Genomic DNA, 115343 nt, shown 5'->3' with positions numbered 1-115343 from the left:
TTTGCATTGGTATTAGCAAATTTTCCGAGCAAGTTTATAAATCAATATGTTAAATGGACAAGTCAATTAGGCTATCCAAATGATCAAATTCAAATGATGGATTTTAATTTTTATTTAGAAAAAATGAAACAAGATAAAAAAAATAAAGGACAACACGTTCATTTTGTATTATTAAAGAAAAATGACAAGGACCAAAAAAATATTTTATTGATTGAATCGATAGAAGAAGAAGCTTTATATAACACATTTAATGCGTTTAAAGCAATAGTAGGTGAATCAAATGAAAAATAACCAATGTTTAGGACCATTAATCGGTACAATATCAGTGCCAGGTGATAAATCAATTACGCATAGAGCAGTAATGATGACAAGTTTAGCAACTGGACAAGCTAAAATCACAAAACCTTTATTAGGTGAAGATTGCATGCGTACAATAGAAATATTCAAACAATTAGGTGTTCAAATTGAAATTGATACCAATGGTGATGTTCAAGTTGATTCAAAAGGTTACCAAAATTTTATTGAACCACATCAAACGCTCTATACAGGTAATTCTGGAACTACTACGAGATTACTTGCTGGTTTACTGAGTGGATTGCCAATGTTAACAGTATTAAGTGGGGATGCATCTATTGGAAAACGACCAATGGATAGAGTGATTACACCACTTAAACAAATGAATGCAAATATTATTGGATCGAATGGAAACAAAAATACACCACTTATCATGCAACCTAGTCAAATTTCTGGAACAGACTATCAAATGACGGTTGCAAGTGCTCAAGTAAAATCTGCTTTGATGTTTGCAGGTCTTTTCGCAAATGATGAAGTAAAAATTACAGAATTGGAACAAACGAGAAATCATACAGAAATAATGTTTAAACAATTTGGTATTCCTGTAGATGTCGATGGTTTGACAATTTCGATGCCAAAATCAAGTGTTAACTTGATTCAACAAACTAATATTGATGTTCCAGGTGACATTTCATCTGCAGCTTTCTTTATTGTTGCAGCATTAATCACGCCAGGCAGTGATATTACCATTAAAAATGTAGGTATCAATTTAACGCGTGCAGGTATTATCGAAGTTTGTCAAAAAATGAATGCGAATATTGAACTTTTGAATATTCAAGATGAACATGAAAAAATTGCAGACATTCGCGTGAGATACACAGAAAATATGAAAGCTACAACAATTGAAGGCGCTTTGATACCTAAGCTAATTGATGAAATTCCTATATTGGCATTGTTATTAGCTTATGCAAAAGGGACAAGTGTGATTAAAGATGCAGAGGAACTTAAAGTAAAGGAAACGAATCGCATTGATGCGACCGTTGATACTTTAAATTTATTAGGCTATCATATGGAGAAAACAGATGACGGGATGATTATTTATGGGTTGGAAAAACAAATAAAGCATGCCAATACATTTGATACATATCATGATCACAGAATTGGCATGATGTTATATGTAGCAAGCTTGTTTGAAACAGATATGAATATTGAAAATGACGAAGTGATAGATATTTCTTATCCAAATTTCATTGAAGATTTCAAATCATTAATACAAGGAGAGATTTAATGGATATTTATCAATTAATAGATAACATTCACTTACAAAAGTTAGAACAATTAGATGAACGCGTGAAAGACACTTTATTTACAGACGATCATGAAGGATTATTTCAATTAGGAGAAACTTTATTTCAATTTGGACTTGTAGATAATGCGTTAAAAGTTTTTGAAAGATTATTTGAACTTTATCCTGAAGATGCAGATGTATTTGCTTATTACATTGAAGCTTTAGTAGATAATAACGAAATAGACCAAGCATTAACAATTTTACATCAAATGCCTAAGTCAGTATCACGATTAATGTTAGAAGCGGATATTTATCAACAACAAGGAATGATGGAAGTTGCGATTGATAAAGTGATTGAGGCAAGACATTTATCTCAGGATGATCCCATTTTAACGTATGCTCTAAGTGAACTTTATTATTTTGATGGGGATTATTTAAAAGCAGCAAAGCATTATGAAATGTTATTAAATGATGGTATTGATGAGATTAATAATGTTCACATTAAATTAAGACTAGCAGACAGCATGTTACAAGCTGGTGATTATGATGATGCTAATGAACTGTACCAAACGATTGATGAAAAATTATTTTCAAGTGATGATTATTTCAAAAAAGCAATCAGTTACCAAAAAACAGATCAAGTCAAAAGTGCCATTGAGATTTTACAACAATTAAATGAAAAAGATCCTGATTATATGCAAGCATACCTATTACTAGTAAACTTGCTAGAATCAGAAAGACGATATGAAGATGCAATTTTAATTGGACAAAAAGGTATTTTATTAAATGAATTTTATAAGGAATTATTAGTGGATACAGGTCGTATTATGATTAAAATGCATCAAGAAAAAGGTGCGGAATATTTAATTCAAGCATTAACGATTGATCCATCATATGTTGAAGCAAGTCTTTTATTAACAGATTATTACATTCAAGAAGAAGATTATGATGCGATGATACAATTGTTCGGTGTTATCGATGAAGATGATATGGATCCAACAATCATGTGGAAATTGGCTTATAGCTATCAACAGCTTGAAAGAGACAAAGAAGCAAAACATTTATACCATGAAGCGTTCCAACAATTAAATGAGAACTTAGATTTCTTAAAAGACTATTATCTTTATACAAGAGAAATCGGGGAACATCAGTTAAATGAAATACTTTATGCAAAAATTAAATCAATTGATTCTACTTATTTAGAAGAGTTTGAAGATGAAAGCTATTAATCAATTACATTTACAGTTTTTAAATCAAATATTGTATGATTATAAAATTGAAAATGAATATTGTGTATGGTTACTTAATTATTTAAAAGATTGTAATAGGCCCACTTTTTTTAATGAAATACAAGAAGAAGGCATGGTTATATATGTTAGAAATCAATTTCAACTAAGACTTATTGATGGTGATTCGATCATTTATAATCAACAAGAAATATTTAATCAAGTCATTCATTCAAAATTACCTGTGATTTTAATATTTGAAAATTTTTTAAAAAATCATCGCAAACTCTTATTGATAAATTTTATTTCAATTTTGGAAAATGCTATTCATCAGCCTAATGAAGATATGTTAGAACAAATAACAAGTTTTCCATTAGAAGATATCCAGAAGCAAATATTATATCTAGAAGAATTTAATATATTAAAAAATGAATTACACATTAAAATTGATGCATCTTTAGATCATCATCAATACGATCTATTTATGTATTATTCAAAATTATCGAACAAACTGTTGGAGGTTCAAAATGATATTTAATCACGAAGATATTAAAACACTTCATTTAGAAAAAGATTATATTGATACTGCAATTGTGCCTGTGATTGAAGTGGATTATACGAACAATTATTTAAAAATTGCTGATGAATTAGAAATGTTACAAGTGGTGTTAATGAATTTAGAAGCGCAGTTTAAAGGACGCTTATTACTATTACCTACAATTCAACAATTGAAAGGGCAAACACCTGTTCATGAAGTGATTGAAACACAATTACGTTCATTTGGATTTAAAACGATATTATTTGTTGGACCAAATCATACCATATCAGAAAATATTCATTTTCAAAAAATCAATATTATGCCTTTATCAAGCATGGATGATAGTATGAAGCAAGAATTTGTTCAAGAAAATGTCAAACTTTTAATGAAAAGTATTATTTTTGAGTGGAATCGTTAAAAAAAGGACAATAAATTGTCACATGTTATTGACCAAGTAGTTTTATTAAGCTAAAATTGATATGTCCTAGTATATTTTAGTAAAAAAGAACGTTAGAGGGGGGAAAATTAAATGAGCCAACGTGTCACACGACGCCAATTTTTAAACTATTCCTTAATGGGAGTTGGGTCATTTATGGCAGCTGGTATGGTCATGCCTTTAGGTCGCTTTGCATTAGATCCAGTGTTCAAATCAGGTTCTGCTGGTAGTATGATTGCAACAAGCGTAAAAGTTTCAGAAATTAAAGAAGAACCAACAAAGGTTGACTTTAAATTCGAACAAAAAGATGCATGGTATACAAGTGAAGTAACTGCGTTTGCTTGGGTTTACAAAGAGGGTAACAAAATTATTGCGTTATCACCAACTTGTAAACACTTAGGTTGTACAGTAACATGGAACGGTGATAAATCAAATCCAAACCAATTCTTCTGTCCATGTCATAATGGTCGTTACGAAAAGAATGGTAAAAATGTTCCTGGTACACCACCATTAGCACCGTTAGATCAATTTGAAACTGGTGAAAAAGGTGGGGTTCTTACTATCGGTAAGAAACATCCAAATGAATTAGCAAAATAGGAGGGTAAATAATGATCAGTAAAATTTATGATTGGGTCGATGACAGACTTGACATTACACCAATTTGGCGTGATATCGCAGATCATGAAGTGCCTGAGCATGTTAACCCTGCTTATCACTTTTCTGCTTTCGTCTATTGTTTTGGTGGATTAACATTTTTTATAACAGTCATCCAAGTTTTATCAGGAATGTTCTTAACAATGTATTATGTTCCAGACATTATCAATGCTTGGAAATCAGTTTATTACTTACAACATGATGTCGCTGCGGGTGTAATTGTACGTGGTATGCATCACTGGGGTGCCAGTCTTGTTGTTGTAATGATGTTCTTACATACATTACGTGTATTCTTTACAGGAAGCTACAAACAACCACGTGAGTTAAACTGGTTAGTTGGTGTATTAATTTTCTTCGTAATGTTAGGTTTAAGTTTCACAGGTTACTTATTACCTTGGGATATGAAAGCATTATTTGCAACTAAAGTAGGTTTACAAATTGCAGAGTCAGTGCCATTCATTGGACCATGGGTTAAAACTTTATTAGCCGGCGATCCAGAAATCGTTGGTGCACAAACATTGACGCGATTCTTCGCTATTCATGTGTTCTTCTTACCAGCATGTTTATTCGCGTTATTAGCAGCACACTTTATCATGATTCGAAAACAAGGTATTTCGGGTCCATTATAAACACGAATAAACAAAGGAGGTTATTTGAATGCATCGCGGTAAAGGGATGAAATTTGTTGGTGATTCTCGTATTAAATCGTACGATAAACCAAAGTTAAATAGAGATTACTCTGAATTCCCAGGTAAAACTGAAAGTTTTTGGCCAGATTTCTTATTAAAAGAATGGATGACAGGTGCTGTATTCTTAGTTGCATACTTATGTTTAACAGTAGCACATCCATCTCCATTAGAACGTGTGGCTGATCCATCAGATACTGGTTATACACCATTACCAGACTGGTATTTCTTATTTTTATACCAAATCTTAAAATACACTTATGCATCAGGTCCATTTAATACATTTGGTGCAATTATTATGCCAGGTATTGCTTTTGGTGCATTAATGTTAGCACCATGGTTAGACCGTGGTCCTGAGCGTAAATGGAGCAAACGTCCATTTGCAAGTGGTTTTATGTTATTAACAGTTGCTATTTTATTCTATACAACTTGGGAATCTTCTCATTATCATGATTGGAAGACTCAAGCTGCTCAAGGTAAAATTTCTTTCACAAACTTAGATAAAAAAGATCCAACTTATGAAAAAATAATCAAAGCTAACTGTACAAGTTGTCACGGTGGTGAATTAACAGGTGGGGCTGGTCCTAACCTAGTTAAATCTCAATTACCAGCAGCTGCAGTGGAGGGATTTGTTACTAAAGGATCTGGTGCAATGCCAGGATTTAAAGATTCTTTAACAAAAGAACAAATTAAAGAAGTTGGTAAATTCATCGAAGGTTTAGAAGAAACTGACGAGAATGGCAAACCAATTAAAAAATAATTTTAAAGAATCATCTTAGGATGATTCTTTTTTTATAGAGGTGCCAAATGATCGAACAATATTATTTATGGTTACAAAGTAAGTGGTTTGTTATCTCAATTATCATTGCCAATATATTAGGTACAATATACGGCTATTATTGGTATATGCCACAATTAGAAAATACTAAGTGGTTCTTTATTCCTTTTGTACCGGATAGTCCAACGGCAACGCTATTCTTAGTTATCGCATTGATTTTGACCTTATTTAAAAAGCATAACGGTTATTTCGAAGCTTTAGCATTTGTAACACTCATTAAATATGGTATTTGGGCAGTAATTATGAATATCTTTACTTTTGTTGTGTTACACGAAGTGACGTTTATTGGTATGATGTTAATTTGCTCACATAGTATTATGGCCATTCAAGCATTCTTTTTTTATCCACTTTTTAAAATTAAAGTACGTCATATTGTTATTACTGCTATTTGGGTCTTCCATAATGATGTGATCGATTATGTATACATGCAATATCCAATTTACAGTATGTTGAGTGAATATATTCAACATATTGGTTATTTTTCATTTTGGCTAAGTATCAGTTGTTTGCTTTGTTTATTATACTTAAATAATAGAGATAAAATATTTGATTAATTTTGACTAATTGAATAAAATAGTGGAGTATACTAATTAAAGGAGTGTTGAAATGGGTGCATATATTCTTTATTTTATTTTAATCATGATCGTTCCAATGTATTTCCAGCATAAAGTTAAAACAACATATAATAAATACAGTAAAGTACGATCAACGAGTGGAAAAACGGGTGCACAAGTAGCTGAAGAAATTTTAGCAGCGAATAATATTACTGATGTTCAAGTTTTAGAAGGAGAAGGCTTCTTATCAGATCATTATGATCCAAGTAAGAAAGTAGTTGTTTTATCGCCAGCCAATTATCGCCAGCCAAGTGTTGCCGCTACAGCAATTGCTGCACATGAAGTTGGTCATGCAATTCAACATGCAACAGGTTATCATTTCTTAAATGTACGTTCTAGCTTATTTCCATTAGCTAATTTAGGTACAACTTTAAGTTATTTACTAATTATGATTGGTGCTGTATTAACTGGTATTTCCCAACAAGGTGGAGGCATCGGTGCCATGGCCATTTGGGCTGGTGTTATTTTAATGAGTTTTTCAGTACTATTTTCTATTGTGACTTTACCTGTAGAATTTGATGCAAGTAAACGAGCAATGAGACAAATTGAAAAATTGAATATTGTAAATAAAGAAGAATACAAACATGCAAAACGTGTATTAGGTGCTGCAGCAATGACATACGTTGCTGCGACAGCTGTTGCAGTTGCTGAATTTATTAGATTCTTTATGATGGCAAGAAATAATGATTAAAAAAAAGAAGCTTATGCTTCTTTTTTTATTTTTCTATTGGATTTTTTTGTTCATCTAATGTAAATCCTTCACCTAGCACATCATGTACATCCAATAAAGAAACAAATGCGTGAGGATCTATAGCATTAATGATTTGTTTTAATCTTGTTATTTCATTTCGAGGTACAACACAATATACCATTGGTTTATCTTGATTAGAATAATGACCTTTTGCAGAAATTATCGTTACACCACGCTCTAGTGTATTGTTAATTTCGTTTGAAATTTTATGATACTCTTCAGAAATGATAAGTGCACCACGCGCTGAGTACCCCGAGTCTTGAATCATATCGATGACGCGAGCACCGATAAATACACAGACTAATGTGTACATAGTAATTTTATAATCACCGATAGTTAAATAAGTAGCTAAAATAACACAGCAATCAAATAAAAACATGGTTCTTCCCATTTGAATATCAAAGTACTTTTTACAAAGGCGTGCGATAATATCAACGCCACCCGTTGTACCACCATATCTAAATATAATTCCTAAACCGCCACCAATGAATACACCACCATAAAGGCTAGCTAAAAATAAATCATCTTTTAAATCGAAATGGAGTGGAAATTTTTCGCATATGAATAAAAACAATGAAACACTTAATGTTCCCACCATTGTATATATAAACGAATGTTTACCTAATAATTTATATCCCACAAAAAAGAGTGGTATATTAAAGATTAAGTTCAATAATGCCGGACTATACTTGAATAAATGATATAATATTAATGCAATACCGGTGAATCCACCTTCAGTAAGTTCATTGGCCATATTAAAATTGACAATACCAAAACTAAAAATAAATGAGCCAATTAATATAAATAGAATGTTGATGAATTTAATTTTTATTTTCACAATATTCCCCCTTATTAATATGTTTATAAATATTATACATAAGATTAATTTAATAGAGTAGGTGTTAATTTGAAAACGTTATCAGGTATACAAAAAGAAGTAGACGATTATATACAACAGTTTAAAGTGGGCTATTTTAGTCCAATGGAAAATATGGTGAGACTTTCAGAAGAAGTTGGGGAATTAGCTAGGGAAATAAACCATGTATATGGCCCGAAACAAAAGAAACTGTCAGAGAAAAAAGGGGATATCGGTATGGAAATTGCCGATAACTTGTTTGTTTTAGTCTGTTTAGCAAATGAAATGGACATTGACTTAGAAGAACAGTTTGAATTAATGATGCATAAATTTAATACACGTGATAAAAATCGATTTGAACGTGTAGATGGAAAGTGATGGAGATTGAAATGAAAATAGGTATTACGTGTTATCCAACAATGGGCGGTTCAGGCATTATTGCAACAGAACTTGGCATTAATATGGCTGAAAAAGGGCATGAAGTTCATTTTATAACTTCAAACACACCTTTTAGAATACAAATGAGTCATCCAAATATTACAATACATCAAGTGGATGTAAACCAATACTCAGTATTTCAATATCCACCATATGATATTACACTTGCAACGAAAATAGCCGAAGTAATCAATAGTTATGATTTAGATATATTACATATGCACTATGCAGTTCCACATGCGATTTGTGGCATTTTAGCAAAACAAATATCAAGAAGTGATGTAAAAATTGTTACAACACTACACGGTACAGATATTACCGTATTGGGATATGATTCAACATTAAAAGAAGCGATAAAGTTTGGAATTGAAGATAGTGATGTTGTTACGAGTGTAAGTGATAGTCTTAAAGAACAGACTTACCAAATTATTGAGCCTTATAAAGAAATTGTTACGGTTTATAATTTTATTAACGAAAAAGATTTTAAAGTAGGTAAAAATTTAGAATTAAGAAGACAATATGGCATTGAAGATGATGAGAAAGTATTAATGCATGTTTCTAATTTTAGAAAAGTAAAACGAATTGAAGATGTAATAAAAACATTTCAACTTGTTCGTCAAGTAATCAAAAGTAAATTGGTATTGGTTGGCGATGGTCCAGAATTGAATGAGATGCGTTGTTTAGCAAAAAAATTAGGCGTTGAAAAAGATGTCTTATTTTTAGGTAAACGATCAAAAATTCAAACGTATTACCAAATGGCGGATTTGTTTTTATTAATGAGTGAGAAAGAAAGCTTTGGTTTAGTGTTACTTGAGGCAATGTATTCAGGAGTGCCTTGTATTGGAACTACTGCTGGAGGCATGAAAGAAGTCATTAAACATCAAGAAACTGGGTATATCGTTGAAATAGGAGATTATACGTCAGCAAGCCAATTTGCGATTCAAATTCTAACAGATGAACAATTATATAAAAAAATGCAAGCAGCGATGTTAATGGACATTAAACAACGATTTAATTCTAATCAAATTTCAAAGCAATATGAAAATATATATTTAGAATTAATAAGATAATATAGGTGTTTTATGAATATAAATATTAACAATTTAAATACATATGAAAAACAACTTTTCAATAAAGCAAATGAAGTAATTGCTCGATTGAATGATCATCAATTTCAAGGCTATATTGTAGGTGGTTCAGTTAGAAACATTTTATTAGGATTACCTATCAATGATATTGATATTACAACAGATGCTCTACCAGAAGATATGTTAAAAATATTTGAACATACAATTCCTGTTGGTATTGAACATGGTACGATTATGATCATTAATGAATTCCCATTTGAAGTGACGACATTCAGAACCGAACTTGGGTATTCAGATCACAGAAGACCTGATAAAGTTGCATTCGTTAAGGATTTGGTTGAAGACTTGAAACGTAGGGATTTTACTGTGAATGCCATGGCATTGAAAGGTTCTACTGTCATTGATTATTTTGATGGCATTGATGACATTCAAAATAAACTCATTAAAGCGGTAGGTAATCCATATGAAAGATTCCAGGAAGATGCACTAAGAATGCTTAGAGCATTAAGGTTTATGAGTCAATTGGATTTTGAAATAGAAAGATCCACGTTACATGCAATTCAATCCAATATCGAAACAATTCAACATGTATCTATTGAACGTATTATCGTTGAATTAAAAAAACTATGTCAAGGGACAAACTTTGAAAAAGCAATTTCATTATTTTTCGAACTTGGTATGAATTTATATATTCCTTTTTTTAAGGAGATTGAAAAAAGTGCATTTTGCAAATCAAATGATTTTTTAATATGGATTGCCAAACTATGTATCAACCAACCACAATTAATGAATCATTTAAATGCATTAAAAATTTCTAATAAAGAAAAGAAAACGATTAAATCAATGATTGAAATTAATGGTTTGATGCACTCTAATACAGATAAGCGATTAATATTATTTCAATACGGTATTGATTTAGTGATGCAATATATGCAACATTTTATGGCTAATTTTGAACAAAATATTGAAAGTATACAAAATTTGTATGAGCAATTACCAATTAAAAATAATAAAGCGTTAGCAGTGAATGGCCATGATATTATTGAAACTTTAAATATGAAAAGTGGCCCTTGGCTTAAAACAGTCATACATCAATTGACCCAGAAAGTTGTAACGGGTGAGTTAAAAAATGATAAAAATGAACTATTAAAGTGGGTAAAAGAACATGTCAAAATATAAATACGATATCATACATTTGTTGGTAAAAAATCAATCACAATTCATATCAGGACAAAAAATAGCCTCATTGTTAAATATTTCGAGAACTTCAGTTTGGAAATCCATTGAACAATTAAAAGAAGAAGGATTTATGATTACTTCTGTATCAAATAAAGGCCATCAATTAAAGTCGTGGCCAAAAAATTGGGACAAACATCTTATAAAATTAGTATTATCATCACAACATTATTTTAAACATTTTGAGGTTCGGGATGAGGTGGATTCTACACAGAAGTTAGCCCAATCATTACTCCATCAATTAGACGAACCTTTTATCGTAATCAGTGAACATCAATCAAAAGGAAGAGGAAGATTTAATCGCAATTGGGAATCAAAAGTGAATGAAGGTATTTGGATGAGTTTAGTATTTAAAGACCAAATTCCTTTTGAGAAAATTCAAACATTTAACTTATTTATATCACTTGCCATCGCAAAAACCATTCAAAAATTTGTAGATGCAGATGCTGTGAAAATCAAATGGCCAAACGATATTTATATACAAGATAAAAAAGTATGCGGGTTTTTAACAGAGATTAATGGCAATATTGATGAGGTTTCCGGTATTATATGTGGTATAGGGATTAACGTAAATCAAACAACATTTAATGATGAAATTAAAGATAAAGCAACGAGTATCCATTTAGCTGCTGATAATATCATAGATCGATATCAATTATTAGAAATGTTAATAAACAACATTCTAAAATATTATCAATTATTTTTATCTGTGCCTTTTAGCGATATTAAATCAGAATATCAATTGTATTCAAATGTTTGGCAACGTACACTTAAATATACACAAGGAAATAAAATCATCCATGGGAAAGCGATTAATATTGAAGACGACGGTCAACTTGTTGTGATAGATGAAAAAGGCCAGTTACATAAAATGATTAGTGCTGATATAGAAATGTAGGTGTATATATGTCTTTAAAATATGCTGTTGTAGATATCGAAACAACGGGTAATAATATTGAAACAGATGAAATGATTCAAATCGGCATCGCGATTGTTCAAAACCAGAGTATTATTCAGCAATACGATTCATTCATCCATACGCGATTAGAAATTCCGCACTTTATAAAGACATTGACACAAATTGACCAAAGTGATGTGCTAAATGCACCTCACTTTTATGATGTAAAGGAAACTATTTATCATTTGTTAGATAACTGTGTTTTTGTTGCACATAATGTAGAATTTGATTTAAAGTTTTTACAAAAATATTTTGCGGATGAAGGGATAAAGTTTGAACCAAAATATACAATTGATACGGTGGATCTATCAAAAATGTTATTTCCAACTTTTAGAAGTTATCAATTAAAGCAAATCACTTTAGCTTTAAATATTCAATTGGAAAATGCGCATCGAGCAATTGATGATGCAGTAGCGACAGCTGAACTATTAATTGCGAGTATTCAAAAATTGAAAAGCATGCCAATAGATACTTTAAAGCAAATTTATCACATTACAAAACAAATGCGCTATGATATTGATGAATTGGTATTTGAAACCATTATGAACTATGCATATCATCCACAAAATGTGATAAAAAGAGGGCAATTTTATGTTTTTGATCCTTCAAATGAGTCATTTAACTTTAAATGGCATGATTCATTTGAAGCATTCTATGAAATGATCATTCATTCATGCAACTACGAATATAGAACTAATCAATATAAATTGTCTGAAATGTTTTTAAATCAAATGTTATCAGGACAAGAGATGGCAGTTGAAGCGGATTTAGGATCAGGCAAAACATTAAGTTATGTCATTGCGGCACTTTATTTTATCACTTTAAAAAAAGAAAGTGTCTTAATTTCAACATCTACGATATTATTACAAAACCAATTGTTGAACCAAGAGATAAAGAAAATTAACGAAGCATTAAATATTAACTTGCCTGTTCAACTAATAAAAAGTAAACACCATTACCTTTCAATAGAGTTTATTCAATTTCTAATGGAACAAGATAGAGATAATCATGACAGTATGATTTTAAAAGTACAATTACTTGTATTTATATTAGAAAGTGATGGCGATATTGAAAAATTGAATTTAAATGGTGGTAGAAAAATTTATTTTGAGTTGATGCAAGTATTATTTGATCAAACGAATGTGCATTATTTGATGCCAAAACAAAAACATCCGTGTATCGGTATAACAAACCATGCACATATTGCGAGTATACATCACGAAAAACTTTTTAACCCTTTTAAACATTTAATTGTTGATGAAGCACATCAATTGCTTAACTATTTTTTAAATCAAACCATTACGGATTTATCATATGAACGTGTGAAATATTATTTATCACAAATTCAAAAAACAATTGAGTATGAAATGACATCAAGTAAAAAACAATCTTTAAATATGATACAAAAATTACAAAAAGCAACGGTTGAATTTAAACAAGCAAATGATTTATTTGAGGCGGTTGTTTTAAGATTTCTTAACTTGAATAAGGAAAGGATTTCATTAGAAAATGATCAAGAAATCATATCAGAACTTGTAGAAATTTATATGATTTTTGATCAATATCAATCATTGCCATTGAATACAACAATAAATAAATTATCTTCTTTTTTAGTAGATGCGTTTAATCCATTGATTCATTGTTTAATGCATGATCAAAATGTATTTGTTGAGATAAAAGATTTCAATAAATCTAAATTTACATTTTCATTTCAACAACATGATATTAATACATTAATTGATACGCAATTGAATCATTTCCAATCGAAAACCTTTCTTTCTGGAACATTGAAATCACTTGAATCGTTATATAAGTCTTTAAATATAATTAATGGTGAAGTGCTTCAATACCAGCAGCCACTTAATATTAAAGCACCATGTTTTATACCGTTAGATATTGAAACATATCAATATACGAATAGGCAATCTTATTTTGAAAGTATCATCAATTATATTGTTTACTTTTTACAAACCAAAAATGCAAAGACATTGATTCTCGTGAATAGTTTTGAGCAAGTCGAAATCATGAAAACTTATTTACAAGATGCGCTTGAAAATGTGGTGATATTATCACAAACAAAAAATACGCAAACTTCAAAATTAAATCAACAGTTTAATGATCTAGAGGAATGTGTATTAATTGGCACACAATCATTTTATGAGGGTATTGATTTTCAATTTTCAGGATTTAAATGCGTAATGATCATTACACTTCCATTTATGCATAAAGAAGATTATCGACTACAATTGCTTAAGCATCAATTAGACCATCCATTTTTTGAATATACGTTGCCAATGGCAGTGAATACATTTGAACAGGCGACAGGTAGATTAATTCGAAATAAAAATGATCAAGGTTTACTTATGTGTTTTGATCATCGGTTATTAAATGCGAATTACAAAAACTTTTTTATAGAAAAGTTGAATAAATTTGAAATTATTACGGGTGATATGAATCAGTTTGAAAAATTGTTACAAAATCTATCGTGAATTTCATAATTTACTTAAAAAAGTCCTTAAAAATTGGTAAACTAAATATATCTTGATGATTAGGAGTTGGCACTATGAAATTATCTAAACGCGTTCAAAAATTAACACCTTCATCTACTTTAGCAATTACTGCAAAAGCAAATGAACTAAAAGCAGAAGGAAAGCCTGTTATTGGTTTAGCGGCAGGGGAACCTGATTTTAATACCCCTCAAAATATTATCGATAAAGCATTCGAAGCTGTTCAAAACGGAAAAACTAAATATACACCGGCTGGTGGATTAAAAGAATTGAAAACGGCTATTCAACAAAAATTAAAGCAAGATAATCAATTGGACTATGAATTAAATGAAATCATGGTTGCAAGTGGTGCGAAGCATGCTTTATATAACTTATTCCAAAGTATTTTAGATGATGGAGATGAAGTCATCATTCCTATTCCATATTGGGTGAGTTATCCGGAGCAAGTCATTTTAGCAGGTGGAGAACCTGTTTATGTTTATACTGATGAAGCAACGGATTATAAAGTAACACCAGATGCTTTAGACAAAGTTAAAACAGAAAAAACAAAAGCTATGGTATTAAATTCACCTTCAAATCCTAGTGGTATGGTTTATACAAAAGAAGAACTTGCGGCTATTGCTGAGTGGGCAGTTCAAAATCAAATCATCGTTGTTTCAGATGAAATATATGAAACATTAACATATGAAGGCGAACATATTTCAATTGCGAGCTTAAATCCAGAAATTAAAGCTTTAACAATTGTTATCAATGGTGTATCAAAAAGCCATTCAATGACAGGTTGGAGAATTGGTTACGCTGCTGGAGATAAAGCAGTCATTAAAGCGATGACAGATTTAGCAAGTCATTCAACAAGTAATCCAACAACACCATCACAATGGGCAAGTATCGAAGCTTACAATGGTGACAAAACATTCTTAAACGAAATGAAAGCAACATTTAAATCAAGATTAGACACAGTATATCCAAAATTATTAGAAATCAAAGGGTTATCTTGTATTAAACCGCGTGGTGCCTTTTACTTATATCCAAATGTAATAGAAACTGCAAAATTATGTGGTTATGAAACTGTAGATGAATTTGTTGCAGGTTTACTTGAAGAGAGCTTAGTAGCTGTTGTACCAGGCTCAAGTTTTGGTAGTCCAGAAAATATTCGTTTATCATACGCAACGGATTTAGATTCAATGTTAACTGCAATTGATAGAATTAAAACATTTGTAGAAAAGAAAATAGGAGAAAAATAATGACGAAAATTACAATTAATCAATCAAGCCAATACGTTGGTCAAGAAGTAACGATTGGTGCATGGATTTTAAATAAACGTTCTAGTGGTAAGATTGCATTCTTACAATTAAGAGATGGAACAGGTTTTATGCAAGCTGTTGTTGTAAAAGAATCTGTGGGTGAAGATTTATTTAAAACAGCAAAAGGTATCACTCAAGAAACATCATTATACATTACTGGTATCATCAAAGAAGATGAGCGCAGTGATTTTGGATATGAGTTGGAGGTTTCTGGCATTGAAATCATTCATGAAGCAGTCGATTATCCAATTACACCAAAAGCTCATGGTACTGACTTTTTAATGGATCATAGACATTTATGGTTACGTTCAAAGCGTCAACATGCAGTAATGAAAATTAGAAACGAAATTATTCGTGCAACATATGAATTCTTTAATCAAGAAGGATTTACTAAAATTGATCCACCTATCTTAACAGGTTCAGCACCTGAAGGTACAAGTGAATTATTCCATACAAAATACTTTGATGAAGATGCCTTTTTATCTCAATCAGGCCAATTATATATGGAAGCTGCAGCAATGGCTCACGGTAAAGTATTTTCATTTGGACCAACGTTCCGTGCTGAGAAATCTAAAACAAGACGTCATTTAATTGAGTTTTGGATGATTGAACCTGAGATGGCATTTTATGAACATGAAGATAGCTTAAAAGTACAAGAAGCATATGTTGCTTACATCGTTCAATCTGTACTTAAAAATTGCAAATTAGATTTAAAATTGTTAGGTCGCGATACAGAAAAATTAGAAAAAGTTAAAGCACCATTCCCACGTATTTCATATACAGATGCAATTAAATTCCTTAAAGAACAAGGCTTTGATGACATTGAATGGGGCGATGATTTCGGAGCACCACATGAAACAGCGATTGCAAATCATTTTGATTTACCTGTATTTATCGTTAATTATCCAACATCAATTAAGCCATTCTACATGCAACCAAATCCTGAAGAAGAAGGTACTGTTAAATGTGCAGATTTAATTGCACCTGAAGGTTACGGTGAAATTATTGGTGGTTCAGAACGTATTAATGATTTAGCATTACTTGAACAAAGAATTAAAGAACATGGATTAGATCCTGCAGCATACAGCTACTATACGGACTTACGTAAATATGGAAGTGTACCACATTCAGGTTTCGGATTAGGTTTAGAACGAACTGTAGCATGGATTTCAGGTGTTGAACATGTACGTGAAACAAGTCCATTCCCACGTTTATTAAACAGATTATATCCATAAATTATTGAGGTCGAGACATAGTCTTGACCTTTTTATTTCAGGAGGTCATATGTCAATTTTTGAACCGAATATACAAATACCCAACATTTTATTAGAACAATATGCAAATATTGGATTGAATGAGCAAGATTTAGTGGTTATCATTAAACTCATTCAACATCAAATACATTCAAGAGAAATGCCCACTTTTGAGACTATAAGTACAGGTTCAACTTTAAACACAAATCAAGTCTCAAATATTATTTTGAAACTAATTCAAAAAGAATTTATAAAAATTGATATCATCAAAAACAGCGATCACATTATTGAAACCTATACACTTGAACCATTAGAAGCAGCATTGATTAATCAAAGTAAGCAATCTAAAATAGACCATATGCAAACAAAAGATCAGCTATTTTCAATGTTATTTGAAAAATTTGAGGCAGCATTCGCACGACCTTTAACTCCAATAGAGCTTGAAACCATTTCTTTTTGGTTTGATAATGAGCACTATTCATCAGATTTAATTATTGCTGCATTAAACGAAGCAATCACACACGGAAAAACAAGTATTAAATATATCGATAAAATATTGCTCAATTGGAAAAAACAAAATGTGGTTAGTGTTGAGGATTCAAAGGCAATAAGCGAACAATATAAAGTCACTAAAAAAGTCTCAAAAAAAGTAACATCAATGCCATTTTTTGATTGGATAAATGAGGAGCATCCATATGATTAGTAATAAGAAGTTAATAGAAATGTTAGATGTTATAGACTCAATGTTTCCTGATGCAGAGTGTGAATTGGTGCATGAAAATCCATTCGAGTTAACAATTGCTGTATTATTATCTGCACAATGTACAGATGTACTTGTGAACAAAGTCAGCAAAACGTTATTTCAAAAATACAAATCGCCTGAAGATTATTTAAATGTAAGTTTAGAGACTTTAATGGAAGATATTAAATCAATAGGATTATACCGAAATAAAGCAAAAAATATACAAGCCCTTTGCCGTATTTTAATTGATCAATATGATGGACAAGTTCCTGAAAATCATGCTGCATTAGTCAAATTACCAGGTGTTGGTCAAAAAACAGCGAATGTCGTTGTATCAGTAGCCTTTGGTATCCCAGCCCTTGCTGTAGATACTCATGTAGAAAGGGTATCAAAGCGATTAGGTATTTGTAGGTGGAAAGATAATGTAAAAGAAGTAGAGGCAACGCTTTGTCGAAAAATTCCTAAAGAGCGTTGGAATAAAACACATCATCAATTAATTTTCTTTGGACGTTATCATTGCGTTGCTAGAAATCCTAAATGTCAAAGTTGTCCGTTATTAAAAGATTGTCGAGAAGGACAAAAGCGTACGAAGAAGGTGAAATAATGTTTAAAGAAACATGGGATCAGCTTGAAGCTGAAATCGATATATATAGTGCTAATAGAACTTTAGATTGTGATGCTTCAAAGTCATTATTAGATGCATATTATGATTCCATCATCATGGCAATTAATGAACTAAATTTTGATGAACACAGTATGGAACTTAAAGCTAAAGAATCATATCATCGTTTACCATTGAACTTTTTTGAAAGAATTCATTACATTGAATCAAGAAAGTATCATTTTATGGGCTACCAACAAATGAAGACAATGAATAGAGAATTGATTAAGTTATTGGCTGTAAAAAATATTAAAAATCAACAGAAAAAATAAATATTATCACTTAAATAAATGTATAAAAAAACGAGCTTATCATCAATTGTTAAGCTCGTTTTTATTGTCCACTTGCAGCCTTTAAATCTGCTGCCGCTTTACCACTTGTAGCTTTTTCATTTGGTACCTGTGTCGTTTGAGGTGGTTGTGTAGATTCTTGAGTTGAAGGGGTAGTTTCCGTTGATTTAACTTCCGTTGTTTTAACTTCCGTTGTTGGCTTTTCTTCCGTTGTTTTAATTTCTTTTTTAGGATTTTTAACTACATTTGCAGCACGTGTATTGTTATTACGTGCTGCTTCAGTAGTATTTCGTGGTGTTTGAGATGGAATGACTTTTGTTTGGGGAATAATTCTGTCATTTGAGTATCCTTTAACTTCAATTTCATTTCCAACTTCATTCACTGAATCAGGTTTAGTAAAGTCACTACCATCTATAGGGTTGATTTGTTGCATCATTGCTTTAAATAAAGTTTGTGGTAATGCTTGTTCAACGTGACCTACGAATGAATTTGCACCGAATTCAGCGATTTCATCAAATCCCATCCAAACAGACATTGCATATTTAGGTGTGTAACCTGTAATCCATACGTCTTTTGCTGCATCTGATGGTAAGTTATATTTTGTATAATAATCATCAGCATATGTACCAGTACCTGTTTTCGCTGCCATGTTTAAACCTGGAATGTTGATATTAGATGCAGTACCACCAGGAGCAAATACATCTTTCATCATATCTGTAATCATATATGCTGTATAATCTTCCATCGCTTTATGTGAGTCATAATCAAATTCAATTGTTTCGTCATCTTGTGTAACAACTTTGCGAATTGCGTGTGCTTGGTTATATGTCCCACCATTACCAAACGCACTAAATGCTGCTGCCATTTGAGTAGGTGAGAAGTCACTTGCACCACCACCTAATGCTTCAGCAGGTCCAAGATCCTTTGATTTATAATTCAAGTCAAGTGCTTTTGCAAAGTTATATGATGAATGAGTTGTTACTTGATTTGTTTCTTGGAAAGTTTTTAAAGCTGGGATATTGTAACTCATACGTAATGCATCGCGAATCGTTAAATTTCCGTGCCCTAAAGTATCATAATTTTTAAATGTATGACCATTAATTGTGTATGCTGCTTCGTCTTGTACTCTATGAGCAGTAGACCATTTTTCATTTTCTATAGCTGGACCGTAACTTAATATCGGTTTAATTGTTGATCCAACAGGGTGAGGATCAGTCGCTAAGTTTCGATCTAATACATCTCTAAAGTTACGACCACCACTAATTGCAACTAAACCACTTGTTTTTGTATCTAAGATTGTAGCTGCTGCTTGATGGTGTTTATTTTTATAAACTGGTAAATTATCAACTGTATTTTGAAGATTTTGTTGAACATTCATGTCCATATTTGTATAAATCTTTAATCCGCTTGTTAAAATTTCATTTAATGTTTTACCTTTAAATTCTTTGTTGTCTTTTAATTCTTGCTTAATAACGTTTACATAGGATGCATATCTTTCGTCATTATCATTTTCAACTTTTTGTCGTTCTGCAACAGTTCTTTCAACTAGGTTTGTTTCAAGCTTTTCATTTTGTGCTTTTTCCATTTCAGCTTTTGAAATACGTTTATGTCTATACATTAAGTATAATACAGTATCTTTACGTTTTTCTGCCGCTTCAGGATGGTCATAAATGTTATAGCCATTTGGAATTTGAGGTAAACCTGCTAAATAGGCTGTTTCAGCTAAAGTTAATTGATTTAAATTCTTATTAAAATAATAATTGGCCGCTGTTTTGACACCATAAATACCATCAGAATAATAGATTTTATTTAAGTACATTTCAAAAATATCATTTTTTGAATACTCTTGTTCTAAACGGTAAGCTAAGTAGGCTTCTTGAGCTTTACGTTCTAAAGACTTTTTATCAGTTAAAAATGAACGTTTAATTACTTGTTGTGTTAATGTAGATGCACCTTGTGCTCCAAAACCACCAGTAACATTCTTAAGTACGGCACCTGATAAACGTTTGAAGTCAAGTGCACCGTGTTCATAAAATCGATTATCTTCAGTAGCAAGTACTGCATTTCTCATTTGATCAGGAATATCTGCAAACTTTACAGATTCTCGCTTTTGACCTTGATACAAAACAGTTACCAATTCATTATTTTTATCATATATTTTAGTTGGTAATTGGTCACGTAAACTACTTTCATTAAAAGCAGGAGCTCTCATTGCATAAAAGATAAATAAACCTAACAATAAAACAATGCCTAATGTAAAAGCAATGAGTAAGCCACCAAGAATTTGGATGATTGTACGTTTCCTATTTCTTTTTCCTTTTGTTTTTTTAGGTAAAATTGACATTTGTTATCCTCTTTTCTAAAAGTGTTCAATAAATTGATTTAATGTTTGTAAATAATCAATTCTCGGTTGATAGTTTTGTTTAACTAAGAAACCATCTCTTTTTATTGCTTGATATGGAATAGATTTTTTCTCATCGTTAATATATCTCTCCCAATAATGCATAAATGTTTGAATTGGAATCATATAAATTTCATTTAAACTTTGAAAATTTAACAATAAAAATGCAATGCCACCATGTTGTTTGATTTGCTGCATATGTTTCACTTGATGTTCATGTATATTAATAAGTGGAAAACTGGTTTTATTTTGCGTTACTTTTGCTTCAAAGTCAATATATTTTCCTTTATAAACCCCATTATAATCCGTGGTAGAAGCTTTTTGGAAATAGGCTTCCTTGATGACGGCTTTACTTCTTTTTGGATAATCAACATGAACTATTTGAATTGGTGTTGGTTTCTTGTGTATGACTGCAATTTGATGATTTAAATAATACTTATTGGTTAAGTCGATTTCTGTTTCAAATCGCATGCCACGCTTTCCATATTCAATTTTACTATGCTTTATTTCTGATGTCCCTCGGTCTACTGACTGAGATTTCTTTTTGTTTGGATAGTTAACCATTTAATCATTCCTATTTGAGTTCAAAGCTTATAAATTATACAATAAGTTTATCACAATCAATAGGGAGTTACACGAATGTTACAAGAATGTATAAAAGATTTAATTGAAGACTTACAAAAGATCAATGATTCTTTTATTAAGGCTAAAGAGGGGAATCAATTTGACTTTTATTTAATCATTAACCCATTTACTAAAAAAGTAGATCAACATATTGAATCATTATTAATTTTTCAAAAAGAAATCATTGCACTTCCTTTGATGAATCCAATGAAGTTGCATTTACTAATTGCACACTTAAAAGAATTGTCTGTGGAATGTTTTTATGAAAAAACAAGTAAAAAATTATTTTTAGATAAATTCAAAGCAGTTCAGCATGATTTAAAATATTTAGAAAGAAGTTTCTAAAAATGAAAAGCATTTATATTTCTGGTTATAAGCCATATGAGTTGAATATCTTTAAGCAAGATCAAAAGGAAGTAAAATATATTATTATTTACCTTCAAGAAAAAATTAAACAGTATATAGAAGAGGGATTAGAATGGGTCATCATATCTGGTCAATTAGGAATTGAATTATGGGCTGCAGAAGCAACGATTAGGTTAAAAAAACAATATGACATTAATCTCGCAATCATTGAACCGTTTTTAAATTATAATCAACGATGGAATGAAAATAACCAATTATATTATCAAAAAATTAAATCTAGAGCTGATTTTGTAAGTGTTTGTTTTAAGGATGAATATAAAGGACCATACATGTTTAAAGAGGCAACTAAATTTATATTAAATAATACAGAAGGTACGCTTTTAATATATGATGAAGATCATGTTGCTTCACCTCAATACTTAAAACGGGACATCATTGCATTTCAAGAAAAAAATCAATATAATATGGATATTACGACGCTTTATGATTTATCTGAATTTGTAACAGAATATTTACGAGAAAGTTAAGAGGTGCAGAAATGTCGGATGTGAGTTTAAAATTATCTGCTAAAGATATTTATGAAAAAGAATTTGAAAGAACATTAATTCGTGGATTTAAACCTGAAGATGTAGATAGTTTTTTAGATGAAATTATTGCTGACTATCAAAAGATGTCAGATATGAATAATGAATTATTGAAATTAACAGATGAAAATGCAAAGTTAAAGCGTGAGATTGAATCTTTAAGATTGCGTGTAGCAACTGGTGGTCATCATCAATCACAATCTAATCAAACAAACAACTTGGATTTATTAAAACGTATTTCAAATCTTGAAAAAGCTGTTTTTGGAAAGTAATGGCTTACGGTTAAAAACCGTGTTATAATAATACAATGTGAAAAAGATATCTCGGATAATCGCTATAGCAATATAGAGGAAAGTCCATGCTCACACAGCCTGAGATGGCTGTAGTGTTCGTGCTTGGTGAAACAATAAGCCAAGGCATTAATTTGACGGCAATGAAATCACCTAAGTCTTTGATATGGTGAGAATAGTTTGAAAGTGCCACAGTGACGTAGCTTTATTAGAAATAATAAAGGTGGAACGCGGTAAACCCCTCGAGTGAGCAATCCAAATTTGGTAGGAGCACTTTTCTAACGGAAATGAACGTATAGAAGAGGTATTTAATACAGACAGATGATTATCGCCGGCGTACGAGAGTAACTAGACTCGCTTGCAGTACTATGGTACAGAACATGGCTTATAGAGATATCTTTCTAGGTAGGCTCTCCTTTTGGAGAGTCTTTTTATTTGATGAATACAACTATAAATTCGTGTTAAAATAAAAATAAATAAATAAAACACAATAAAATTATTATGTAAACTTGGAGGAAATATGTATACAATTTTAGCCACAACACCAATGGGTCTAGAATCAATCGTTGCAAAAGAAGTACAAGCATTAGGGTATGAAACGACTTCTGAAAATGGTCGCGTTATTTATTCAGGAGATGCAACTGCTATTGTAAAAAGTAATTTATGGTTGCGAAGTGCAGACAGAATAAAATTAATTATTGGACGATTTAAAGCAACAACATTTGATCAATTATTTGAATTAACTAAGGCATTACCTTGGGAAGATTATATAGATGATAATGGACAGTTTCCTGTATCGGGAAAAAGTGTAAAGTCAACACTTTATAGTGTTCCTGACTGTCAGGCCATTGTAAAAAAAGCAATCGTTGAACGTTTGAAAAAAGCGTATAATAAAGCTGGTTGGTTAACAGAAGATGGTGCTTTATTTAAAGTTGAAGTTTCAATATTAAAAGATGAAGTATTATTAACGATTGATACTTCTGGAAGTGGCCTTCATAAACGTGGTTATCGTTTAGCACAAGGTGCTGCACCAATGAAAGAGACGCTTGCAGCAGCACTTGTTCAGTTAACCAATTGGAAAGGTGAAACACCTTTCATTGATCCATTTTGCGGATCAGGGACTATTGCAATTGAAGCAGCTATGATTGCACAAAATATTGCACCAGGATTTAATCGTGATTTTGCTAGTGAAGATTGGTCAATTATTCCTGAAGGGCTATATGATCAAGAGAGAGATTATGCTGAGTCAGTAGCTGATTATGATAAAGATATTAAAATTTTCGCGAGTGACATTGATTCAGAAATGATTGAAATTGCACGAAACAATGCTACTGAAGTTGGTTTTGGTGATGTTATTCAATTTAAACAAATGGATGTTCATCAATTACAATTAACAACAGAAAAGGGTATTATCGTTGGTAATCCACCATACGGTGAACGTATAGGTGAAAGAGATGAAGTTGAGTCAATGTATCGTTATTTAGGACAATTACTGAATGAAAATCCGAAATGGTCAATGTACATCATGACAAGTTATAAAACTTTTGAACAACTGATCAATAAAAAAGCAACGAAACGAAGAAAATTATATAATGGTTATATTGAATGTACTTACTTCCAATATTGGGGAGAAAAATAATATAACGATTACCTATGTTTATTAGTTAATTAAAAAGGAGAGAGACAGTTTTGTCTCTCTCCTTTTGTATTACCAAACTTTACCCTCTCCAAAGCCTTTCGCACCTGGAGGTGGATCAATGAACATTTGACCTACTGGAATAGTGTAAGCAATTAAAATTAATGCAATAGTTACAACAATTAAGAACTTCCAGTTTTCAACAAATTTATATGTTGGTTGATTTTGATCCATTGCTTCAGCAACTGGATATTCTTCAAAGCCTTTAGGGGCAAAGAAGCAAAGTTGAATAAATACGATTACTACTAGTATGATTGATACGAATAAAATTGTACCACCAATTGCTTGAATGACTTGGTAAGGAATCCATTCAGCAGCTACTTTAGAACCACCGTATTCAGAATAAGTAGAACGACGTGGTGCACCAAATAATCCGATGAAGTGCATTGCACCAGACATGATAGACATACCTAATGCCCACATATAACCTTGAATTAAAGCTAATTTATTAATTGATTTTGTCATTACACGGCCAGTACAATGAGGAATTAACCAATACATTGTACCAAAGAATGTTAAAATTACAGCCGTTGCTACTGTTAAGTGGAAGTGACCTGTGATCCAAATTGTGTTATGTACAACTTGGTCCATTTGTGCAGATGCGTTTACTAAACCACCAGCACCACCAGGAATAAATGCAGCCATACCAATGAATGGTAATACAAAGCGTGCATCACCCCAAGGTAGGTTTTTAAACCATCCAAGGATACCTTTAGCACCTTGCTTACGTCCATAAGCTTCAAACGTAGCAAATAAACTAAATGCTGTCATTAATGATGGAATAACAACCATAAATGTTAATACAACTTGAACATATTTCCATAATACATCAATACCTGGTTCAACCAATTGGTGGTGAATTCCGACTGGAATTGAAAAGAATAAGAATAACATAAAACTCATACGTGCTAAATTATCACTAAATGCTGTTGCACCAATAATTTTTGGAACAATTGCGTACCATGCCATATATGCAGGTAGTAACCAGAAGTAAACTAATGCATGTCCGAAATACCAGAACAATGTACGGCTCAATGAAACATCAATACGTTCAACTAATCCTAATGACCAAGGAATCATTTGGAATAAAACTGTAGAAGCAACACCAAGTGAACAAACGATCCACATTACATTGTTAATTGTAACCATGTATGATAATAATGGTGTTTTTTGGCCTTTATGCTCACGACGCCATTGCGCATAACGCATGATTTGACCTGCAGCAGAAATCCATGAACCTACTACAACTAATGCCATACCTACATAGAAAATTACATGTGCTTGTAATGGGGCATAGAATGTATAAAGGACAGTTGCTTTATTTAATAAAACCATTGTTGCTGCCATTGCAGTACCAATGAGCATTACCCAAAAACCAATCCAAACTAATTTTCGTTGTAAAGCTGTTAAAGGACCACATGTTCTTGCAACAGCTGAAGTTTGGAAGCCCATAATAAAGAATGTTGTTAATACTAAAGCAAGTATAATACCATGTACTGTTAAAATTTGATAATAACCAATACCTGCTGGTAATTTAAGTGTGCCTGAACGTACTAATGTTTGTAAAAGCCCAGCTAAACCACCTAAGATTAAACAAACAATCGCAACATACATATGTGCCATTACTAGTTTTGCATCTTTTCTGTCTAAAACAACTTTGTCTTTTTCAAGAAGTGGTTGATGATTTCTAAAAGATAAACGTTCATCTGTCGTTTGAATTGAATTCATTATTTATCTACCACCTTAATAATTGATTTCATGTCTGCATGTCCTGTACCACAATATTCATTACATAATAATAAATATTCACCCTTTTTATCAAAGGTCTTTACGAAATTACTAATATGTCCAGGCTCAATCATCATGTTTACGTTTGTGTGTGCAATTTCAAAACCGTGGTTAACGTCTTTTGAAGTTGCAATAATTTTAACTTTTGATCCTTTTGGAATTTTTACTTCTCCAGGATTGTAGTTAAATGCTGATACTACGAATACTAACTCATAATCCCAATCTTTACCTTCTACTTTATGTAAGCCAGGTTTATTGAATGGCTCTTTCTTATCTACCATTTCTGGATCGATAAATTCACGACCACTTGCTGCAGGTGCATGCCCATTATGAATTGCTGAAACAAAAATAATAACTAAGAATAAAACAAGTGAGGCCATCCCTAAACTAAGCCAAATCTTCTCATACTTATGCAACTTAATTCCTCCTATACGCGTTCTAAAAATAATATAAAGATTGCAAACCAAGTAACTACAAATACGCCACCTAAAAATAATACCGACGCCATAGTTCCACGTAGATCAAGTTCATTGTGATCATGATGTGTATCTACTTTAGAATTTACATTATTCTCATTCATCATTGACACCCTTTCTTATTAGCTTTTCTTTCTTTATAATAATAGAGTAAGCGTTTTAATAATGTGATAAATGTCACACTTTTTAAGTTTAAGTTAAAAATTTCACAAATAAAATGTCATAGAGGTAATTATGGAAAAATTAGAAAAAATCAAACAATTATACCAATTAAAAAAAGAGGTAGAAAAATCTGATCATTTTGTCCTTCAAAATCAAATTAATGAAGTAATCAAAAAAGTATATGACGACCAATATGTCATTAGTTTTGTAGGGCATTTTTCATCGGGTAAATCGTCGTTAATTAACCACTTATTCAATGAGCAAATATTACCAAGTTCACCAGTTCCAACTACAAGTAATACGGCACAAATTGTTTCCAATGAAAATTCATTTATAAGAGTGAATTTAGAAAATCAAACATATACGATTGTAGAAAGTTATGAGGAAATAAAACGTTTAAATACGTTAAACCATTCTATTGAAGCTATTGAGATTCATCGATCAACACCTTTTCCAATAAATACTATCATTCAAGATACACCAGGTGTTGATGCTACTTTTAAAAACCATGAACATAGTACATTAAAGTATTTATTAATTAGTGATGTTGTATTTTACACTGTTGAATATAATCATATCCATTCAGAAAAGAATTTTGAACAATTAAAGCTGCTAAATGAAATGGGTGTAAAAGTATATTTGATTGTTAACCAAATCGATAAACACAATGAAAATGAATTGTCATTTGATCATTTTCATAATGAAATCATTCAAAACTTGAATCGCTATCAAATTGACATTGAAGGACTGTATTATAGTACGATATATTCATCTATCCATAATCAATTTGAGCAAATCAAATCATTAATTCATGATTTAGCTAACAATAGAACAGGGTATAACGTTTATTTTGATCGCATTACAAATTATATCGAAGCGCGTCATATTGACTTTTTAAATGATCGATTAAATAAAATATTAAGTGCTTTAGATATAGAAGCGTCGCAGTTTGAAGCAACTTATAATACACATAAAAATAATCAAAAAATCTTCAATGAGCAATCTATTTTAGCTGATGAAAACAATGAACAATTATTAAATGATGAAGTCAAACAAACTTTAAAAAATGCCTATTTAATGCCTTTTGAATTAAGAGAAAAAATTCATAAAATGCTTGAATCTTTTACACCCCAATTTAAAGTGCATGGTCTATTTAATAAGGCACAAAAGAAAAAGCAAATTCAAGATGAACTATGTTTAAGTGTTTTATCACATTTGAACACTTTAGTTGATAAAGAGGTTAATTTTCAACTTAGTCAGTATTTTAAAAAATTCGAAAAGTATTTAAATAATGTTCCTGAAATTATTGACTATAAGGCTAATCAACAAGATTTGGTTGATGTAATGGTAGAGCAAACAACAATAACTAAAGATTATGTATTGGTGTATTCAGATAAATTAAAACAGCACATTGAACATCTAATTAGAAATTATATGAGAATATATATTCAAAAGTTCATAAAAATGATAAATATGTCGAAAATAAATAATCAATGTGACAATGGGGATGAAGATTTATTTACAGATTATCTTAATTTAAAACAATTACATCATTCAATTTCGACGCATAATTTTGAGCATTATTATATTCATGTGGATGAATCAATCGATAAATTAATTGGCCGAAAAGAAGTAACATTAACAATAGAAGAACCAACAAAAAAATCTTATGAAAAGAAAACTAAAGAGACGGAATCTCAAATGGATTATTCTTTAGCACACATTAAAGAAAGCATCACGTTATTTGACAAAATACCTTATTTTCAAAGTATGGTGCAATCGTTAAAAAATGATATTTCTAGAATAGAAAATAATATCACTAAAATTGTCGTGTTTGGAGCATTTAGTGCAGGGAAGTCTGCATTAATCAACGCATTGTTAAAAGAGCGTTTATTAACATCTTCACCAAATCCAACGACAGCCGCAATTACTGAAATCCATTTCGGAAATCAACACTATGTAACATTTAAGACTCAAGACGAGATATTATTCGATTTGAATCAAATGGCTAACGCTTCAGAAACATCGATTGAAACATGGCTTAATTTACATTTAAAAATGAAAGATAAGTTGGATTCAGCCCATAAAAATTATATTGAAGCCATTGAAAAACATTATAATAAATACAAACAACATTTAATATTAGGAGATCGTATTGAAATTACACAAGATGAGATTCATAAATATAGTGCTGATGATGCACATGCAGCATTTGTACATAAAATTGAAATTGGATCTCTCAATCCATTCATAAAAAACACAATCATTATTGATTCACCTGGCACGGGAAGTACCAATAGCCGCCATACTAAAGAAACGACGGAAATCATTGCTGACAGTGACTTATTAATTTATGTTTCATACTATAATCATGTATTCACTGAAAAAGATAAAGCATTCTTAAGTTATTTAAACCAAGTAGAAATCATCAATGAAAATAGTCAATCTTTTTATATTATTAATGCCGTCGATTTAAGAAAAGATGAGTCAGAGTTACAGTTGGTTGTAAATTATCTTGAAAGTGAACTATTAAAATTACAAATTAACGATGACATCTATCCTGTATCTAGTAAATTGGCTTTAGAACAAGAAGAACCTTATTTCGAAAGATTTAAAAATGCTGTCGATCACTTTGTTAATGAATTAAGTCAAAAACAAAAAATAGAACAGTTATATTTAAAAAATGGTCGAATGATACAACAAGCAAATGATATGGTTTCCCATTTCAGTGAATTTAAATTACAATTAGATGCTAGAAATCAACAGTATCAACAATGGCGAGAAAATGGTTTATTCCATTCATCGTTAAAAGTAAATGTATTAAATACGTTGTTAAAATATTTTAATGAACAACTTGTGTATCTACATGACAAGATGAAAATTCAATTGTTTGATGTGATTAAAGCTGAAGTTAATACTTCACAAAAAGTGGAAGAAATAAAACCACAATTTATTTCAGCTGTTAAAGAAAAACTTAGCGAAGATTTAATTTTAATGATACCTCGATTGAATAAGTATTTTGTGAATTTAGTAAATGAATCAAATGTAATATTAAATAAAGAATTAATACAAAACGAATTGTTTACAGATATAGAATTCAATCACCACATTATTAACAATTCATTAGTAAATTTAGATTCAATGTTAAAAGAATTAAATAATATGAAATTACCAAAAATTACTTCTAAAATGTTGTTAAGTGATAAGCATCATCAAATATTAATTGATCAAATTCATACGGAAGCATTAAGCTCAATAGATCAAAGTATAGAAGTGTTTAAAAACGAACTCACTGACATAATTAATAATGAAATTAATATCATAGATGTATTCATTAAAAATTGTGAACAAGACATATATAGTGAAATGCAACAAATGGAACAAAATAAAGTTGATGCGTCTGTGATTTCTCAGATTCAAACTATATTAAATCAATTGTAATGGAGTGTCCTTCATGAAAATATGGATAGGTGAAGAAGAAGCATTTGAAAGCATAAAAAATCAACAAGCCATTTTATTTGATGTACGTAGCGTAATGGATAATAAGGAAGCAACATTGAATGGTTTCAAAGAAATCATTCAAGATAGTGTGCCAATCCTAGATTATAAATATTTGTATGGAACCATTCATTCTAATCATACAAACCCAGTTGTTTCAGGTAGACACCCTTTACCTGATTTAAATCAATTGTATGCGAAACTAATACACCATACTATGAATAGTCACGGAGAAACAAAAGATATTATCATTATTGACCACCAAAATGGCTTCAATGCATCGCGATTAGTCTTTCTGTGTAAATTATTAAATTTGAACAGTCAAATAATTGATGGTGGCTATGAAAATATAACTTTATTTAATAAAGTACCTTATGAATTAGATGATAAAGAAACATTTAAAATTAAAGATTTAGACGATAAAAATAAAAATTTTAATCAAAAGTATATTGCATTTTTTGATGAAATCAAATCGATAATTGAAAATAAAAAAGATAACAAAATATTAATTGATGCTAGAGCATATCAGAGATATATTGGTGAAATTGAACCAATTGATTCAATTAAAGGGCACATTCCTACAGCGATAAATATCCCTTATAACACTTTATTTATTAATGGGTATATTAAAGATAAAACATCACTCCGAAACATTTTTAAAAATGTTTTAACGAAAGAATGTATTGTTTATTGTGGTTCAGGTATGAGCGCCACACCATTATTTTGTGCATTGCTATCACTTGATGAAAAAGTTAAAGTTTATGCTGGTAGCTATTCTGAATGGATTGAAAAAAATAATAATGTAGAAGTAGGAGATTTTAATGAATAATATATTAATTATCGATGGTATGGCTTTATTATTCCGTCATTTCTTTGCAACAAGTTTGCACAAAAATTATATGAAAAATAGTAAAGGCATTCCGACGAACGGCGTACAAGGATTTGTAAAACACGTCATTAGTGCAATTCATGACACGGACGCACATCATGTAATCGTTTGTTGGGATATGGGCAGTAAAACATTTAGAAACGAAATTGATGCAAATTACAAAGCACATAGACCTGCACCTCAAGAAGAGTTGATACCACAGTTTGAAATGGTACAGCAAGTTTCTAATGCATTAGGATTTTTAAATATTGGTGTGCATCAATACGAAGCGGATGACGTTATAGGAACTTTAGCAAAATCACTTGAAAACAAGTATCAAATTAAAGTCATTTCAGGCGATAGAGATTTATTACAAATTTTAGATGAACATATTGAAGTATGGTTAACGAAAAAAGGCTTTAATATTTACAATAAATATAATTTATCAAGATTTATTGATGAATATCAACTGCAACCAAAACAATTAATTGATGTTAAAGCATTTATGGGAGATACTGCTGATGGATATAGTGGCGTAAAAGGAATAGGTGAAAAAACTGCAATAAAGCTAATACAATCCTATGGTTCTGTTAATGCTGTTATTGATGCAATTAACACATTACCAAAAGGGCAACAAACAAAAATTAATGAAAATATTGATCAACTTCGTTTAGCATTGAGATTAGCTGAAATACACACTGAAGTCCCTTTAAATATTGATGAGATAAAACAAAATATGCCTTATACAGTAGATTTCAATCATATGAAGCAAATTGCAAATCAATTTGAATTAAAAGTCGTATCTAATTTTATTAATCAATTTAATTAAAAAAGAACGACTCAAGTTCAATCTTTTATTTAAAATTTACCTCACTCTCAGTCATATGTTATTATATGACTGAGAGTGAGGTGTTTTTTTATGGATTTATTAAACGAATATACTAGAATATATGAAATAAAAGGTATCATGAGTCAACAAAATATTAAACATCAAAAACAATTATTATCTCATGCATTGTTGCACTGGGTTAATGATATGTTGCCTTTAAAACGTTGGCAAATCGCGCCTACTAATTTTTTAAATCTATATGATCAAATTTTGCAACATCCAAATTTTTTCGAACCAAAACAAACGATATTACAAGAAACAAACATCAAATTAAACACTACAATAGTTTATGCTTTTATACACTTTAAAGAAGAGATTGAATTTTTAGATATAAATACAAAAGATTTTATACCTATTTTTGAACAAATCAATGTAATATGTAGTTCTGATTTGCCTCAAAATAAGTTAAAAGTAACAACTATCGAATATAATGCACTTGAGCAGCTCCAATATGAAATTCAAATTGGCGAAAAAAACAAATTGTTCCTTATTATCAAAGCTTTTATTCAATTTATTAAAGATAATATACGCCATCCAGCAGTATCCATTTATAGTAGTATGATGCTTTATGCTTCACTTTTAAAACATGATTTTAATGTTTTACTATTTGAATCCATCATTTATCAATTACCTTCAAAAATAAAAATGCTGAGAAACGAACAGATAGACGAATACGTATTTGAACAATACATTATCCAAAATTTACTAGAAGCTTATGAAAAATTTTATAACTTTATACAACAAGAAAAGGAACTAACGCCTAATGAAAAAGTGTTAAATACATTAGCAGTTCATTACGAGCCACTTAGTAGAATTGATTTGCAAATGCAAATTCCTTCTATTAGTCAAAAGACGATAGAGCGCTCGTTAGTTAGTCTTCAAAAGATGCAATTAATAGAAAAAGTAGGCAAAGGTAAAGCGACAAAATACAAATTAATTTGATAAACTATGCAATAATTTAATTTAAAATACATTTTATTCAGTTAAAGCGATGAAAAATCAGAATATTTGTGCTACTATAATACTAATTTTTAATTAGGAAGTGAATGTATGCCAAACGTAAATCAAAGAATTCAAAATATCGAGGTACCAGGTACGAGACAATTTGCAAATAAGGTTGCACTTTACAATGATTGTATTGACTTAACTTTAGGTCAACCAGATTTTGATACACCACAACCAATAAAACAAGCTGCCATTCATGCCATTGAACAAAAAACAATGAAATATTCGCACAATATGGGATTAATTGAATTAAGACAGGCTATTAGTAATTATTATATCGATCGTTACAATGCAACTTTTAATCCAAACAGCGAAATAACTGTCACTATTGGTGGAAGTGAAGGGATAGATGCTATTTTAAGAGCCATATTAGATGAAGGTGATGAAGTAATTATCCCAGCACCAACTTATCTTGGCTATGAACCCATTGTCGAACTATTAGGTGGTAAAGTAAAATTTATTGATACAACAGGTACAGATTATATTTTAACGAAAGAAGCTTTATTAAACGCAGTATCAAATAAAACGAAAGCTATCATTTTAAATTATCCAACAAATCCTACAGGTGCAACTTATACTAAAGCACAATTGGATGATTTGGTAGATGGTTTGAAACAATTAGATATCTTTATAGTATCTGATGAAATTTATGCGGAAAATACACTAGAATGTGAACACTATTCATTGGTGATATATCCTGAAATAAGAGATAGAGTACTTGTAGTGAATGGATTGAGTAAATCTCATGGTATGACTGGTTGGCGTATTGGATATGTCGTTGGTGATTATCGCATTATTGAAGAAGTAACAACGGTGCACTTATATAATACAATTTGTGCCGCATTACCAAGTCAATATGCGGCGATTGAAGCACTTACAAATCAAATTGATTTACCTAAAATAATGAATAAATCGTATATTGAAAGTAGAAATTATGTTTATCAAAGATTGTTAAATATGGGATTAGATGTTGTCAAACCTAAAGGTGCATTTTATATTTTCCCATCAATAAAGAAATACTCAAATGATTCATTTCAATTTGCAAATGATTTAATTGAAAGTGTCCAACTAGCAGTTGTACCTGGCCTTGCTTTTGGAGAATTTGGTGAAGGACATATACGTTTGTCATTTGCTTGTAGCATGGAAACATTGGTGGAAGCTTGTAATCGATTAGAACAATTTATTAATAAATTAGAAGCGAAAAAATAAAAATAGAGGGGAAACCCTTTATTTTTTTTAAAATTTTTTTGATATAATTGATGTAAACGCTATCAAAATGGAGGTAAAAATTGTGGTTCAAATTATTAAAGGAATGGACGTTATTCAACCAATCAAACAAGTAATCATTCAATCCATTGAAAATGGCATTAAACCTTGTTTAGGGATAATAAGGATTGGGAATCGTTCAAGTGAAATTTCATATGAGAAATCAGTAATAAAACAATTACAACCTTTAGGAATTGTAGTTGAATCTATTGTATTGCCTGAAGATGTAACGCAGGAAATGTTCGATCAGACATTTGACGATGTTAATCAAAACAGCAGTATCAATGGTATTTTGTTATTAAAGCCTTTACCGCAACATTTATCAATTGACTATGTCGAAAAAAATATAGATCCATTAAAAGATGTAGATTGTATTGGCAATGTAAACATGTCTAAATTATATAAGGATGGTAAGAAAGGGTTCTTACCATGTACAGCTGAAGCAGTTCTTGAAATTCTTGAACATATAAACTTTGATTTAGTTGGTAAAAAAGTAGCATTAGTTGGATTTGGAATGGTGATTGGCCGTCCAGCTGCTCACTTATTGGTTGAACGTGGTGCTACTGTGACGATTTGTCATAAAGACACAAAGGATTTAGTTAAAGAATGTATCGATGCTGATTTAATTATTGTGGCTACAGGTGTTATTGGTCTTATTTCAAGTCAACATGTAAAACCTGGTGCTGTGATTGTTGATGTAGGTATTAATGTTGATGAAAATGGAAAATTATGTGGAGACGTTTGTTATGATGCTGTGCAATCAGTGGCAGGATACATTACACCCGTGCCAGGTGGTGTGGGGACGGTGACAACTTACACTTTAGCAAAACATACATTAAATGCATGTATAATGCAAAAATAAAAAGGCCAATGGCCTTTTTTTATTTTAAATATTTTCTTGCAATATGATCCGCATGCTTGTTTTCGTTTCTTGGAATCCAATTGACTAAACACAAATCAAAATAATCTATTTTGGATTGATAAGCTTCTAGATAAGGAAGAAACGCTTTATTTTTTACGTATAACTTATCAATAGAGTCTGCAACTATTTTAGAATCCGTAAATATTAATGCTTGTTTAAATTGATTGGCAATTAATAAATCCATTGCGATAATTAAACTTTGCCATTCAGCGATGTGATTATCAATTGCACCTAAATGTTGTCCATATTCTATGGGTTGATTTGATGTATCTGATTTAATGACAATACCACAAGCACTGTTTAATGGCGATTGTTTTGTAGAAGCATCTATGTAAACTTTAACCATTTTGTCTTTTGTAAATGTCCTTGATCATATATCCGAAAGGCACATTTAATAATGTAGATAAGAATTTAAAACAGTACGTTGTGATAAAAATTTGAAATAATACTTGATTTGGCATCAAACCATAAAATGCAATTAATGTGAATAAAGAAGTATCCACAATTGAACTGATCATCGTACTTCCATAAGAACGAATATAAAATGTACGATCAGTATGGAAATATTTTTTAATCAAATTAAACAAAAATACATCAACATATTGTCCAATGATGTATGCAATAATAGACCCAAAAACAATTCTCGGTACAATACCAAATAAAGTCGCTAAACTTTTTTGTGCAATGTCACTTTCCGCTGGTGTAAAATGCAACGAAATAGACACAAGTAACGTCATAATAATTGCAGAGCTAAATCCTAACCAAACGGCTTTTTTCGCTTCTTTACGGCCATAAATTTCATTGATTAAATCTGTTGCCAGATAAATACTTGCAAATAATACATTTCCTAAAGTAGCTGTAATGCCAAATAATACGACCGTTTTTGTAACTTGAATATTTGCAATTATCGTACCAATGGCAACCCAAACCAGTAAACCTTCTTTACCAAAACTTTTATACATGATGACTAATAAAATATATGTCACTAAAAATGCAACAACAGCCATTAATTCATTATTCATATTGACCTCCTTTTAAAATACTTATTTATTATAACTGGAAAGTGCAATATTGCAACCCTTATAAAACAACATGCTAACACTTGCAAATTGTATTTGTTATAATGCATTTTGAGGTGATTTTTTGAATATTGAACAAAAGCATGCACTCAAGCAAATTGATTTGATTTCAATGAAATATTGTGACCATTGTGCACTCAAAGCATATCATCTAAAATTAAAAAATAAACATTATGCACATCATTATTGTATTAAAAAGTGTTCAATTGGCATTGAGATAAAACAATTAGGTACTGCATTACAATAGGAGGTTATATATGAAGATTATTAATATTTCACCAACACCTAGTCCAAATACAATGAAATTTACATTGAGTGAATCCAAGGTTGATAATAAAAGTGTAACATTTAAAGAGATTAAAGATGATCAGCCAGATTTTATTAATGCATTGTTAGGCATAGATGAAGTCAGTTCAATCTTTTATGCTTTAAATTTTATATCTATTGATAAACAGCCAAAATCAGATTGGGAAAAGCTTATTCCTAAAATTAAAGCATGCTTTGAAAATGATGTCACTGAATCAAAATCGATGAAACAAAAGCCTTTAGATCATCACGTCGAAGTATTGTTTTTCAAAAATATTCCGTATCAAATTAAAGTAACTTATGGTGATGAGGAAACAAGGAAGCAATTAGATGTACGTTTTATTGATGCAATGATGCAAGCACAAAAAGATACAGACAATGTTATCTATTTACGAAAATGGCATGACTTTGGCGTAAGGTATGGTAGTGTTGATGATATTATTGCTACTATAAAAGAAGAATTAGATGCTTTATATCCAAATGATATATTACATGCAAAAGTACAAGAAGCACTAAGTTCTGATAACATTATTGAACAAAAACAATTAAAAAGGGTATCAATAGATACATTTAATAATGAACAAGATTGGAAAACAAGATATAGAATTTTAGATCACTATCCAAAACCAACAATTGAAGACTTACCATTTATTATAAATGCTTTAAATGATGAAAAGCCTCAAATCAGAAGATTAGCAGTTGTATTTTTAGGTATGTTAGAAGATAAGGTGGCTTTAGAAGGACTTCATCAGGCAATGCAAGATTCTAATATCCAAATTAGAAGAACAGCAGGAGACACACTTAGTGATTTAGGTTTCAAAGAAAGCCTAGAAGTGATGCATAACGCACTAGATGATAAAAGTGCAATAGTAAGGTGGCGTGCAGCAATGTTTATCTATGATGAAGGTAATGAGACAAGTTTACCTTATTTAGAAAAACATCTTAATGATGAGGCTTTCGATGTAAAATTACAAGTGCAACAAGCTTATGAACGTATTAAAAATGGTGAAGCGGCTGTTGGCTCAGTTTGGAAACAAATAGCGAATAGAAATCAATAATCTTTATATAATAAAAAATCAAATACGAAAATAACAATAATAAAAATTTTATCATAACTAAGGAGTAATTATAATGAATGCTTATGAAGAATATATGAAACAATTAGCAAACGGTATGAGAAGTGAATTGACTGAGCACGGATTTCAATCACTAGAAAATGCAGAGAGTGTCAAAACTTATTTTAATAATATTAATGAAAATGAAACAACATTTGTTGTCATTAATTCGGTATGTGGTTGTGCAGCAGGACTTGCAAGACCAGCTGCAGTAACTGTTGCAACGCAGAATCCTAAAAAACCAAATCATTTAGTAACAGTATTTGCTGGACAAGATAAAGAAGCAACTGAAACAATGCGTGAATTCATCGCACAAGCACCTTCTAGTCCATCAATGGCATTATTTAAAGGGCAAAGTCTAGTACATTTCATTCCGAGAGAACATATTGAAGGGAGACCTGTTGAAGAAATTTGTATGGACATCAAAGAAGCATTTGATGATCATTGTGAATAAATTGAGAATCACATCATCTGTAGTTATAGATGATGTGATTTTGCATCATATGAAATGGGTTGAAAATGACCTTTTAAATTATCCGAATTTAGACATCAAATGGATTAAAAGAAAGAAACAGACGATTAAACAATTATTCCAAAATGACAATACACCTTTAATTGTTATAGAACATACAGGTCCAAAGCTTTATTTTTCACCTATTGACAAAATTTTTTATCATGAGAATACTTCAAGAGTTAAGCTTAAAAACATTGCGAATCACCATCAATTACCACCATTGATTTCATGTATTAATAAAAACAAAGATGATGCCTTTGAATTTGTGGATTGTACAACCGGGTTAGGAAATGATTTAACATTAGTAGCTAAATATTATACGCAGTCATCAATAATAGCCTTTGAGAAAGATATATATACGCATTTGATAGTAAAGTGGGGTATTTATTTTTACGATAAAGTTTTATATGACAGAATTAAATTTATCTATGGTAGTATTCAAGATGTTGATAAAAACGTTTTTGAAGCTGATGTAATTTATTTAGATCCTTTTTATGAAGAAACTGTTGATGTATCCAATATTAATGTATTAGTTAATCATGTTAGAAACGAAGGTTATAAAGAGGACAACGATACTTTAATGTCATATTTAATCCAATTCATGCGTCATAAATTAATATTAAGAGGGCATTATCAATCGGATTTATTTATAAAGTATCCTTTTGAAAGATTGATTCAAAAAAGATCGAAAACACATTACGGTGTTATCAATAAAAAAAAGGATGCATAAGCATCCTTTATTCAGTAATACACATTGAAATCATGTAACAACATAATAAAAATAAACCAGAAACAACCATCATTTCAGTACCCATTCTATTCACCCCTATTTACAGATAACATTTACACTTATTCAATTGTTAGTGAGAGTTATTCTTTAAAAATTCAGTATATAACTGTATTATAAAGTAAAGTACATAAAAACGGAAGAGGTGTCGTGATGAATTCTTGTGATAAAGCATATTTCGATTTATGTCATCGCATATTAGAAACCGGAAAAAATAAAGACGATAGAACGAACACTGGTACTTTATCGGTATTTGGTCATCAAATGCGTTTTAATTTACAAGAAGGTTTTCCGCTATTAACAACAAAAAAAGTATCTTTCAAATTGGTTGCCACTGAATTAATTTGGTTTATTAGAGGAGATACTAATATTAGATATTTACTACAATATAACAATAACATTTGGAATGAATGGGCATTCAAGAAGTGGATTGAAAGTGATGAATATCAAGGTCCTGATATGACAGACTTTGGACACCGTTCATTAAAAGATGAAAAGTTCAATTTACTATATCAAGAAGAATTAGCACAATTTAAACATCGTATCTTAAATGATGATGCATTTATGAAAAAATATGGCGATTTAGGAAATGTTTATGGAAAACAATGGAGAAATTTTGAAACTAAAGATGGTGCGACAGATCAACTGTTTGAAGTGATTGAAAACATTAAAAAGAATCCTGAAAGTAGAAGACATATTGTTTCAGCATGGAACCCTGGTGAAATAGATACAATGGCTCTGCCACCATGTCATACAATGTTTCAATTTTATGTTCAAGATGGTAAATTGTCATGCCAATTGTATCAAAGGTCTGCTGATGTATTCTTAGGAGTTCCATTTAATATCGCAAGCTATAGTTTATTAACGCATCTTGTTGCAAAAGAATGTGGGTTAGAAGTTGGTGATTTTGTGCACACCATTGGCGATGCCCATATTTATTCAAACCATATTGATGCTGTGAATGAACAATTGCAAAGAAGCAGCTTTGATTTACCTCAAATTAAAATTAATTCAGATAAATCTTTATTTGATTTGAACTATGAAGATTTAGAAATCATTAATTATCAATCGCATCCTGCGATTAAAGCACCCATTGCAGTATAAAGGAGACCATTATGTTATCAATTATTACTTGTCATGATAAAAATTTAGTGATTGGTTATGAAAATAAGATGCCATGGCATTTACCAAATGATTTAAAGCGTGTAAAAGCTTTAACAACAGGTAATACAATTGTCATGGGTCGAAAAACATATGAATCACTTGGCAAAGCCTTACCAAACAGAAGAAATGTTGTGCTGACAAGAGATAAAAATTATCAATTGCCAGATGCTGATGTCATTCATTCATTAGATGAGATTAAGGAATTAGACGGCCATGTATTTATTTTTGGTGGCCAAAATTTATACGAACAAACAATGGATATGGTTGATGATATGTATGTGACAATCATCGATCAAGTACACCAAGGTGATGCCTTTTTTCCACATTATACTTTTGAACAATTTGAAGTACTCTCTATTGAAGAGGGACTATTAGACGAAAAAAATACAATACCGCATCAATTTTTACATTTAGCGAGGAAAAAAGATGTTTAGATTAGCGAGAACAGTGAGTTATATCGTTGGTTATGCTGCCTTTGTAACACCAAAAATCAAATCCGTTGAAAATCAGCTAAATCAAATAGAAAATGTTTATGACAGAGATACATTTGGGTTTAAAATGCCTAGAAAATGGGCAAAAGGAATATTAAGACGTGCTGGTGTTAAAGTGATCGTCGAAGGTTCTTTAAAAGACAATCACGATGGTGTATTAATCGTTTCTAATCATGAAGGCAACTTTGATATTCCTGTAATGATACACGCGCTTGAAAAGCCATTCGGATTCGTCTCAAAAAAAGAAGTTGAAAAAATTCCTTTTTTATCAAGATGGATGAATTTAATGAATTGTATCTATCTTGATAGAACCGATAGACGTTCATCAATTCAAATGATTAAAGATGGTGTAAGTGCATTAAAAGAAGGACACAGCATATTGATTTTCCCTGAAGGCACTCGAAGTAAGGGAAAAGGCATGAATGAATTTAAAGCGGGAAGTTTTAAACTTGCCAAAAGTGCCAATGTTCCAATTATACCTGTTTCTATTAAAGGAACGAGTGATATTATGGAAAAATATAATAGTAAAAAGATGGTACCTGGAACAGTATTCGTAACAATCCATCCTCCTATTAATCCAACGATTTTCCAAGATCATTCATTACAAGAAGTTGCAAACAAAGTACATGATATCATTGAAAATGACTTATAAAAAAAGAGGTTTTAAAAATGAACAAAATTAAACTTGTAGTCGATTCAACACATGATTTGAATCCAGCATTTATACAAGAACATGAAATTATTCAAGTTCCATTAAATATTATAATTGATGGAAAGACATATCTCGATCAAGAAGAAATTTCTTCTTCAGAGTATTTAGACCAATTAAAAGTATTAAATGACATTCCAAAAACATCTCAACCACCTACAGGTAAGTTTGTTGAAATATATGAAAAATATATTAACGAAGGTTATGATATTTTAAGTATTCATATGACACATCGCTTAAGTGGTACTGTCAATAGTGCAGAAACTGCTAGTAAAATGGTAGAAGGTAATGTTCAAGTCGTAGATAGTGGTTTTATTTCACAAGCATATGGCATGATAATTCAAGAAGTAGCAGAAGCCATTGATGCGGGTAAATCGATGGATGAATTATTAACGTTAATTGATCATTTGAAAAAAAGAACTAAATTATTTTTAGTAATTTCTCAATTAGATCACTTAACAAAAGGTGGACGTATTTCAAGAGGCAAAGGTTTCTTAGGTGGTCTAATGAACTTAAAGCCAGTTGCAGAAGTAATAGATGGCGAAATTCATGTTTTACAGAATGCGAGAACTTATAATGCTGTAGTAAAACTTCTGAAAAAAGAAGTTGCATCAATGCATTCACATTATAAACAATTAAAAATTGGTATTTCTGTTGCAGATGCTGATGAACTTAAAGAAAAATTACAAGCACAACTTGCTGAATTTACTCAACATGAAATTACAATCAATGTAACAACGCCAATAGTATCAACACATACCGGTCCTGGTGCAATTGGTCTATCAATATTAGGTTATGATGCGTAAAATCATTTATTCGCCAATTTGGCTAATTTTATTTCTGCTGTTGCTTTTAGTTAATGGGGTTACTTTATTTATGTTAACGCAGTTGATTTCAAGTGAACCCTCGATGAAAGAACATGAACAAACTACAGCGATAAATCATTCTTCATCTAACTATATATTGTTAGATGAAGAAACTGTATCTAAATACTTAATTTCAGATGATCCAAATACGAAATTGTCATTTGAAGACCATCATATAATCATTCAATCAAAAACAAAAGTTTATGGTTTAAATGTAAAGACACAAATTGATACAGTTCCTTCAGTATCACAAAATGGGAACTTAATATTAAAAGTTAAAGATATTTCAATTGGACAACTTCCCATATCTCAAAAGCAACAATTGAAACTCGTTAAAAAGGTTGGCAATTTACCAAAAGACGTTAGTGTTGATATTGACAATGAACAATTTATATATCAATTAGATGCTTTAAAGTTTGGGAAAAATCAGTTGAAGTTAAAAACGATTAATTCAAAAAATCAATGGGTATTTAAGCTCATGTTGAAGGAGTAAATCATGCAAATTACTTTAGCAGGTGGATGTTTTTGGTGTTTAGTTAAACCTTTCCATAAGATTCAGGGTGTTCTATCAGTAGTGAGTGGCTATAGTGGTGGTCATGTTGAAAACCCTACTTATGAACAAGTTTGTACAAATACAACGGGTCATAGAGAAGCAGTACAAATTGAGTATGATCCAAATATTGTTTCATTAGAAACGATTATTAAACATTATTTTAAAACATTCGATCCGACAGATCGTTATGGACAATTTTTTGACCGTGGAGAATCATACCAACCTGCAATTTTCTATAATGATGATAATGAACTTCAATTAATTGAAAGCATTATCAACGAAATTGATGCACAATACATTTTTGATAAACCAATAGATATTGATATTCTACCTTATCAAAACTTTTATCCAGCTGAAAGTCATCACCAAGATTATTATTTAAAAAATCCTACACACTATGAAGGATATTACCGTGGATCTGGAAGAAAATCCTTTATTGAAGCACACTGGGGGAAGTCGAATGATTAAAAAAAGAATAGAAGATTTAACGGATTTAGAATATTATGTTATTAAAGAACAAGGAACTGAACCTCCTTTTCAAAATGAATATGATAACCACTTTGAAAAAGGAATATATGTTGATAAATTAAGTGGTAAACCTTTATTCACTTCACAAGACAAATTTCAATCTCATTGTGGATGGCCAAGTTTTTCTAAAGCCATTAACAATGATGAAATTATTGAACTCGTAGATAAAAGTCATGGCATGTTGCGCACAGAAGTGAGGTCATCAGAGAGTGATGCACATCTTGGACATGTGTTTAATGATGGACCAAGCGAATTAGGCGGCTTACGATATTGTATAAATTCTGCAAGTATTGTATTCATTCCTTATGAAAAGTTAGAAGAATTAGGGTATAGTGAATTTATAAAGTTATTTTAAAATAATTGGAGGAATTGACATGTTTAAAAAATTATTTGGTAAATCAGAAGAAGCACCTAAAACAATTGAAGTAAAAGCACCTATTTCTGGTAAATATGTAGCAATAGAAAACATTCCTGATCCAGTTTTTGCTCAAAAAATGATGGGTGAAGGATTTGGAATTGAACCAATTGAAGGTACTGTAGTATCACCAATTAAAGGTGAAATCGTAAATGTATTCCCAACAAAACATGCTATTGGTATTAAAGCTGATAATGGATTAGAAGTGCTAATTCATGTCGGTTTAGAAACAGTTGCTATGAATGGTGAAGGATTCGAAACTAAAGTAGCAGTGGGAGATAAAGTTGAAGTTGGAGAAGCTTTATTAAACTTTGATATTGCTTTAATTCAAGAAAAAGCGTCATCAATTATTTCACCTGTAATTATCACAAACTCAGATGTTATTTCAAACTTTGAAATTAACAATGTAACAGATGTTGTTAAAGGTGAAACTACTGTTCTTAAAATTGAAGTAAAATAATAATGAAAACTTTATCTTTTTATCAATATACTCAAACGTTGCGAGGACAAAAAAATGAAGAAGGCGTCTTTGCTGAAGCAGTATATCAAGATTTAATGTTTCCAAAGAGTGCAACTTCATTTCATGAACTCAGTGATTATATAGAAAATTATGGTCCAAGTGAACTTTCATTATCGCTTTTTGATACGCTTTATGAACGTTATACTGAGTGGTTGAAGTTTTGATTGATGAGGTTAAATTAAAGCGTTAATAAGTAAAAGAGCATGAAACAATTTATTGTTTCATGCTCTTTTTTTGTCGAATTCTTATAAATACTACCGATATTCTTTTCATTCCTTATCATTATTGATAAAATGACATAAGATAATTTAGGATGTGAAACTATGGAAAATAATTCAAACATGAATGAAACAGCAACAAAAAATAATGATAAAAATAAAGGTAGTAGAACTATCGAACTCTCACCATTTAAGTTTATTATGACATTGCTCAGTTGTATTATTCTTACAGCAGCAGTAACAAGTTTAGCCATATTATTTGGCAATGAAAAAGTTATTGATCAGAACGGACCAAAACGATCAGAGTTTTTAAAGTTTTATACGGTTTATGATACATTAACAAAAGATTATTATAAAAAAGTAGATAAAGAAAAACTTGTTGATGCTGCCATTAAAGGAATGGTTTCTGGTTTAGATGACCCATATAGTGAGTATATGACAAAAGCTGAACAGGAAAGTTTTACAGGAGAAATGAGTGGTGAATTTTCAGGAATAGGTGCCGAAATGGGCGAAGAAGATGGCAAAATCATTATCTCAAGTCCCATAAAAGCATCTCCAGCTGAAAAAGCTGGCGTTAAATCAAAAGATGAACTGATTAAAATAGATGGTAAAGATATTAGTGGTATGTCTACATCTAAAGTTGTTTCTAAAATTCGTGGAAAAAAAGGGACAACCGTAACACTTACGCTTAAAAGAGGGGATAATGCACCATTTGATATTAAAATAGTGCGTGATACGATTCATATAGATAGTGTAGAATCAAAAATGGAAAAAAATCATGTTGCAGTGATCACAATTAATAAATTCCAAGAAGGAACTGCAAAAGAATTTCATAATGCCTTGACTAAAATGGATGAGAAAGGTATGAAAAAATTAGTACTTGATTTTAGAAATAACCCTGGCGGTTACTTAGATGAAGCAAGTAAGATGGCAAATGAATTTTTAGACCGTGGTGATGTCATTTTATACTCAGAGGAACGTGATGGTACTCAAAAAGCGTTAAAAGCAAAAAATCCTCAAAATCCAATTACTAAAGATTTAAAAACAGCAATCATACTTAATGAAGGATCTGCAAGTGCATCTGAAGTTTTTGCATTGGCTTTAAAAGATCATAATAAAGCAACAATTGTCGGTACAAAATCTTTTGGTAAAGGTATTGTACAAACTGCAACACCGTATAAAGATGATTCTATGTTGAAATACACTTTATCAAAATGGCTATCACCAAATAAAACATGGATACATAAGAAAGGTATTACCCCTGATAAAGAAATAAAACTACCATCTTATGCCAATATTCATATACTAGATGAAAACAAAGTATTTAGCTTAGGTGAAAAGTCTGAAGATATCAAAACTTTAGAAATAGGACTTAAAGCATTAGGTTACGATCCAGGAAAAGTTGATGATACATTTGATCAAGCAACATTAAATGCTGTCAATCAGTTCCAAGTTACTGAACAAGTGCCAAACACAGGTTTAATGGATAAACCATCAATCAAAAAATTCACTCAATTATTAAAAGAAAAATTACAAAAAAATGATACACAATTAAAAGGTGCTATAGAATACGTAAAATAGTTGGAGGTCATTATGAAAATCGCATTTACGGGTGGCGGAACAATAGGACATGTTGCAGTTAATTTAGCAATTATGCCAATCGCCATAAAAAGAGGTTATGAAGTGATATATATCGGCTCAAAAACGGGTATAGAAAAAGAAGTCGTTAATAAACAGTTTCCAAATATTAAATATATCCCTATTTCAAGTGGAAAATTACGACGTTATCTATCAGTTGAAAATGTTAAAGACATATTCAAAGTACAAAAAGGGGTATTGGATGCATTAATGGTATTAAAGAAGGAGCAACCTGATTTTATTTTCTCAAAAGGTGGGTTTGTTTCTGTACCTGTAGCCATTGCGGCAAAAATTTTAAACATCAAAATTATCATCCATGAATCTGATGTTACACCTGGACTTGCGAACAAAATTTCATTGAAATTTGCAACCAAATTGTATACCAACTTCGAAGAAACTTTAAAGTTCGTTGACAAGCAAAAAGCAGATTATGTAGGTAGTATTATCCGTGATGATTTATTTTTAGGAGATGTTAATAAAGGTTATGACCTAACAGGTTTCAATCAAGATAAAAAAGTTTTATTGATTATGGGTGGATCATTAGGTTCAAAAAAGATAAATGAAATCATTCGTCAAAATTTATCATCTTTATTAGCTTCCTATCAAATTGTGCATTTAACTGGAAAAGGATTGGTTGATCAGTCATATGATCAGCCTGGCTATATACAATATGAGTACGTTTCTGATGAATTGATGCATTTGTATGCAATTAGCGATACGATTATTTCTCGAGCTGGAGCAAATTCAATTTACGAATTTTTAGCATTAAAAAAGCCAATGTTATTGATTCCTCTTGGTCTTGACCAAAGTAGGGGCGATCAAATAGAAAATGCTAAAGTGTTTGAAAAAGCCGGTTATGCTAAAGTCATTCAAGAAGATTATCTCAATCATTCTACGTTACTTGAAAGTTTAAATGATATTGAATTTGAACGTGATGAAATGGTGCAAAAAATGTCAAAAAATGCATTCCACTATACCCCTGAGCGCTTATTAGACAAGATGTTACAGGATATTAAGTCAAAATAACGAAGGAGCTATTATGAATAGAGCAAAACGCATCACTTTATTATTAATATTTACAATTATTTTTGGTATTATTGCATTTTTCCATGAATCTAGGTTAGGTAAATGGATTGACAATGAAGTTTATGAATTTATTTATTCGTCTGAAAGCTTTATAACAACTTCTGTCATGTTAGGCTATACAAAGATAGGCGAAGTATGGTCAATGGTCGTTTTAAGCATGTTAGTCGTTTGCTATTTAATGCTGAAAAAAATGAAAATAGAAGCCTTATTTTTCGCTTTATCAATGATGATTTCAGGCAGTTTAAATCCACTATTAAAAAATATATTTGATAGAGAGCGTCCAACGCTTTTACGTTTGATTGATATTACTGGCTTCAGCTTTCCAAGTGGACATGCCATGGGATCGACCGCCTTTTTTGGTAGTTTAGCAGTTTTAATCAATCGATCTAACAACGCGTATAAGCCTTATTTAATTGGTTTATGTGTCTTTACAATATTAATGATTTCAATTTCTCGTGTATATTTAGGTGTACATTATCCTACAGATATTATTGCTGGTATCATAGGTGGCGTAATCAGTATCTTATTGACACAATTAATTTTAAATAAACTAATTGACAATCATTCTCATTAAGGTATAATAGTAATTGAAAATGATTCTCAATTATAAAGAGTTCCCCCTCTAATTCAAATTGAGCATTTTCAAGTAACCCCCTTTATGCCCATTAACCTGACTTTATGTCAGGTTTTTTTGTTTATGGAATCGTTTACAATTATGCAAAATGGATTTTTCCTGTTATCATTTTGATATGAAAGTTGGATAGTGAGGTGCAACATTGACGATTAACTTATTTGATTCTATTATTTTAGAAAATGATAGAATAAAACTAATCCCTATGCAGTACGAACATGTACAAGAATTACATAAAATAAATCATGAATCTATTTGGTCATATATGCTTTTCCAAGCAACAGATTATCGATTATTAGAACAATGGGTCATTAATGCGATCAGTTTAAGAGAAGAACTTTCTACACTTCCATTTATTGTAGTGATGAAAGAAACCAATGAAGTCGTTGGTTCAACGAGACTACAATACATTGATTATGAAAATGAATCATGTGAAATCGGTGCGAGTTGGTTTGGCGTTAAAGCACAACGAACTTATGTAAACACAGATTCTAAATATTTATTGCTTGAATATTGTTTTGAAACATTAAAAATGGCTCGAGTACAAATTAAAGCTGATGAACGTAATGAACGATCTAATAAAGCTATTGAACGCATTGGCTTTACAAAAGAAGGTGTGTTAAGAAAAGAACGTACGTTACATGGTGTCAAACGAAATTTAGTAATTTATTCAATCATTGATGATGAATGGCCAGACGTTAAATTAAAAATTGAACAATTACAAGAAAAATACAATACGAAATAGGATGATGGGTATGCATCACATATTAATTATTGAAGATGAACAAAACTTAGCTCGATTTATTCAATTAGAATTAATGCATGAAAAATATGAAGTCTCGATTAGTCATGATGGTGAAGAAGGATTAGAAATGGCATTAAATCAGCATTATGACTGTATTTTACTTGATTTAATGTTACCTAAATTAAATGGCTTAGAAGTTTGTAGAAGAATAAGAAAAGAAAAACAAACGCCTATCATTATGATTACCGCAAAAGGTGATACGATCGATAAAGTCATTGGTTTAGATTATGGTGCCGATGATTACATCGTTAAGCCTTTTGCTATAGAAGAACTATTGGCTAGGTTACGTGTAATTATTAGACGACAAGCGAAACAACCTGAATCCGAGAATACTTTGACTTATGATGCTTTAACTGTTGATTTAGATGCATTCATCGTAACAGTAAATCAAGAAAAAATTGATCTAACAAAAACAGAATTTGAATTACTAAAACTATTATTAGAAAATAAAAATCATGTGCTTTCAAGAGAACAAATTTTGATAAAAGTTTGGGGTTATGAAAGTGAAGTAGAAACAAATGTAGTAGATGTTTACATTCGTTATTTAAGAAATAAACTAAAGCCATTCCAGTTACATAAAATGATTGAAACTGTGCGTGGTGTAGGGTATGTGATTCGATGAAAAAATCACAATCATTAAGAACAAAATGGATGCTCTTAACAACTTCGCTTACTTTTTTTATCTTTTTATTATTTAGTTTATTTATTATTTACTTTATAAGTGTTTATTTAAAGCAACAGGAAGTCCAATCGGTGAAACGAAATATTTTTGAAATTGCTCGATTATTAGATGAAAAGTCTCCGGGTGCGTTAATGGATAATGATGTGCGTGCTTCGATTTCTGATGCACAACAAATGTATTTATTTAATAATCAAGGTGATTTACTATTCAAAAGTAAAAATATAGAGAATCAAGATTTGCATCCTCTTTTTGAAAAGTCAAATACGCTTGTCGTAAATGAACAAAAAGAAAAAGATATTCCATACATGTCATTAACTGCACCCGTTCATACAGTTAACTTTAGTGGATATATTATGATTGTCCAACCAATGACCAACTATTATAACGGTATACAATATATGATTATATTAGCGAGTATGTTTGGGTTAACCGCATTATTTTTAACTGCAGTCATTAGTTATTTATATTCTAATCAAATCACAAAACCAATACGAAAATTAAGCAATAAAATGAAACAAATTAAACGTGATGGCTTCCAAAATAAATTATCTATGTCTACCTCATATTATGAAACAGACGATATGATAGAAACATTTAATGATTTAATGGAGGAATTAGAAGCCGCATTTAACCAACAAAAACAATTCGTTGAGGATGCTTCACATGAATTAAGGACACCATTACAAATTATAGATGGTCATTTAAACTTAATTAATCGTTGGGGAAAAAATAACAAAGATATTTTAGATGAATCGTTACATATTAGTATTGAAGAAATGAATCGTATTAATAAACTTGTTGAAGAATTATTAATTCTTACTAAAGATAAGTCAACATTAGAACAAGCAACCATTGAAGAGATTGATATCAATGAAGAGATTAAATCTAGAATAAATGCAATCAAGGCTTTGCATGATGATTATCAATTTGATTTTAATACGAATAAAGAAGTGATTAAATTACATATCAATCGAATGCACTTTGAACAAATATTATTAATATTTTTAGACAATGCAATTAAATACGATACAATCAACAAAAAAATACAGATTAGAACGCACTATCGAAATAAACTTTCACAAATTGAAATCATTGACCATGGCGAAGGTATCCCAAAAGAGGATATTCCACATGTATTTGATCGATTTTATCGTGTGGATAAATCTAGAGCCCGTTCAAAAGGTGGCAATGGTTTAGGCTTATCCATTGCTCAAAAATTAATTTCTACTTATAATGGTCATGTTGAAGTAGAAAGTATTGTGAATCAATATACTAAAATTATTATACAATTTAGAGATTAACCTTAAAAAATACGTTTCTTTCCCTTTAAAATACCACTTTACAGTGATAAAATAGGGATTGGAAACGTTTTATTTTTTATTGGGGGGAAATCCATGGGTAAAAACAACAATTTTGAAGAAGCACCACCTAGATTCGGAACAAATTTAGGTCTTTTGCTTGAAATGTTTGAATCATACCAAGATGATCCAAATAGTGTCAATGACGAACTGAAAGTTTTATTTTCAACAATTTCAAATCAGGGGCCAAGTATCGGTGGTTCAAGTTTGGCTGCTGAAAAAGTTAAAAGTATCATGCGATTGATCGATAATGTGCGAACATATGGACATTTAACTGCGGATATTTATCCTTTATATAAACCAGAAAGAGAAAACCTACCTAAGTTATCTTTTGAAGAGTTTGGATTAACTGCTGATGATTTAAAAGCTTTACCAGCAAGTATTGTATCTGAACATTTTAGTGAGATGTTTAATAATGCATACGAAGCCATCGATCATATGAAATCAATATATCAAGGTAGCATTGCATATGAATATGCTCATATTAATAATAGTGATGAACGTGATTGGTTAAAACGTACAATCGAATCCACTGAAAAATCAAATTTTTCTAAGTCAGAGAAAATAGAATTATTAAAACGTTTAGCAGAAGTAGAAGGCTTTGAAAAATACATTCATAAAAATTTTGTTGGTGCAAAACGCTTTTCTATCGAAGGGGTTGATAGTTTAGTACCTATGCTTCAACAAATATTAAAAATTGCAGCTTCTAATGCAATTGAAAACATTCAAATTGGAATGGCACACCGTGGCCGTTTAAATGTATTAACGCACGTTTTAGAAAAACCATATGAAATGATGCTTTCTGAATTTATGCATATGGATCCTACACCATTTATTCCTGAAGATGGTTCATTAAGTGTCACTAAAGGATGGACAGGAGATGTTAAATACCATTTAGGTGGAACAAAAACAACAGAAAAACATGGTGTAAAACAATATATTACGCTTGCAAATAATCCAAGTCATTTAGAAATTGTAGCACCGGTTGTATTAGGTAAAACAAGAGCAGATCAAGAAGACACTTCTGGCCATCAACCAATACAAGATTTTAATAAAGCTTTAGCGATTTTAATTCATGGTGATGCTGCTTTCCCAGGTCAAGGTATCAACTTTGAAAGTATGAATTTAAGTAGTCTAGATGGGTATTCAGTAGGTGGATCAATTCATATTATTACGAATAACCGTATTGGATTTACAACTGAGCCATACGATTCAAGATCAACAACTTATGCTACAGATGTAGCTAAAGGCTATGATATCCCAATCATTCATGTCAATGCTGATGACATTGAAGCTTGTATTGATGCAGTTATTTTAGCAATGAAATACCGTCAAACATTCAATCGTGACTTTGTCATTGATTTAGTTGGTTATCGTCGTTATGGTCATAATGAAATGGATGAACCATTTGTGACAAATCCATTATTATATAATGAGGTTAAGCAGCATTTAAGTATTGAATTATTATATGGTAAAAAATTAGTAAGTGAACAAGTGCTTACTGAAGATGAAATGCATGCCATTTTTGATGAAGTAACAAATAATCTTAAAACGGCTCACGAAAAAATTGATAAAACGTTGAAAAAAATTGATAGTGAAATGAATCCACCTATTGCTGTAGTAAACGGTTATGATCAAGTTGAAACTGGCGTACCATATGAAAGACTCGAAAAAATGAACGCTGAATTATTAACATACCCTGAAGACTTTACACCGTTTAATAAACTTGCAAAAATTCTTGAACGTCGTCAAGATCCATTTACAAAAGATGGATTGGTTGATTGGGGCCATGCTGAAATTTTAGCGTTTGGTTCAATCATTCAAGATGGAAATGCTGTACGTTTAACAGGACAAGATTCAGAACGTGGTACTTTTGCTCAACGTCATGCTGTATTAAACGATACAAAAACAGGCAAAAAACATACACCGTTACAGCATATTTCTGATATTAAAGCTTCATTTGATATTCACAATTCACCGTTATCTGAAGCTGCTGTTGTAGGTTACGAGTATGGATACAATGTTCAAAATAAAAAGGCAATGACGATTTGGGAAGCACAATACGGGGATTTCTCAAATATGGCACAAATGATTTTTGATAACTTTATATCAGCTTCAAATTCTAAATGGGGCGAAACATCTGGGATGACAATGTTATTACCACATGCATACGAGGGCCAAGGTCCTGAACATTCATCTGCAAGATTAGAACGTTATTTACAACTTGCAGCTGAAAATAACTGGACTGTTGCGAATGTTTCATCGACTTCAAACTATTTCCACTTATTAAGACGCCAAGCGCACTATTTGGGTAGTGAAGCGATGAGACCATTAGTAGTAATGAGTCCAAAAAGTTTACTAAGAAATCAATTCGTTGCTGAACCAATTAAAAAATTCACTGAAGGTCATTTCCAACCAATTATAGTTGATGAATATAAAAAGACAAAAGTTAAAAAAGTATTAATTGCGAGCGGTAAAATGGCAATTGATTTATATTCAGCATTACAAAATAATCCAAATGATGAAATTCTTTTAATTCGATTAGAGCAACTATATCCTTTACCTGAAAATGAGATTAAAGCGATATTAGCATCAGTGAAAGCGACTGAAATTGGATTTGTTCAAGAAGAGCCTGAAAATCAAGGGGCATGGCATTATATTTACCCATTGTTAAACGAAATTAAAAACGATAAAATTAAATTATCATATTACGGACGTGAAAAGCGTTCTAGTACAGCTGAAGGTGACGGAGAAGCACACAAAGCAGTACAAGCTAAAATCATAGAAAATGCTTTATTAATTTAAGGGGGAAATTAAGTTGGCAGAAATCAGAGTTCCAGAATTAGCAGAATCAATTACAGAAGGTACTATTTCAACATGGTTTAAACAAGTGGGAGACACTGTTGAAAAAGGTGAAAACATTGTTGAGTTAGAAACAGATAAAGTTAACGTTGAAGTTATTTCAGAAGCAACTGGAACAGTTGTAGAATTAAAAGCGGCTGAAGGAGATACTGTTGAAGTTGGTGCAGTCATTGCTGTTGTAAGCGAAAATGGGGAAGCTCCAGTGAAATCTGAAGCACCAAAACAATCTCAAGAAGCACCTAAAAAAGAAGAGGTTAAAGTAGAAAGTAAAGAAGAACAAGAAAAAGCTTCTGATTTTCGCATCGTTGCAACTCCATCAGCACGTAAACTTGCACGTGAGAAAGGTATTGATTTAAAAACAATCAATCCACGTGATCCTAGAGGTTTAATCCGTAGCTTCGATGTAGACAATGCAGCAAATCAACCTGTTCAAAAACAAAATGCGCCACAACCAGTAATTGAAAAAGTCGTAAATGAAAATCCTTCTAAACCAGTGATTCGTGAAAAAATGAGTCGCAGAAGAAAAACGATCGCAAATAAATTGTTAGAAGTATCTCAAAATACAGCAATGTTAACTACATTTAATGAAGTTGATATGAGTAAAGTAATGGATTTACGTAAACGTAAAAAAGATAAATTCCAAGAAGATCACAATGGAACTCGCTTAGGATTTATGTCATTCTTTACAAAAGCTGTAGTAGCAGCGCTTAAAAAATATCCTGCAGTTAATGCTGAAATTGATGGAGACGACTTAATTTTAAAACAATTCTATGATATTGGTGTTGCTGTTTCTACAGAAGAAGGTTTAGTTGTACCTGTAGTAAGAGACTGTGACAAAAAGAACTTTGCTGAAATTGAAGCATCAATTTTTGATTTAGCAGTAAAAGCTCGTGATAAAAAATTAGGTTTAGACGACATGATGGGTGGATCATTTACAATTACAAATGGTGGCGTATTTGGTTCATTAATGTCTACACCAATTATCAATGGTACTCAAGCAGCAATATTAGGTATGCATTCAATTGTTACACGTCCAATCGCAATTGACAAAGAGCGTATGGAAAATCGTCCAATGATGTACATTGCATTAAGCTATGATCACCGCATTATTGACGGTAAAGAGGCTGTTGGATTCTTAAAAACAATTAAAGAATTAATTGAAAACCCTGAAGATTTATTGTTAGAAAGTTAATATTATATACTTTAAAACAAGTACTGATATCGCTATAATAGTGATATCGGTACTTTTTTATTGGGAGGATATTTATGGATTTACTTGGTTTACATCAAATTACAGCAATTACAAAAGACAAAACTGCTTGTATTCATTTTTATCGTGATATTTTAGGTATGAAATTTTTAACTGAAATAAAAGATGAACAAGGTATACCTCAAATAATTTTTGGTGATGACATAGGCCAATCAGGCTCGATCGTTTCATTTAAAGTTTATAATGTACCTAAAAAAACACCAGGTACCAATGAAATCTTTGCATATTGCTTAAGAGTACCAACAGATCGTTCATTATATGAATTTAAATTACGATTTGATGAATTTTCAGTACAATATGATAATGTAATAAAAATCAATGGACACCATGCTTTACCGTTCTATGACCATGAAAATCGATTAGTCTACTTGATTTCAGATGAAAATAACTCAGGAATTCCTTTAAAAATGCCTGTTTCTGATTCGCCAATTGAAGGCATTCATCAAATTCTCGGTATCGGTCCAGTTCTATTAAATATAGAGCATACATTGATTACAGGAAGTTTATTAACACAAGTATTAGGACTTAGTCACATACAAGAATATGAACATGCATCATCAAATGAACCAGTTATCGTATATTCTATTCAAAATGGTGGCAACGGTGCTGAAGTTCATGTATTACAACAAAATAAACAATCTGCAAAACCAGGTTCTGATTCAATACATCATATTACTTTTTCAATACTAAATTTAGCTGAATTAGAGAAAATTCAAAAACAATTATCAGAAGTTCAAATTCAACATAGTGGTATCGTTGATAGAGGATATGCGAGAACATTACACTTTAAAGATATTAGTGGTATTATTCTTGAATTTTCAACGATTGAACCAGGAATCTCAATTTAAGAAACAAACATGGAGGAGAATTATATGTTACATGAAGAATGGTTAAATAAAGAAGCAATTAAACAAGTAAAAGTGACAAATGTCGATGCAAAAAAATATAAAGTAAGCGATATGTTAACTGTAGGTAAAATGTATGATGTCGTTAATGAAACGGAAGAATACTATCAAATTAGAGATAACAGTGGAAAAATAGGTGGTTATTATAAAACTTATTTTGTAGAAGTTTAATATTTTATAACTCCGGACAATAATGTTCGGAGTTTCATCATTATTAGGAATGTAATTAAAGGAGCGTTTTTATGAAATTTTATCAAAATGAAGATACAACCATTCTTTCGGATGCAGTTGAGATGATTAAAATGAAAAAGAATGTACTACTAAAAGGGCCAACCGGATCTGGAAAAACAAAATTGGCTGAAACCATCAGCCATCAAGTTGGCCAAAAAATGAATAGTGTCAACTGTTCTGTAGACTTAGATGCAGAGAGTTTATTAGGATTTAAAACGATTGAAAATATAGATGGTAACAACGTTATTACTTTCGTTGATGGCCCTGTCGTTGAAGCGATGAAAAATGGTAATTTATTATATATTGATGAAATCAATATGGCGAAACCCGAAACATTACCGATATTAAATGGTGTTTTGGACTATCGTAGAACATTAACAAATCCTTTTACTGGAGAAGTGATTACTGCACATCCAGATTTCACAGTTATAGCTGCCATCAATGTTGGTTATGTAGGTACACTGCCAATGAATGAAGCATTAAAAAACCGTTTTGTTGTTTTAGATATGCATTATATTTCTGGTGAAACATTAAAAGAAGTAATAATGGAACAATCATTACTTCAAGATATAAATTTGATCAATCAAATCGTTAAATTCAATCAAGATTTAGTGACTATGGCAATGCAAGGTCAAATAGCAGAAGAAGCAAGCTCAATTCGTGCATTATTAGACTTATGTGACTTAACTACGATTATGCCTGTTGAACGTGCAATTCAACGTGCCATCATCGATAAACTAGATGATGAACGTGAGCAAAATGCGATTATAAATGCAATGGAATTGAATTTTTAATGAGCGATAAATTTATATTATTTAACGATGAAAAAATTGATCCTTCTTTATTAATGACGTTAACGGATTTGGCAGAATTATTATGCGAAGATGAACATGTAAAAGTAAATTTTAAAAAATTCTCTTACTATGATCCTGTTGAAAATATTGTGAATGTATCATTCAAATGGAAGCATCGAAGCAATGTTGATGTTAAAAAATTATTGAAGGCTGACTGTATTTTAGGTGCACTTGGTTTTCAATATTTAAATTTATCTACAATTGATGAATTGTATGAAAGTAAAGAAACATATCAACATCCAAAATTTTTCATTCAACTATTTCAATTAATTGAAGAGTTTAGAGTAAAGAATTTAATCTTAAAGGCAAGACCAATTACTAAAAAGTTCATTGATGTCCGTACATCAGTAAAAATCGCAGATAATGCATCTCAAATTAAGTTTTATTTAACGAAAACAGTACCAACAGATTTAACCTTTTTATATATTGAACAAGCGATATTAAATGATAATTTTCTAAGTTTACAAACACCTTTTGAGTCGCATTTAGAAAGTTTGTTACAACAACATTTACCAAAGATATATGACTTAACAAGCAGTGATGATAGTCTTAATTTAGCAATATTATTAATGGATATCATTGATCCATATTTAAAACAAGATATGTTAAATGAGTATTATTATATTCCTAAAATCATTTATGATGAATATAAAATTGTTAAGAAAAATAATGAAACAAAAAATCAATTAGATGTTGCTGTTATGGAACAATCTGAACAAGTTAAATCAAAGCAATCTCAAGCTAAAACAAATAGTCCATATTTAGAAACAGAAGTTCAAGATGGACAAAATTCAAATCAAGCGAGAGAAAATGACCGTCAAGGCGAGGCTAGTGATGATATTACTGAACTCACTTTAGGTAAAGGAAAATCACAAAAAAATCAATTAGATGCTTTAGGAAATGACATATCTGACTATGTTGGAGAAGAAAATCAATATACAGAAATCATTTGGAAAAAAACAAATGCTACGAATGACCAACAGCAAGCTTACCAAACTTTAAAAAATGAAGTGAATACTGAAATCAGACAATTGATTAATGTTATTAATAAAAGTGTTGAACATAAAGAAAACAGTAGACGCAATCAGTTAGCAAAAGGCAAATTAAGTCGACAATTAGTAAAATATTTTACAGATGATTCAAAACGCATCTTTTATAAAGATGATCAAAAATCATATCAATTAGATGCTACCTTTATGTTATTAGTTGATGCAAGTTATTCTATGGAAGATAAGATAGAAGAAACTAAAAAAGGAATGATATTATTTCATGAAACGTTAAAGCAACTTCACATTTACCATGAAATGATTGCTTTTTCTGAAGATGGTTTTGGTGCAGATGATTATCATCAACCTAATATATTTGAACATATCATCCCGTATGAAAACAGTTTAAATGCGAACATCAGTAATAATATTGCCGCATACCAAAATGGTGAAGACAACCGAGATGGTCTTGCCATAAGAGTAGCAGGGGAAATGTTGAAATTGAGACCTCAAAAACAGAAGTTTTTAATTATTTTTTCCGATGGGGAACCAAGTGCGCATAATTATGAACAAAATGGTATCATTGATACGCATGATGCAGTTCTATTATTAAGAAAAGCAAATATTTTTGTCATTAATATTTTTATTAGTCAAAATAAAATTGATGAATCAACAAAATTGACTATAAAGAATATCTATAATGATTATTGTATATTTGTTGAGGGTGCACAGCTTTTACCAAGTATTATTAAGCCATTATTACAAAAATTGTTATTACAAACGATGAAACAATACTAGCAAAAACATTTACTTATAACTTTTGTAAATTTTCTGAAAAATATCATTTACTTTAAAACTTTAAAGTGATATTATATGTCCTATATTAATTTTTTGTAGGAGGTTGTATATGAAAAAAAGTACATGGGTTATAGGGTTTATGTTGTTTGCCATCTTCTTTGGTGCTGGTAATTTAATTTTCCCTCCTAAATTAGGTTTTGTAAGTGGACATTATTTTTGGTTTGCAATCATTGGATTTATTATCACTGGTGTAGGACTACCGCTTTTAGGAATTATTGTTGGATCATTAGATGAAGGTGGATATAAAGCAGCATTAAATAAAATTCATCCGATATTTGGTATGGTCTTTTTAATTGCAATTTATTTAACGATTGGACCTTTATTTGCGATTCCTAGAACGGGTGCTACAAGCTATGAAATGGCTTTAGTACCATTCTTAAGTGAACCAAGTAAAACGTCATTGTTTATTTTCACATTAATTTATTTCTTAATTACTTTGTGGTTAGCAATTAACCCTTCAAAAATGGTGGATAGAGTCGGTGCGATTTTAACACCCGTTTTAATAATTTCAATTGTTGCGTTAGTGATTCGTGGTATTCAAATATTGTTAGGATCACCTATCAACCCAGAAGATGAAACGGTTTATCATTCAAACGTAAATGGTTTCTTTAATGGTTTTACTGAAGGTTATTTAACAATGGATGCCATTGCTGCAATTGCTTTCTCAGTTATTGTGATTAATGCTATTAAAGCTAAAGGTATTACAAAAGAAACAGGTTTATTTAAACAAACTGTACTTGCTGGTATTATAGCAGCGACAGCATTAGGATTTATTTATTTAACATTAGGCTGGATAGGTAATCATTATCAAGTAAACGGTGATGAGCTTGCTAATATTAAAAAACATAATCTTGATTTAGGTACATATATTTTAACACATGTTGCAAACGCTACATTTGGATCTTTCGGTAAGTTATTAATTGGGATTATTGTAAGTTTAGCATGTTTAACAACATCAACAGGATTAGTAGTTGCTGTAAGTGAATACTTTAATGAAATTTTCCCTAAAATTTCGTATAAAGTATATGCTATTGTATTTACAATCTTTAGTTTTATTCTTGCAAATCAAGGTTTAGCTTCAGTGATTAAAATGAGTATCCCAGTATTATTAATTTTATATCCAATTGCAATGACTTTAGTATTGGTCATGTTACTTGCAAAGTTTATTCCAACACCGCCACTTGCACAACAAGTATCTATTGGCATCGTTGTGATTGTTGCAATTTTATCAGTAATCAATAGTCAAGGACTCGTTAGCTTACCATTTATGAACCATTTACCTTTAAAAGAGCAATCGATGGAATGGTTAATGTTTGCGATAATTGGTTATATAATTGGCTTTATATTAGGAAATAAACAAGAAAAAATTAAATACATCTAAAAAAGGTTGAATGTTCAATTTGTGAACATTCAACCTTTATTTTTTATATTTAACAATTGCTGTTTTAAATCTTGTTCCATTACTGCTAATTCTTGTTCAGCTTGTCTACGTTTTACTTTACCATCCTCTTGAATTTTTAATGTAGTTTGAATCGTTTCTACAATATCACTTTGTGTCTTTTTCAGCGTTTCAATTTCAACAATACCACGTTCTGTTTCATGTGCCGTTTTAATTGTATTAGTTTTCAACATTTCAGCATTTTTTAATAATAATTGGTTGGTTGTATCTGTCACTGCAGTTTGTGCTTTTAAAGCTTTTTGTTGATGCAATAAGCTCATTGCAATCGCCATTTGATTTTTCCAAAGTGGAATAGATGTTAAGATTGAACTTTGAATCTTTTCTGCTAAAGATTGATTGACTTGCTGAATCATACGTATTTGTGGGGCAGATTGTAATGTAATTTGACGTGATAATTTCAAATCATAAATACGTTTATCTAAACGATTGATATAGTCTTTTAAGTCTGAAACATCTTGTATTTTCATTTGGTTATTGCTTTGATTTGCTTCGTTTTCTAATTGAGGTAGTAATGTTTTTTCAATTTCTTCACGTTTTTCTTCTGCGGCAATAATTAATAATTGTAATGCATCAAAATAATGTTTGTTTTCTTCATATAAATGATCTAATTGTTTTACATCATGCATTAATACATTTTTTGATTGTTCTAACTCTACCGAAATACGATCAACTTGGCTAGCAACAGATTGAAACCTCGAAAATAATTCATTCACTGATTTTGAAAATCGATTAAATATTTTTTTAATGCCATTTTTATTTTGATTTTCAAAGGCGTCAGGATCGATTTCGTTCAATTTTTTCATTAAATGATCGAGTTGTTTACCAATATCATTGATTTCTTGCTTTTGAACTTGATTTAAAACATTATGCGAAAATGTTGAAAGTTTCATTTGTGCATTTGCACCATAGTACAATAAATTTTCGTTATCTAATGTTTTTATTTGACTTTTAATATGTTCGACTTGTTGACGTTCTTCAATAGATAACGATTTGTTTTGTTTCATTAATTGTGTTGAATCCTCTATATTCACCATTTTTTCTTCTTGTAATGGATTTACACTAACATCATTCAATAAATCTGTTTTCATCTCATTCATCCTCTACAATTTTCTTTTCATTTAATAAATGATTTTGACTTTGCTTTTTATATACTTCAACTTCAACTTGCATATTTTGAAAATCTTGTCGATTTAATTGTCTTAAATCTGCCTGTAATGTTCTTTTCAATTCTTCTAACGTTAGTTTAGCCATGTTTAGCGCTTTAATATCTTCTTCAGATTTATGTGGCATGCGTGACAAAAATAAATATTGTTGCATTAAATTGATCGTATTATCTAAATGGGAAAAGAAAAAACTATCAACTTTAAAAAAGCGTCTTGGCTCCTTTTGTACAGTCTTATATATTGTACGGACCAATTTATTAATGTCATTAACAGTCTTGAATTCTTGAATTGAACGAATATTTTTATATTGTGTTAATAATTGTTTTACTTTAGGTTGTGCTTCTTTCATTGATTTTCTTACATATTTATATTCTTGAAAGTTGAGTCCAATTTCATTTAAATATTTTTGTTTTGCATTTTGCTGAATTGGAATAAACGTACCAATAAAACCAGTTGAAATTAATGCGAAATCAATCCAAGTATCCAGATTAAAAAAACTCATTGATACAAAACCGGTAATAAAAGCAATAGGTATTGCAACCATTGCACCAATAATATGTGTTACATGATATTTCATTTTATTCATTCCTTTATCATTAACATATGTTTATTTTATATGTTCATATGTAAAATGTTTTGATTTTTCTTGTGCTATTGTCATTATTATAGGCATTTCATTAGTAAAATCCTAATAAATTGCATTGCAAAGTATATTACTTGAAAATTTAGATATTAGTTAGCATAATAAAGGGAGTGGGGTGGAACTATGTACGAAGTCATAACAATGAGAGCGGATTATGAAGGTTGGTATTTATTTGATGATTACCGTTCAAAAATTAAAACGAGTGACACTTTTGACCAATTTATACTTGCTCAAGAGAAGTTTAATCAACTCATCAATGATTATGAACTACATTTTAAACATAAATTGATTGGTAAAGGGAATGTACATGTTTTTTATAATAATTGTGAGATAGAATTTTGTGAGTCATGTGATGATGACGTGCAAATATTTCATAGTGTTTTGATTTTAGAAGACGGAAAATTGATGATATAAAGTATGATAAATTAAGATACAAAATCATTAATTATTAATGTAATGTAAATTTTGTAAAAATTAAGAATAATTAATTATTGTATTGATATTTAGAAAGCGTTATCTTATAATTATTAATAGCAATAGTTATTGTTTGCATAAATATTTAAAGTATGTTGCAAGTTATAAGTATTGAATTTTTTTAGTCTTGGAGGTTTCAAAATGAAACAAGGTACAGTAAAATGGTTTAACGCAGAAAAAGGATTTGGATTTATCGAAATCGAAGGAGAAAACGACGTATTCGTACATTTCTCAGCAATCAACCAAGAAGGTTACAAATCTTTAGAAGAAGGTCAAGCTGTAGAATTCGAAGTAGTTGAAGGCGATCGTGGTCCTCAAGCTGCAAACGTTGTAAAATTATAATTTTAATGCAAGAAATTATATATGCACGTTAGTAAAACACCCTAGTAAATACTAGGGTGTTTTACTTTTTATATTCAGTTGTATACTTAAATCATACATCTTTAGTGGTTTCACTCTTATAATTCTTTCTTTATAAAACGTCATTAGCAATTAAGTGCGATAATGTTTGTCTTTTAATGACTAATCGGTCGGTATCTTGATTTACAAATACAACAGCCGGTTTTAACATTTGATTATAGTTCGAACTCATTGAATAATGATATGCACCCGTGGATTTTACTAATAATGTATCTCCTGATTTAATTGTACTAGGTAGCATAATATTTCTTTGTATGATGTCTCCAGATTCACACAATTTACCTGCTACAGTACATTTCATATCTTTTGCATCATCTCTTTCAACTAATTCAATTTCATATTTTGCTTGGTAAAGTGCTGTTCTTATATGATCACTCATACCACCATCAATTGATACATAATTATTCACATTTGGAATAGATTTAATAGTTCCGACATCGTATAATGTCATACCAGCTTCACCGACAATTGATCGACCTGGCTCTAATGCAATTTCTGGAATAGGGTAATGATGTTGTTGTGCCGCATCTTTAATCGCTTCTGTTATCTTTTGAATCCCATCCTCAATTGGATAAGCAACATCTTCATCCGTATATCGGATACTAAAGCCACCACCGATATTTAATACTTGTATTTGAATATTATTTTTTTGTAACCAATCAAACACGATGTAGATGGTTTCAATCGTTCCTGTAGAATCAAATATTTGTGAACCAATATGAAAATGTACGCCATACCAATTTAGGTGATTCGATTGTTGAATTTGATGCACCGCTTCAATTGCTTGTCCATTTTTTATACTCAGTCCAAACTTACTATCTTCTTGTCCTGTTTGAATGAATTCATGTGTATGTGCTTCTACACCTGGATTCACTCTTAAAACAGCATTAATGGTTTTATTTTTTTGCTGTGCAATGCGTTGTATATTTTCAATTTCATGAAGCGAATCGATAACAAAGTATTCAACACCAGATTCAATGGCATATTCGATTTCTTCGATCGTTTTATTATTACCATGAAAGTGAATATGATTTGGATCAAATCCTGATTGTATTGCGGTATATAATTCTCCAATACTGACCACATCTAATCCCATTTGTTCTTCTTGCATCAATTTAAATAACTGGATACTGGTAAATGCTTTAGAAGCATAAGAAATATTATATATTAATCCTGATTGTTTTAGACTTTGATGAAATCTTCTACATTGATTTCTGATCATGGCTTCATCATAAACAATTAAAGGTGTTTTGTATTTGTTTTTTAAAGTAACCATACTTTGACCGTGCAAAGTAAGTTCACCATTTTTTCTTATTAAATTCATTCTATGACCTCCCGGATCAAACTGTATTGATTCAATGCTGAAAGTTGTTCGGAATTTGCGCCAACACCTTTAAATGTAAATTCATCAATACGTATTTCATTACTATATAATGTTACGATATCGTTTGCTTTAACTGCATCATCTACCAACACAAACATATGACTCATCATGAGTGCTTTAATAGGGTATCTTTTCCCATTAATCATACAATCATATTGAGCACGTGTGCGCAATACACCATCACCGTACCCAATTGCAACGACTGCTAACCTTTCATGTGTAGAAGAAGTATACGCAAAGGAGTACCCTGCTGATTGATTCGGATTTAAAGTACGTATTTGTAGTACATGACTTGTTACTTCGATGGTTTGTTGTGTTAATGATTCTGGTAAACCCTCATATGGTCTTGCTCCATATAATATAATGCCTAATCTTAAATGAGTATGACCTTCAAGTAATCCTTCTTCTCTTACAAAACTTGCACTATTTTGGGCATGAATCATCTCAAATGTAAAATGAGTCTTCAAAAATGCTAAAATTTCTAACCACTCATGACGTTCTATCTCATATTCTGGAACACCAAATTCATCTGCATAGCCAAAGTGTGTCCATGCACCGACAACTTTCATTTTATTTGTCTTGTAGTCTTGCTCATATTTTGTAATGAATTGATGAAACTCGTCTTTATTTTTAAAGCCAGAGCGACTCAATAAATTTTCGTATTCTAAATGCACTTTAATATCATGAAGTTCATGTTGATACTTTTCGTAAAAAGCATAAGAGGGGAGTGTCATTTGAATTTGAAATGCTCTTAATAAATCGAACTCTGTTGAAGGATTCATTAAAAATATCACTGCATTTGTAGAAAGTTTACGAATCTCTATCGCTTCTTCAAGGCTAGTTGTTGCAAAATGGGTAATGTCTGCTTTTAGAAATGCATTGATGGCAAATGATAATCCTGTATTATATGCATTATTTTTTACTACAGCCATTACCGGATAATCTTTCTTAACATGATGTACATTTTCAATAAATTTGTCTTTATGGATGGTTAATTTAGCACTCATTATCATAACTCCTTACAATTTCAATAAATAAATTCAAACTATTAAATAGCACTGCTTCATCAAAATTGAAAGTATTTGTATGAAGACCTGACGTATGACCAAGTGCTTCATTACGGCAACCCACAAATACAAAATAGCTTGGTGCAATATCACGATAAAATGCAAAGTCCTCACCAAACAAATAAGGTTGATATAAAATAACGGGTGTTAAATTGACATTTTTACATGCTTGATCAATTTTTTCTTTTAAAGAGGCATTATTATATGTTGCAGGATAGCCTTCAGCAAATTCAACACGAACATTACATTGTGTCGTCAATTCTACTGATTTTGCAATATTCATCATTTGGTTTTTTATAATGTTTAAATCTTGCGGTGAATACGTACGTATTGTACCTTCTAAGTAGCCATTACTCGGAACTGTATTAATCGCTTCTCCAGCATTGAATTGTCCAATGTGTACGATATTTTTATTTAATCCAGGTAAATGAAATTGTTGTATAGTAGCTACTTGTTGTAACGTAAGTAAAAGTGCTTCACTTGCAGCATGTCCTGTATGTTTATTTGCAACGTGTGCACTTTTGCCGTTAATAAAAAATCGATACTCTGTAGCACTTGCTGTGATTTCATCATTTTTGTAAAGGACTTCACCAGTCGGTGCATCCGGCATTAAATGCATTCCGAAGATTGCTTTAATGTGAAACGAATTAAAATCAAAAGCATCCATCAACAATTTTGCACCCGCATTAGCTTCTTCAGAGGGTTGAAAGATAAACATGATATTGTGTTTTAGACCATATTTTTCTTTATATGCGACTAATGCATACATTAAGGCAATTAAATTAGTTGTATGCCCATCATGGCCACATGCATGCATCACATTTTTAACAGTTGAACGATAATCAATTGAATTCATTTCTTCAATGGGCAATGCATCTATATCTGCTCTAAAGGCAATTGTTTGATCACTTGAACCTTCTAGTAAAGCAATGACTCCTGTTTCAAGCGGTGTGAAATAAGTTAAAGATAATTTCTTAATATGTTCTATAATAAAAGCTGTCGTTTTATGTTCATTTAAACCGAGCTCTGGGTATTGATGTATTTGTCTTCTTGTATTTTGTAAAAATGATAATGAAACCATAAAACGACCTCCAATATTACTGATTTAAATTTCTTAAAGCTTGCACAATTTCAATTTTCGAACCTTCAACTTCAGAAGCTTGTTTAATCACACGTGCAGGGGTACCAGCAACAACAGTACCAGGTGCCACATCTTCTGTAACAATAGCTCCTGCAGCAACAACAGCTCCTCGTCCAACTCGAACGCCTTCTAATATCACTGCATTCGCACCAATTAATACATCGTCTTCAATCACGACAGGATCTGCACTTGGTGGCTCAATCACACCAGCAAGGACAGCACCAGCTCCAACATGAACATTTTTACCAGTCGTCGCACGTCCGCCTAATGTTGCATTCATATCAATCATAGTACCTTCACCAACGACAGCACCAATGTTGATTGTTGCGCCCATCATAATGACTGCATTATCTTTAATAACCGCATGTTCACGAATAAAGGCACCAGGTTCGATACGAGCATTTATTTTCGTTTGATCAATTAATGGAATGGCTGAATTTCTTCGATCATATTCCACTTCAACATCCGTAATGATTGCTTTGTTTTGTTCATAAAATGCATCCCAATCCGATAAATCTCCAAATATCGTTTTAGAGTTGTCACTACCAAATACTTTTAAAGTCGTTGGGAACATTACATTTTGAAAATCACCATTTACATATACTTTCACTGGTGTTTGCTTTTTTGATTCACTTATAAACTGTATAATCTCTTGCGCAGATAAATTTTCCATTTTGAACTCCTTGTATCATTTGATTTTATTTAAATATGTTTTGATTTTAATTTTTAAAGTTATAAATTATGAAATGTATAATAACCAGGCTTTTTTGTAATGAGTTGTTCGGCAACATCTATCGCTCCATTTGCAAAGATGTCTTTACTTTGTGCTTTATGAATGATTTGAATCGTTTCATCATGACCTGCAAATAGCATCTCGTGTTCTCCAACAATAGAACCTCCACGAACGACGCTAATGCCAACATCATCATTCATTCTTTTTTTACTTTCTAGTGTACGATCCGTAATCGGTGTTAAGGCTCTTTCTTGTTGGATTGCATCAAGTAATTGGATTAACGTGCCACTAGGGCCATCGACTTTGTTACGATGATGACGTTCAATCAATTCTATATCATATTTTGGTAATAATTTTGTCGCATATTGAACAAGTTCTGTAAGCACATGAACACCATAGCTCATATTTGCACTAAAGAATACAGGCTGAGATTCACTCAAACATTGTAAAGATGATACGATTGCTTCCTTATTTCCAGTTGTGGCAATCACCAATGGCATATTGGGATTTGACTTTAACAAAGGTAAAATCAAATCCGGATGTGAAAAATCAATCATGACATCACATTCTGGCAACGTACTATTTAAATCATATACAGGATAGGGGATACTTTTAGGATTATTCAGTACGACACCGACAATTTCATGACCACGATCTATTGCTAAACTCGCAACACGTTGGTTCATCGCACCAAATCCTGATAATAATATTCTCATATTACACTCACTCGATTCTTATTCATTTCATATGTTTCGATTAATGTATTTACTTGATCATTAAGTAACGGCACGAGTGGTAAACGCACTGTACCATGCGCATAACCTAAATGTGTCATCAAAGCTTTAATGGGAATTGGATTAATGTCCACATCTAAACTTTGAATAATTGGTACTACTTGATCAAATGCATGTTTTGACTGTTCAGGATTTTCTTGATAAAGCTCATAAATATTTTGGATTTCACTAGGAATAGCATTTGCGACGACACTAATTACGCCTGAACCATATTCAAAAAATGAAATCATTGAATCGTCATTACCGCTATATAATTTAAAATCTTCATTGACTAAAGCTTTTACTTTTTTAGTATATTCAATATCATTCGTAGCATCTTTTAATGCATAAATATATGGATTTTTTGATAATATTAATACGGTTTCTGGTTCAATCGTCATATTCGTTCTAGCTGGCACGTTGTATAACACTACTGGTAATTGTACTGCATTTGCAATCGTTTCAAAATGTTGAATTAAACCGCGCTGATTCGTTTTATTGTAGTAAGGTGTAATCAACATAATACCATCAGCACCTAAAGCTTTTACTTTTAAAGAATGTTCAATTGAGGCTTGTGTATTATTTGTGCCAGTACCTACAATGATAGGAATACGTTTGTTCGCTGTTTTAACTGCAATTTCAACCAGTTTTAGTTTCTCATCTTCTGATAAAGTTGAGGCTTCGCCTGTTGTACCATTCACAAATAGGGCTTGTATATCGTTTTCAATGAGCCATTCGATATGTCTCTCATACATTTCATAATCTATTACATCGTCTTGAAACGGGGTAGTGATTGCTACTGCAGCACCTTCAAAATAAACATTGGTCATAAGAACACTTCCTTTATTGTCTTTTTAATCCTTTATCGAGCAGTTGTTTTAATATTTGTACTGCATTTAATGCAGCACCTTTCAATAAATTATCGGCAGTACACCAAATATAAAATGTATTATCTAAACTATCATCTTGACGGATACGTCCAACAAATACTTCGTCTTTTCCAGTACTATTGATTGCTAATGGATATTCATTATTTGATGGATTATCAATCAATACGACGTGTTCAGCTGATTCAAATACACGTTTGATTTCTTCAACTGTAGTCGGTTTATCTAAAGTCACATTAATTAATACCGAATGTGAATCTAATACGGGAACTCTGACACATGTTGCACTGACTTTTAAATCGGGTAAGTTTAATATTTTTCTTGTTTCATCGATCATTTTTTGTTCTTCTTTTGTATAGCCATTTTCTAAAAAGTCATCAATGTGCGGTAATACATTGTTGTAAATTGGATGAGGGTAGTTTTGAGGTGGTAAACCTTTTTCACCGTTCAATAAATCTTGTTTTCCTTTAACACCACTGCCTGATACAGCTTGATAAGTTGTATAATTTACGCGTGTAATACCAAATTGATCATTTAAGTATTTTAAAGGCACGACCGATTGAATCGTTGAGCAATTAGGGTTAGCAATAATACCACGCTTTAACTTCGGTTCATTCACTTCTGGAACAATTAAATCAATGTCTTCAAACATTCTAAATGCACTTGAATTATCAATTACAATTGCACCCGCTGATTCAAATATTGGGCTATATTTTAAACTAGTTTGTCCTCCAGCACTCATTAGCACATAATCAAAATGTGCTCTTGCTTTTTCTTCTGTTAATGCTTCGACAATATATGTCTTTCCTTGAAATGTAATCTCTTTACCTGCAGATTTTTCAGATGAAAATAATACCAATGATTCAAATGGTATGTTTTGTTTTTCTAACATCTTTAACATATTTTCTCCAACTAATCCTGTTGCACCAACTACTGCAATTTTACTCATAATATAGTCACGTCCTTAATCATTTTTAAATTTGAAATGCTTCACATAATGTTTGTACTGCATGTTTTCCATTTTGCTTATCAATAACATATGAAATACTAATTTCACTTGTTGTCACTTGATAAAATGGAATGTCTTCATCAATTAAAGTAATGAACACCTTCGAAGCGACACCACTCATATCTTTCATTCCTGAACCAATCACAGATATTTTTACATAATTAGATTGCATTTTATAAATGAGAGAAGGGTAGGTGGTTTTAATCTCTTCGAAAATATTGGTAATCTGTGTTGTATCTGTATCTTTCATCGTAAATGATATTTGAAGTCCTTCTTCATTGACAATTTGACTGATCATATCAATATTAATAAAGCCTTCTTCAAGCGCATTAAATATCATTTTAATCAACCTTGCATCATTCATTGGGTAATGTATTGTTACATATTGCATATTTTGATCTAATGCAACACCGGTGACGGCTTTTCTTTCGATAATTTCATTTTGTGACATAATCCATGTTCCTTTCTGTTTTGAAAGTGTTTTCGCTAAATAAATAGGAATTTGATAATTCATCGCGATTTCAATCGATCTTGTTTCTAATACACCAGCGCCAAGACTCGACATTTCCATCATCTCTTCATAACTCAGTTGATGCAGTTGTTTGACATTTGGATAAAGTCTTGGATCAGTGCCAAAAACACCGGCAACGTCTGTATAAATTTCACATGGGACATTTAAACTTGCTGCTAGGGCAACTGCACTCGTGTCACTTCCGCCACGACCTAAAGTGGTCATTTCATTAAATTCATTAATGCCTTGAAACCCTGCAACGATTAAACAATCATTATTCTCTAGTTTTTGTTTGATCAGACTCGCATCAATAGTGATGATTTTACTTTTTAAATGATGTCCTTTTGTTTTTATGCCAGCTTGTGCACCGGTTAGAGCAGTTGCTGCAATATTTAAATCATTTAAGACAATAGACAAGTAAGAAATGGTTTGTTGTTCACCTGTTGTGAGTAACATGGCCAGGGCACTTTCTTTTGGAGTACTCGATAATTGTTGTACACTTTCAAGTAAATGATCTGTCGTTTTACCCATGGCAGAAACAACTACAACCAATTTTTCTCCTAAATTAATTCTTTCTTTTAAATAATTTGCAATGGCTCTAATTTTGTCAAAATCGCCAACTGATGTGCCACCAAATTTTAGTACTGTGATTTGATTTTCCAAGTGATATCCTCCTAAGAGGCATCATGTATAAAAAAAACAAGCTTAGGCATCCTAAACTTGTTGTATATACAAGCGATGCACTCCATTATTTTTCAATAATGACAGATCCATAGCTCTTAACCTTGGGATCCAACATATATATGACTGCAATCATATATACATTTCGGCATCGCACCCTTTCAATAATTCATTTGCAGCTTTCTCATTATCTACTGATGATTGATGCGCCTCATCTCTAATTGATTCAATTGTTGTTTTCAACTATACACAAACTATTTTGAATTGTAAAGTGTTTTTATAATAATTAGACAATTTATATTTCGATTAAATTCTGTATGAATATACAAAAACCCTCAACCATCAAATGATGGAAGAGGGTAGGGTAGTTTGATTATTTTTTTAATACACCCGTTTCTTGTAAATATTCTTCATAAGAAATTTCTTTCGACAATGCACCAGGTACATTTAAATCAATCACACGATTTGCGATTGTATTAATAAATTCAAAGTCATGTGATGTAAAGATTAAAGAACCTTTAAAAGCTTTTAATCCATCATTGACTGATGTGATACTTTCTAAGTCTAAGTGGTTAGTTGGTTCATCAAGTAATAATACGTTTGCTGAAGATAACATCATTTTACTTAACATACAACGTACTTTTTCTCCCCCTGATAAAACAGTCGCTTTTTTACGTACTTCTTCTCCAGAGAATAACATACGACCTAAGAAACCTCGTAAAAATGTTTCTGTTTGTTCCTCAGGTGGTGCATATTGACGTAACCATTCGACTAAATCAATATTTTTACCTTCAAAGAATTCAGAGTTGTCTTTTGGTAAGTAACTTTGAGATGTTGTGACACCCCATTTATACGTACCTTCATCCGGTTCCATTTCACCAGCTAAAATTTTAAGTAATGTTGTTTTAGCAATTTCAGATTCACCAACTAAAACTGCTTTATCATTTGGATTCATCGTAAATGAAATATTATCTAAAACTTTAACACCATCTACAGTTTTAGATAATCCTTGAACTTGTAATAATTCATTACCAATTTCACGTTCAGGTTTAAAGTTTACAAATGGATATTTACGGCTAGAAGGTTGAATATCATCTAATTGAATTTTATCTAACATTTTTTTACGACTTGTTGCTTGTTTAGACTTAGATGCATTCGCAGAGAAGCGGGCAATAAAGTCTTGTAATTCTTTAATTTTTTCTTCTTTTTTCTTATTTGAATCTTGTAACATTTGTTGTGCCAATTGACTTGATTGGTACCAGAAGTCATAGTTACCCACATAGATTTTAATCTTACCATAGTCTAAATCAGCAATATGTGTACAAACGTTATTTAAGAAGTGACGGTCATGGGATACAACGATAACCGTATTTTCGAAGTTGATTAAAAATTCTTCTAACCAACTGATGGCAGGGATATCTAAACCGTTGGTAGGCTCATCTAGTAATAATACATCAGGTTCACCAAATAAAGCTTGCGCTAATAATACTTTAATTTTTTGGTTATTTTCTAATTCTGACATGTTTTTATCGTGTAAGTCTTCTTTAATACCAAGACCTGATAATAACACTTGCGCATCACTTTCAGCAGTCCATCCGCCCATTTCACCAAACTCACCTTCAAGTTCAGCAGCACGCATACCATCTTCATCTGAGAAATCCGGTTTCATATAAATTTCATTTTTCTCATTCATAACGTTCCATAGACGCTCGTTACCACGTAATACAACGTCTAATACACGATCATTTTCATAAGCAAAGTGGTCCTGTTTTAATACAGATAAACGCTCATCTTTTCCAAGAGAAACATGACCTGTTTGAGAATCTAATTCTCCTGATAATATTTTTAAAAATGTCGATTTACCAGCACCATTGGCACCAATTAAACCGTAACAGTTACCTGGTGTAAATTTAATATTTACATCTTCAAATAACTTTCTATCGCCAAAGCGTAAACTTACATTAGAAACTTGTAACATGTATTTTCTCCTCACATTTGTTATTAACTCATAGTCCGTTAAATTATATCATATAACTGAATAAATGATATAGATTTTAATCATGGATTACAACAGCGGAAAAGTTCAATTTATGTTATAATATTATGGATTATGTAACACGAGGAGAAAACATGGAAAAAAAACAATTATCAGGTAGTATCGACTTTTTACGCGTAGATCGTTTAGAAGGTTCTACATATTACTTATTAGGACCAAACAATGAAGAAGTAAAGTTAAATTTATCTGAAGTATTAGAAGATGACGAATTAGAAATTGGTGAAGATTATACATTTTTCGTATACCCTGGCCGTAACGGGGATTTATTTGCAACACAAAATATGCCTGCCATTTCAACGGATAAGTATGATTGGGTAAAAGTGATTAAGACTGATCGTGATGGTGCGACAGTCGATGTGGGTATACCAAGAGAAATTAAAATTCCTTGGGAAGATTTGCCGAAAGTAAAAGATGTATGGCCAACAACTGGTGATGAAGTATTTGCAACATTACGTGTTGATAAAAACGATCAATTATATGGGCGCTTAGCATCTGAAACAATCGTAGATAGCATGTATTCACAAGCAAGTATTGATTTATTACATACAACAATTACAGCACACCCATATCGATTATTACGTGTAGGTACCTTCTTATTATCAAAAGAAGGGTACAAAATATTTGTACATGAATCAGAGCGTAAAACAGAACCTCGTTTAGGAGAAGCTGTTGAGGTACGTATCATTGGTCATAAAGAAGATGGCACTTTAAATGGATCGTTCTTACCATTAGCACATGAAAGAATGGATGACGATTCTGAAGCAATCCTTGCTTTATTAAATGAATATGAAGGAGAATTGCCATTCTCAGATAAATCAGATCCAGAAGCGATTAAAGATGTCTTTAACATGAGTAAAGGTAGCTTTAAACGTGCTATTGGTAGATTGTACAAACAAAAACGCATCATTATTGAACCAGATAAGATTAAGTTAATCAATTAAACATATAGAATTAAACCTATTTACAATAAAAACTGAGAAGAGGCATATGCCCCTTCTCAGTTTTTATATTCCCAACCTTGATCATGATGATAAATCATTTGTTTACTCATACCGCCATCTATGGTGAAAGATTGTCCTGTAATAAAACTTGCTTTATCTGAACATAAGTAAAGTACCATACTGGCAATATCACTTGGATGGCCTACACGTTTTACAAGATGTTGTAATGCATTTTCATCTTGATAATCTGTATTGGTTGTATCTATCCAACCAGGGGCAATGGCATTTACTCGAGCTTTACCTTGTAAACTCATTGCTAAGCTATGTGTCAAAGCTTCTAAAGCACCTTTTGAAGCCGAATAGCTTTCTGTTTCTTTCTGACTCATAAAAGCACGTGTAGAAGTAATATTAATAATAGACGCACCTTCATTGAAGTAGGGAGTAAGGCATTTTGTTAAATAAAATGGGGCAGTTACACCTACATTTAACGCATATACAAAGTCATCATATGAACATTCAGAAATACCTTTCATCAATGGCATCGCATTATTAATTAAATAATCAATATGCCCATACTTTTCAATCGCTTGTTCGCAAAATCTTTCGATCACTTTTTGATTTCCTATATCTCCTTGAAAAAATCCACCTGGCTCTATGTCGATATCACAAACAATTGCACCATTTTGTTCAAATTGACGTTTGATTTCTAAACCAATACCTTGATTAGCACCTGTAATCACTACAATTTTTTCTTTCATTATAAACCTCCAAAAAAGCAGGCAAATGCCTGCTGATTCTTATTGTTGTTCAATTTCATCTGTTAATTTTTCTAATTCATCAATTAACTCACCAATATAAGCAATGGTTTCTTTTAATGGTGCATCAGTCGTTAAATCGATGCCAACCATTGCAGCGAGTTCTACAGGTTTTTTACTGCCACCAGCCTTCATAACTTCTAACCATTCATTGACTGCTGTTTGGCCTTCATTTAAAATACGTTTTGACATTAATGTTGCAATCGTTAATCCAGCTGAATAAGTATAAGGGTATAAGCCCATATAATAATGAGGTTGTCTCATCCAAGTTAACTCAGCACCTTCAGTAATCACAATATCTTCACCCCAGAAGTCTTCAATCACTTTTCGTTTTATTTCATTTAAAGTTTCGGCCGTCATCGATTCACCTTGGTCAACTAATCGATAAACCTCACGTTGAAATGCTGCTTCTAATAAGTGTGTCACCATATTGTGATAATACGTTCTAGAGATGATACTTGCAATTACCCATCGTTTAAATTTCGGATCATTAGATGATTTTAATAAGTAATTTGCCATTAACATTTCATTCATCGTACTTGGAGCTTCAACAAAATACATTGAACAATCCGCATCATAAATAGACTGATGTTGATTTGCTAGATTAAAGTGACCTGCATGACCTAATTCATGTGCTAATACAAATACTTCTGTCATTTTAGCAGTCCATGAAATTAATATATATGGATTTGTGGCATATGGACTTGCACAAAATGCACCCGTTGATTTACCTTCATTTTGTACAAAATCAATATAGCGCTTATCATATGCATCATTAACCAATTGCATATAATCATCGCCTAATACACTAAGCGCATGCTTAATATATTCTCGTGATCCTTCAATTGAGATATCCGGTTCATAAGTTTCATCAATAGAAATCTTTAAATCTTCAAAGCGCATTTCTTCTAAGCCATTTGTTCTTTGAAGTAATTTTGCATAACGACGCATATGCGGTGCTAATTCCTTTGTAATTAAATCAATTTGTCGATGATATAAATCTTGAGAAACTTCTTGTTCATGGAGTAAGAAATCAATAACAGAATCATATCCTCGTAAATCCGATTCAATTTTTTCTTGTTGAATGATTAAATCATAAGTTTTTGCTGTTGTGTTTTCATACTGTTTTAATGTATCTGAAAACTTTCTAAATGCATTTCTTCTGACTTCAGTATCACCATCAACTTCTAATTCACCTTCAAAAGAAACATAACTCATCGGTATCTGTTTACCATGTGCTTCAAATGTACCAAAATCGATATCTAACATTTTAGTTGTATCATACAGTTGATATGGACCACCAAATACAGGGGAGAAAGCAGCTAATGTTTTTTCAACTTCAGGATGTAATTGATATGGCTTTTGTTCAAGTAGCTTAGCAAAGTATCGTTGATATTGGCTTGTTGTTGACAATTCCTTTAGTATTGCTTCATCTAATTGACTGATTTCAGAATTCACAAATGATAATTGGCTAGACATTTGTCCATAACTTGATGAGAATTTGCTATATAACTTACCAGCCTCAGCATTTGTTTGATCTGTTGAGAAATTTAAACTTGCATAGTTTGATAATGTATTTAATTGAATGTATAGCTGTTCTAAATCCTTTAGTGCCTGTTCAATGACATTAGTTTGATTTAATCTTCCTACATATTGCTGATTAAAGGCTTTAACTTCATCAATCACTTTATCTAATGTTGCATAAAAAGCCGCATCAGATTCAAATAAAGGGGATAAGTCCCATGTTTCTTCAATATTAACTTCATTACGTTTTAACATTTTAACACTCCTAACTTCTTATCTTGTCTATATTATACGTTATTTTCGAAAATTTTGAATATTATAAAATACTATTTTTTAAGTTTATGTATATACAATTTTTATTATGTGGTAAACTTATTTTAAATATTAGGTATAAAATGAATGACATTTGGGTATATTTAATATAACATTTTTATATTTATGAGGTGAATGTATGTTTTTATTAGGAGATATTCAGTTTTTTGAAATTCCAAACTTCTTATTAATATCTATCGTAGGGATGTTAATTGTATCATTATTATTAGGCTTAGTGATGGGTAGATTTTTAATCACACCTGTAATCACATTTATCGTTTTAGCCATTTCAGCGTTTGTATTACCAAACTTCTTTGATATTAAGTACAACGCTTTGTTAGGCTATGCAATTTTCTTAGCCATCATTGCATTAATTTTAGACATCGTTTATTTCTTTGTAACTAAAGAACGTCGTCAAAAGAAAAAAATGCAAAGAAAAGCGGTTAAAGATCAAGAACGTTTTGATAATGAAATCAATCGTGGCGAAGCACGTGCTACAAAAATTGATGAATAATGATGAATTTAATATAAATTTATAATAAGACACTTCGGTGTCTTATTTTTTATGCGTTTGTAACAAAAATATTGTATTAAATTTACAAAATTTATTTATAATTTACAAAAAAACGCTATGCTATTTTTAAATCAATCATTTGGAGGCAAATCATGAATTCATTTAAAAAAGTCATAACTGGTATTTCTGTGTTATCAATAAGCGCCTTATTATCTATGAATAGTGTTGAAGCGGTTTCAGTGAAAGCTTATGGTCCAATTAGTCATTTAAAAATCAGTCAAAAAGCGCGTTATGATGCACAAGCAGAATATGGAGAAAGTGCAACTGAAATTGTAAGTGTAGATTATAAATTGCAACGTGCATATTCTATCAATGGTGCTTTAAATGCGATTGATATTTTAGATTTAAAAGGTTTAAAACATGATAAATTACCGTTAATTAAACGTGTTTTATTAAAAGATTTAGGCATTAAAGGTTCTGATATAACAAGTGTCGCAGTAAATACGAAACATCATTATATTGCTGTAAGTATTCCAGCTGAAAACAAAACAGATAAAGGAACCATTGCATTTTTAACGCCTGATGGCAAATTACTATCTAAAGTAAAAGTAGGCAGTTTACCAGATATGGTGACGTTTACTTCTGATTACAAAACACTACTTTCAGCTAATGAAGGTGAACCTAATGATGCATATACCGTTAATCCTGAAGGTTCTGTATCTATTATTAAAGTAAACCCTTACGGAAAAGTAAAGCAATCTCACGTTAAAACGGTTCGATTTGATAAAAAATTAATCCATAAAGATGTGCGTAATTTAGGTAGAAATGCACTTGAAAGCTTTAACAATTTAGAGCCTGAGTATATTACGATTGATGCTAAAAATCGCTATGCATATGTTTCTATTCAAGAACGCAATGCAATTGCAAAATTAGATATTGCCAAGGGTAAATTCGTTAAAGTAAAAGGGCTTGGCTATAAATCTTATCAAACTTCAAAAATAGATGTTTCTGATAAAGATGGTAAAGCAAATATGCAAAACTACCCATTGTTTGGTATGTATCAACCAGATGGTGTTGCAAAAGTTGAATTTAAAGGCAAAACATATATTTTAACTGCAAATGAAGGGGATTCACAAGATTATAAAGGATTTAGTGAAGAAACACGTGTACAAGATATTAAAGATCACTTTAATCCATCGAGTCGCTATTTAAAAGGATTTGACCTTGGTTTATTTGATGATAAGAAGTCAATGGGTCGCTTAAAAACAAGTACTTTTAGCCCATTTACAACAAATGGTAAATATGATGTGCCAGTTACTTTTGGTGGTAGAAGTTTTTCAGTGTTAGATGGTGATTCATTAAAGCGTGTATATGATTCAAAAGATGATTTCGAGTCTATTGTATTAACTGCAGATAAAGATGCGTTTAATTCAGACCAAGAAACTCGCGGTAAAATTGAATTTGATTCAAGAAGTGATGATAAAGGTGTTGAGCCTGAATCAGTTACCGTTGGTAAAGTCAATAAACATACATATGCATTTATCGGTTTAGAACGTGCAAATGGTATTATGGTTTATAATATTGATAATCCAACAAAACCAAAATTTGAAACTTATTTTAAATCAAATGACAATGGTGATATTTCACCAGAAGGTATTACTTTTATAAGTAAAAAAGATTCACCAACAAAACAAGCAATGTTATTAGTTAGTCATGAAATGTCTGGTACAATTGCAGCTTATGAATTAAAGTAATTGAAATAGAGATCTACAATAAAGTAGGTCTCTATCTTTCCTAACCACAACTTCCGATAATATATATTATGTAAACTAAAATATTAAAAATAAGCACATATCTAAATCTATAGATATGTGCTTATTAATTATTTCTTTTAATATGATTAGTTTAATTTTTATCTTTTAATCGTTTGCTTTGCTTTTTGTAATGCTTTATAAGCTAAATACTTTGGTTTATTAATTGGTTTAATAAAGTCTCCAATCAATTCTTCAATTTGTGCATTAAATCCACGTTTAAATCGATAAACACCATAATCTTCACCAGATTCACTAAAATCTCCAGATACACCGTAAAAATTATAGCGATCATAACCATGTTCAAAACAATAATTAATCATATACCAATGCATTGCATATGGGCCCATAAATTGATTGTATTTTGAACTTGAACCGCCAGCATAATAATTGATCTCAAAATGGTTCTCAAAGAACATGCCGGCTGCTAAATTTAGAATTGGACCATCTGTTTTGCGTAATTCACTCATATCTAATAATTCTTTTTGTTTACGGTGAATATCAGCGTCTAAGGTTTCGATTTTCTTTAATTGCTTATCTGATTTCTCTGGTTTTGACATCATTTGATCACGTTGTTTTTCATCGTTTGCAATTTCATCAGCCAACTTGCTGATATATTCATCTAAATCGATATATGCTAACGGTAATATGACTTTGTCATCATAAAAGTCATTAAAGCCTTCAAAATAAGCATCTTCACGGATAATAAAACTTTCACCTGAACGGTTTCCTGTTTCTTTATATAAATCCATAAATAGGTTTAATTCCGATTTATCTAACAATCTGACTTTTACTCCATATTTTTGTGCCTTTTTAATATTGCGCTTACGTTGTGAGTCAAATTGTTTCATAATGCTTGCTGGTGTTTCATTTTCTAAGTATAAAACGCTCATCCATCTGACTTGTGACACACTACTAAAACCAACTGAAAAGCCTTGATGTTCATAACCTAATGCTTCAAGTTGCTCAATAATCGCATCATTTGTGCCATATGCTTCATTGTATTGAACATCCTTGTCATATTTTTTGTAAATCACATATGGATCAATCTTTGTATACAATGCTTGATGCGTCTTTAAGTATTGATCTAATGACTTAAAGTAAAAATCAACCAATGCTTTATTCGAATAATCCATTACTGGACCACGATTTGAATAATAAAAATAACTGCCAAAAGTCGGTACTTTAGAAAATAGACTGGCTGCAATGACTTTACCTTCTTCTTTTACACCTAATAGAACAACATAATATCCATCGTTTTCTCTATTTTTAATATTCTCTTGTAATTGAAAGTAATGACTCATTTCTTGTGTTTGCCAAACAAAGTCCGTAAACTCATGTTTTGTCAACTCAGTAAATTGCATGTAACCCCTACTTTTCTATTTTTTTATTTTCTTAGCTGCTTCATATAATTTATATATCGGCTTATTTATTGGCAATACAAAGTCACCAATGTATTCAATCACATCTGCATTGAAACCTTTTTTAAACTTAATCACACCTGCATCTTCTGCTGTTTCTGAAAAATCTCCACTAATACCATAGAAGTTGTAGCGATCGATACCGTGTTCTAAAGCATAGTTGATCATTTTCCATTGAATTGCGTAACTACCAGCAAAGTGTCTAAATTCATTTGAAGAACCACCTGCTAAATAAACCACTTCGTACGGATTAATTAAGAAGAATGATGCTGCTATTGGCAAAGTATCACCATGTGCTTGATGTAATTGTTTCGCTTCCTCAAGCTTTTCTTCAATAGATACCAATTGTTTTTTAGCATCTTGTAATTTATTTTGCCACTTTTTATTGTCTGGTTTTTTCTCAATTTCTTGTTTGGCTTTTTCAATGTCATTAGACACTGATTGATGTTCAGACTCTAATTCTGGAATATATGTTGTGAAATCTATATACGCTAATGGTACAAGTACACGGTCTTTAAAGTATTTTAAGCGGTCAGAATAAAATTTATCATCGCGATCTAAAAATTCTTTTTTGCCACTTGTATCTCTCATAAATTGTCGGAATAAATGAAGTTCATCTTCTTTTAAGAAGCGGACTTTCACACCATTTTTCAAGACTTTCTTAATATTTCGTTTACGTAATGAATCCATATCTTTAAGGACTTGTTTGTCATCTTTATCCTTTAAATTCAATACAGAATGCCATCGAATTTGATGCACTGGATCAAATCCTTTAGTAAATCCTTGATGTGTAAATCCAAGTGATTTGAATGTCTCAAATAATGTTTTTGTTGCGTATGTTTCTTCTAACTCACCATCATGATTCCATCTTTGATATGGTACATATGGGTCAATTCGTAAAAATAAAGCTTGATTGCCTTTTAAATAGGTCTTTAATTGCTCAAAGAAAAATTGTATTAATGCTGTGTTTTCATAATCCATAATCGGTCCACGATTAGAATAGAAATACTTGAATTTCTTTAATACAGGCACTGCAGTAAATAAACCTGCTGCAATCACTTCACCTTGTGCATCTTTAACACCTACTAAGTGTGTTTCAGTGCCTTCAGATACCTTTAAATCATAATTTACGGCCATTTGTGTAAAGTGACTGTATTCACTCTTATCTGCAAATGCTCCAAATTCTTCTTGAGTTAAATTCGTAAATTTCATTTTTATCTCCTTAATTCTTCATACTTTGTATGACTTATGCTTATCAATTATTGCATATTCATACTATTTTGTCTTGCGTTTTGAATAGTTGTACATTTAGCTTCAAATAGCAATGTACATGACTTTCTCTCTAATTTATGTTAAAATTCGATTAAATCGTCGAATTTTTAAATATTCGACGAATCAATCGAATATTTTTAAATTCGTTTAATTTATCGAATTTTCTATTTACACATTCATATATCAACTTAGGAGGTCCAATATGTTAGCAATTATGGTCATGGATGTTTCCAATAGCACTAAATACGAGAATGGTAAAGACATTCGTCTTTTCTTAGAACAACTCACAACCTATACAGAAAAATCAACACAGCACTTATCATTCAGCTATACAGATTTTAGAATGGGTGATGAATTGTTTTTTGTATGTAACGATGTGAATGCGACCTTACTTCTTTCTTATTATATCAAATTATTGTGGCCGTTCAAAAATCAACCCGTCAAATTCGGTATAGCAATCGGTGATATCGATTGGCCAACAGGTAATATCGAGCATTGGAATGATCCACTTATTAAACATGCGAGAAATGCACTAACTGCAGTAAAACATTCGGATATCAGCCATTTTCATATGCATTTCGAAAGTGATGTGACACCTTTGTTTAATGACATCGTATTTCCTTATATTACTGAAATTACTGAAGCACATACAGAGGTTCAACAATCATTACTATTATATGACCTTGTTTATCCAAATCAAAAAGTCGTTGCTGAAAAAATTAACAAAACGACTTCTACAGTTTCAGCCCAATTAAAACGTGCTCATAAAAGACAGCTGAAATTAATAGAACAGCAATTAAAGCTATTTTTAAAACACGATGAAGCGTCTGATGACCTCGAAGTTTTCGATAAACAGTTTAAGGCAGCAATAAAGGAGTGGTTGTTATGATTTGGGTATTCGTACTCACATTTTTCTTATATTTAGCTTCTGGCCCACTTATCAAATGGATATTGACTTTAATGAGCGAAACAAAATTTAAATCAACAGACCATATCGGGATGTTAATCGGTTATATCGAGAGGCTACTTATTTTAATATTCTTTGTACTAAAAGAATACACCGCAATTGGCCTTGTCATTGCGAGTAAATCTATATTAAGATTCAATGACTTAAAAGATGATACACCGAATTTAAATCCGGATAAAGTAGATAAAAAGAGTGAGTATATCTTGCTCGGGACGATGCTCAGTCTATTATTTGGTGTATTATTAGGATTATTGCTACATTTAGGATTACCTGCTGATACAAAAAAATAGATATCCGGATAAATCCGGATATCTATTTTTTAATGATTATAGTACTTTAACAAATGCTTCAGCAACTGCTGTACTTGATTGTGGATTTTGACCTGTAACAAATTTACCGTCAGTAACAACATGTTCAGTAAATGCTTTACCAACTACGAAACCAGCACCTTGACGTTCTAGTTCCGTTTGTAACATAAATGGCACTTGGTCATCCAATTTCATTTGAATTTCTTCTTCATTCGTAAAGGCTGTTAATTTCACGCCATTAACGACATAACTACCATCGTTTAATTTCGCTTCAACAAAAGCACTTGGACCGTGACAAACAGCACCAATCACACGATTATCTTGTTTATAGAATGCTAAAATATTTTGCAAATCTTTATCTCCTGGTAAGTCAAATACTGTACCATGACCACCTGGAATAAAGATACCATCATAATTTTCAAATACAACGTCTTTTAATTTTGTTGTTTGTTCTAACTTTTTAACAACATCATGAAATGTTTTTGTTTCATTATTTGCAACAGAATTCGGATCAAGTGGCGTTGCACCACCTTTAGGTGAAGCAAAATCAACCTCAATACCATTTCTTTCAAATACTTTGTAAGGTTCTGCTGCCTCTGCTAACCAAAGTCCAGTTGGTGTTCCATCTTTGAAGCTTGCTGTACTTGTGACAACGATTAATACTTTTTTGCTCATAAATTCACACGTCCTTTCATTTGTATTGATATTCATCATAACAAAGAAAAACACATCCGTAAAAATATTTGCATTATTCAATCAATTTAATTAATCGATGACTGGACTTAATACATATGCGTAAATTAACTTCTCAGTATTTTCTAATGAAGACTCGTGCGTACGCTCCATTGCATGACTAGATTCAATACCCGCACCAAATAAACCATGCTTAACATCATATCCTGCGTGCATTGCAGCACTCGCATCACTACCGTAATAAGGATAAATATCAACCTTATAATCAATACCTTCTTCTTTACATAACTGTACTAAATGCTGCCTCAACGCGTAATGATATGGTCCACTAGAGTCTTTCGCACAAATAGATACAGTGTATTCATCACTTGATTGACCATCACCCAATGCACCCATATCTACAGCAATATATTCAACAACTTGTTCTGGAATATTAGAATTACCACCATAACCAATCTCCTCGTTATTAGAGAAATAGAAATGTGTGGTATGTGGTAATTCAATAGATTCTGCTTTAATATGACGTAACAATTGAATTAACATTGCAGCACTTGCTTTATCATCTAAATGACGTGATTTAATAAATCCAGACGGAGTGATCTCACATCTCGGTGCAAAACTTACAAAATCTCCAACAGAAATACCTAATTTTTGAACATCTTCTTCTGTCTTTACGACCTCATCAATTCGAACTTCTATATGCTTATCGTCACGCTTAATCTCCCCTGCACCGCGATAAACATGGACACTCGTTTCATGCATACAAATCGTACCAGTGAATACTTTATTGTCAGAATGAATCTCACAATACTCCCCTTCAACACTGTTCCAATTGAAACCACCAACCATTGATAAACGCAATCTACCATAAGGTAAAATCTCTTTCACCATTGCACCTAATGTATCAACGTGTGCTGTTAAATACTTATGACGCGTATCATCTTGACCTTTAACCGTTACAAGTAAACCACCTTTATTCGTAATGACACAGTCATACCCTTCCTCAGCCAATGTTTGCTTCACATACTCAATCGCTTGAAAAGCAAAACCAGATGGCCCTGGAATTTCTACTAAACGCTTAATCTCTTCCATCGTTGCTTTAACATTTGGATACATATTTATTCCCCTTTTCTTATTTACTGATAATTCAATATTATCGAATAATGATATGGAGTACAATGCTTGATATATATATTTATCTTTATTTTAAACTTTTGATAATTACCTCGACTTATTTTGATATTCGTGATCACTTCATTCTTTCTAATCGTCTAAAGACAAAAACACCCACATAATGAAATGTGAATGTTTGACTTAAACTGTATAAATTTAAATTTGTGATTTTAATAAATATTTCACTTATAAGTTTTCCCTTTTTTCTTTGTAGACTAGTTTCGATGCTTTCTAAATCTAATTTAGCTTGCTTAATAGTGTAATGCATACTCTTTTTCTTTCATACGTTTTAATTGTTCTTTTTTCCCATCAATACGTTTAGCATCATAGTTTCTTCGCCCAATAACAAAATTTTCATCCACTTCTGTCATGGCTAACATAACTTTTTCTCTTTTATCTAGTGCATTGTTAGAAAGTGTACTATATTTAACTATTTTCATATACATCACCCTTTCTGTATACTATGTATAAACATTGTACATTCAATATAGTAAAATGTAAACTTAACATAATTAATACAGCACTTCTCAGAATAAAACATTTTATTATCGAACTACGCACTTAAACAGTGATTATTTACAATACATTTCGTTGTGTCTTAATTCACCTATTTCAACTAAGCTTTATGCCCTGCTATTAAACCATTTCTTTTCATTGCAGTGCCTTGATCTGTGTAGGAAACAGCACGCAATACACTATTTTTACCGAAGCGGCGCTTAAGTTGATCAATTGTCTTCTCTAAAGCTTCTTCTTTAGAACGTTGAAATTCATCTACAAACAACGTCAATTGTCGATCTTCTTCTGAAATTAAATTAGTCAATGAAATATTGACAGTTCTATACATGCGATCTTTCTCACATAATTGCTGCATAAATCCCCAAACCACTTGAAAAATATCACGTGTTAAATTCGTTCCTTCTGAAAGTGTATAGCTTTTGTTAACTTTACCGTTATCACTATAACCAATTGAAAATGAAATCGTACGTGCTAATGCATTACTTGCACGCAATCGAAAAGTCACCTCTTCAACATGTTCTAAAACAACGGTCTTTAATTCCTCAAAATAATAATCTCTCATCAAAATTTGACTCTTATTAATAGAAGACTTATAAGGACGATGCTTTTCTCTAATTAAGCTAGAGTCAATACCATTCGCATGTAAATGCAAATCTACACCGATTACACCAAAATCACGTTTCAAATAATGATGTGGATAATTTGCAAGCTGACCAATCGTAAAAATCCCCTTTTGATTTAACTTCTTCTCAGTGCGCTTATTAATCCCCCAAAACTGACTTAAAGGTTCAATGTGCCACATCTTTTCTGGCACATCTTCATAACGCCACTCCGCAATCCCATCTGGCATCTTCTTTGCTTCAATATCCAATGCAACCTTACTAATCAGTACGTTTGGTCCAATACCTACTGCACAATGAACATGTGTTTTCTCATAAATTTCATCTTTAATCTTCTTTGCAAAATCATAAACCGTTGGACTAAACAAATGATAACTGTCCGTTACATCCATAAAAAATTCATCAATACTATATTGATGATAGTCTTCTGGTGCAATATATTGAAGCGCAACATCTGAAATTTGACCTGCAACTTCTAAGTATTTACGCATTGACGGATTAATAATATAAATATCCGAACGATGAGGAATTTCAAACAACCTAGAACCCGTTTTAATTCCCATTGCTTTCAGTGGTGGTGTTGCAGCAAGCACAACAGAACCTTGACGCTTCGTATCTGCTACAACTGCAAGTTTCGTCGTCAAAGGATCTAATCCCTTTTGAATACAAGAAACACTCGCAAAAAAACTCTTTTGGTCTATACATAAAATATGACGATTAGCACACAAACTATAATCATACATATGAATCACCATCCTTTAATCATCATGCTGTCTTTTTATATATTTATTATAACAGAACACTTGTTCGCATACAATAAAAATAAGAACGTATGTTCTGCTTTGTAAAAAAATAAAAAGCAGTCCATTGACTGCTTATACTAAAACTGATTCTATGATCATTTAAAACATTTGTACTGAATATTTCTTGGTTTTACGGCTAATTTGGAATGCAACTCCATATTGGCCGAAACATATGCGGAAAACTTATAATTTAAATAATGACTTTTTAAACAAGCAATTCAGATTATAAAAAATGCTCCTCTAAATCAATCATCCATATCGCATGATGATTTCCAATATCCCAGTGATCTTTATAAAAATACGTTGGTTCTCCAAATTTGCGCGTCCATGTTTGAATCGATTTGTTATAGCCACAATCAAAGCAATACTGACGAATACCTTGCTCTTTTAAATGCTGTATCATCTTCTTAATTAATGTACTACCAATCCCTTGATTTTGATAATCGGGATGAACATACAGCGAGCCCATTTCTTTAATACCGTCAACACTATCTCCTAAAAGTGATTTAATAATAGCATTCGGTTGGTAAAACCCAATAATCCCAACCAATGCATCACCATCTTTAGCGACCATAAAGTAATCTTCATGATATTCAAAATAAACTTTCACGTAGGACATCTTCTTATTAATCTCAACCTGCAAATCTTCATCATCTGTAATCCCATTATTACTAAAAGTATGCGTCAACGTCATTGTAAAAAAATCATGTAATTTACTTTCATCATTTATAGATAACATTTCATAATTAATCATTTAAACCTCCAAGAAGTCGTAATAGTCATTTGTTTTAAATAAGTTTACAATAACAACTACTATATTTTTTGTTCATTACTCACACAAATTGCTTTCGACAAATTATTAAATCCTAGATTCATATTAACAGCATGTTCCTTCACATCACTGAAAAAGTAAAGATATTCAGAATTAATATTAGAACAATCAGACAAAACTGCATTGATCAGTGATTCAGTAACTATATTATTTAAATCATTATTAGTTTCTAATATAAAGATTTCAGATAAACTGCTACCAAGCTTATAACCTATAAATCCCAATAAACGATTGTTACTATAAAAACCAAAAAAAGACCAATCATTTAAACGTTGCTTCAATTCATTAATAGATAAATAAGAAGATATATTTGTCTCATTATAATATTCAGCAATTAAATCAAAATTATGATAATCAATTTTAATAATTTCATCTGAAAAACGAATATTTTGATAGAGTTTCAAATCAAAAATATCAACAAATTGCTCATCAATACAACTAAACCCATGACTCAAACAAAAGTTTAATAATTTCTGATTTTGATGAGGTATATAAAAATTAAATAAGTGATTAGGAGATGAATCAAAAAGAAACTGAAACAAATCATTAAGAACTGTGAAATCCGTGTTATCAAAGAATAAGGTACACAAACCGATTTGATTATCATTAATGAAATAGTGAAACCATCCAATCAAATCCGAGTTATCATTAAGCAAAACAATAATTGATTCATTATCCCTATCGAATGATTCTAACACCCACCTGTTAAAATCCCTTTTTGTTTTAATCCCATCACAAAACAAAGGAAACGCAGAAAAACTTATATTTTGAGATAATTCATATGCTTTTTCAATATAAAGATTATAATTACCTGAATTAATTTGAAGTAACATAAATGTCTCCTAAAAAGTTATATAGAAAATTATACCATATAAAAAAACTGAATTATTTTAAAATTTCTAATATACTAGAATAAAAAGAGAAAGGAAAATGTCCATGAAGAAAGCACTAGTTATCTTATATCCTGGGTTCTCCCTATATGAAATTACATGTTTAACATCATATTTGACCATTAGTTTAAATAATGAAGATGCTTGGGAAATTGATACGGTTTCAAACAATCTAGAACCCGTCATTAGCGAAGATTATTTTTCAGTCAATCCAAATAAAGTATTTGATGAAATTAATATAAATAATTACCAACTTATCATACTTCCAGGCATTATTGATTATACAAAGGTAATAGATGATGCAAATCTAATAAACTTTATAAAAAGATTAAATACAACACCAAGACCTCTTATAGCATCAATTTCTTCATCACCTATCTTACTCGCTAAAAGTGGCATTTTAAATGGTGTGAAATTTACAGCTGGATTATATGAAGAAACGTTGGAGGAATATTCCTCTTTATCAAAAGATCAATTAACAAGAACCCCAGTATATTACGATAAATCACATCAAATCATAACAGCCATTGGCTTTGCATATAGGGAATTTGCAATAGAAGTACTAAAGGCATTAAATTATGATGTCCAAGATACACTATTTACAGGTACATTAATCAAAAAATATACAAAAGAAGATTTAACTTATAGAATGAATTAATTATTAATAATTGTGAGGTGATAAAATGGCAATCATTATTATAGGCGGTTCTGGTATGCTTTATCATTTCTCCGAGTGGATGACAGAAGCAAGTAATGAAACAGTATTATTATGTAGTCGAAATAATGATAAGTATAATCCGTTATTACAACAAAAAAATGCAAAGTTTACCAATTTTGATTACACTGCAGCTTGTGAATATGAAAAGTTAATGGAAGTCATTAAAGACGAACCTGTAACGATGATTGTTGCATGGATTCATAGTCCTTATTATGATAGTTTCAATTCATTCATCAAAAAACCAGAATTTAAAAATACAAAAGTATATCTCGTCCAAGGAACAACCAGTAGAACATATCAATTTGATACAGATATAACGTTAATCAAACTCGGTAGACATGAAAGTGAAAATAGATGGCTTACGCATCAAGAGATAAGTGAAGTGGTGATTAAAGCTGTAAAAAATAAATAAAAACACGGTTCATTTTGAAAATTACTCAATATGAACCGTGTTACTATTTAAATTAATCATTTTCGTCATTAGATACCTATAAAAATCGCCTAAAAACACGCACTTCTTTCTCATCTCTATTACCATAAATTGTACTAAAACGTTCAATTGTCCATGGTTCCCAAAATGTCTGACCTTGTTTATTAAAAATATATGTATCATCAAGTGCATAACTTGCATGTGTTAAAGAATCCTCATGATAAAAACAAATCACATCTCCAGATTGAAACGAATCTTCAACTTGTTGGTAACCAAGGCGATCTAAATAAAATAAAAATGTTGCTTGATGCATCCAATGATTTAAAATATATCGTTGCTTTGTTATCGCATATATTGTCGCTGATAAACAATTTGAACCATGTTCATTAGGCAACTTATTATGCAACTTCACTAAATGTGGAAATTGTTGAAATGCATCCACTTTCGTATCACTGAGATCGTCGTCAAATTGATGAATAAATGCTTGTTGTACCTCATTGCTAAGCCTTCTCCAATAATTTGAAGTTACTAAATGATTGTCATGTATCATTTCATAGCCACTTTGAATCATCTCTACCTTTATTGCATTTCTCAATTCATCATTTAAAGATTCATACCAGCCAGGTTCTGCAACAATCACATAATCATAACTAAGCGCCCAAGTTTGATGTTGTGAATTATGAATTACATTTGATAAACTACTATTTTTCTTAAAATCTTCTTTAGGTACGACAATAGTATTTAATAACTTATCACGATGTTTATCGAAGAATGCAATTGATATAAAGAAAAGGTCAAACTTAAACGTTAAATTCCTCATGACAACAACCGCCCCACTCTAAAAAGTAATATAGTATAATATTTTATTATACAGAAAATTCTTACAAAAGGTGACAAGATGTTAAAACAAATATATGAAATATCAGAAACAATTAAATCCTTACTACTGTTAGCTGATCCATCGAATGAAATGATTAATCGATATATAAAACATAGTTTAATATTTGTATTAGAAATTGATAAGGAAGCTGCTGGCGTTATTGTGCTCAATGAGCTAAATAATACTACCATTGAAATTATGAATATTGCAGTAAAGGAGAACCATCAAGGCAATGGATATGGTAAATTAATGCTTAAAGAAGCTGAGATAATTGCAAAATCATTAGGATATCATCGATTAAAAATAGCTACAGCAAATTCTAGTTTGAATCAACTTGCACTATATCAAAAATGTGGATTTAGGATGGAAGAAATAGAAAAAGACTTCTTTATCAATGAGTATAAAGAAGTCATTATGGAAAATGGCATAAGAGCTATGGATAAAGTGATACTAATAAAAATAATATAATGTACAAAGTAAAATCGTATATAAGACACACATTAAAAAATTGACTATGTCGACCTTCTAATAATCAACTTAGAAGGCAACTCTTCCGATTTTGCTGTGTCAGTGAGAATTAAATCCACACTACGCTCCCCCATTTCAGCGAGTGGTAGATCAATGCTCGTAATATCATTGATTAGTGATAATTCTCCATTTTCATAAGATATAAGCGCAATGTCTTCTGGTACTTTTATCCCTCTATTTTGAAATTCAGCATAAATACCGGCACAATGTGCATCGTTCGTCACAATGATTGCATCAGGTAATGTTGATTGATTCAAAATATTTTGTGCAAGTGACTTCCCTTCCATCAAAGATAGTCCACTAACATAAACAAACGCTTTGTATTGCATATTTTTGGGTAAAGTAGCATATGCTTTAGCACGTGCATTTGCACTAAAACCATTTTTTCTATGCACAGAGTATCCAATTTTTTTATATCCTTCTTGCACAAGATAATCTAATGCCTTTTTCATTGCTTTATATTGATCAATAAACACATAAGGCAAATAATCATTTTTCTCCATCAATACAATAGGACCATATTGTTCATAACTGCATATCGTCTCAATAGATAATTCTTTCGTAATAAAAATAATCCCATCAATCGAACGATGCTTTAACATATCCAATACTTTAAGTTCTTCAGGTTCTTCGTAATGTGTTTCAATTACAATAATATGATAAGCATACTTTGAAGCTTGCTTTATTGCACCTTCTAATATTCTTAAATAATATGGATTCGTAATCCAAGGAAAAACAACAGCAATTACACGACTTTTACCAAGTGATAGATTCACAGCAAGATGATTTGGAATATAATTTAACGCTTCCATTGCAGATAACACCTTTAACTTCTTCTCATTAGAAACATAAGGATAATCATTCAACACCCTAGAAACTGTAGAGACAGAAACCCCTGCATGCTTTGCAATATCACGAATATTTGCCATTTCTAACATTTCCCCCTTGCATTGAAACTCGTTTCATAAATTACAATCAAATCAAGGAAGAGGTGATTGTAATGAATGGAGTATTAGCTTTAATATCATTATGTGTAATTGAACTCCTTGTTGTTAGTATTGTACCAAAAGTTGAAGACAAATATTAATATTGCCCTACTTTTAAAGTAAAGTGTTTCAAGTATTAGAGTAAGACAAACTCAGTTATTAAATTGAGTTTGTTTTTTGTTAAGAGGACAATTCCCCCTTCTGCTTCACCCACTGTCCCTATTGATTTGGTTTTTAAAATCATTAATTAACTCAAAGGTTTACATAATAATGTTATAAAATTTTATATTGAAAGAGTTCACAAAAAAAGCGCAACATCTAAAAATGACGTTGCACAAACTATCTAAAACAAAATTTTTAATGCATCCGATAAAATGATTTGAGGAAATTTTCGCGTTTCGATTATAGTCGAAATGAGTTATTCAATCAACATGTTTCGTAAACATCAATAATTGTTACACAAATGGTTATAGATAATTTAAACTTACAATACCTATTACAATGTTTTAAAATGCAATACTACCGGTAAGTTTACATAATAATGTTATTCATCGTTCAATAATAAAAAATCACTATTTATAATCTATTTCAAAATTTTCCCTCAAAATAAATTCAATATGTTCTGAAAGCATGTCATATCTTTCAAATCGATGAACTCTAAAATACAAACATTTCAAAAATCCCTCTATATTCTTCTTTGTTCTATAATATATGAGTCCTTCTGGCTTTAAATCTAATAAATCATCATTCATATCATTCAACCATATAATCAATTCATTAATGCCTAAACCTTTATTTAATAATGCATCTACAATAAATACTAAACGCTCTTCTTCATCATCTATATACGGCATATCACCATTAAGCTTAAATAAGTTTCTTTTAAGTCCAAACAAGAAAAACTGTGCATAATCATATTCATAAAACCTTGACTCAATTAATACAGTCGCTAAATCAGCGGCATGAGCAATACTATGTGCCCAACCTTTTTCATTAACATAACCTCGGATATCAATTTCTTTAATAAAGTAATCAAAGAATGATTTAAACAAATAATTACTAAGAGATTCTGTAAGAAAATTTAATGCTTCATCCCTTTTAATAATACCAACCAAAACTAAGAGACTAAAACTCCTTAAAAATATAGTATCATCATCTTTATTACCAATGCCTACAAATAAATTTTGAATCAATCTCTCAGTGATTTCTATCAAATACTCATCTTCTAATTGATGTTTTAAAATAAGATTCATCAATTTAGGATAAGCATTTTCATCTCTAATAAAACTATCCGTATTTCCAAGATCCAATAGTAATTGATTTATATATAACATTAACTGGCTTTCATTATTTAACTGAGCTTCAAAATTTTCATACATTTATAATTACTTCCTTACTCCAATAATTTGTTCTAACTTATGCTGAATAAGATGAATGAACATTAGCATATAAAGAATAGCAAAAAGCGGTGAATAAAATGTCCACCAAGCACTGCCAATATTCATAAAGTGATAACCTACTAAAGAGCTCAATTCGTTCATTATTGGTTTCTCTATATATAGACATGCTGGACCATAACAAACATCAGTGCCACCAAAATATAATTTGAAGAAAGCCAAATGTGTTATAACAATTATCGTTTGAAACATCATTCGACAAGCGACAATCGTATACTGCTGCCACATATTAGGCAGAATATGCTTTAAAAAAATATAAAAATTTGATGGCGTCATCGTTTTAGCACTATCAATATATAATTTTTGTAATTCAAGTTTAGTAACATCGATAATAAGTGTTATTGTAATTGGTATTGTTAGTAAAACAAGAACAAGTACAAAGTAAAACATCCTAAATTCTATAGTTGTTTTAAAATGATCAATAGGCTCATAAATCATTGGATATAACAAAATATACGCAATAATAGACTGTGGAATAAATATAAAAGGATTAGAAATAGATTTAATGATACTCAAATTTTGAAACTTCATCGCAACAAATGTACCAAAAACAATTGAAAAAAGCATAACGATGAAAGTAACCAAAAAAATAATTAAAAATGTAGTTTTATATCCTTCTAATACCACAAATAACATCTGATTGCCATTTCTATCAACACCAAATATCGTATCCAAAGAAGGCGGAAAAGGTGCACTATCAATCATTTCACCATTTTTATAATGAAATTTAATAGTTTGAGGTGTTATCTTCAATATATCAAAATATATTAAACTAATTACAAAAGGGATTACTAAAAGAAAAAAATAAACAATAACTTTTTTCATTATATTTTCACCCCCGTCATTTGCTCAACAAATCGATTGATTAACCAAAAGACAATAGAAATTGGCAAAAATAACAAAATAAACGAAACAATTAATACTTCAGGAGAATGATATTCGAAAATAAAAACAGAAACACCAAAAATATTCATTATTCTCTCAAGGAATAATGTACTGGATAAAGTCATCCAAATGATCTGTTTAAAGTTAATACAATAACCTATAATGATATTTCTAAAGATGTGCTGAAAATATACTTCAGTATGATTAAGCCCTTTCGAAAAAGCAAAATCTATATATGTTGAATTTGATTCTTTTTCAGTTAATTGTTCAAATAAATTTATCGTATTGAGTAATGGAATAATAGATAATAGTAACATTGGAAATAAAACTGTACTCTTTTCAGAAGTACTCGCAACATCGAAAAGGAGAATATTTGTTTCTTTATAAATAATAATCACAATAGTAATCATAATAGGAATATAAAAAATATCAGGAATTATTCCAAGTAGTTGAAACACCTTAGCAAAAATTATTTTCAACTTTGAAAAACGATATAAAAATAATGAAAAACAAATAGAAAAAAATAAAGCAATTAAAATAGATCCAAATAAAATGGACATTGTATTTAGCCATGGTTCAAAAATAAATGGAAAAATCGCATATTCAACACCTGACTTTTGATTAATAAAAACAATGCTAGATACATTCAATAATTTAATAAAAGTCGTTTGCAATACATTTAATAAGTTCATAAAATCAAAATGTTGATTAACAATAAGCGATGGTAAACAAGCAATCATATAAAAAACAATAAAATATATCAACAATTTCATCATTTTGTTCATAACATCTCTCCAATTACAACTTATTGATACATCAAAAACTACGCTTCAACCACTCTAACTTTTCTTCACTTAAAAGTGGTTTAGCCGCTTCAAAATCAATCCAATCTTTTTCTTCTACTTTTGATTTATTCATTTTAAACAATAAAATAATTAACGGATTTAAAATGGAAACACCTTTTTTAGTAATAAAAACCTCAGTAAGAGGGAATTTAATCCCTAAATTACGACGGTATAACCAATGATTATCTTGTGTTCTTCCTATTAAAATTTCAAAAAGAAAAGGTGTGTCCTCACCTTTTGACACCCAAATAGAAAAATCGTCTGTAACTTTATCGCTCATATAAAGTGGTGTCAGCACACCTTTATAAGCTTTATATAAACGATAACCATGTTCCATCAAAAAACTCATTAACATTGGAATATCTTTATCAAGCACACAAACATCTATATCCTTGTGATCGCGAACATACTTATCACAGAACAATTCAATACCATATCCTCCAGCAATACCGTATTGAACTTTAGCATCATCCATAACCTTTATTAGTTGGGATAACTCCATCGCTTCCCAATGATATATGTCTGTTCTAATCATCTCAATGCTTCCCATTCTTCTCTAAGCATGCCCATTTTAATAGAATCATAATATTCACCTTTTACTATTCTTGCTCGTCTTATTCTTGCTTCTTCTATCATGCCAACCTTAGCAGCTGATTTAATCATTCTATAATTTCCAGACCACGTAGTAAGTCCAATTCGATGTAATGTAGAATGTTCAAATATATAATCCACCCATAACTGAAGAGCGATTGTCCCAAGTCCTTTGCCCCAGTAATGTTTATTAAATATACAAATACCAATCTCCATCCAATTCGTCACTTCAGATTCCCAATAGGCATGAAGTGTACCTAAAAACTCACCATCGATTGTAATAACCATTTGTTTTGGTATCGATTCTAATAAATATGTAGGTTCAGTTTGCTTCTTAATAAATTCATCTTCAGTAATATCAGACTTCTTTCTAGGAAAGTATGGACCATTCCAATTATCAGATGCTTTTTCCTCATCAACATGTAGCCAGAAATACAAATCAGACAATAATTTTTCATTAGGTAATTCAATATTAATATTTGGCATTTAGTCCTCCTCAAATAAATATTCATTTGCTAAATGTTCCTTATGATAAATCGCCATCCCAGTTTTTAAACTTTTAAAGCCCATTTTTTTGTAAAAAGCTTCATTGCCAGTTGTTGAGATTAAATGAATACAAGATAAATGATTAAACTCATTTAATAATCGCTCTAAAATAGATTTCGCAATACCATTCCCTTGATATGCTTTATGCACTACAACATCATAAATAGCAGCATTAAACACGCCACTGACAATGCACGAGCAAATCCAATAACTTTATGATCATCATATGCAAAAACATAATGCGTACTTGCTGTGAATAATTTTTGTACAATATCCTTGTGATGACCTAGCCATCCAACGGAGTGATAAACCTCAACGATGGCATCAATATCAAGTTCATTAAATTCTGTTTTAAATTGAATAGTCATGTTATCTACTCCCCAATATATTGCTTAATCATAAAAGTGTCTTCAGGATATAACCAGTCTAATTCATTAAATTCTCTATTTGAAACCCATCTTATTTCATCAATCTCTTCATCCGGATCATTTATTATTAATTCACCTGAAATTACAGAGCAAAGGTAATAATCGACCTTCACTTGATAATTTTTTACTGACTTATCTTTAGATTCGATATATTTAAGTATTTTTACATCGTATCCTGTTTCTTCTAAAACTTCTCTTATACATGCTTGTTCACTAGTTTCATCTGTTTCTAAACCACCAGTAGGAATTGTCCACTTCTGTTCTGTTTTAGATTTTACAATTAATAATTTGGAGTTATCAATCACAATAGCGGATGCTCCGTGCCAATGAATCATATGTTCCTCCTTAAAATGCAATAATATTTATTTAGAACTACTACTTACAAATATTATAAATTAAATTCAGAATATTTAAAACACTCGGTTTTTATTGGTATAATATTAATAAATGATTGAAAGGATTTAATTATGATACGAAAACTAAAAGAAGATGATATCTTAAAACTAACAAAATTATTTAAAACTTTAGGCTATCCTATTGAATTGACAACAGATAAACACAGATTTATTAATTTATTAAATCACCCAGATTACCATATGTTAGTGATAGAAAAAGAGGATAGAATAATTGGTTTTTGTGGGATGTGCAAAATGCTTTTCTTTGAAAAGAATGGTTGTTACATGAGAATACTTGCATTTGTGATTGACGAAGATTATCAAAATCAAGGTTATGGAAAATTGCTTTTAGAAGAGTCTGAAAAACTAGCAAAAGATTTAACTTGTGATATTATCACATTGAATAGTGGTAATCGGAAAGAAAGAAATAATGCTCACAAATTTTATATAAATAATGGATATAGAATTAAAGCTTCAGGATTTGTAAAATCGTTATAACTTGGTAGTTAAATAAGTTATAACGATTTAAAAATTACTTAGATTAATATAACTTCACAACAATTATTAACTATAATAAATGCCCTAATACTGCAAAATATGAATTTGAATATGGAATAAAGTCGTCTCTTGTTATATTATGAATTTCATTTTTAGTAATACCGCTTCCTTGTAAAATAAAGTCTGGTTTCAAACAAAATTGAATAAAATCTTTTATATTCACACGAATCAAATCATCAACTTCATTATCATTAAATTTTATAGACGAAAGTATTTTTTGATTAACTTCACATATAAAGATATTAATAAACTCATTATCCAAATATTCATCATCTGCTAATGATTCAGGAATCATGCATAAAAGTTTTAATTGATTTGCTGAAATTAAAACACCTAATTCTTCTTCGATTTCTCTACAGCCATCTATAATTGTTTCATTTTCTAAAAGATGACCTCCAATAGTAATATCATATTTACCGACATAACTAGATACCGATTTACTTCTTTTTTGTAAGTAAATATTATCTTTATCAATGAATAAACATTGGAAAGTATGATGCCATTCTCCTAATTGATGTACTTTTTCTCGAGGTAAAGTCCCTTTCAACTCGCCATTCTCGTGATATATTTTAATCAGTTCAGCCATTTTGATACTCCGATCTTAAAATACTATAAATGTAACTATCTCTATATGAGTCATTGATTCTTTTATTTTGACGAAGTAACCCTTCACGTGTCATACCGATTTTTTCCATCACTTTATATGATGCTATATTTTCCACATCTGTTGAAGCAAAGATACGATTTAATTGATACGTATTAAACCCTAAATCCAATAAATAATTAGCCATATAAGTAGCTAAGCCTTTGCCACAATGTTCATGTGAAACGATGTAACCAATTTCTCCTTCATGATGCTTCAAGTTCAGTTGTAATAGACAAGCACCTATAATTTCATTATTTATCTCTAATACAAGGTACTTTAATCCTTCTCTCATTTGGTCCATCGTATCTAAAAACTTTTCCGCTTCTTCAAAAGTTGTAATCTTCCATGACTGATATTGATAACTACTTGGATGTGACAATAATTTAAATAACCCTTCATAATCGGATCTATTAAACGGGCGAATTTGATAAGACATAAAGTACCTCCGTATTAAAATTTATTAAATCGATTCATTTTCATTAATTACTTCATCAACAGTAAGAACCTTCACAACATTAGACCAATTCAATACTGACCCAACAAAATCAATAATATCTAGGCCTGGCATCTCATATGTTTCTGCATTATTAACAGTGCTACATGCATCTTCAACAACGGTGACTTTAAAGCCATGTTCATATGCTGCAATCGCATTAAACAATATACAATATTCCATGTTCAAACCAGCAATAAAGACTTCTTCTATTTCTTTTAATTTTAAGTAATTTATCAGATCAGAATTTTTGAATACACTTGGTTGGAGTTTCGCATAAAATATATCCCCTTGTGATTCAACGTAAGTGTCTAGCGGATTATGCTCTGGGTTTTCAAAGTCATTTAAATGTTCAACAACAATCACTTCATGACTTTTAGCTTTAAAATAATCAATTAAATCATAAACTTTTTTCTTTAGTTCATTGAAATCGCGTTGCTTTAGAAACTTATCTTGGAAATCAATCACTAATAATGCCTTCATTATGCTCCTCCAGATTTATATGATATTGAAAATATTTTTCTCCATTGTCATCTAATTTTTCACTTGTTTTGATAAAGCCCATGCTTTCAAAGAGTTTCTGTGATGCAATATTGTATTCAAACACTTTATTAACATTTAAATGTTTAAATTGATAAAACTCAGCTAAATGAATCAATAATAGAATAACTCGTTTCCCAATACCTTTATGATGAAACTGATCATCTCCGATAACTATAGGGTTCATCGTTTTACTTAGCGTCACATCTCCAATCGGATGCCAATGGTTATTCACATATACTTCTATAATATATACATGGCCTATAGTATTTAAATGTGTATACATTCGTTTAATTGTAGTTAAGTCATAACCAGAAACATGCTTGCCTTCCGATCCTATTAATACACGAGGATTATTGTACCATTGGTAAGCAAATATGAGATCTTTATCTATTTGGATACGTCTTAATCTAATTTTCATCTTTATTCAAATACAAATTCATCAATACAGCATGTTTGTATTCCCCATTGATTTTTGCGTAATTTTTAAAGTAACCAATTTCTTCAAAGCCATATTTTTCATACAGTTTTCTCGCTCGAATGTTGTCTTCAAATACTTCTAAACTAATGATTTCAACATGTTTTTCTTTCGCAAATGAAATCAACCCATTCATCAAACTTTGACTGACACCTTTTCCCCAATACCTTTTGTCCACTGAAATGGCTAATCGTACATGATGACTGATTCTTTTACGTCGATTCTCTAATATATTCCCAATACCTACCACTTTATCTTCGTCAATAGCTATAAGCATACAACTCTTTAATGATTGTTGTATTGCTGCGATAATCGTTTCTTCTTCAGAAACAGTGATTTCTAAGCCTTCAGCACCAAATAATAAGTTGTCAGTTTGTCCACCAACAATATTTAAATAATTTAAAATCATTACTGCATCATTTATCTCTGCCTGCCTAATTTCCATAAACATCCCCTCCGTATAATGAAATTTCCATCACAACTCAATCCAAAAACGTCTACTTTTAACCCCTTCAAAACCAGGTTCTTTTTGTATATATGGCGTATCTTCAACACCACCATTATTCATTATCACTTTACTAGAACCAATATTATCTTCATCACACGTTACTAATACTTTATCTAATCCAAGCGTTTTACAATAATCTAATGCAGTAGCAAGAATTTTGGTAGCGTAACCTTGTTTACGATAAGACTTCCCAACACCATAACCAATATGACCACCAGTTTTAATCATCTGCTCATTCAGATGATGTCTTATATTAGCAGCACCTACAATTACACCATCAACAAAATAGAATAAAGTTGTATTAGGAATCCACTCTGCATCAAACTTTCTAACATCTAATTTTTGGACCATATCTTCAAAACTAAGATAACGACTAAAATTAGTTGCCGAAGGTACAATAGCATCAAGATCATCCCATTCATTTAAATATGCTTTGAAAGCAACTTCATCCTCTAAAGTCAATTCTCTAAATTCATTCAATGCAATTACCTCCTTATATATCGAAAACCAATTTAAAAATTTGATTTTCAACAGTCAATTCAAGTAATTTGACTGTTGAAAAATTAAATTAGGTGAATATTACAATTAAAAAATAATATTTCTAAATCAATTGTGTCACGGGAAACACTAAGTTTTCAGTGAGATTTTCTTATATCTTTGATAAGCATTATCTTGATATTTATAAACCCATAAATGATCAACTTTAAATTTAGTTTCGAAAGATTTGAGATCCACCATTTCTTCCATTTGATGAAGTTCATTTAAACTCAATTTTTCATTAGATGATTTTGATAAATAACTTGTTTTACCAACCGTAATATGAGGTACGAAATAATCACTTTCAAAGTATTTTTTCTTGTCATTTAAACTAGGTTGGATCACATCATAAATATTATTATGTAATGAAATTAAGTTTTCTGAATAAACATTAATATAAAGTACCTCATTACCAAAATATGCAGTTCCACGAACACTCACTTCAAAACTATCGATAGTTTGAAGCACATGCCTTAAATCATCTATCCAAAGTTCATCAAGTGTTAAACCACTTTGAGCCTTCAATGTAATATGAGGCTCAACTCCTTTATTAGCCAAGAAACAATCTTGAATAGCACTTACAGCATTATAAATATCAACAGGAGGTACAATACCTATAAAATATTTACTCATATTAAATACCACCTTTTATCAAATCATCGTTCCCAAAAAATGCCATATACTCATCTGCATAGCTATTCAAGGGTATTTTATATAACGAACTATAAACCTCAAGAAACAAGTTTGTGATTTCTATCAATTTTTTCTCAATTTCTTTTTTATTATTTGCTATTTCATAAGTTGACAAGTATTTCATTTGAAATCCTTCATCTAAATCCTGGTAACGTTTAAATTGATGTAGCTTTTTATTCTCTTTTAAAATCTGAATTTCTAGAATGAATTCTTTCATAAGATGAGTATGAGATAATGCTCCGATTAAATTATTTCGTTTCAACTCAATTAATGATTTTCTTAGCAAATAAAAATATTGAAATTTTATATTTGGAGTTATTCTATATGGCTGTTTATTTTCCCTAAATATTTTATCAAGCTCATATAATTTACCTTCAACTTTTTTTTGAGGATCATAAATCACTTTCCATAGCGGAGATTTCACCGATAATAAATCAACAGGCATTATTGATATGTCCATTTCTAAACCATTTTCAAAGAAAGGTATTAACAAGAATATTTCATCACCGAATTTTCCTTCATGGATAAAATTAGCTCCCATTTGTTTTAATACTTCGTATATATCATTTACGTATTTATCAATCGGTTTAGGTACAGCTACCATCAAGTCTATATCCGAATATTCATCATAATATCCTGTCACACCTGATCCTATTTGAACTATTCCTACTACACTTAAATCTTTAAACAAATTTATAACTTTATTAAAGTAATCTTGTCTTTCCTTTGAAGTATACATAATATCATCCCCTGATATTTCAATTTACTGTATAATATATACTATATAGAATATTCAGACAATATATTTTAAGATTTTAACTAATTATATTTTTTGGAGGTAATATGAACTCGAAAATACTAGTCAAAACATACAAATACGATAATTCATTGCATTATGCATGGGTGTCTGAACGAATAATTGAAAACGAAGAATATATACTATTAAAATCAGCGCCACCTCGCAGATTATTCCATTTTTCTCGAAATGAAATATACGAATTTGATGATTATTCATTAGAATTTATTTCAAAAACAAAAGGGTATACAATTAACGTCGATATTAAAAGTACATCAAAAGAATTTTATTGCAACATCTGTGATAAACCTAAAATTGAAAATAATACTGTTACGTTAATAGATTTGGACATTGATTTAATAATTGATCAGAATTATAATGCATATTATGTTGACGAAGACGAATTTGAAATTAACAAAGTAAAATATAAATATCCGCCTGAAATAATTAATTCAGTTAATGAAATGAAAAGATATTTAATGGATATCTATACGAATAAGCAGTTTCCTTTTGATGGATTTTTTAACGAATTTATAAATAATATACAAAAATAAAACTACGATTCAATGAATCGTAGTTTTATGGTATTTTTCGATTTTATGTAACTCTGATATTACTAACTTTGTTGTAATTTCGTGATTAAACCAACTGTCTTTAAATACTTTTCGATCATCAATTACTGGTACAACTGATATTGGATGATTTTTAAAAATGTTTTCGTATGTAAGTTTTGCTCTTTTGGCATGATAGTTTTTACAAACGAGCACAATATTTTCATAAGCTATGTTCTTTTTACATAGAAGTTCAAAACTTTTTTCTGCATTTTCAAGTGTATTTGATGCCGTTTCTTCTAATAATATCTTTTCACTTGGAACACCTAATTGAACTAATATTTCTGATAAAAATCTAGCTTCAGTTTGTTGAATTTTTTCATTAAAATGGCCACTTACTACAATATACTTCACATTATATTTTTTAAATATTTCTGCAGCTTTTATTGCTAAAGCTTCTTGAGAACTTCCTGGTATTAATATCATATCTGGTTTTTTAATTTCATCTTCAATAAAAATAAATTCACTAATTCTTTTTTCGTTATACCATTCATTTTTATAAAATATCATGCTTTCCTCGCTCTAATTACGATAAACGGCGGTCTATTATTAACTTTTTGGATTTTCTGCTCATCCCATTGCTCAATAGATAATCGCGTGTTCCCAGTGTCTTGTACGCGTTCGATTACGAATTGATTATCAATTAAAGTATTTATTAATGTGCCTATTGTACGATGATATTTGACGACATTAGTATTTAACCATTCTATTGTTCTTTCACTTTCATCAAAGTAATGATCTAATTTGTAGTGATTATATTCATTTGGCTCATGATGCCATATTTCTTCTTGTTTAGTAGCCGTAGTAGCTGGATGTTCTGTTGAGAATAATAATACGCCATTGTCATTTAATAATTGATACATATGCTTTATTAACGTATCGTACTGCTCGATGTAATGGAACGCAAGGCTCGATACGATAACATCATATTTTTGATTTGTAGCATATGATAATGCATCTGTAACATGGAACGTTACTTTATCTGATTGAATTTGTGACTTTGCGTACTGAATCATATTATTCGATATATCTATACCTGTGATTGATTTAGGATTAAAATCTAGCATATAACCAATAAATTTACCCATGCCACAACCAACATCCAATACATCTTTGTCTTTAATATCTGGTAATAAATCTTGCATCACTGGGAATTCAATCAATTCGTTATAGCAAAATGGGTGATTCCTAATTTTTTCATAACCTTCGTAGAATTCTGGATTATCATATACATTTTGAGCCATGTTCGTTCTCCTTATTTGGGTTTGTTATGATTGGTAGTTAATGTAATCAATAAATAATGTTTTAATATCATATCATTAACACAGAAAAAGTGCACATTTGTTCTGTGCACTTTTAATCGTATTATAAACCTTTAACTAAAATTGAAACTGACATCAAAATCAAAATTGATGTTAGTATGATCTTACTTCTATTTGTGAAATGTTCTGAAATCATTATTAATACAGACCATAATACCATTATGATAGGAAGTACAATATTTAAAGGTGTATTTAAAAATAGTTTACATAATATTGTTATTATGAAAAATGCAGTACAGAAAAGATATATCATATTATTTTTTATTTTCAGTTACCTCGTGATTGTTAAATTTGATTGTAGGTTCTAATTTGTAAATAACAGCATAATGATTACTGGAATTAACGGAAATACAACCAGCATAAACATAATGAACCACGAAACTGGTCTTGCCATATTCAGTGTCATTCCAAAATCAGATTGTTTTGGGACCCATACGTTATTATCCTCTTTATTGTAGTAGAACAAGCCCCATACATAGTTATCATCGTTATAATAAGGTGCTTTATCTGTTTCATGAACAGCCATTCTAAACTTTTTATCTTCGTTAACTTGCATGATGATTCCTATAATACCCACTAATATCATAATAACCAAAAGTGCATTAATGATAGTGTTCGGCAAATAATCTTTGCCGTAAATTATAGGTCTTATAAGTATTAAGATGAATAATATTGTCATTGCAAATGATATAACATGGACCACCAATTGATTTAAAAACTTCGTTTGTTTACTATGTTCAACGGATGCTTTTTTGTTTGCTGGATTGATTGTTGAGTTGAAAAAGCTAACGCCTTTTGAACTTCCCCATAATATTCCTAACATCACGATACCGATAATACCAATTTCAAATACCGTCCATATATTTTTTTCACTATATCCATCAGCTTTTCCATTTATTCCCCAGTGTGTTGCAATGGTATTTGGGATTTTATCATAATTGATTGCTACAAATATCATTGCAATAATATATGCAATAAGTTGAATAAGAAATAAATAATCAGGCAACTTATTATCTTCTGTGATTAATGATGTATCTGTCGCTTTAACGACTTTAATGTCCTTCATCCAATTGAGTTGATGTTTTTTTGTTTTTAGTAAATCATGTGCATTTTTAAATGCGATAATGCCTCCAATAATGATGAGATGTAGGATAATGATAAACGCTAGTAGCATGATATTTTTACTAGCAAATAGCGAGATGACTATAAATATAAGTGTACTTATGACTGCTAATAGAATGATTGAACGTTGATATTTTGCTTTTATTGTTTTTATGATGTCATGTTCAACAAAGGCATCTGGTACAAATACACTAAACAATACATTTCTTCTTGTAAATCTTGAACTAATGAGAAACATGAGTGCTGTAAAGAACAACGACACTGATAAAAATACGATTTCCATTTTATTTCACCTCGTATAGTTTTTGTATTAATTGATTGATATCGAATTGTTTACAAGCCGCTTCATCAATAATCGGTTTTAATCGATCTAATAAAGCATTCATATCATCTTCAGTTCCCTTCTTCAATGCATCTGGATGTATGATAGCCCCTGATTTCGGCTGTACTTGAATGAGTTGCTTCTCTTCAAGATAGTGATATGCTTTATTAACAGTGTGCATATTGATTTGTAAGCTACGTGCTAATGCCCGACCTGATGGTAAAGTGTCGTAAGGCTTAATTTCTCCAATAGCAATATAATGAATGACTTGATTTGCAAGTTGTAGATAGACAGGTACTTCACTTTGTTCATCAATTTCTAAATACATCATTCCACCTCCTCTGTTATATTAATAGTAGAACAGAATTTTTTACAAAAAAATTTGAATGCATCGCCTTTTTATAAATATTTAGCGTATTAACAAAATAACAACAATCTGTTATATATTCATTATAACAGATTGTTGTTATTTTACAACTTTATTAAAATTATCATTGCACATGATATTAAGAAACCATGATATTAAGAAACATTGTTTTTATGGTTATTATTTAGGTTCTGATTTAATGTTTGACTTCCCATATAAGCTGGACATATAACATACACTGCCAATAAATACGATTATAGCCATCACAATACTCATTGCGTATGGATTGAAGTATGCACCTAATATGATTGCAAATTTACTCAATAAGTCTGAACTATTAAATCCTAATGATGAAAATGCCCCATATGCACCTCTTTGATCTGCAGGTATTAAATCGAGCTCTTCAGCATTTTTAATCGGTGCATAAAACAATTCTCCTAATGTAGCGATGACCATTGCTACTAGTATTAATAAAATGTGATTTGCAGAAGTTAATACTGTGTATCCTATCCCATATACTATTAAACCCAATAACATCGCATGTCTTACTTTCATCTTGTTCGCTAATTTTCCAATAGCAAATGTACATGTTACGACCATTAAAGTATTGATGATATTAATGGTTGAGAACATCCTAACACCGGTCATTTCAAATCCAAAAATATGGATTGTTTTAAATGTTTCGCTTAATCTTACTGCAATATAACTACTTGTACAAAGTTCAGCATACATAATACAAATTGATCCAAGTACAAAGATGACATACTGTTTATTCTTTAGTACAAGTTGATAACTATGTAGTAAATCTTTAATTACATTTTTATGTACTTTCTCACGTAAAACGGTTAAATGGTCTTCTAAAAAGATTGTATAAACGATTGCTATTATCAATGTTGTTAATCCTAATAAAATAAATAATGCAAGTTGGTGATCATGATAAAATAATCCACCAATAGCTGCCCCTAAAGCTAAGGACAAATTGATTAGCCAATAGTCTAATTGGTACACTAATTTTTTATTTTCACTCGTAGCAGCATCTTGTACAATTGCCCTTAAAGCCGGTCTTCTAAATTGTCCTACCGTCAGAATTGCAATAAAACAACATAGAAACAAAACTATCCATGATTGATAAATACTCAAAGCCATAAAAAAGATAAATAACGCTTCTGAATAAGTCGCTATTAGTATGAGCTTTTTTCTTGGTACCATATCACACACATATCCTGCAATGATATTAAGTACGAATGACAATAAAACAGTTAACGATAAAAATGTGCCTGCGAAAGTTTTATTCATCATTTCTGTTAAATAGAGTGCCATAAATGGCCATACAGCACTTGAAGCGATTCTATTTACAAATGATCCCCAGAGTCTTATATGAATATTTACAGGTAAATCTTTAATTTTCATTGCAATCCCTCCTTTATTAACTTAAGTTTAATATAGACATCTATATTAAAAAATGGACAAAATAAATAATTTGTCCACTTTTAGGGAGGGATAATTTTTTGGATAAGTTTTTACTACACCTCTATCAGTTAAGGCACAAATCACTGTCTCAAAAAGAAATCAGTGAAAGATTACAAATCAGTCAAAAACAGTTGGCTAGGAAATTAAAAATTTGGCAATCAAATGGTGTCATCACATATCAAAGTGGTAAAGGACGAGGAAATAAAACAGAAATAACATTTAAAGAAGATATTGAAAAAGATTACTTTAAACAATTCATCAAACAATTTAATCATGATAAAACTGAAACTTTAATCCCATATTTAACTTGGCAATGGTCGCCAATCATCAAACAAAAAGTGGTTTCAAAACTGAACGAGAAATTAGGTATTCAAAGTAATAAACAACAAACAAAACTTACAATTACAAAACGACATCGCCTGTACACCATCAAACCACTTGAAGCCCTTGATGCAAAATCTGCTAGTGTCGCTGGTAGTATTTATAATAGACTGATTAAAATAGATGAACATGGTACTATTCACTATGAATTGGCACATCATATTGAACAATTTGAAGGTTATATCATAGTTTACTTAAGACCCAATGTATACTTTCACGATGGTTCTATTTTAACAAGTGATGATGTCGTTCATAGTTTTAATCAAGCAAAAGCGCATTACAATACTAGAGATTTATTTGAACAAATCACTGATTTATACGCTATCACTCCGCTTCAAGTAAAAATTTGTTATCAAAATTGTCCACACATCATTTATTTATTGAGTTACGTTACATTGAGTATTTTTAAAGAAACAGAAAATAAAATGATCGGAACAGGTCCATACTTTATTAGGCAAGATAATGCAAACGCAACGATATTGAAACGCTTCGATCAATATTTTGGTTATAGTCCATTTATTGATGAAATTGAAATGATTCACATGCCAGATGATTATCAAATGATTATCGGTAATCCCGAAAGCCCTTTATCAAAAATAAAAAGAACACTTGGTTTTTATTACTTATGTAAACATCCTGATTCTAAATTAAGTTTAGAACAAATTCATTATCTTCAAGCGATTTTCTTAAAACATCTAGATGCATTTGGTGAAAGTCATCATCGTGCTAGCATTTTGTATAATTCAAATTATCCAAATCGTAATTTAGATAATTTGACTGTTCCAAAATTCAATCTTCCCATTCGTATAGATGCTGCTGGTAAATTTAATACATCACTAGAAACCATTGAAACATTGTTGAATTGTTATAATATTCAAGTAGAATTTAATAGCATCCCTTTTGAACATGTGATGCAACGTAATGCACATTTATCGGGTGATTTTTATTATTTTGGTGAATTTTTAGACATCCCTGAAACGCTCAGTTATTATTTATTTATATTTTCTCAAATCTCATCAATCCATCCATTAATTTCAAGATACAAAAAATTAATGGCGTACAAAACACAATATTTAAATACAGCTTTTGAAAATTGGCCAACATTGAACCAACAAATAGATCATATGTTGTACGATCAAGGTATATTGTTTCCTTTATTTAATAAAGAAGTTGAATTAACCTATGATGCACATCTACAAAATGTAATCATTAATCCAATGGGTTTTATCAATTTCCATGAATTATGGTTAAAAAAGTGATAGAGACAATAAAAAAAGCATTTTCTTAAAAAATTAAGAAAATGCTTCTTTTATTGTTCATATCCATGATTATCATATTTTTTCTCGTGATATGTACCATTTATTAAATCTTGAAACATATCTCTAACATTCATTTTAAGTTGTTTTTCTGCTAAAAACATTGCAAAATCAATTTCACGATTGTTTTGTCGAATTGCATTTATATTATTGGTCATTTTCCATAATGCATAGAACTTATGAAAGATAAGTTCCGGTAAAATCGATACATCGTTACATTGATAAGACAAATTGATAGATTCAACAGACTGTTCATATAATTTTGCGTATTCTTTTTTACTAATTAATACAGTCGCATAATTGAATTGCACTTTAATCAATAAACACTTATCTACCATTTTGTTTTGTTGGTAACTGATCGCTTCGTTAAATTGATCACAAGCATTTTGATAATCGCCTCGTTGTCTGTAAATAATACCTAAAGTATTATATATATTAATACGCATTTCAACAGACAAGTAACCTTTGTTTTGTTCCATCAAATGATTAATGTCATCGATGATATCCGCCTCATATAAATTATATTTTACAATAAGATGTAACCATTGAATGTAAATTTTATCTGCTGGTTTTAATAAATTTAAATCAATTGCACTTATTAAATTTTCAATTTTTTTGTATTCTTTAGTTACTAGCAATTGTTTATATATATCATATTCAATCGTTTCAAATGATGGTGATTGGTAATCATTCATCACCAATTGGTCTAAAGACAAATTTAATTTCTTAGCAATATCTATTAATAGTGAAGCGAGTGGTATCGTTTCGTTTTTTTCAATTTTACTAATCTGACTTTGCGTTGAAATACCCTTTGCCAGTTCTTTTTGCGTCATGCCTATTTCTTTACGTCTTTTTTTAATACTGTCCCCTAAAAGTTGCATTATATCGCCCCACTTTGTTTATCTATCGTTATTTTATCTTTTTAGTTAAATTGAATGCAAGTTGAAATATTCAATAAATTATTTATTATAATCATATTTATATATTTTATGAGTCATAAAAACAATATTTATGCTCGACTTCGCATTTTTATAATTATATACCGAATTACAATTGTAGTTTTTTCTGAAAAGTTTTATAATTAGAATACATAATTCAGAAAATAACTTTATTTGGTGGTCGCATGTTTTTAGAAATCATACAAAAATTAATTCATATTCTTGGCAACCAATTTGATCGCGTCATTTATTTTTTTCAAAATAGTTTTTCAAAACCAGAATACATTATTTATATTATTATAGGTTCGATTTTTATTTTAATGATTTTCATCTATAGTATTTTGTATTGGTTAGATCAACGAAAAATTGAACCCATTGATAAAGAACATAAAAAAAGCAGTACTGATGATTAAAATCAGTACTGCTTTTCATTTTATTGATGCATTGGCATACGCCCTTTAGGATCTTCTCCATATTTATTTGGACCTTTAGTACCATCTAATACTGTAAACACAAAGAATAAAATACCAATAACTAAAACAATTAATAATAATACTAAACCGATACCCAAATATTTCTCAATATCAATCGCAAGCATTACCCCAGCAACGATACCAATAATTGTTGTTAAAAATGAAGGTATCACTGAAAGTATACCAGGCAAATTAATATCTTGAAGACGTCTGGCCATTAATGTGAATTGTGGAATCAAGCATATTAATCCATATAGGTTCGTTAAACTGTCTCCTGGTTTAAATACTTGTTCCGTTGGGACATTAACTGATGAATTAATGATTGAACCAATAATGCTTAGAACAATACTAATGATGATATTAAATAATACTGCACCCCAATATTCCTTTCTTCTTGCTCTTCCACGAAATACAAATGCTTTTTTCCAAAATAATTTAAAAGCCTCAAATAAAGTAATATCTTGTTCCATGAAAACACCTCCAACTACAATGTTAACACGAAATAAATGTAATTAACCTTAATATAACCTTAAAATTACTATTTTGTTAAATAAATATAATTTCATCTTCATCATAATAATCAACAGCATTATCAACAAATACGTGTGTTTTTATGAAGTATTGTCGATCATCTTTTAAATTCACATTTTTAGTATCCATTTCAAATGAAATCGTTTCACCATTTTTAGGTTGCAAAGTCACTTGAGCAATCGGTTCATCAATAGTTGAAAATTCACTCGTTTCATCGTCGTTTTTAAAACTTTCAAATAGTGTAAGTTCTATATGATCAATATGTAGCCCTTCTAAATTTTCAAATGTGATGATGCCTTGAATTTGCTCACCAATATGATATTCTTTTTTATTTAATTTTGTATCTATTTTGGCATCACCAATACCGATTGATGCGATAATTTGTTTAAACATAAGCCCTCCTAAAATTGTATGTCTTTTTATTATGTTTATTTTCGCATATAATAGGATACATAACAAACGATGCACAATGTGCAGAATCTAAATCGATAGGAGCTTATTATGAAAGGATTATTTACCTTACTAAAAAAAGGTAGTAAATCATCATTAATCGCAGCATTAGTTAACTTTGTACTAGGTGCATTAAAGTTAGGTGCATATGTACTAACAGGTAACGTTGCAATGTTTGCTGAAATGATGCACTCGTTTGGTGATGCTGCCAACCAATTATTTGTCTTTGTAGGATCTGCTGTATCTAAAAAAGCACCCAATGAAAAATTTCCATTTGGTTATGGTCGTCTTGTAAATATTGTATGTTTATTTGCAGTTATTATTGTAGCTATTTTATCTTATGAAACAATATTAGAAGGTATTCATGGTATTATGAATCCACATCAACAAGATCCAAATACTATGCATTTCTTAATCAATATTGGTGTTTTATTAATTGGTGTTATTTTAGAAACTTCAGTATTATACAAAGCAGGACAAGAAGTTCTACATGAGTCGGGATTACCAACTGGAGGCATTCACCCTCTTACAACAAGTTTTGCGAACTTAAGCAAAGCAAAACCAGCTACTAAATTGGTTTTCATGGAAGATACAGTAGCAAGTAGTGGTGGTTTAATTGCATTAATCGCCGTTATTATTGCTCGATTTACTGGATTTGTTCAAATTGAAGGTATCGTTTCTGTTATCATTGGTTTAATGATGTTTTATGTAGTATTTAAAGTGTTTATGGAAAATGCAGCCGGAGCAATTGGACGTGCTGATGAAGAAATGGAAGTGAATGTATCTAAAATTATTTTAGAACACCCTGAAATCTCTGACATCAAACGTCTTGTTGTAATGAAAGAAGGAGAAGATAAACACATCGAAGTATTAGTTGAAATTATTAACCATGAATATAACCTTCGTGAACTTGCTGTAATTAAAAAAGATTTAACAACACGCTTACTACAGGAGTCACATGTAACAGACGTTAACATTGAAATTATGGAAGATGACGGCTTAGCTGATTGGGTTGGCGGAAATCAATCTTCTGTAAATAAAAATCACCTATAGGAGGAAATATAAATGCCATTTATCACAGTAGAATTAATTGAAGGACGTTCAGAAGAACAATTAAAAAAAATTGTAGAAGAAGTGACTGAAGTCGTTTCTAAAAACGCAAATGCACCAAAAGAAAACATTCATGTATTCATAAAAGAATTAAAAAAAGAACGTTATGCAGTTGCTGGTAAATTAAAATCAGAAAGCTAGACATTTAAGAACGCCACTTTCTCATTGAAAGAAAGTGGCGTTTTATTTTTTGTGGTTTTCATAGCTGTTTTATTGCTGTTTTTACTACCCAGTAGCTAGTATTTAACCAATTTTAGCTACTGAGCTAAACAAAATTACTGATATCAACTCAAATTTTATGCGTTAAACTTTTCATTTAATCGTTCTGTTGCTGTTTTTCTTGTTGGTGGTTGAGACGTTTCTACTACTGTCTTTAAATCTTTTAAGATAGTCTCATATTCTGATTTAAAGAAATCTGTATCTTCTTCGTATGATACAAATGCATCTAAACCTTTGTGAATAATAATATATATTGTTTCATTCACACTTTTATTTGTACATTGAATCATAAATTGAGTCATTGCTTCAGAATAATCTACAGGGTATCCAATATGTTCTGAAATTAAACGAATCAATACAGCTACTAAGTCTTCACCAGTAATATCATATTTTTTAGCATAACCATTATACACACCAAATGTATAAGCGACGAGTGCTTGATCATCTAAATCACTTTGATCATCATATATTTTTGAAGATTGTAATGCATCCACTACATTTTTGCCGTATTCGAACATTGATTCTAGTTGGTTCATAACTTACCTCCATCATTCTATCTTTTTATTATCAAAGTATATCAAAGCACTGAACAAAATTAAATGAATGTTATTTGAAATCTAAATTCATATAGAGGTAATGGTTGTTTTTAATGTCTTTTTTTGAAATAGTTTTCGTTTCAGATTTAATCGTCTTTCCGTTGTTTTTAGCTTCAATATAAACTTCTAATGGTTTTGATACATCAAAAAATCCAACGCGCTTCTCTTTCGAATCAAGCTTACCTGTATGTTTTCCAACATGGTATATCATATCATCTTGTTTCACTTGGCTCATAGAAGGATAAATATACAATTCCACAACATCAAACTTTTCTTTTATTTGATAATATTTTTCATAACGCACTTCTAATTTACCGTCAAATGTTTGACTGCCTTCAGTTTTTTGCATTGGTAATGTATACTGCCCTACTGGTAAGAATAAATAGTAATAACCGAATCGTTCTGGTTGATACTTTATCGACTTGCCAAACATATCTATTGTAGTTGGTGCTTGTAAGTCACTTGAGAAACTAAACTCATGCATCGGAATTTCAAACTGATAGCCCTTTTTTAGCTTCGTAACATATAATACATCCATTGATTTCGCAAAAACCGTTTGTCTAGATTCATAGCTCGAATTAGATAATGTGTTTAAATTTTCGTTTAAGTGATGGATAAAGGATTTTTTTGTAGACTTTTCTTTCATCAAATTAAGCCAGTTTTTAATTTGTTGTTCTGTCGCTTTTTGTTGATCGACGATCAAAGTATCTTTTAATAATGTTGCATCATTATTTTGTACTGCATTTACAATTTGATCATAAGTTTTTGTCAATGACGCATTTGGTATATAAACTTTATAGCTTCCAAATGATTTAGGTTTATTTAAGTATTTCGAGTCTTTACCATAATATGGTGCCGTTGGTTTATAAGGTTCACCACTTTCAATATTCACTTGATGTTTGATAGGTACGAGTGGCTTTAATTCGTCTTTAAATGTAGTTTTAGTTGAAATATTATCTTTTTTACGAGATTCATTTTTAAATAAGTCATCAAATTCATTTTTAACAGTCTGTTCGAATTGATTTAAAGATTGTTGAAATTTACTTGTTACATTATTGCTATTGTCATGCTGTTGTTGATGTAATACTTGATAAATTAAATATCCAGATCCTCCAATAACTAAAAGGATTAATGAAAAAATCACCGCGACAAAACAACCTATCAGTTTATCGCCAGAGGTATTTTCTTCAACTAATATGTGATTGCAATGCGGACAAATTCGAACATCTTCTGTAATTGTTTTACCACAGTTTGGACATGTACTCATCATTACCTCCAAATAATTTATTATTGACTACCAATCGATAAATAAATTTTGTAAAATCAATTAATTTATACCTATAATTTTACAATAAAGTACAGATTTTTGCTTATAAAAAAAGGAGATGATCACTCATCTCCAATTCATATTTTTATTCATTTAAAAACTTTTGTATCGCT

At 30.7% G+C, this 115343-nt stretch carries 130 protein-coding genes, 1 other RNA gene and 1 riboswitch (2 of these 132 only partly in view); of the genes, 73 read left to right on the top strand and 58 right to left on the bottom strand.

Going from position 1 to position 115343, the window contains the following annotated elements; translation table 11 throughout:
- The 10 genes from ER639_RS02870 to ER639_RS02825 all read left to right on the top strand — a co-directional run.
- Positions 1-291, top strand: the end of a protein-coding gene (locus tag ER639_RS02870; protein ID WP_129064243.1) for a 3-dehydroquinate synthase. Its footprint begins 792 nt before the window's first position; 291 of the gene's 1083 nt are visible here — the last part of the coding sequence; the start codon falls outside the window, past its left edge; the stop codon is at positions 289-291.
- Complete coding sequence (gene aroA / locus ER639_RS02865; RefSeq protein ID WP_129064242.1) at positions 281-1582, top strand: 3-phosphoshikimate 1-carboxyvinyltransferase; 1302 nt, start codon at positions 281-283, stop codon at positions 1580-1582. The genes ER639_RS02870 and aroA overlap by 11 nt, the downstream gene beginning before the upstream one ends.
- Positions 1582-2811 carry a tetratricopeptide repeat protein gene (locus ER639_RS02860; protein WP_129064241.1) on the top strand — a complete coding sequence of 410 codons (1230 nt, stop codon included), beginning with the start codon at positions 1582-1584 and terminating at the stop codon, positions 2809-2811. Before aroA ends, ER639_RS02860 begins: the two co-directional genes overlap by 1 nt.
- Complete coding sequence (locus tag ER639_RS02855) at positions 2798-3346, top strand: hypothetical protein (protein ID WP_129064240.1); 549 nt, start codon at positions 2798-2800, stop codon at positions 3344-3346. Before ER639_RS02860 ends, ER639_RS02855 begins: the two co-directional genes overlap by 14 nt.
- On the top strand, positions 3336-3764 hold the full coding sequence (locus ER639_RS02850; protein ID WP_129064239.1) for a DUF2487 family protein: 429 nt from the start codon (positions 3336-3338) through the stop codon (positions 3762-3764). Before ER639_RS02855 ends, ER639_RS02850 begins: the two co-directional genes overlap by 11 nt.
- A gap of 111 nt (positions 3765-3875) precedes the next feature.
- Positions 3876-4379: a QcrA and Rieske domain-containing protein gene (locus ER639_RS02845; protein WP_129064238.1), complete on the top strand. Its 504-nt coding sequence runs from the start codon at positions 3876-3878 to the stop codon at positions 4377-4379.
- Positions 4380-4390: 11 nt separating this feature from the next.
- On the top strand, positions 4391-5065 hold the full coding sequence (qcrB, locus tag ER639_RS02840) for a menaquinol-cytochrome c reductase cytochrome b subunit (protein ID WP_129064237.1): 675 nt from the start codon (positions 4391-4393) through the stop codon (positions 5063-5065).
- 28 nt (positions 5066-5093) lie between these two features.
- Positions 5094-5882 (top strand): menaquinol-cytochrome c reductase cytochrome b/c subunit, encoded by a 789-nt coding sequence (locus ER639_RS02835; RefSeq protein ID WP_129064236.1) that lies wholly within the window; start codon positions 5094-5096, stop codon positions 5880-5882.
- A 47-nt stretch (positions 5883-5929) separates the two neighbouring features.
- The gene (locus ER639_RS02830; RefSeq protein ID WP_129064235.1) at positions 5930-6514 is read left to right on the top strand and encodes a DUF1405 domain-containing protein; all 585 of its coding nucleotides are present in this window, start codon (positions 5930-5932) and stop codon (positions 6512-6514) included.
- Between the two features lie 52 nt (positions 6515-6566).
- Entirely contained in the window at positions 6567-7265 is a 699-nt protein-coding gene (locus ER639_RS02825) for a zinc metallopeptidase (RefSeq protein WP_129064234.1), read from the top strand.
- Between the two features lie 25 nt (positions 7266-7290).
- Here ER639_RS02825 and ER639_RS02820 read toward each other — a convergent pair whose 3' ends face one another.
- Positions 7291-8163 carry a YitT family protein gene (locus ER639_RS02820; protein ID WP_129064233.1) on the bottom strand — a complete coding sequence of 291 codons (873 nt, stop codon included), beginning with the start codon at positions 8161-8163 and terminating at the stop codon, positions 7291-7293.
- 69 nt (positions 8164-8232) lie between these two features.
- On the opposite strand from ER639_RS02820, the gene ER639_RS02815 reads away from it, so the two are divergent.
- From ER639_RS02815 to ER639_RS02770, 10 genes are all read left to right on the top strand, one after another.
- A complete protein-coding gene (locus tag ER639_RS02815; RefSeq protein WP_129064232.1) occupies positions 8233-8559 on the top strand; it encodes a nucleotide pyrophosphohydrolase in 327 nt (108 codons plus the stop codon).
- Positions 8560-8570: 11 nt separating this feature from the next.
- Positions 8571-9689, top strand: coding sequence for an N-acetyl-alpha-D-glucosaminyl L-malate synthase BshA (gene bshA / locus ER639_RS02810; protein WP_129064231.1), 1119 nt, complete (start codon positions 8571-8573; stop codon positions 9687-9689).
- Positions 9690-9701: 12 nt separating this feature from the next.
- Positions 9702-10886 carry a CCA tRNA nucleotidyltransferase gene (locus ER639_RS02805; protein ID WP_129064230.1) on the top strand — a complete coding sequence of 395 codons (1185 nt, stop codon included), beginning with the start codon at positions 9702-9704 and terminating at the stop codon, positions 10884-10886.
- Positions 10873-11841: a biotin--[acetyl-CoA-carboxylase] ligase gene (locus tag ER639_RS02800; protein ID WP_129064229.1), complete on the top strand. Its 969-nt coding sequence runs from the start codon at positions 10873-10875 to the stop codon at positions 11839-11841. Before ER639_RS02805 ends, ER639_RS02800 begins: the two co-directional genes overlap by 14 nt.
- A gap of 8 nt (positions 11842-11849) precedes the next feature.
- Complete coding sequence (locus ER639_RS02795; protein ID WP_129064228.1) at positions 11850-14390, top strand: helicase C-terminal domain-containing protein; 2541 nt, start codon at positions 11850-11852, stop codon at positions 14388-14390.
- A gap of 74 nt (positions 14391-14464) precedes the next feature.
- Complete coding sequence (locus ER639_RS02790; RefSeq protein WP_129064227.1) at positions 14465-15652, top strand: pyridoxal phosphate-dependent aminotransferase; 1188 nt, start codon at positions 14465-14467, stop codon at positions 15650-15652.
- Positions 15652-16947, top strand: a complete 1296-nt coding sequence (gene asnS, locus ER639_RS02785) for an asparagine--tRNA ligase (RefSeq protein WP_129064226.1) — start codon at positions 15652-15654, stop codon at positions 16945-16947. The genes ER639_RS02790 and asnS overlap by 1 nt, the downstream gene beginning before the upstream one ends.
- Before the next feature lie 49 nt (positions 16948-16996).
- A complete protein-coding gene (locus tag ER639_RS02780) occupies positions 16997-17668 on the top strand; it encodes a DnaD domain-containing protein (protein WP_129064225.1) in 672 nt (223 codons plus the stop codon).
- A complete protein-coding gene (gene nth, locus ER639_RS02775) occupies positions 17661-18311 on the top strand; it encodes an endonuclease III (RefSeq protein ID WP_129064224.1) in 651 nt (216 codons plus the stop codon). Before ER639_RS02780 ends, nth begins: the two co-directional genes overlap by 8 nt.
- Entirely contained in the window at positions 18311-18640 is a 330-nt protein-coding gene (locus ER639_RS02770; RefSeq protein ID WP_129064223.1) for a YpoC family protein, read from the top strand. The genes nth and ER639_RS02770 overlap by 1 nt, the downstream gene beginning before the upstream one ends.
- Positions 18641-18701: 61 nt before the next feature.
- On the opposite strand, the gene ER639_RS02765 is transcribed toward ER639_RS02770, so the two are convergent.
- Both ER639_RS02765 and recU read right to left on the bottom strand, forming a co-directional pair.
- Entirely contained in the window at positions 18702-21002 is a 2301-nt protein-coding gene (locus ER639_RS02765) for a transglycosylase domain-containing protein (protein WP_129064222.1), read from the bottom strand.
- Between the two features lie 15 nt (positions 21003-21017).
- On the bottom strand, positions 21018-21623 hold the full coding sequence (gene recU, locus ER639_RS02760) for a Holliday junction resolvase RecU (protein ID WP_129064221.1): 606 nt from the start codon (positions 21621-21623) through the stop codon (positions 21018-21020).
- 75 nt (positions 21624-21698) lie between these two features.
- Between recU and ER639_RS02755 the strand changes: the two genes are divergently transcribed.
- From ER639_RS02755 to ER639_RS02735, 5 genes are all read left to right on the top strand, one after another.
- Positions 21699-22028, top strand: coding sequence for a DUF1798 family protein (locus tag ER639_RS02755; protein ID WP_129064220.1), 330 nt, complete (start codon positions 21699-21701; stop codon positions 22026-22028).
- Between the two features lie 2 nt (positions 22029-22030).
- Positions 22031-22576: an SLOG family protein gene (locus ER639_RS02750; protein ID WP_129064219.1), complete on the top strand. Its 546-nt coding sequence runs from the start codon at positions 22031-22033 to the stop codon at positions 22574-22576.
- An 11-nt stretch (positions 22577-22587) separates the two neighbouring features.
- Positions 22588-22905, top strand: coding sequence for a cell division regulator GpsB (gene gpsB / locus ER639_RS02745; protein ID WP_129064218.1), 318 nt, complete (start codon positions 22588-22590; stop codon positions 22903-22905).
- Between the two features lie 47 nt (positions 22906-22952).
- Positions 22953-23316: RNase P RNA component class B (gene rnpB / locus ER639_RS02740), an RNA gene on the top strand.
- 127 nt (positions 23317-23443) lie between these two features.
- Positions 23444-24562: a THUMP domain-containing class I SAM-dependent RNA methyltransferase gene (locus ER639_RS02735; RefSeq protein ID WP_129064217.1), complete on the top strand. Its 1119-nt coding sequence runs from the start codon at positions 23444-23446 to the stop codon at positions 24560-24562.
- 69 nt (positions 24563-24631) lie between these two features.
- Here the strand turns inward: ER639_RS02735 and ER639_RS02730 are convergent, their stop codons facing one another.
- The 3 genes from ER639_RS02730 to ER639_RS02720 all read right to left on the bottom strand — a co-directional run bounded on the left by ER639_RS02730 (position 24632) and on the right by ER639_RS02720 (position 26987).
- Positions 24632-26242, bottom strand: coding sequence for a b(o/a)3-type cytochrome-c oxidase subunit 1 (locus tag ER639_RS02730; RefSeq protein WP_240663985.1), 1611 nt, complete (start codon positions 26240-26242; stop codon positions 24632-24634).
- A gap of 104 nt (positions 26243-26346) precedes the next feature.
- Positions 26347-26829, bottom strand: a complete 483-nt coding sequence (locus tag ER639_RS02725) for a cupredoxin domain-containing protein (RefSeq protein ID WP_129064422.1) — start codon at positions 26827-26829, stop codon at positions 26347-26349.
- Between the two features lie 5 nt (positions 26830-26834).
- Complete coding sequence (locus ER639_RS02720; RefSeq protein WP_129064215.1) at positions 26835-26987, bottom strand: cytochrome c oxidase subunit 2A; 153 nt, start codon at positions 26985-26987, stop codon at positions 26835-26837.
- A 130-nt stretch (positions 26988-27117) separates the two neighbouring features.
- On the opposite strand from ER639_RS02720, the gene ER639_RS02715 reads away from it, so the two are divergent.
- From ER639_RS02715 to ER639_RS02690, 6 genes are all read left to right on the top strand, one after another.
- A complete protein-coding gene (locus ER639_RS02715) occupies positions 27118-30486 on the top strand; it encodes a dynamin family protein (protein ID WP_129064214.1) in 3369 nt (1122 codons plus the stop codon).
- A 13-nt stretch (positions 30487-30499) separates the two neighbouring features.
- Complete coding sequence (locus tag ER639_RS02710) at positions 30500-31372, top strand: sulfurtransferase (RefSeq protein ID WP_129064213.1); 873 nt, start codon at positions 30500-30502, stop codon at positions 31370-31372.
- Entirely contained in the window at positions 31365-32240 is an 876-nt protein-coding gene (locus tag ER639_RS02705) for a 5'-3' exonuclease (RefSeq protein ID WP_129064212.1), read from the top strand. Before ER639_RS02710 ends, ER639_RS02705 begins: the two co-directional genes overlap by 8 nt.
- A gap of 90 nt (positions 32241-32330) precedes the next feature.
- Positions 32331-33242 carry a hypothetical protein gene (locus ER639_RS02700; protein ID WP_129064211.1) on the top strand — a complete coding sequence of 304 codons (912 nt, stop codon included), beginning with the start codon at positions 32331-32333 and terminating at the stop codon, positions 33240-33242.
- A gap of 108 nt (positions 33243-33350) precedes the next feature.
- A complete protein-coding gene (locus tag ER639_RS02695; RefSeq protein ID WP_129064210.1) occupies positions 33351-34514 on the top strand; it encodes an aminotransferase class I/II-fold pyridoxal phosphate-dependent enzyme in 1164 nt (387 codons plus the stop codon).
- 82 nt (positions 34515-34596) lie between these two features.
- Positions 34597-35433 (top strand): bifunctional 5,10-methylenetetrahydrofolate dehydrogenase/5,10-methenyltetrahydrofolate cyclohydrolase, encoded by an 837-nt coding sequence (locus ER639_RS02690; protein WP_164993337.1) that lies wholly within the window; start codon positions 34597-34599, stop codon positions 35431-35433.
- Positions 35434-35452: 19 nt separating this feature from the next.
- Here the strand turns inward: ER639_RS02690 and ER639_RS02685 are convergent, their stop codons facing one another.
- Positions 35453-35839 (bottom strand): ribonuclease HI family protein, encoded by a 387-nt coding sequence (locus tag ER639_RS02685; RefSeq protein ID WP_129064208.1) that lies wholly within the window; start codon positions 35837-35839, stop codon positions 35453-35455.
- Positions 35832-36515: a queuosine precursor transporter gene (locus ER639_RS02680; RefSeq protein WP_129064207.1), complete on the bottom strand. Its 684-nt coding sequence runs from the start codon at positions 36513-36515 to the stop codon at positions 35832-35834. Before ER639_RS02680 ends, ER639_RS02685 begins: the two co-directional genes overlap by 8 nt.
- Positions 36516-36636: 121 nt before the next feature.
- Here ER639_RS02680 and ER639_RS02675 point away from each other — a divergent pair, with 121 nt between their 5' ends.
- From ER639_RS02675 to brnQ, 26 genes are all read left to right on the top strand, one after another.
- Positions 36637-36819 (top strand): zinc-finger domain-containing protein, encoded by a 183-nt coding sequence (locus ER639_RS02675; RefSeq protein ID WP_240663978.1) that lies wholly within the window; start codon positions 36637-36639, stop codon positions 36817-36819.
- 10 nt (positions 36820-36829) lie between these two features.
- Complete coding sequence (locus tag ER639_RS02670; RefSeq protein ID WP_129064206.1) at positions 36830-37936, top strand: conserved virulence factor C family protein; 1107 nt, start codon at positions 36830-36832, stop codon at positions 37934-37936.
- A 73-nt stretch (positions 37937-38009) separates the two neighbouring features.
- Positions 38010-38447: a BrxA/BrxB family bacilliredoxin gene (locus ER639_RS02665; protein WP_129064205.1), complete on the top strand. Its 438-nt coding sequence runs from the start codon at positions 38010-38012 to the stop codon at positions 38445-38447.
- Positions 38395-39237 (top strand): hypothetical protein, encoded by an 843-nt coding sequence (locus ER639_RS02660; protein ID WP_164993336.1) that lies wholly within the window; start codon positions 38395-38397, stop codon positions 39235-39237. The genes ER639_RS02665 and ER639_RS02660 overlap by 53 nt, the downstream gene beginning before the upstream one ends.
- 207 nt (positions 39238-39444) lie before the next feature.
- A complete protein-coding gene (locus tag ER639_RS02655; protein WP_129064203.1) occupies positions 39445-40398 on the top strand; it encodes a thymidylate synthase in 954 nt (317 codons plus the stop codon).
- Between the two features lie 8 nt (positions 40399-40406).
- Entirely contained in the window at positions 40407-40892 is a 486-nt protein-coding gene (locus tag ER639_RS02650; RefSeq protein ID WP_129064202.1) for a dihydrofolate reductase, read from the top strand.
- Positions 40885-41601 (top strand): lysophospholipid acyltransferase family protein, encoded by a 717-nt coding sequence (locus ER639_RS02645; protein WP_129064201.1) that lies wholly within the window; start codon positions 40885-40887, stop codon positions 41599-41601. Before ER639_RS02650 ends, ER639_RS02645 begins: the two co-directional genes overlap by 8 nt.
- 17 nt (positions 41602-41618) lie before the next feature.
- Positions 41619-42464: a DegV family protein gene (locus ER639_RS02640; protein ID WP_129064200.1), complete on the top strand. Its 846-nt coding sequence runs from the start codon at positions 41619-41621 to the stop codon at positions 42462-42464.
- Positions 42454-43017, top strand: a complete 564-nt coding sequence (locus tag ER639_RS02635) for a DUF2140 family protein (RefSeq protein WP_129064199.1) — start codon at positions 42454-42456, stop codon at positions 43015-43017. The genes ER639_RS02640 and ER639_RS02635 overlap by 11 nt, the downstream gene beginning before the upstream one ends.
- Positions 43018-43545, top strand: a complete 528-nt coding sequence (msrA, locus tag ER639_RS02630) for a peptide-methionine (S)-S-oxide reductase MsrA (protein ID WP_129064198.1) — start codon at positions 43018-43020, stop codon at positions 43543-43545.
- Positions 43538-43960: a peptide-methionine (R)-S-oxide reductase MsrB gene (msrB, locus tag ER639_RS02625; RefSeq protein WP_129064197.1), complete on the top strand. Its 423-nt coding sequence runs from the start codon at positions 43538-43540 to the stop codon at positions 43958-43960. The genes msrA and msrB overlap by 8 nt, the downstream gene beginning before the upstream one ends.
- Positions 43961-43979: 19 nt before the next feature.
- Complete coding sequence (locus ER639_RS02620; RefSeq protein WP_129064196.1) at positions 43980-44480, top strand: PTS sugar transporter subunit IIA; 501 nt, start codon at positions 43980-43982, stop codon at positions 44478-44480.
- Positions 44481-44482: 2 nt separating this feature from the next.
- Positions 44483-44704 carry a YozE family protein gene (locus ER639_RS02615; protein WP_129064195.1) on the top strand — a complete coding sequence of 74 codons (222 nt, stop codon included), beginning with the start codon at positions 44483-44485 and terminating at the stop codon, positions 44702-44704.
- 159 nt (positions 44705-44863) lie between these two features.
- Entirely contained in the window at positions 44864-46339 is a 1476-nt protein-coding gene (locus ER639_RS02610; protein ID WP_129064194.1) for a S41 family peptidase, read from the top strand.
- Positions 46340-46348: 9 nt separating this feature from the next.
- Positions 46349-47422: an undecaprenyldiphospho-muramoylpentapeptide beta-N-acetylglucosaminyltransferase gene (locus ER639_RS02605; protein WP_129064420.1), complete on the top strand. Its 1074-nt coding sequence runs from the start codon at positions 46349-46351 to the stop codon at positions 47420-47422.
- A gap of 13 nt (positions 47423-47435) precedes the next feature.
- A complete protein-coding gene (locus ER639_RS02600) occupies positions 47436-48056 on the top strand; it encodes a phosphatase PAP2 family protein (RefSeq protein ID WP_129064193.1) in 621 nt (206 codons plus the stop codon).
- 202 nt (positions 48057-48258) lie between these two features.
- On the top strand, positions 48259-48858 hold the full coding sequence (locus ER639_RS02595) for a GNAT family N-acetyltransferase (RefSeq protein WP_129064192.1): 600 nt from the start codon (positions 48259-48261) through the stop codon (positions 48856-48858).
- 10 nt (positions 48859-48868) lie between these two features.
- Positions 48869-49540, top strand: coding sequence for a response regulator transcription factor (locus ER639_RS02590; RefSeq protein WP_129064191.1), 672 nt, complete (start codon positions 48869-48871; stop codon positions 49538-49540).
- Positions 49537-50901 (top strand): HAMP domain-containing sensor histidine kinase, encoded by a 1365-nt coding sequence (locus ER639_RS02585; RefSeq protein ID WP_129064190.1) that lies wholly within the window; start codon positions 49537-49539, stop codon positions 50899-50901. Before ER639_RS02590 ends, ER639_RS02585 begins: the two co-directional genes overlap by 4 nt.
- Before the next feature lie 93 nt (positions 50902-50994).
- Positions 50995-53763, top strand: coding sequence for a 2-oxoglutarate dehydrogenase E1 component (locus ER639_RS02580; RefSeq protein ID WP_129064189.1), 2769 nt, complete (start codon positions 50995-50997; stop codon positions 53761-53763).
- Positions 53764-53776: 13 nt separating this feature from the next.
- Positions 53777-55012: a 2-oxoglutarate dehydrogenase complex dihydrolipoyllysine-residue succinyltransferase gene (odhB, locus tag ER639_RS02575; RefSeq protein WP_129064188.1), complete on the top strand. Its 1236-nt coding sequence runs from the start codon at positions 53777-53779 to the stop codon at positions 55010-55012.
- Between the two features lie 74 nt (positions 55013-55086).
- Entirely contained in the window at positions 55087-55938 is an 852-nt protein-coding gene (locus tag ER639_RS02570; protein ID WP_129064187.1) for a VOC family protein, read from the top strand.
- Between the two features lie 24 nt (positions 55939-55962).
- Positions 55963-56166, top strand: a complete 204-nt coding sequence (locus tag ER639_RS02565) for a DUF6501 family protein (protein WP_129064186.1) — start codon at positions 55963-55965, stop codon at positions 56164-56166.
- Positions 56167-56237: 71 nt separating this feature from the next.
- Positions 56238-57020, top strand: coding sequence for an ATP-binding protein (locus tag ER639_RS02560; RefSeq protein WP_129064185.1), 783 nt, complete (start codon positions 56238-56240; stop codon positions 57018-57020).
- Positions 57020-58864 carry a vWA domain-containing protein gene (locus tag ER639_RS02555; RefSeq protein ID WP_129064184.1) on the top strand — a complete coding sequence of 615 codons (1845 nt, stop codon included), beginning with the start codon at positions 57020-57022 and terminating at the stop codon, positions 58862-58864. Before ER639_RS02560 ends, ER639_RS02555 begins: the two co-directional genes overlap by 1 nt.
- A gap of 109 nt (positions 58865-58973) precedes the next feature.
- Positions 58974-60305, top strand: a complete 1332-nt coding sequence (gene brnQ / locus ER639_RS02550) for a branched-chain amino acid transport system II carrier protein (protein WP_129064183.1) — start codon at positions 58974-58976, stop codon at positions 60303-60305.
- A gap of 29 nt (positions 60306-60334) precedes the next feature.
- On the opposite strand, the gene ER639_RS02545 is transcribed toward brnQ, so the two are convergent.
- Positions 60335-61471: a toxic anion resistance protein gene (locus tag ER639_RS02545; protein ID WP_240663976.1), complete on the bottom strand. Its 1137-nt coding sequence runs from the start codon at positions 61469-61471 to the stop codon at positions 60335-60337.
- A 1-nt stretch (position 61472) separates the two neighbouring features.
- Positions 61473-62123 (bottom strand): 5-bromo-4-chloroindolyl phosphate hydrolysis family protein, encoded by a 651-nt coding sequence (locus ER639_RS02540; RefSeq protein ID WP_164993334.1) that lies wholly within the window; start codon positions 62121-62123, stop codon positions 61473-61475.
- Between the two features lie 189 nt (positions 62124-62312).
- Between ER639_RS02540 and ER639_RS02535 the strand changes: the two genes are divergently transcribed.
- Together ER639_RS02535 and cspA are read left to right on the top strand one after the other, a co-directional pair.
- Complete coding sequence (locus tag ER639_RS02535; RefSeq protein WP_129064180.1) at positions 62313-62603, top strand: DUF1033 family protein; 291 nt, start codon at positions 62313-62315, stop codon at positions 62601-62603.
- A gap of 201 nt (positions 62604-62804) precedes the next feature.
- A complete protein-coding gene (cspA, locus tag ER639_RS02530) occupies positions 62805-63005 on the top strand; it encodes a cold shock protein CspA (protein ID WP_016912585.1) in 201 nt (66 codons plus the stop codon).
- Between the two features lie 130 nt (positions 63006-63135).
- Here the strand turns inward: cspA and lysA are convergent, their stop codons facing one another.
- The 9 genes from lysA to ER639_RS02485 form a co-directional block, all read right to left on the bottom strand.
- Positions 63136-64407: a diaminopimelate decarboxylase gene (lysA, locus tag ER639_RS02525; RefSeq protein ID WP_129064179.1), complete on the bottom strand. Its 1272-nt coding sequence runs from the start codon at positions 64405-64407 to the stop codon at positions 63136-63138.
- A complete protein-coding gene (locus tag ER639_RS02520; RefSeq protein WP_129064178.1) occupies positions 64404-65474 on the bottom strand; it encodes an alanine racemase in 1071 nt (356 codons plus the stop codon). Before ER639_RS02520 ends, lysA begins: the two co-directional genes overlap by 4 nt.
- Positions 65464-66615: a M20 metallopeptidase family protein gene (locus tag ER639_RS02515; protein ID WP_129064177.1), complete on the bottom strand. Its 1152-nt coding sequence runs from the start codon at positions 66613-66615 to the stop codon at positions 65464-65466. The genes ER639_RS02520 and ER639_RS02515 overlap by 11 nt, the downstream gene beginning before the upstream one ends.
- A gap of 16 nt (positions 66616-66631) precedes the next feature.
- Positions 66632-67348: a 2,3,4,5-tetrahydropyridine-2,6-dicarboxylate N-acetyltransferase gene (gene dapD, locus ER639_RS02510; RefSeq protein WP_129064176.1), complete on the bottom strand. Its 717-nt coding sequence runs from the start codon at positions 67346-67348 to the stop codon at positions 66632-66634.
- Positions 67349-67407: 59 nt separating this feature from the next.
- Positions 67408-68124, bottom strand: a complete 717-nt coding sequence (gene dapB / locus ER639_RS02505; RefSeq protein WP_129064175.1) for a 4-hydroxy-tetrahydrodipicolinate reductase — start codon at positions 68122-68124, stop codon at positions 67408-67410.
- Complete coding sequence (gene dapA / locus ER639_RS02500) at positions 68121-69011, bottom strand: 4-hydroxy-tetrahydrodipicolinate synthase (protein ID WP_129064174.1); 891 nt, start codon at positions 69009-69011, stop codon at positions 68121-68123. The genes dapB and dapA overlap by 4 nt, the downstream gene beginning before the upstream one ends.
- 13 nt (positions 69012-69024) lie before the next feature.
- Positions 69025-70017 carry an aspartate-semialdehyde dehydrogenase gene (locus ER639_RS02495; protein WP_129064173.1) on the bottom strand — a complete coding sequence of 331 codons (993 nt, stop codon included), beginning with the start codon at positions 70015-70017 and terminating at the stop codon, positions 69025-69027.
- A gap of 25 nt (positions 70018-70042) precedes the next feature.
- Complete coding sequence (locus tag ER639_RS02490) at positions 70043-71251, bottom strand: aspartate kinase (protein WP_129064172.1); 1209 nt, start codon at positions 71249-71251, stop codon at positions 70043-70045.
- Positions 71252-71318: 67 nt separating this feature from the next.
- Positions 71319-71492: riboswitch (Lysine riboswitch) on the bottom strand.
- A 150-nt stretch (positions 71493-71642) separates the two neighbouring features.
- Complete coding sequence (locus tag ER639_RS02485; RefSeq protein WP_129064171.1) at positions 71643-73247, bottom strand: ABC-F family ATP-binding cassette domain-containing protein; 1605 nt, start codon at positions 73245-73247, stop codon at positions 71643-71645.
- A 152-nt stretch (positions 73248-73399) separates the two neighbouring features.
- Between ER639_RS02485 and ER639_RS02480 the strand changes: the two genes are divergently transcribed.
- Positions 73400-74266 (top strand): CvfB family protein, encoded by an 867-nt coding sequence (locus tag ER639_RS02480; protein WP_129064170.1) that lies wholly within the window; start codon positions 73400-73402, stop codon positions 74264-74266.
- A 56-nt stretch (positions 74267-74322) separates the two neighbouring features.
- On the opposite strand, the gene ER639_RS02475 is transcribed toward ER639_RS02480, so the two are convergent.
- Together ER639_RS02475 and pepF are read right to left on the bottom strand one after the other, a co-directional pair.
- Complete coding sequence (locus ER639_RS02475) at positions 74323-75024, bottom strand: SDR family NAD(P)-dependent oxidoreductase (RefSeq protein ID WP_240663975.1); 702 nt, start codon at positions 75022-75024, stop codon at positions 74323-74325.
- Positions 75025-75063: 39 nt separating this feature from the next.
- On the bottom strand, positions 75064-76860 hold the full coding sequence (gene pepF, locus ER639_RS02470; RefSeq protein ID WP_129064168.1) for an oligoendopeptidase F: 1797 nt from the start codon (positions 76858-76860) through the stop codon (positions 75064-75066).
- Between the two features lie 196 nt (positions 76861-77056).
- On the opposite strand from pepF, the gene ER639_RS02465 reads away from it, so the two are divergent.
- Positions 77057-77431 (top strand): hypothetical protein, encoded by a 375-nt coding sequence (locus ER639_RS02465; RefSeq protein ID WP_129064167.1) that lies wholly within the window; start codon positions 77057-77059, stop codon positions 77429-77431.
- A gap of 152 nt (positions 77432-77583) precedes the next feature.
- Complete coding sequence (locus ER639_RS02460; protein ID WP_129064166.1) at positions 77584-79185, top strand: choice-of-anchor I family protein; 1602 nt, start codon at positions 77584-77586, stop codon at positions 79183-79185.
- 158 nt (positions 79186-79343) lie between these two features.
- On the opposite strand, the gene ER639_RS02455 is transcribed toward ER639_RS02460, so the two are convergent.
- Together ER639_RS02455 and ER639_RS02450 are read right to left on the bottom strand one after the other, a co-directional pair.
- Entirely contained in the window at positions 79344-80606 is a 1263-nt protein-coding gene (locus ER639_RS02455; protein ID WP_129064165.1) for an aminoacyltransferase, read from the bottom strand.
- Positions 80607-80621: 15 nt separating this feature from the next.
- On the bottom strand, positions 80622-81875 hold the full coding sequence (locus tag ER639_RS02450) for an aminoacyltransferase (protein WP_129064164.1): 1254 nt from the start codon (positions 81873-81875) through the stop codon (positions 80622-80624).
- A 262-nt stretch (positions 81876-82137) separates the two neighbouring features.
- Between ER639_RS02450 and ER639_RS02445 the strand changes: the two genes are divergently transcribed.
- Complete coding sequence (locus tag ER639_RS02445; protein WP_129064163.1) at positions 82138-82824, top strand: hypothetical protein; 687 nt, start codon at positions 82138-82140, stop codon at positions 82822-82824.
- Complete coding sequence (locus ER639_RS02440) at positions 82821-83192, top strand: hypothetical protein (RefSeq protein WP_129064162.1); 372 nt, start codon at positions 82821-82823, stop codon at positions 83190-83192. The genes ER639_RS02445 and ER639_RS02440 overlap by 4 nt, the downstream gene beginning before the upstream one ends.
- A 36-nt stretch (positions 83193-83228) precedes the next feature.
- Here the strand turns inward: ER639_RS02440 and ER639_RS02435 are convergent, their stop codons facing one another.
- The 6 genes from ER639_RS02435 to ER639_RS02410 all read right to left on the bottom strand — a co-directional run bounded on the left by ER639_RS02435 (position 83229) and on the right by ER639_RS02410 (position 88680).
- On the bottom strand, positions 83229-83885 hold the full coding sequence (locus tag ER639_RS02435; RefSeq protein WP_129064161.1) for a type 1 glutamine amidotransferase domain-containing protein: 657 nt from the start codon (positions 83883-83885) through the stop codon (positions 83229-83231).
- Between the two features lie 90 nt (positions 83886-83975).
- Positions 83976-85019 (bottom strand): M42 family metallopeptidase, encoded by a 1044-nt coding sequence (locus ER639_RS02430; protein WP_129064160.1) that lies wholly within the window; start codon positions 85017-85019, stop codon positions 83976-83978.
- Between the two features lie 308 nt (positions 85020-85327).
- Positions 85328-85516, bottom strand: a complete 189-nt coding sequence (locus ER639_RS02425; protein WP_129064159.1) for a hypothetical protein — start codon at positions 85514-85516, stop codon at positions 85328-85330.
- 176 nt (positions 85517-85692) lie between these two features.
- Positions 85693-86955, bottom strand: coding sequence for a Y-family DNA polymerase (locus ER639_RS02420; RefSeq protein ID WP_129064158.1), 1263 nt, complete (start codon positions 86953-86955; stop codon positions 85693-85695).
- 283 nt (positions 86956-87238) lie between these two features.
- Positions 87239-87769 carry a GNAT family N-acetyltransferase gene (locus ER639_RS02415; protein ID WP_129064157.1) on the bottom strand — a complete coding sequence of 177 codons (531 nt, stop codon included), beginning with the start codon at positions 87767-87769 and terminating at the stop codon, positions 87239-87241.
- A 59-nt stretch (positions 87770-87828) separates the two neighbouring features.
- Entirely contained in the window at positions 87829-88680 is an 852-nt protein-coding gene (locus tag ER639_RS02410; RefSeq protein ID WP_129064156.1) for a hypothetical protein, read from the bottom strand.
- A gap of 103 nt (positions 88681-88783) precedes the next feature.
- Here ER639_RS02410 and ER639_RS02405 point away from each other — a divergent pair, with 103 nt between their 5' ends.
- Both ER639_RS02405 and ER639_RS02400 read left to right on the top strand, forming a co-directional pair.
- Positions 88784-89395, top strand: a complete 612-nt coding sequence (locus tag ER639_RS02405; RefSeq protein ID WP_164993333.1) for a DJ-1/PfpI family protein — start codon at positions 88784-88786, stop codon at positions 89393-89395.
- Positions 89396-89420: 25 nt separating this feature from the next.
- Positions 89421-89867: a Rossmann-fold NAD(P)-binding domain-containing protein gene (locus tag ER639_RS02400; RefSeq protein WP_129064154.1), complete on the top strand. Its 447-nt coding sequence runs from the start codon at positions 89421-89423 to the stop codon at positions 89865-89867.
- Between the two features lie 76 nt (positions 89868-89943).
- Here the strand turns inward: ER639_RS02400 and ER639_RS02395 are convergent, their stop codons facing one another.
- A complete protein-coding gene (locus ER639_RS02395) occupies positions 89944-90705 on the bottom strand; it encodes a hypothetical protein (protein WP_129064153.1) in 762 nt (253 codons plus the stop codon).
- A 78-nt stretch (positions 90706-90783) separates the two neighbouring features.
- Here ER639_RS02395 and ER639_RS02390 point away from each other — a divergent pair, with 78 nt between their 5' ends.
- Entirely contained in the window at positions 90784-91233 is a 450-nt protein-coding gene (locus ER639_RS02390) for a GNAT family N-acetyltransferase (RefSeq protein ID WP_129064152.1), read from the top strand.
- Positions 91234-91277: 44 nt separating this feature from the next.
- Here ER639_RS02390 and ER639_RS02385 read toward each other — a convergent pair whose 3' ends face one another.
- The 9 genes from ER639_RS02385 to ER639_RS02350 form a co-directional block, all read right to left on the bottom strand.
- Complete coding sequence (locus ER639_RS02385) at positions 91278-92231, bottom strand: LacI family DNA-binding transcriptional regulator (RefSeq protein ID WP_129064151.1); 954 nt, start codon at positions 92229-92231, stop codon at positions 91278-91280.
- 620 nt (positions 92232-92851) lie between these two features.
- Positions 92852-93658, bottom strand: a complete 807-nt coding sequence (locus ER639_RS02380) for a DUF2785 domain-containing protein (RefSeq protein ID WP_129064150.1) — start codon at positions 93656-93658, stop codon at positions 92852-92854.
- A 6-nt stretch (positions 93659-93664) separates the two neighbouring features.
- Positions 93665-94561, bottom strand: a complete 897-nt coding sequence (locus ER639_RS02375; protein WP_129064149.1) for a hypothetical protein — start codon at positions 94559-94561, stop codon at positions 93665-93667.
- Entirely contained in the window at positions 94561-95406 is an 846-nt protein-coding gene (locus ER639_RS02370; protein ID WP_129064148.1) for a hypothetical protein, read from the bottom strand. Before ER639_RS02370 ends, ER639_RS02375 begins: the two co-directional genes overlap by 1 nt.
- Before the next feature lie 31 nt (positions 95407-95437).
- Entirely contained in the window at positions 95438-96001 is a 564-nt protein-coding gene (locus ER639_RS02365; RefSeq protein ID WP_129064147.1) for a nucleotidyltransferase domain-containing protein, read from the bottom strand.
- Positions 95998-96543 carry a GNAT family N-acetyltransferase gene (locus ER639_RS02360; RefSeq protein WP_129064146.1) on the bottom strand — a complete coding sequence of 182 codons (546 nt, stop codon included), beginning with the start codon at positions 96541-96543 and terminating at the stop codon, positions 95998-96000. Before ER639_RS02360 ends, ER639_RS02365 begins: the two co-directional genes overlap by 4 nt.
- On the bottom strand, positions 96544-96753 hold the full coding sequence (locus tag ER639_RS12545) for a GNAT family N-acetyltransferase (protein WP_368665655.1): 210 nt from the start codon (positions 96751-96753) through the stop codon (positions 96544-96546).
- Positions 96753-96971, bottom strand: coding sequence for a hypothetical protein (locus ER639_RS12540; protein WP_368665654.1), 219 nt, complete (start codon positions 96969-96971; stop codon positions 96753-96755). The genes ER639_RS12545 and ER639_RS12540 overlap by 1 nt, the downstream gene beginning before the upstream one ends.
- A 5-nt stretch (positions 96972-96976) precedes the next feature.
- Entirely contained in the window at positions 96977-97366 is a 390-nt protein-coding gene (locus tag ER639_RS02350; RefSeq protein ID WP_129064145.1) for an NUDIX hydrolase, read from the bottom strand.
- Positions 97367-97498: 132 nt separating this feature from the next.
- On the opposite strand from ER639_RS02350, the gene ER639_RS02345 reads away from it, so the two are divergent.
- The gene (locus tag ER639_RS02345) at positions 97499-97924 is read left to right on the top strand and encodes a GNAT family N-acetyltransferase (RefSeq protein ID WP_129064144.1); all 426 of its coding nucleotides are present in this window, start codon (positions 97499-97501) and stop codon (positions 97922-97924) included.
- A gap of 70 nt (positions 97925-97994) precedes the next feature.
- On the opposite strand, the gene ER639_RS02340 is transcribed toward ER639_RS02345, so the two are convergent.
- The 8 genes from ER639_RS02340 to ER639_RS02305 form a co-directional block, all read right to left on the bottom strand.
- Positions 97995-98570, bottom strand: coding sequence for an NUDIX hydrolase (locus ER639_RS02340; protein WP_129064143.1), 576 nt, complete (start codon positions 98568-98570; stop codon positions 97995-97997).
- A complete protein-coding gene (locus ER639_RS02335; protein ID WP_129064142.1) occupies positions 98563-99066 on the bottom strand; it encodes a GNAT family N-acetyltransferase in 504 nt (167 codons plus the stop codon). Before ER639_RS02335 ends, ER639_RS02340 begins: the two co-directional genes overlap by 8 nt.
- A gap of 24 nt (positions 99067-99090) precedes the next feature.
- Complete coding sequence (locus tag ER639_RS02330; protein ID WP_129064141.1) at positions 99091-99606, bottom strand: cysteine hydrolase family protein; 516 nt, start codon at positions 99604-99606, stop codon at positions 99091-99093.
- The gene (locus ER639_RS02325) at positions 99584-100084 is read right to left on the bottom strand and encodes a GNAT family N-acetyltransferase (RefSeq protein ID WP_129064140.1); all 501 of its coding nucleotides are present in this window, start codon (positions 100082-100084) and stop codon (positions 99584-99586) included. Before ER639_RS02325 ends, ER639_RS02330 begins: the two co-directional genes overlap by 23 nt.
- On the bottom strand, positions 100074-100586 hold the full coding sequence (locus tag ER639_RS02320) for a GNAT family N-acetyltransferase (RefSeq protein WP_164993332.1): 513 nt from the start codon (positions 100584-100586) through the stop codon (positions 100074-100076). The genes ER639_RS02325 and ER639_RS02320 overlap by 11 nt, the downstream gene beginning before the upstream one ends.
- Before the next feature lie 30 nt (positions 100587-100616).
- Positions 100617-101129, bottom strand: a complete 513-nt coding sequence (locus ER639_RS02315) for a GNAT family N-acetyltransferase (RefSeq protein ID WP_129064138.1) — start codon at positions 101127-101129, stop codon at positions 100617-100619.
- Positions 101130-101276: 147 nt separating this feature from the next.
- Positions 101277-101819 (bottom strand): 2'-5' RNA ligase family protein, encoded by a 543-nt coding sequence (locus ER639_RS02310; protein ID WP_129064137.1) that lies wholly within the window; start codon positions 101817-101819, stop codon positions 101277-101279.
- A gap of 1 nt (position 101820) precedes the next feature.
- On the bottom strand, positions 101821-102618 hold the full coding sequence (locus tag ER639_RS02305; protein WP_129064136.1) for a nucleotidyltransferase domain-containing protein: 798 nt from the start codon (positions 102616-102618) through the stop codon (positions 101821-101823).
- A 104-nt stretch (positions 102619-102722) separates the two neighbouring features.
- Between ER639_RS02305 and ER639_RS02300 the strand changes: the two genes are divergently transcribed.
- The gene (locus tag ER639_RS02300; protein WP_129064135.1) at positions 102723-103229 is read left to right on the top strand and encodes a DUF402 domain-containing protein; all 507 of its coding nucleotides are present in this window, start codon (positions 102723-102725) and stop codon (positions 103227-103229) included.
- Positions 103230-103238: 9 nt separating this feature from the next.
- Here the strand turns inward: ER639_RS02300 and ER639_RS02295 are convergent, their stop codons facing one another.
- The 5 genes from ER639_RS02295 to ER639_RS02275 all read right to left on the bottom strand — a co-directional run bounded on the left by ER639_RS02295 (position 103239) and on the right by ER639_RS02275 (position 107829).
- Positions 103239-103796, bottom strand: a complete 558-nt coding sequence (locus ER639_RS02295) for a YdcF family protein (RefSeq protein WP_129064134.1) — start codon at positions 103794-103796, stop codon at positions 103239-103241.
- Entirely contained in the window at positions 103793-104530 is a 738-nt protein-coding gene (locus ER639_RS02290) for a class I SAM-dependent methyltransferase (protein WP_129064133.1), read from the bottom strand. The genes ER639_RS02295 and ER639_RS02290 overlap by 4 nt, the downstream gene beginning before the upstream one ends.
- A 382-nt stretch (positions 104531-104912) precedes the next feature.
- The gene (locus ER639_RS02285; protein WP_129064132.1) at positions 104913-106013 is read right to left on the bottom strand and encodes a DUF1648 domain-containing protein; all 1101 of its coding nucleotides are present in this window, start codon (positions 106011-106013) and stop codon (positions 104913-104915) included.
- A gap of 1 nt (position 106014) precedes the next feature.
- Positions 106015-106380, bottom strand: a complete 366-nt coding sequence (locus ER639_RS02280) for a GntR family transcriptional regulator (protein WP_129064131.1) — start codon at positions 106378-106380, stop codon at positions 106015-106017.
- 219 nt (positions 106381-106599) lie between these two features.
- Positions 106600-107829 (bottom strand): MDR family MFS transporter, encoded by a 1230-nt coding sequence (locus tag ER639_RS02275; RefSeq protein ID WP_129064130.1) that lies wholly within the window; start codon positions 107827-107829, stop codon positions 106600-106602.
- Positions 107830-107927: 98 nt separating this feature from the next.
- Here ER639_RS02275 and ER639_RS02270 point away from each other — a divergent pair, with 98 nt between their 5' ends.
- A complete protein-coding gene (locus ER639_RS02270; protein ID WP_164993331.1) occupies positions 107928-109529 on the top strand; it encodes an ABC transporter substrate-binding protein in 1602 nt (533 codons plus the stop codon).
- A 50-nt stretch (positions 109530-109579) separates the two neighbouring features.
- Here ER639_RS02270 and ER639_RS02265 read toward each other — a convergent pair whose 3' ends face one another.
- Positions 109580-110467, bottom strand: coding sequence for a helix-turn-helix domain-containing protein (locus ER639_RS02265; RefSeq protein ID WP_129064128.1), 888 nt, complete (start codon positions 110465-110467; stop codon positions 109580-109582).
- A gap of 242 nt (positions 110468-110709) precedes the next feature.
- On the opposite strand from ER639_RS02265, the gene ER639_RS02260 reads away from it, so the two are divergent.
- Positions 110710-110937 carry a hypothetical protein gene (locus ER639_RS02260; RefSeq protein ID WP_129064127.1) on the top strand — a complete coding sequence of 76 codons (228 nt, stop codon included), beginning with the start codon at positions 110710-110712 and terminating at the stop codon, positions 110935-110937.
- 20 nt (positions 110938-110957) lie between these two features.
- Here the strand turns inward: ER639_RS02260 and ER639_RS02255 are convergent, their stop codons facing one another.
- Together ER639_RS02255 and ER639_RS02250 are read right to left on the bottom strand one after the other, a co-directional pair.
- Positions 110958-111467 (bottom strand): DUF805 domain-containing protein, encoded by a 510-nt coding sequence (locus tag ER639_RS02255; RefSeq protein ID WP_129064126.1) that lies wholly within the window; start codon positions 111465-111467, stop codon positions 110958-110960.
- 76 nt (positions 111468-111543) lie between these two features.
- Positions 111544-111921 carry a sporulation protein gene (locus ER639_RS02250; protein ID WP_129064125.1) on the bottom strand — a complete coding sequence of 126 codons (378 nt, stop codon included), beginning with the start codon at positions 111919-111921 and terminating at the stop codon, positions 111544-111546.
- Between the two features lie 108 nt (positions 111922-112029).
- Between ER639_RS02250 and ER639_RS02245 the strand changes: the two genes are divergently transcribed.
- The gene (locus tag ER639_RS02245) at positions 112030-113031 is read left to right on the top strand and encodes a cation diffusion facilitator family transporter (RefSeq protein WP_129064124.1); all 1002 of its coding nucleotides are present in this window, start codon (positions 112030-112032) and stop codon (positions 113029-113031) included.
- A gap of 12 nt (positions 113032-113043) precedes the next feature.
- Complete coding sequence (locus tag ER639_RS02240) at positions 113044-113229, top strand: 2-hydroxymuconate tautomerase (RefSeq protein WP_129064123.1); 186 nt, start codon at positions 113044-113046, stop codon at positions 113227-113229.
- A gap of 155 nt (positions 113230-113384) precedes the next feature.
- Here ER639_RS02240 and imm48 read toward each other — a convergent pair whose 3' ends face one another.
- The 3 genes from imm48 to ER639_RS02225 all read right to left on the bottom strand — a co-directional run.
- Positions 113385-113843: an Imm48 family immunity protein gene (gene imm48, locus ER639_RS02235; protein ID WP_129064122.1), complete on the bottom strand. Its 459-nt coding sequence runs from the start codon at positions 113841-113843 to the stop codon at positions 113385-113387.
- Between the two features lie 70 nt (positions 113844-113913).
- Positions 113914-115170 (bottom strand): zinc ribbon domain-containing protein, encoded by a 1257-nt coding sequence (locus ER639_RS02230; RefSeq protein WP_129064121.1) that lies wholly within the window; start codon positions 115168-115170, stop codon positions 113914-113916.
- Positions 115171-115315: 145 nt separating this feature from the next.
- Positions 115316-115343, bottom strand: partial view of an LCP family protein gene (locus ER639_RS02225; protein WP_129064120.1) — the final stretch only. 932 nt of this gene lie beyond the right edge of the window; 28 of the gene's 960 nt are visible here — the last part of the coding sequence; its start codon lies off the right edge, out of view; the stop codon is at positions 115316-115318.

The organism is Macrococcus sp. DPC7161, from assembly GCF_004117835.1.
In the GTDB taxonomy this organism is placed as follows: Bacteria; Bacillota; Bacilli; order Staphylococcales; family Staphylococcaceae; genus SDSC01.
The sequence above is the reverse complement of the archived record's forward strand: the minus strand, read 5'-3'. Positions and strand labels throughout refer to the sequence as shown.

What these genes read in the sequence shown, in the direction of transcription:
- dapB (WP_129064175.1), bottom strand. Translation starts at nt 68,124, where the DNA reads ATGAGAATATTATTATCAGGATTTGGTGCGATGAACCAACGTGTTGCG.
- nth (WP_129064224.1), top strand. Translation starts at nt 17,661, where the DNA reads ATGATTAGTAATAAGAAGTTAATAGAAATGTTAGATGTTATAGACTCA.
- ER639_RS02425 (WP_129064159.1), bottom strand. Translation starts at nt 85,516, where the DNA reads ATGAAAATAGTTAAATATAGTACACTTTCTAACAATGCACTAGATAAA.
- ER639_RS02600 (WP_129064193.1), top strand. Translation starts at nt 47,436, where the DNA reads ATGAATAGAGCAAAACGCATCACTTTATTATTAATATTTACAATTATT.
- ER639_RS02440 (WP_129064162.1), top strand. Translation starts at nt 82,821, where the DNA reads ATGATTTGGGTATTCGTACTCACATTTTTCTTATATTTAGCTTCTGGC.
- ER639_RS02320 (WP_164993332.1), bottom strand. Translation starts at nt 100,586, where the DNA reads ATGGAAATTAGGCAGGCAGAGATAAATGATGCAGTAATGATTTTAAAT.
- ER639_RS02265 (WP_129064128.1), bottom strand. Translation starts at nt 110,467, where the DNA reads ATGCAACTTTTAGGGGACAGTATTAAAAAAAGACGTAAAGAAATAGGC.
- ER639_RS02520 (WP_129064178.1), bottom strand. Translation starts at nt 65,474, where the DNA reads ATGAGTGCTAAATTAACCATCCATAAAGACAAATTTATTGAAAATGTA.
- ER639_RS02855 (WP_129064240.1), top strand. Translation starts at nt 2,798, where the DNA reads ATGAAAGCTATTAATCAATTACATTTACAGTTTTTAAATCAAATATTG.
- ER639_RS02825 (WP_129064234.1), top strand. Translation starts at nt 6,567, where the DNA reads ATGGGTGCATATATTCTTTATTTTATTTTAATCATGATCGTTCCAATG.
- ER639_RS02515 (WP_129064177.1), bottom strand. Translation starts at nt 66,615, where the DNA reads ATGGTTTCATTATCATTTTTACAAAATACAAGAAGACAAATACATCAA.
- ER639_RS02585 (WP_129064190.1), top strand. Translation starts at nt 49,537, where the DNA reads ATGAAAAAATCACAATCATTAAGAACAAAATGGATGCTCTTAACAACT.
- ER639_RS02370 (WP_129064148.1), bottom strand. Translation starts at nt 95,406, where the DNA reads ATGAACAAAATGATGAAATTGTTGATATATTTTATTGTTTTTTATATG.
- ER639_RS02360 (WP_129064146.1), bottom strand. Translation starts at nt 96,543, where the DNA reads ATGCCAAATATTAATATTGAATTACCTAATGAAAAATTATTGTCTGAT.
- ER639_RS02620 (WP_129064196.1), top strand. Translation starts at nt 43,980, where the DNA reads ATGTTTAAAAAATTATTTGGTAAATCAGAAGAAGCACCTAAAACAATT.
- ER639_RS02330 (WP_129064141.1), bottom strand. Translation starts at nt 99,606, where the DNA reads ATGAAGGCATTATTAGTGATTGATTTCCAAGATAAGTTTCTAAAGCAA.
- ER639_RS02475 (WP_240663975.1), bottom strand. Translation starts at nt 75,024, where the DNA reads ATGAAAGAAAAAATTGTAGTGATTACAGGTGCTAATCAAGGTATTGGT.
- ER639_RS02850 (WP_129064239.1), top strand. Translation starts at nt 3,336, where the DNA reads ATGATATTTAATCACGAAGATATTAAAACACTTCATTTAGAAAAAGAT.
- ER639_RS02765 (WP_129064222.1), bottom strand. Translation starts at nt 21,002, where the DNA reads ATGTCAATTTTACCTAAAAAAACAAAAGGAAAAAGAAATAGGAAACGT.
- ER639_RS02395 (WP_129064153.1), bottom strand. Translation starts at nt 90,705, where the DNA reads ATGAGGAATTTAACGTTTAAGTTTGACCTTTTCTTTATATCAATTGCA.
- ER639_RS12540 (WP_368665654.1), bottom strand. Translation starts at nt 96,971, where the DNA reads ATGACTATTCAATTTAAAACAGAATTTAATGAACTTGATATTGATGCC.
- ER639_RS02275 (WP_129064130.1), bottom strand. Translation starts at nt 107,829, where the DNA reads ATGAAAATTAAAGATTTACCTGTAAATATTCATATAAGACTCTGGGGA.
- ER639_RS02305 (WP_129064136.1), bottom strand. Translation starts at nt 102,618, where the DNA reads ATGTATACTTCAAAGGAAAGACAAGATTACTTTAATAAAGTTATAAAT.
- gpsB (WP_129064218.1), top strand. Translation starts at nt 22,588, where the DNA reads ATGTCGGATGTGAGTTTAAAATTATCTGCTAAAGATATTTATGAAAAA.
- ER639_RS02435 (WP_129064161.1), bottom strand. Translation starts at nt 83,885, where the DNA reads ATGAGCAAAAAAGTATTAATCGTTGTCACAAGTACAGCAAGCTTCAAA.
- ER639_RS02645 (WP_129064201.1), top strand. Translation starts at nt 40,885, where the DNA reads ATGTTTAGATTAGCGAGAACAGTGAGTTATATCGTTGGTTATGCTGCC.
- ER639_RS02835 (WP_129064236.1), top strand. Translation starts at nt 5,094, where the DNA reads ATGCATCGCGGTAAAGGGATGAAATTTGTTGGTGATTCTCGTATTAAA.
- ER639_RS02495 (WP_129064173.1), bottom strand. Translation starts at nt 70,017, where the DNA reads ATGAGTAAAATTGCAGTAGTTGGTGCAACAGGATTAGTTGGAGAAAAT.
- ER639_RS02415 (WP_129064157.1), bottom strand. Translation starts at nt 87,769, where the DNA reads ATGATTAATTATGAAATGTTATCTATAAATGATGAAAGTAAATTACAT.
- ER639_RS02230 (WP_129064121.1), bottom strand. Translation starts at nt 115,170, where the DNA reads ATGAGTACATGTCCAAACTGTGGTAAAACAATTACAGAAGATGTTCGA.
- ER639_RS02685 (WP_129064208.1), bottom strand. Translation starts at nt 35,839, where the DNA reads ATGGTTAAAGTTTACATAGATGCTTCTACAAAACAATCGCCATTAAAC.
- ER639_RS02255 (WP_129064126.1), bottom strand. Translation starts at nt 111,467, where the DNA reads ATGGAACAAGATATTACTTTATTTGAGGCTTTTAAATTATTTTGGAAA.
- ER639_RS02285 (WP_129064132.1), bottom strand. Translation starts at nt 106,013, where the DNA reads ATGGAAATCGTATTTTTATCAGTGTCGTTGTTCTTTACAGCACTCATG.
- ER639_RS02365 (WP_129064147.1), bottom strand. Translation starts at nt 96,001, where the DNA reads ATGATTAGAACAGACATATATCATTGGGAAGCGATGGAGTTATCCCAA.
- ER639_RS02300 (WP_129064135.1), top strand. Translation starts at nt 102,723, where the DNA reads ATGAACTCGAAAATACTAGTCAAAACATACAAATACGATAATTCATTG.
- ER639_RS02830 (WP_129064235.1), top strand. Translation starts at nt 5,930, where the DNA reads ATGATCGAACAATATTATTTATGGTTACAAAGTAAGTGGTTTGTTATC.
- cspA (WP_016912585.1), top strand. Translation starts at nt 62,805, where the DNA reads ATGAAACAAGGTACAGTAAAATGGTTTAACGCAGAAAAAGGATTTGGA.
- msrB (WP_129064197.1), top strand. Translation starts at nt 43,538, where the DNA reads ATGATTAAAAAAAGAATAGAAGATTTAACGGATTTAGAATATTATGTT.
- ER639_RS02860 (WP_129064241.1), top strand. Translation starts at nt 1,582, where the DNA reads ATGGATATTTATCAATTAATAGATAACATTCACTTACAAAAGTTAGAA.
- ER639_RS02335 (WP_129064142.1), bottom strand. Translation starts at nt 99,066, where the DNA reads ATGTCTTATCAAATTCGCCCGTTTAATAGATCCGATTATGAAGGGTTA.
- ER639_RS02635 (WP_129064199.1), top strand. Translation starts at nt 42,454, where the DNA reads ATGATGCGTAAAATCATTTATTCGCCAATTTGGCTAATTTTATTTCTG.
- ER639_RS02805 (WP_129064230.1), top strand. Translation starts at nt 9,702, where the DNA reads ATGAATATAAATATTAACAATTTAAATACATATGAAAAACAACTTTTC.
- pepF (WP_129064168.1), bottom strand. Translation starts at nt 76,860, where the DNA reads ATGTTAAAACGTAATGAAGTTAATATTGAAGAAACATGGGACTTATCC.
- ER639_RS02400 (WP_129064154.1), top strand. Translation starts at nt 89,421, where the DNA reads ATGGCAATCATTATTATAGGCGGTTCTGGTATGCTTTATCATTTCTCC.
- ER639_RS02665 (WP_129064205.1), top strand. Translation starts at nt 38,010, where the DNA reads ATGAATGCTTATGAAGAATATATGAAACAATTAGCAAACGGTATGAGA.
- ER639_RS02455 (WP_129064165.1), bottom strand. Translation starts at nt 80,606, where the DNA reads ATGCAATTTACTGAGTTGACAAAACATGAGTTTACGGACTTTGTTTGG.
- imm48 (WP_129064122.1), bottom strand. Translation starts at nt 113,843, where the DNA reads ATGAACCAACTAGAATCAATGTTCGAATACGGCAAAAATGTAGTGGAT.
- ER639_RS02735 (WP_129064217.1), top strand. Translation starts at nt 23,444, where the DNA reads ATGTATACAATTTTAGCCACAACACCAATGGGTCTAGAATCAATCGTT.
- ER639_RS02795 (WP_129064228.1), top strand. Translation starts at nt 11,850, where the DNA reads ATGTCTTTAAAATATGCTGTTGTAGATATCGAAACAACGGGTAATAAT.
- ER639_RS02610 (WP_129064194.1), top strand. Translation starts at nt 44,864, where the DNA reads ATGGAAAATAATTCAAACATGAATGAAACAGCAACAAAAAATAATGAT.
- ER639_RS02465 (WP_129064167.1), top strand. Translation starts at nt 77,057, where the DNA reads ATGTTTTTATTAGGAGATATTCAGTTTTTTGAAATTCCAAACTTCTTA.
- ER639_RS02290 (WP_129064133.1), bottom strand. Translation starts at nt 104,530, where the DNA reads ATGGCTCAAAATGTATATGATAATCCAGAATTCTACGAAGGTTATGAA.
- ER639_RS02345 (WP_129064144.1), top strand. Translation starts at nt 97,499, where the DNA reads ATGATACGAAAACTAAAAGAAGATGATATCTTAAAACTAACAAAATTA.
- ER639_RS02555 (WP_129064184.1), top strand. Translation starts at nt 57,020, where the DNA reads ATGAGCGATAAATTTATATTATTTAACGATGAAAAAATTGATCCTTCT.
- lysA (WP_129064179.1), bottom strand. Translation starts at nt 64,407, where the DNA reads ATGAATTTAATAAGAAAAAATGGTGAACTTACTTTGCACGGTCAAAGT.
- ER639_RS02640 (WP_129064200.1), top strand. Translation starts at nt 41,619, where the DNA reads ATGAACAAAATTAAACTTGTAGTCGATTCAACACATGATTTGAATCCA.
- ER639_RS02560 (WP_129064185.1), top strand. Translation starts at nt 56,238, where the DNA reads ATGAAATTTTATCAAAATGAAGATACAACCATTCTTTCGGATGCAGTT.
- ER639_RS02250 (WP_129064125.1), bottom strand. Translation starts at nt 111,921, where the DNA reads ATGTTTAAACAAATTATCGCATCAATCGGTATTGGTGATGCCAAAATA.
- ER639_RS02790 (WP_129064227.1), top strand. Translation starts at nt 14,465, where the DNA reads ATGAAATTATCTAAACGCGTTCAAAAATTAACACCTTCATCTACTTTA.
- ER639_RS02750 (WP_129064219.1), top strand. Translation starts at nt 22,031, where the DNA reads ATGAAAAGCATTTATATTTCTGGTTATAAGCCATATGAGTTGAATATC.
- ER639_RS02480 (WP_129064170.1), top strand. Translation starts at nt 73,400, where the DNA reads ATGGAAAAAAAACAATTATCAGGTAGTATCGACTTTTTACGCGTAGAT.
- ER639_RS02670 (WP_129064206.1), top strand. Translation starts at nt 36,830, where the DNA reads ATGAAGATTATTAATATTTCACCAACACCTAGTCCAAATACAATGAAA.
- ER639_RS02420 (WP_129064158.1), bottom strand. Translation starts at nt 86,955, where the DNA reads ATGTATGATTATAGTTTGTGTGCTAATCGTCATATTTTATGTATAGAC.
- ER639_RS02375 (WP_129064149.1), bottom strand. Translation starts at nt 94,561, where the DNA reads ATGAAAAAAGTTATTGTTTATTTTTTTCTTTTAGTAATCCCTTTTGTA.
- ER639_RS02715 (WP_129064214.1), top strand. Translation starts at nt 27,118, where the DNA reads ATGGAAAAATTAGAAAAAATCAAACAATTATACCAATTAAAAAAAGAG.
- recU (WP_129064221.1), bottom strand. Translation starts at nt 21,623, where the DNA reads ATGGTTAACTATCCAAACAAAAAGAAATCTCAGTCAGTAGACCGAGGG.
- ER639_RS02800 (WP_129064229.1), top strand. Translation starts at nt 10,873, where the DNA reads ATGTCAAAATATAAATACGATATCATACATTTGTTGGTAAAAAATCAA.
- ER639_RS02700 (WP_129064211.1), top strand. Translation starts at nt 32,331, where the DNA reads ATGGATTTATTAAACGAATATACTAGAATATATGAAATAAAAGGTATC.
- ER639_RS02460 (WP_129064166.1), top strand. Translation starts at nt 77,584, where the DNA reads ATGAATTCATTTAAAAAAGTCATAACTGGTATTTCTGTGTTATCAATA.
- ER639_RS02405 (WP_164993333.1), top strand. Translation starts at nt 88,784, where the DNA reads ATGAAGAAAGCACTAGTTATCTTATATCCTGGGTTCTCCCTATATGAA.
- ER639_RS02380 (WP_129064150.1), bottom strand. Translation starts at nt 93,658, where the DNA reads ATGTATGAAAATTTTGAAGCTCAGTTAAATAATGAAAGCCAGTTAATG.
- ER639_RS02410 (WP_129064156.1), bottom strand. Translation starts at nt 88,680, where the DNA reads ATGTTACTTCAAATTAATTCAGGTAATTATAATCTTTATATTGAAAAA.
- ER639_RS02260 (WP_129064127.1), top strand. Translation starts at nt 110,710, where the DNA reads ATGTTTTTAGAAATCATACAAAAATTAATTCATATTCTTGGCAACCAA.
- ER639_RS02695 (WP_129064210.1), top strand. Translation starts at nt 33,351, where the DNA reads ATGCCAAACGTAAATCAAAGAATTCAAAATATCGAGGTACCAGGTACG.
- ER639_RS02325 (WP_129064140.1), bottom strand. Translation starts at nt 100,084, where the DNA reads ATGAAAATTAGATTAAGACGTATCCAAATAGATAAAGATCTCATATTT.
- ER639_RS02430 (WP_129064160.1), bottom strand. Translation starts at nt 85,019, where the DNA reads ATGTATCCAAATGTTAAAGCAACGATGGAAGAGATTAAGCGTTTAGTA.
- dapD (WP_129064176.1), bottom strand. Translation starts at nt 67,348, where the DNA reads ATGGAAAATTTATCTGCGCAAGAGATTATACAGTTTATAAGTGAATCA.
- ER639_RS02570 (WP_129064187.1), top strand. Translation starts at nt 55,087, where the DNA reads ATGGATTTACTTGGTTTACATCAAATTACAGCAATTACAAAAGACAAA.
- ER639_RS02565 (WP_129064186.1), top strand. Translation starts at nt 55,963, where the DNA reads ATGTTACATGAAGAATGGTTAAATAAAGAAGCAATTAAACAAGTAAAA.
- ER639_RS02730 (WP_240663985.1), bottom strand. Translation starts at nt 26,242, where the DNA reads ATGGCACATATGTATGTTGCGATTGTTTGTTTAATCTTAGGTGGTTTA.
- ER639_RS02310 (WP_129064137.1), bottom strand. Translation starts at nt 101,819, where the DNA reads ATGAGTAAATATTTTATAGGTATTGTACCTCCTGTTGATATTTATAAT.
- ER639_RS02720 (WP_129064215.1), bottom strand. Translation starts at nt 26,987, where the DNA reads ATGAATGAGAATAATGTAAATTCTAAAGTAGATACACATCATGATCAC.
- ER639_RS02615 (WP_129064195.1), top strand. Translation starts at nt 44,483, where the DNA reads ATGAAAACTTTATCTTTTTATCAATATACTCAAACGTTGCGAGGACAA.
- ER639_RS02385 (WP_129064151.1), bottom strand. Translation starts at nt 92,231, where the DNA reads ATGTTAGAAATGGCAAATATTCGTGATATTGCAAAGCATGCAGGGGTT.
- ER639_RS02580 (WP_129064189.1), top strand. Translation starts at nt 50,995, where the DNA reads ATGGGTAAAAACAACAATTTTGAAGAAGCACCACCTAGATTCGGAACA.
- ER639_RS02780 (WP_129064225.1), top strand. Translation starts at nt 16,997, where the DNA reads ATGTCAATTTTTGAACCGAATATACAAATACCCAACATTTTATTAGAA.
- brnQ (WP_129064183.1), top strand. Translation starts at nt 58,974, where the DNA reads ATGAAAAAAAGTACATGGGTTATAGGGTTTATGTTGTTTGCCATCTTC.
- ER639_RS02590 (WP_129064191.1), top strand. Translation starts at nt 48,869, where the DNA reads ATGCATCACATATTAATTATTGAAGATGAACAAAACTTAGCTCGATTT.
- ER639_RS02845 (WP_129064238.1), top strand. Translation starts at nt 3,876, where the DNA reads ATGAGCCAACGTGTCACACGACGCCAATTTTTAAACTATTCCTTAATG.
- ER639_RS02755 (WP_129064220.1), top strand. Translation starts at nt 21,699, where the DNA reads ATGTTACAAGAATGTATAAAAGATTTAATTGAAGACTTACAAAAGATC.
- bshA (WP_129064231.1), top strand. Translation starts at nt 8,571, where the DNA reads ATGAAAATAGGTATTACGTGTTATCCAACAATGGGCGGTTCAGGCATT.
- ER639_RS02340 (WP_129064143.1), bottom strand. Translation starts at nt 98,570, where the DNA reads ATGGCTGAACTGATTAAAATATATCACGAGAATGGCGAGTTGAAAGGG.
- ER639_RS02770 (WP_129064223.1), top strand. Translation starts at nt 18,311, where the DNA reads ATGTTTAAAGAAACATGGGATCAGCTTGAAGCTGAAATCGATATATAT.
- ER639_RS02680 (WP_129064207.1), bottom strand. Translation starts at nt 36,515, where the DNA reads ATGAATAATGAATTAATGGCTGTTGTTGCATTTTTAGTGACATATATT.
- ER639_RS02295 (WP_129064134.1), bottom strand. Translation starts at nt 103,796, where the DNA reads ATGATATTTTATAAAAATGAATGGTATAACGAAAAAAGAATTAGTGAA.
- ER639_RS02705 (WP_129064212.1), top strand. Translation starts at nt 31,365, where the DNA reads ATGAATAATATATTAATTATCGATGGTATGGCTTTATTATTCCGTCAT.
- ER639_RS02245 (WP_129064124.1), top strand. Translation starts at nt 112,030, where the DNA reads ATGAAAGGATTATTTACCTTACTAAAAAAAGGTAGTAAATCATCATTA.
- ER639_RS02350 (WP_129064145.1), bottom strand. Translation starts at nt 97,366, where the DNA reads ATGATTCATTGGCACGGAGCATCCGCTATTGTGATTGATAACTCCAAA.
- ER639_RS02445 (WP_129064163.1), top strand. Translation starts at nt 82,138, where the DNA reads ATGTTAGCAATTATGGTCATGGATGTTTCCAATAGCACTAAATACGAG.
- ER639_RS02450 (WP_129064164.1), bottom strand. Translation starts at nt 81,875, where the DNA reads ATGAAATTTACGAATTTAACTCAAGAAGAATTTGGAGCATTTGCAGAT.
- qcrB (WP_129064237.1), top strand. Translation starts at nt 4,391, where the DNA reads ATGATCAGTAAAATTTATGATTGGGTCGATGACAGACTTGACATTACA.
- ER639_RS02540 (WP_164993334.1), bottom strand. Translation starts at nt 62,123, where the DNA reads ATGAAATATCATGTAACACATATTATTGGTGCAATGGTTGCAATACCT.
- ER639_RS02535 (WP_129064180.1), top strand. Translation starts at nt 62,313, where the DNA reads ATGTACGAAGTCATAACAATGAGAGCGGATTATGAAGGTTGGTATTTA.
- ER639_RS02545 (WP_240663976.1), bottom strand. Translation starts at nt 61,471, where the DNA reads ATGAAAACAGATTTATTGAATGATGTTAGTGTAAATCCATTACAAGAA.
- ER639_RS02390 (WP_129064152.1), top strand. Translation starts at nt 90,784, where the DNA reads ATGTTAAAACAAATATATGAAATATCAGAAACAATTAAATCCTTACTA.
- dapA (WP_129064174.1), bottom strand. Translation starts at nt 69,011, where the DNA reads ATGACCAATGTTTATTTTGAAGGTGCTGCAGTAGCAATCACTACCCCG.
- ER639_RS02240 (WP_129064123.1), top strand. Translation starts at nt 113,044, where the DNA reads ATGCCATTTATCACAGTAGAATTAATTGAAGGACGTTCAGAAGAACAA.
- ER639_RS02485 (WP_129064171.1), bottom strand. Translation starts at nt 73,247, where the DNA reads ATGTTACAAGTTTCTAATGTAAGTTTACGCTTTGGCGATAGAAAGTTA.
- ER639_RS02710 (WP_129064213.1), top strand. Translation starts at nt 30,500, where the DNA reads ATGAAAATATGGATAGGTGAAGAAGAAGCATTTGAAAGCATAAAAAAT.
- asnS (WP_129064226.1), top strand. Translation starts at nt 15,652, where the DNA reads ATGACGAAAATTACAATTAATCAATCAAGCCAATACGTTGGTCAAGAA.
- aroA (WP_129064242.1), top strand. Translation starts at nt 281, where the DNA reads ATGAAAAATAACCAATGTTTAGGACCATTAATCGGTACAATATCAGTG.
- ER639_RS02280 (WP_129064131.1), bottom strand. Translation starts at nt 106,380, where the DNA reads ATGTATTTAGAAATTGATGAACAAAGTGAAGTACCTGTCTATCTACAA.